This is a genomic window from Dyella sp. C9 (genome assembly GCF_003332825.1).
Taxonomy (GTDB): domain Bacteria; phylum Pseudomonadota; class Gammaproteobacteria; order Xanthomonadales; family Rhodanobacteraceae; genus Dyella.
In genome coordinates this window covers 148266-263608 of the sequence record NZ_QIRF01000005.1, presented here as the reverse complement: position 1 = coordinate 263608, position 115343 = coordinate 148266, and the positions used below count along the sequence as shown (strand labels likewise).

The window sequence follows — 115343 nt, the reverse complement described above, 5'->3', positions numbered from 1 at the left end:
AATGTCGCCCCGGGCACGTACAACAGCGTCAGCAGCCTGGCAGCCGCTATCAACACCGCCGCGGGCACCAATGTGGCCTCGGTCGACGCCACCACCGGTGAACTGACCCTGGCCAGCGGCGATTCGCTGGGCGGCACGCTCACCACCGGCGGTACCCCGGTGCTGGCCACCGACGGCTCCAATGCCGCGGCCGCCACCGGCGACACCTCGAACGAAACGCTGACCATCAACGGCACGCAGGTCAGCCTGGCCGGCGTGAGCAGCCTGCAAGACCTGTCCGATGCGATCAATGCCGCCGGCATCACCGGCGTCAGCGCTGCCGTGAACTCGGCGGGCACCGGCGTCAATTTCTACTCGCAGAGCGCGCTGACGATCACCGATACGGTGGGTTCGGCCGGCACCACCGCGGGCAACATCATCACCGGCAAGGCCTCGGACGCCAACACCGGCAATGCCTATGCCTCGGGTGACACGGCCGACACGGGTGGCTCGCTGGCCAACGGCAGCGTGCTCACCGTGGACAGTGCCAACGACCTGATCTCGCGCATCGACGTTGCCCTGACCACGGTCAGCAACTTCTCGGCGCAGCTGGGCGCGGTGCAGAACCGCTTCCAGTCGACGATCTCGACGGTGCAGGCACAGACCACCAACCTGCAGTCGTCGCAGTCGACCATCCAGGACGCCGACTTCGCTGCCGAAACCGCCGCGCTCAGCCAGGCGCAGGTGCTGCAGCAGGCCGGTATCTCGGTGCTGGCCCAGGCCAACTCCAACCCGCAGCAGGTGTTGAAGCTGCTGCAGCAGTAACCGCGTGAAGGGATCACGCGCGACGTGATCCCGCCAGCGGAATGAGCCACCGGGCTGCAATGCGGTCCGGTGGCTGGTTCGCAAGTCGCTGGCAAAGACCTTGCATATAGAGGTCTTTGCCAGCGGCTCGACGGATCTTTGACGCAGGCAGATTCCCAAGATACCTGAGAGAACCCTACCGATGACTACCTCCAGCACCAGCTCCACCAGCAGCAGTCTGAGCTCCCTGCTCAGCTCTCTGACCGGCAGCAGCTCCGGCACATCGAGTTCGTCGTCGAGCTCGTCCAGCAGCTCCAGCACGTCGAGCAGCGGTACGGGCCAGTCGATCCTCAGCGCAGCCGGCATCGGTTCGGGCCTGGACGTCAGTTCCATCGTCAGTGCGCTGGTGGCGGCACGCCAGGCGGCGCCGCAGCAGTCGATCACCAACCAGACCACGGCGCTCAACAACCAGTTGAACGGCCTCACCCAGCTCAACACGGCGCTGTCCTCGCTGCAGAGCGCGCTGAGCGCGCTCACCACGACCAGCACCTACCAGAGCTACAACGCGACGCTTGCGTCCACCAGCGGTGGCAGCAGCATCGGTACGGCCACCACCATGAGCAGTGCCCAGCCGGGCACCTACACGGTGGCGGTAAGCCAGCTGGCCACGGCACAGTCGCGCACCAGCAGCGCGGTGACCACGGGCACGGCGGTCGGCGCGGGCAACCTCACCATCGCGGTGGGTTCCAGCACCATGACCATCGCGGTGTCGGCTACCAACACGCTGTCGGACATCGCTGCGGCGATCAACAGTTCCTCGTCCAACCCGGGCGTGAACGCCACCATCGTCAACGGCGTCAACGGCCAGCAGCTGATCCTCACCTCGCAGAAGACCGGTACGGCCAACGCCTTCACGGTCAGCGCGGACTCCACCAGCAGCAGCGGCCTGCAGTCGCTGGCTACCCAGCTCAACACCGCCGGCAGCAACGAGGCGCAGAACGCCGAGCTCACGCTCAACGGCATCGCTATCACCAGTGCATCCAACTCAGTGAGCGGCGCGCTGGACGGCGTCACGCTGAACCTCACCTCCACGGGCACCAACCAGCTGACGGTGTCGCAGGACACGTCGGCCGCGTCGAGCGCCATCCAGGCCTTCGTTACGGCCTACAACAGCTATGTGTCCACGGCCAGTTCGCTGACCAGCTACGACTCCACCACCAACACGGCGGGTCTGCTGCTCGGCAACTCGACCATGACCCAGGTGCAGAACCAGATCAACCAGGTGCTGAGCGGCTCGGTCAAGGGCAACAGCATCGGCACGCTGGCCAACCTCGGCATCACCCGACAGGCCGACGGCACGCTGAGCATCGACACCGATACGCTCAACAGCGCGCTGAGCACCAACCCCAGCGCCGTGCAGAACCTGTTCAGCAGCACCACCGGCTATGCCACCACGCTCAACAACGCGCTGAACGTCTTCACCACCTCGGGCTCGGGCATCATCCCGTCGCAGATCACCAGCATCAACAGCCAGCTGACCCAGCTGCAGACCGAGCAGACCGCGCTGACCGCGCGCATGGCGGTCTACCAGCAGCAGCTGCAGACGCAGTACACCAACCTGGACACGCTGATGTCGTCGCTCAACAGCACGAGCAGCTACCTGACCACGGCGCTGGCCCAGCTGAACGACTCCAGCAGCTCGAAGAGCTGAACAAGGACGCCAGACGATGACCTACGGTTCCATGCGCAACGCCAGCGCGATGTACCAGGAGACCAACGTTCGCGGAAAGGTCGAGGGGGCCGACCGGCACCAGCTCACCAGCCTGCTCTACGACGGCCTGATCGATCGCATCACGCAGGCGCGTGGCGCAGCCCATCGTGGCGACGTGCCCGCCAAGGGCACGCACTTCGCGCGGGCCCAGGCGATCCTGATCGAGCTGCGCGGCACCTTGAACCACGACGCGGGTGGCCAGCTGGCCACCCGGCTCGACTCGCTCTATGACTATGTCGGCCGCCGCCTGCTGGCGGCCCAGCTCAACAATGACGATCGCGCGTTCGACGAGGTTTTGGAACTGCTGTCCCCGGTGCGCGAGGCGTGGCAGAAAATTCGCCCGACGTTCCTGGCATCCCAGCAGGGCGCGGCAGCGTGAGCCATTCGGATACCGCCGCCGACCTGGTCGAAATCAGCGCCCGCATGGTGGGGCGCGCCCGTGACGGCGCGTGGGAACACGTGGCCCAGGACCTGAAGTTGCGCGACGAACTGCTGTACAGCCTGCCGGCCATGGATCCCAAACTGGGCGAGACGTTCCAGCTGCTGCTGGAGCACAACGACGAAGTCCGCGTGCTGGCCGGCACGGCGCATGACGACCTGGGTTCCCAGCTGGGCGAGCACCAGCGCACCCGGCGCGCCCTGCATTCGTACCTCGCTGCATCCGGCGACTGAAAACCGTCACGGCAGGCCGTGCGCGGCTCGGGCGCGCGGTTGCGCATAATGGGGCCGCGGCGCTCAGGCCGCGGCCGACGAACGAAGGGCGTATGCAAGAACCAACCTGGCTGGCATTTTCCGAGCGCGTGAATTTTGACGACAGCCTGCACGCAGGCTGCGAGGCGGCGACGCTGCCCTTGGGCGACCTGCAACAAGGTGCCTTGCGCGAACGCAATATCAGCGTGTTGTCCACGCTGGCCGCATTCACCGAGCGTCGCGCCGAACCTTCCGACAACGACAATCCTTTGACGCAGGAAGTGGCGAGACTCGACAGCAAGCTCAACGTGCTGATGGCCATGTTCGACCAGTGGCTGAGCCGCGATGCCAACCTGCCGCCGCGCGCCGCGCTGCGCTTCAATGCCATTGGCGCGGTGCTGCCGAACGAGCTGTGGCCTGCTTCCATGGCCACTGGCCTGTTGCGACTGCATTTCGACGGATGTCTGGCGCTGCCGCTGGAGCTTCCGGCACGGCTCGTGCAAGAGTGTGATGGCAATCACGTTTTCGTGGCGTTCGAAAATCTCGACGAAACCACGGGTGACGCGATTGAGCGTCTCGTGTTTCGCCATCATCGACGCAAAGTGGCAGAACGTCGCCAGAGCCTGATTTGACGCCGTCCGCGTGGGCTCAGCCAATATGTGATACGTATCACGCTACGAAAACTCGACGCGAAAAATCTTTGACGCAGATCTCGCGGCGCTGCCGCTGCAGGTCACTCTTTCGCTGAAATCTTGCGCAGAAATTACCTAATGGATTCAGTGGCCTGCGGCGTACCTTCGCGGATGCCGCAAAGGTCCGCTTTCCGGGGTGACGCAAGTTGGCACCTGTGTGCGGCCTGGAGCGCCGGAATTTCGTGCTGAGCTGGCCTTCTTCTTGCTGAACTTCTCCCGCAAGCGGCGACGGATTGACGTAATGCCGACGCTGCAGTCCAGGGGTTAGGGGTTCCATAGATGAAGCAGCAAGCACGAGAGTCGGGCATGGGAAAGTTCGATGTACTGGTGATCGAGTCCGATCACCGCAGGGCGGAGACAGTAGTTTCGGCACTCCAGTTCCTTGGCTATCGGCCGCTGCGTGGCGAGGAGGGCTTCGACGCCGAAGACCCGGCCCACGCATGGCGCGCCGTCTATGTAGGTAATGTCGAGGACGACGCCGAGGCCGAGCGCCAGTTTTCCTTGCTGGGTTCGGCCGCTGCCCATGTGATGGTGCTGCTCGCGTCGGATTCGGCCTGGATGGCGAGGCTGGGTGCCAGCTCGTCGCCGTTTGCCGCGCGTGTGGGCGTTATCGAGTTCCCCCTGCGCTACGAGCAGCTCACCGAGGCGCTGCGCGGACCGCAGGCCCAGGCGGTGCAGCGTCGCCCCGAATTGCGCCTGGTCGGCAGTTCCGGCCCGATGGCCCGCGTGAACGCGCTGGTGCGCCAGGTGGCGCCGTTCGACTCCAGCGTGCTGGTACTGGGCGAATCGGGCACCGGCAAGGAGATGGTGGCGCGCAGCATCCATGAGTGCTCCTCCCGTCGCGACAAGCCGTTCGTGGCGATCAACTGCGGCGCGATTCCCGCCGAACTGCTGGAAAGCGAGCTGTTCGGCCACGAAAAGGGTGCGTTCACCGGCGCCATCAGCACGCGCAAGGGCCGCTTCGAGCTGGCCGAGGGCGGCACGCTGTTCCTCGACGAGATCGGCGACATGAGCCTGCCCATGCAGGTGAAGCTGCTGCGTGTGCTGCAGGAGCGCGTGTTCGAGCGCGTGGGCAGCAACCGTACCCAGCGCTGCGACGTGCGCATCATCGCGGCGACCCATCGCAACCTGGAAGACGCCATCGCGAACGGCCAGTTCCGCGAAGACCTTTATTACCGCCTGAGCGTGTTCCCGCTGGAAATGCCCTCGTTGCGCGATCACCTGGACGACCTGCCGGATCTGGTGGCCGAGTTCAACCAGCGCCTGTCGCGCCGCGGGCTGGCCGGCGTGCGCTTCAGCGCCGGCGCCATGCATGCACTGCACGGCTATGCATGGCCGGGCAACGTGCGCGAGCTGTACAACCTGGTGGAGCGCCTTTCCATCCTTTATCCGCACAGCGAAGTGCGGGTGAGCGACCTGCCCGAGAAGTACCGGGGCCAGCAGGTGGTCGAGGAAGTGCGCGGCGCGGCGCTGCTATCGCTGATGACCGGCCAGTCGAGCACGCTGCCGGAGCCGATGGCGGTGGTGTCGTCCGACTCGCTGGTGATGCTGCCCGAGGGTGGAATCGACCTGAAGGATCACCTTGCCGACATCGAGGTCGGTCTCATCCGTCAAGCGCTTGACGTTACCGGTGGCGTGGTGGCGCACGCGGCGAAATTGTTGCGCATGCAGCGCACGACGCTGGTGGAAAAGCTGCGCAAGTACGGCCTGCAGCCGAGCCTGCAGGCCTGAGGCAGGGCGCGCAGAAACGCAGGCCAAACCTGCGTTGCGCGCATACTTTCGCAAGCTTGCGTCTTGCTGGCACAGCTTGTGCATTTACACACCCGTAACCCGTCACGCGCTGGATTTCCGTCATGAGTCAGATCGACGTCAACAACCTGCTGTCGCAGATGCGCCAGCTTTCCCTGCAGGTGAAGCCCGCCGAGCAGTCATTCACCGCGGCCGCGGCGAATGCCTCGCAGACGGACTTCTCCAGCCTGCTGAAGAAGTCGATTTCTTCCGTGGCCGACGCACAGACCGAAGCAGGGCAGCTCGCCGCAGGCTTCGAGCGGGGCGACGCCGGTGCCGATCTCGGTCGCACCATGGTCGCCATCAACAAGGCCGACCTTTCGTTGAACACGCTGGCCCAGGTGCGCAACAAGCTGGTCGACGCCTACAACAACATCATGAACATGCCGGTCTGACCGGTGCAGTGATCATGTCTTCGCGTTCCTACTACACGGGCAGTCTTCATGGCAGATAACGCCCTAGCGACCACCGACGAAAGCGCCGGTTCTCGCCTGGACCTCAAGCAGCTGGCGCGTACGCCGGCCTCCCGGCAGCTGCTGCTGCTGATAGGCGTGGCGGCTGCCGTAGCGCTCGGCGTGGCCGTGGTGCTGTGGTCGCGCGGCCCCAGCTACGGGCTGCTGTATGCCGGCCTCGAACAGAAGGATGCCGCTGCCGTCACCCAGGCGTTGCAGGCTTCCAACACGCCTTACACGCTGGGCGCCGACGGCAGCTCGATCATGGTGCCGGCCGCCGATCTCGCCGCGATCCGCCTCAAGCTGGCCGCGCAGGGGCTGCCGCAGGGCAGCGCCACCACCACCACGGTGCCCGGTGCCGATTCGCCGTTCGGCATGAGCGACCTGGCCGAGCGCACGCGTTACCAGCAGCTGCTGGAGACGGACCTGGGCAACACCATCGCCGGCCTGCAGTCGGTGCGCTCGGCGCGCGTGCATCTCGCGCTGCCCAAGCCATCGGCGTTCATTCGCGACAACCACGAGGCCAGCGCCTCGGTGCTGGTCACGCTGTACCCCGGCCGCCAGCTCGATGCGAGCCAGGTGGCGGCGATCGTGCACCTGGTGGCTTCCAGCGTGCCCAGCCTCGATCCCAAGCAGGTGTCGGTGGTGGACCAGCAGGGCCAGCTGCTCACCAACCGCGACCCGGCCAGCGCCAGTGCGATCGGTGATGCGCGCCTGCGCCTGGCCACCCGCATCGAGAACACCTATGCGCAGCGCATCGAGGAATTGCTGACCCCGCTGGTCGGCAGCGGCAAGGTGCGTGCGCAGGTCTATGCGGATCTGGACTTCAGCGAAACCGAGAAGGCCACCGAAACCTACGACCACGAGCATCCTGCGCTGCGCAGCGAGCAGACCAACAGCCAGCAGCGCGTGGGCGAGGCCAACGATGCCGGCGTGCCGGGCGCGTTGAGCAACCAGCCGCCCAACACGGTGGCGCAGCCGACGGCGGCGCGTCCCAACGCCGGCAAGGCCCCGGGCAAGGGCGCCAACGCCACCACGGCGCAGGCGCAGCAACCTGGCGAGACCTCCAGCAGCGCCACGCGCAACTACGAGCTTGACCGCACTATCAGCCATGTCAGCGACCCGGCTGGCCGCCTCGCGCGCCTGACGGTGGCGGTGGTGGTGGACAACAAGAGCGTTACCGGGGACAAGGGTCCCAAGAGCGTGCCGTTCACCCCGCAGGAGCTGGATCACCTCACCACGCTGACCCGCAATGCGGTGGGCTACAACGAGTCGCGCGGCGACAGCGTGAGCGTGATCAACCAGCCGTTCCACCAGGACGCCAATACCGATTCCACGCCGCCACCGGTGGCGTTCTGGGAACGTCCGGGCATGCTGGATCTCATCAAGCAGGGCGCTGGCATCCTGGTTGCGCTGCTGGTGGCATTCGGCCTGCTGCGCCCGTTGCTGCGTGGCCTCACCCGCAGCCCGTCCGCGAGCAAGGAACTGGCGCTGGCGCAGGAGATGTCCATGCCCACCATCTCCGTGCGCGTCGACGACGCGGACGAGGAAGACGACGGCATGGCGCGCCTGGCGGTGAACCCCACGCTCGCCTACGAGCAGCGCATCGGGCTGGCTCGCCGCATGGTTGGCGAGAACCCCAAGCAGGTGGCGCAGGTGGTCAAGAACTGGGTGGGCGAGGATGGCGGTTAAGTCGGCCCGCGCCCCCATGACGGCCGCACCGGTGGTGCGGCTTGGGAAAGCACGCGCGTGGCCGATATGCGTGAAGCGGGGCGCACCGCTTCGCGCAAGGTCCCTAGGGTTGGCATCGGCAATGCAGGCAGTCGGGCGGAACGAACTATGAAGGCAGAATTGCAACTGGGCGGCGCGCAGCGCGCGGCCATTCTCCTGCTTACCCTGGGTGAGCAGGACGCCGCCGAGGTGCTCAGGCACCTCAGCGCGCGCGACGTACAAGCCGTGGGCAGCGCCATGGCCAGCCTCACCAACGTGTCGCGCGAGCAGGTGGAGCACGTGCTCGAACGCCTCAACGAGGACATGGGCCGGCATACCTCGCTGGGCGTCGGCACCGAGGAATACATCCGCAAGATCCTGGTCAACGCGCTGGGCGAGAACAAGGCGGGCGGCCTGATCGACCGCATCCTGCTCGGCCGCACCAGCAAGGGCCTGGAGTCGCTCAAGTGGATGGAGAGCCGCGCCATCGCCGAGATGATCGGGCAGGAGCACCCGCAGATCATCGCGCTGGTGCTGGCACACCTGGAGCCCGACCAGGCGGCCGAGGTGATCGGCTACCTGCCGCCGCGCACGCGCAGCGACGCGGTGATGCGCATTGCCACGCTCGATGGCGTGCAACCGCACGCGCTCAACGAGCTGGATGAGATCATGGAGCGCCAGTTCGCCGGCGGCAACACCAAGAAGCTCAAGTCCGCCAGCGTGGGTGGCCTCAAGGCCGCGGCCAATATCCTCAACGCGATGGAATCCAGTCGCGAAAACGAGCTGATGAGCGCCATCCGCAGCCACGACGCCGGCCTGGGTGGCCGCATCGAAGAGCTGATGTTCGTGTTCGAGGACCTCGCCGAGCTGGACGACCGCAGCATGCAGACCCTGCTGCGCGAAGTGCCGACGGCCCGCCTGGTCACGGCGCTCAAGGGTGCCGAGCCCGGCGTGCGCGAGCGCATCTTCGCCAACATGTCCAAGCGCGCCGCCGACATGTTGCGCGACGACCTGGAGGTGTCCGGTCCGGTGCGCCTCAGCGAAGTCGCCGCTGCACAGAAGGAAGTGCTCGCCATCGCGCGCAAGCTGGCCGACGCGGGCACCATCAATCTGTCCGGTACCGGTGACGAGCTGGTCGCATGAACGCGGTGCTCACCCACGACCATTTCTTCGCCTTCGAGCGCTGGCAGCCGCCCGAGGTGGGCGATCCGGAGCCCGCGCCGGAGCCCGTTGCCGAGCCGGTGGCCCAGCCCACCGTGCGCGACCTGGAGGAAATCCAGCGCCAGGCGCACGACGAGGGCTACGCGGCCGGTCATGCCGAGGGCATGGCGGCGGCATGCGATGTGATCAACGAGCGCATCCGTCGCCTCGATGCCTTGCTGGAGTCGGCGGCGCGCCCGCTGCACTCGATGGACGAATTGGTGGAACTGGAACTGGCGCGGCTGGCCATGACTGCCGCGCGCCAGGTGCTGTCGCACGAACTGCGCAGCTCGCCCGACCTGGTGGTCGAGGCGGTACGGCAGGCCGCGCTTGCACTGCCGGCATCCACCGGCAGCCTACGCGTGCGCCTGCACGCGGACGATCTCGCCCTGATGCGCACGCTGGGTGCCGCGGAAAACCACTGGCACCTGGTGGCCGACCCGACCCTGCAGCGCGGTGACTGCATCCTCGAGAGCGAACGCTCGCGCCTGGATGCTCGCGTGGAGACGCGCCTGGCTGCCGTGGTCGATGCCGTGCTCGGCTCCGACGGCGAAGACCTCGACGCCGATGCGGACGAGGTGCGCGGATGACGGCCGCCGGCCATTCGCGCACGGAGCTTTGGCAGGAGCGGCTGGCACGCCGCCGCCTGCGCGCGCAGGGCGCGCACACGCTCACCGTGGAAGGCCGGCTGCGCCGCGTGGTGGGCCTCACCCTGGAAGCGGAAGGCTGCGAGGCCCCGCTGGGTGCACGCTGCATGGTCACCACTGCCGATGGCAGTGAACTGGATACCGAAGTGGTCGGCTTCGCCGACGAGCGCCTGCTGCTGATGCCGGTGACCGAGATGCACGGCGTGCTGCCCAATGCGCGCGTGCGTCCCTGTGCCCATGCCAGCGGCCTGCCGGTGGGCATGGCCCTGCTGGGGCGCGTGGTGGGCGCCGATGGTGCGCCGCTCGATGGCATGGGCCCGCTCGACGTGGACGAACATGCCACCCTCAAGCGCGAGCCGATCAACCCGATGGCGCGCAAGCCGATCGATACGCCGCTGGACACCGGCGTGCGCGCGATCAACGCGCTGCTCAGCGTGGGCCGTGGCCAGCGCCTGGGCCTGTTCGCCGGCTCGGGCGTGGGCAAGTCCACACTGCTGGGCATGATGACGCGCTACACCGACGCCGACGTGGTGGTGGTGGGCCTGATCGGCGAGCGCGGCCGCGAAGTGAAGGAATTCGTTGAACACACGCTGGGCCCGGAAGGGCGCGCTCGTGCGGTCATCGTGGCGGCGCCGGCCGATGCGCCTCCGCTCAAGCGCCTGCGTGGCGCGCAGTACGCCACCGCCATCGCCGAGTGGTTCCGCGACCGTGGGCAGCGCGTGCTGCTGCTGATGGACTCGATCACGCGCTATGCGCAGGCGCAGCGCGAGATCGCCCTGGCCATCGGCGAGCCGCCGGCCACCAAGGGCTATCCGCCGTCAGTGTTCGCCATGCTGCCGGCGCTGGTGGAGCGGGCCGGCAACGATGCCGAGGGCCGGGGGTCGATCACCGCGTTCTACACCGTGCTCACCGAGGGCGACGACTATCGCCACGACCCGATCGCCGATGCCTCGCGCGCCATCCTCGACGGCCACATCGTGCTGTCGCGAGACCTGGCCGAGTCGGGCCACTATCCGGCCATCGACATCGAGGCCTCGATCAGCCGCGTGATGCCCGCCGTGGTGGAGCGCGAGCACCTGCGCGCGGCGCAGCGCTTCCGCCAGGTCTATTCGGCCTACCGGCAGCAGCGTGACCTGATCGCCGTGGGTGCCTACCAGAAAGGCTCGGACCCCCAGGTGGACCACGCCATCGCGATGTGGCCGCGCCTGCGCGACTTCCTGCAGCAGGAGGTAGACGCACCCACCACGCTGGGTGACGCCATCGCCGCCCTGGAAGCGCTCACCGCCGGAGGCTCGCCGTGAGCTCCCGCGCCACGCGCCTGCAGCCGGCCGCCGACCTGGCGCGCGAACGCCAGGAGGCGGCGATGCAGAAGCTCGCCGAGCATCAGCAGCGCGTGGCCAAGGCCGAGCAACAGCTGCTGGAACTGCAGCGCTACCGCGAGGAGTACGGTGAGAACGCCGATGGCGTCAGCATCGCCGTACTGCTCAATCGCCGACGCTTCGTCGAACGCATCGACCAGGTGATCGCGCAACAGACCATCGAAGTGGCCCGTCTCAACCGGCAACTCGACCACGCCCGCGGCCAGTGGCGTGATGCGCATGCACGCGAGCAGGCGCTGGGCAGCGTGAGCGAGCGCTTCCGTGAGCAGGAACGAAAGAGCGAAGAGCGCCGCGAACAGGCCGAGATCGACGAGCGCATGCAGCACCGTCGACCCCACCGGGCGCAGCCGCGATGAACCGCACGTGCCCCCAAGCACCGTTGGAGATGTCCCCATGACGCCGTCCCTGGCCCTGTTGGTGAACACGCCGCCGTCCACGTCGAGCAGCCCCGCGCCTTCCAGCGGTTCCGCGTCGGACAGCTCGTCCAGTGATTTCAGCACGCCGCTGCGGCAGGCCTACCAGCAGCAGGCGGCACAGCAGGCATCGTCGCAGCAGCCGTCGACCACGCAGTCGGGCGCATCGCGCCCATCGGCGCAACGCACGGCGCATGGCTCGAGCTCATCCACGAACAACACTTCGTCGGCCCAAGCGTCGGGCACGGCGCAGTCCGCCGCCACGGCTTTGGATGCGGCCAGCGATGCCCAGGGCAAGGGCTCGGTATGGAATCCCGTGCAGGCGCAGGGCACGCAGAAGGACGGCGACAAGGCCGCCGCCACCGATCCCAATGCACCGCAGGACCCCGCCACGGCGATGCTTGCCCTGCTGGGCCAGAGCATTCCCGCGCAGGCCGCTCCGGCGCCCGCGCCGGCCGGCGCCGCCCCGAATGCGACGGTGGCTGCCACCGGTACCACGGGTATCACCACGACAGTCAAGGCCACGGCCGGCATGCCGGCCGATGCCGACGACCTGCTCGACGCGGCCAAGGCCGGCGACGACGATGGCAATGCCGCGCTCGATGCGCTGGCTGACGATGCCGGTGACGATGCCGCCAACGCCGGTTCGGCGCTCGGCGCCGAGGTCAAGCTCCTTGCCACCGCCACGCAGGGCAGCCAGCCCGCACAGTCCAGCGGCACGCACGGCAATCCGCTCGACGCCCTGGGCGTGGTGACCGCACCGATGATGCAAGCCCAGGCCAACGCTGCACAGGCGGCTCCGGCCCATGCGCTCGCCATGCAGTCCAGCGTCGGCACGCCGGCGTTTGCGCAGGAGTTGGGGCAACAGGTAGCCTGGCTGGGTGGGCAGGAGATCAAGCAGGCCCGCATCACGCTGCATCCGGAAGACCTGGGGCCGCTGGACGTGAAAGTCAGCGTGCAGCAGACGCATGTCGACGTCAGTTTCATCGCCCAGCATCCCAACGCCGTGCACGCCGTGCAGCAGACGCTGAGCCAGCTCGATTCCATGCTGGCCCACCATGGCCTTACGCTTGGACAGGCCCAGGTGGGGCAGGGCAGCAGCGGCCAGAACACCTCGGACGGGCAGGCCAGCGCGGGTAGCGCAAACTCCGCGGACGGCCAGGCGAGCGACAGCGGCGACCTCGCGTCCGTCGCCGCGCCGGTGGTGCAGGCCGTGGGCCTGCTCGACATGTTCGCCTGAGCGGCGGGCGAGTCCGGCAACAGATCGCAACCAACCCTGCGCAGCGGAACGCCAGGGGCGAGAGGGCGTAGCAACGCCCCTGTAGGAGCGCACCCTGTGCGCGAAAGCCCTACGCAGCGGAACGCCAGAGGCGAGGGGCGCGTAACGAGGGCGCAAGCCCGCACCTCCGTCACAGCCTGCAGATGGCTCCAGGTAGCCGGACTGCGCGCCCTCACCACTCACCTCTCGGCCCTTGCTCCGATCTGGTCGCGCACAGGGCGCGCTCCTGCAGATGCGGCACGGTAGCGGCAGATCGACCAGGCACCGGCATGGGGGCGTGCAATACGCGACAAGCTTTCGACAGCCTGCCATCGGCGCGTCGCGACCGCTCCCCGTCACGCGTCAAGAAAGCGCCGCCCGCCGCTCGGGCTTGGCCTAAATGCCCTTGAAACAAGGCTTTTCCTCGGTGGCATGGCGTTTGCTACCAGCAGGCATGTCCACTCGCGTCGAGTGGGACGGCTTTCGCGACTGACAGGGATTTGGCATGGCTCAGAACGAGCAGGTATCTGAAAACACCGGGGCGCCCCGCAAGCAGGGCACGTCCAAGATGGTGATGGTGATGGGCGTGGGCATGCTGGCCATGGCCGGCGTGTGCGCCTATGTGCTGCTCGGGGCGCGCGCCCACGAGCCCGCCGAAGAGGCGAAGGTGGTGATGTCCAAGCAGGAGCAGTTCCTCACCATGGACCCGCCGTTCGTGGTGAATTTCAAGGACGACCAGTCCATGCGCTTCCTGCAGGTGGGCGTGAGCCTGATGTCGCACGACGCGGCTGCGCTGGCCGCGGCCAAGGACGCAGACCCGGTGATCCGCAACGCGCTGGTGATGCTGTTCAGCAGCCAGGATTACACCATCCTCAGCGACGCCTCGGGCAAGCAGAAGCTGCAGGCACAGGCGCTGGACGCCGTGCGCAAGATCCTGGAACAGCGCCTGGGCCGTCCCGGCATCGAGGCGCTGTACTTCACCAGCTTCGTGATGCAGTGACGGGAAGGCGCCATGAGCGACTTGCTTTCACAGGAAGAAATCGACGCCCTGCTGGATGGCGTTGAGGGCGGCACGGTTGAGACCGGCAACGACGAACCGTTGCCGCCCGATTCGGTGATCTCCTACGACTTCACCCAGCAGGACCGCATCGTGCGCGGCCGCCTGCCCACGCTGGAGATGGTCAACGACCGTTTCGCGCGCTTCTTCCGCACCGCCGTGTTCGGCGTGCTGCGCAAGACCTGCGAGGTCTCGGTGCTGGGCGTGAAGATGATCAAGTTCGCCGAGTACGTGCACGGCCTCACCGTGCCGAGCAACCTCAACCTGGTACGCATCAAGCCGCTGCGCGGTACAGCGCTGGTGGTGATGGAGCCGCGCCTGGTATTTACCGTGATCGACAACTTCTTCGGTGGCGACGGTCGTTTCCATGCACGCATCGAGGGTCGCGACTTCACCCCGACCGAGACGCGCGTCATCCAGATCATGCTCACCGAGCTGTTCGCCGCGATGGCAGAAGCGTGGGCGCCGGTGATGCCGCTGAACTTCGAGTACATGAACTCGGAGATCAACCCTCAGTTCGCCAATATCGTGAGCCCCACCGAAACGGTGGTGGTGTCCAAGTTCCACGTCGAACTCGACGGCGGCGGCGGTGAAGTGCATCTCACCCTGCCGTACGCGATGGTCGAGCCGATCCGCACCCTGCTCGATGCCGGCGTGCAGAGCGACCGCGTCGACCGCGACCAGCGCTGGGCCGAGATGCTGCACGACGAAGTGCTCGATGCCGAGGTGGAGCTTAGCTCGCTGCTGCTCGAGACGCGCCTGAGCATCGGCGAGTTCCTGCGTCTTCGTCCTGGCGACGTGATCCCGGTGCAGATGCCCGAATTGTCCACCGTCTTCGCCGAGGACGTTCCCGTCTTCCGCGCCCGCTATGGCCAGAACAACGGCCGCAACGCCATCCGCTTCCATGCCCAGACAGGCCGCCGGGAAGTGCGCCTGTCCAACGAAATCGCCACGGAGATCAACCCCGCATGACCACGACCAACGACGCCGTCCTCGGCGCGACCCAGCGCGTAGAGTTCGATCCGCTCACCACGCACGGCACCGAGGGTACCGAGGTGAACCTGGACATGATCCTCGATGTGCCGGTGACCCTGGCCATGGAAGTGGGGCGCACCCGCATCAGCATCCGCAACCTGCTGCAGCTCAACCAGGGCTCGGTGGTGGAACTGGATCGTTCCGCCGGCGAGCCGCTGGATGTGTTCGTCAACGGCACCCTGGTCGCCCACGGCGAGGTGGTGGTGATCAACGAGCGCTTCGGTATCCGTCTCACCGACGTGATCAGCCCGGCCGAACGCGTGCGCAAGCTGCGGTGATCCCGATGATGCTTGCCCTGGCCTTGCCGGTTGCCACCGTGCCGGAACTGAACGTCGGCGGCGAACTGGTGCGCGTGCTGCTGAGCCTGCTCGGCATCGTGGCGCTGATCTTCGCCGCCGGCTGGCTCAGCCGGCGCCTGCAGTCGCGCACCGCGCCGGGCGGGCGCCGACTGCGTTGCGTGGAGAGCATGGCGGTGGGCGCGCGCGAGCGCGTGCTGCTGGTCGACGCCGATGGCAAGCGCCTGCTGCTGGGCGTGGGCCAGGGCGGCGTCCGCACGCTGCATGTCTATGACGGCGCGGCTCCGGAAGCCGTGCCGGCGCCGCCGATGCCCGGCTTTGGCGACGTGCTGGCCCGCTGGAAGCGCACCCCATGAAGAAATACCGACGCTGGATTCTCCTGCTGGCCCTGCTGCTGGTGCCGATGCTGGCCTGGGCTGCCCCGGTCATGCCGAGCATGCCGCAGATGCCCGCCTCGCCGGCCGGCATCCCCGTGCTGACCGTGCAGAACGCGCCGGGTGGCGCGCAGAACTGGACGCTGTCGCTGCAGTTGCTGGCACTGATGACGGTGCTTTCGCTGCTGCCCGCCGTGCTGCTGATGATGACCTCGTTCACGCGCATCATCATCGTGCTCGGCTTCCTGCGCCAGGCGCTGGGTACGCAGTCCACGCCGTCCAACCAGATCATGCTGGGACTGTCGCTGTTCCTCACCCTGTTCGTGATGTCGCCGGTGCTCAATCACGCCTATACCGATGGCGTGAAGCCGTACATGGACGGCACCATGGCCGCCGAGCAGGCCTTGCCGGCCGCTGCCGCACCGTTCCGGCGCTTCATGCTCGACCAGACCCGCGAGGCGGACCTGCAGCTGTTCACCCGCCTGGCCAATGAAAAGCCCTATGCGAGCAAGGACGATGTGCCGTTTCGCGTAGCGATGCCGGCCTTCGTCACCAGCGAGCTGAAGACCGCGTTCCAGATGGGCTTCCTGCTGTTCATCCCGTTCCTGATCATCGACCTGGTGGTGGCCAGCGTGCTGATGTCGATGGGCATGATGATGGTGTCGCCCACCATCATCTCGCTGCCCTTCAAGATCATGCTGTTCGTGCTGGTGGATGGCTGGACGTTGTTGCTGGGCACGCTGGCGGGGAGTTTCTATACATGAGCGTGCCGCGGTTTGCGCCCTCTCTCCCAGGTGGAGAAGGTTGGGGCGAGGGGAGCGCGCCTGCTGCCCCTTTCCATGCCCGTCATCCCAGCGAAAGCTGGGATCCAGCGACTTTCGCGGGTTGTCGCACATGCGTGGAAGAGGCACTGGATCCCAGCTTTCGCTGGGATGACGGTGAGGAGGATGCGCGCTTGCGCAAGCACCCATCCGTCACCCCAACTTTCCCCCGCGGAGAACGAACGCCGGAGCCGCGCCATGACGCCTGAGTCCGTCATCGAGTTCGGCCAGCACGCGCTTTACGTGGCGATGATGATCGCCGCGCCGTTGCTGCTCACCGCGCTGCTGGTGGGCCTGATCATCGGCGTGGTGCAGGCCGCCACGCAGATCAACGAAATGACCCTGAGCTTCATCCCCAAGGTCATCTGCATGGCTGTGGTCGGCCTGATCGCCGGGCCGTGGATGCTGCGCACGCTGGTGCAGTTCACCCGCCAGTTGATCGAGAGCCTGCCGGGGGCAGTGAAGTGACCAACGTCGACCTCGCCCAGATCCAGCATCTGCTCGGCTCGCTGCTGTGGGCGATCGGGCGGGTGAGCGGCGCCTGCCTGCTGGCGCCGGTGTTTGGCGATGCGGTGATGCCCAAGCGCCTGCGCCTGGGCGTGATGCTGGTGCTGGCCGTGGTGCTGGCGCCGCTGGCGCCGACCCAGATCGACCTCGCCTCGGCCGAGGGCGTCGCCACCATGGTCAGCCAGGTGCTGATCGGCGCGGCGATCGGCTTCGTCCTGAAGCTCGCCTTCGAGGCGGTGTCGCTGGGCGGTCAGCTGGTGGGGCAGAGCATGAGCCTGGGCTTTGCCGAAACGGTCGATCCCCGCGGTGGCGGCAGCTCGCCGGTGATCAGCCAGTTCTACCTGCTGATGGTGACCCTGCTGTTCCTGGTGATGGATGGCCACCTGCGCCTGATCGCGCTGCTGGCCGACAGCTTCGGCACGCTGCCGCCCGGCGCATCGGCCATTGATGCCAACAGCCTGCACGCGGTGGTCGCCTTCGGTACGCAGCTGTTTGGCGGGGCCGTGCGCGTCGCGCTGCCGGCGATGACCTCGCTGCTGATGGTGAACATCGGCTTCGCCGCGATCAGCCGCGCAGCACCCTCGATGAATCTCTTCGCGGTGGGCTTTCCGATCACGGTAACGCTGGGCTTCGTGGCCCTGTGGCTTTCGCTGCGCAGCGTGCCGGGTGCCTTCGAATCCCTGCAGAACAGCGCATGGACGCTGATGCACGAGCTGGCGGGCGGATAAGGAGGCAGCGCCATGGCTGAGCAGGACGATCAGGAACGCACCGAACAACCATCAGAAAAACGCCTGCGCGAAGCGCGTGAAAAGGGCGATGTACCGCGCTCGCGCGACCTGTCGGGTTCGGTGGTGGTGCTGGCCGGCGTGTCCGCGCTGATCAGTGGCGGCGAAGGCGCCATGGAACACGTGCGCCGCATCTATGGGCTGGGCCTGAACTATGGCCGCGACGCGCTGTTCACCGATGCGCTGCCCACGCGCGTGCTGGTGCAGGCCCTGCACGAGGCGCTGCTGCTGATGGCGCCGGTGGCGCTGGCCACGGTGCTGGCCGCGCTGGCCGCGCCGGTGTTGCTGGGCGGCCTCAATTTCAGTGCCGAGGCGCTGCAGCCGAAATTCGAGCGGCTCAACCCCATCGAGGGCCTGGGACGCATCTTCGCCATGCGTGGCCTGGTGGAACTGGGCAAGTCGTTGCTCAAGCTGCTGCTGATCGGCGCCGTGCTGGTGATGGTGCTGAAAAACTGGCAGGACGACCTGATGTCCACCGGCCGCGGCGAGGTGGGCGCCGGCATGCTCAAGGCGATGGGCCTGCTCGGCCATGGCGCCTTGCTGTTCGGCTCGATCCTGGCGCTGATCGGCGGTGCCGATGCGCTGTACCAGAAGTTCGACCACAACAAGCGCCTGCGCATGACCCGCCAGGAGCTCAAGGACGAGTCGAAGGAAAACGACGGCAACCCGGAACTCAAGGGCCGCATCCGCCAGCTGCAGTTCCAGATGGCGCGCAAGCGCATGATGCAGGAGCTGCCCAAGGCCGACGTGGTGGTGACCAACCCCAGCCACTTCGCGGTGGCGCTGCGCTACGACGACGGTCGCATGGGCGCGCCGCGCGTGATCGCCAAGGGCATGGACGAACTGGCCCTGCAGATTCGCCTGGTGGCCGGCAGCCATCGCATCCCGATGGTGGAGGCGCCGCCACTGGCGCGCGCGCTGTACGCCACCACCCAGCTCGACCGCGAAATCCCCGCCTCGCTGTATGTCGCGGTGGCACAGGTGCTGGCCTATGTATTCCAGCTCAAGCAGGCGATGGCGCGCGGTGACGAACCGCCACGCGCCCCGCAACCCGATGTCGACCCGGACCTGATGGGTCCCTACAAATTCTGACGGAACCACGCATGGCCACTGCTACCGCCATCGACAGCCTCAAGACCCTCGGACGCCGCGGCATCGGCGCGCCGGTGATCATGCTCGCCATGCTGGCGATGATGATGCTGCCGCTGCCGCCGTTCATCCTCGACATGCTGTTCAGCTTCAACATCGCGTTGTCGCTGGTGATCCTGCTGGCGGTGATCTACGTGATGCGCCCGCTGGAATTCGCGGCCTTCCCCACCGTGGTGCTGATGGCCACGCTGCTGCGACTGGCGCTGAACATCGCCTCCACCCGCGTGGTGCTGCTGCACGGCCACGACGGCCCCGGCGCCGCGGGCAAGGTGATCGAGGCGTTCGGCGAGTTCGTCATCGGCGGCAACTTCGCGGTGGGCCTGGTGGTGTTCGCCATCCTCACCATCATCAACTTCGTGGTGGTCACCAAGGGGGCCACCCGTGTGTCCGAAGTGACCGCGCGCTTCACCCTGGACGCCATGCCCGGCAAGCAGATGGCGATCGACGCCGATCTCAACGCCGGCCTGCTCAACCAGGAACAGGCACGCGAGCGCCGCCAGGAAGTGCGCGAGGAGGCGGACTTCTACGGTTCGATGGATGGTGCCTCCAAGTTCGTGCGCGGTGACGCCACCGCGGGCATCCTGATCCTGCTGATCAACATCGTCGGCGGCTTCTTCGTCGGCGTGATGCAGCACGGCCTGTCCGCCTCGGAGGCCGCCAAGACCTACACCCTGCTCACCATCGGTGACGGCCTGGTGGCGCAGGTGCCCTCGCTGATGCTCTCGATCGCCACTGCGGTGATCGTCACCCGCGTGTCCAAGTCGCAGGACATGGGCAAGCAGCTGATCGGCCAGGTGTTCGGCCAGCCGCGCGCGCTGGCGGTGGCCGGCGCAGTGCTCGGCGTGATGGGCCTGATCCCCGGCATGCCCAACATCGCCTTCCTGCTGCTGGGCGCCAGCTGCGGCGGTGCGGCCTACCTGATGACCAAGCGCGACCGCGAGGCCAAGGAACGCGTGGCCAAGCTGGCCGCCGAAACCCCGCCGCCGGCGCAGCCGACCGAGCGCCTGGAACTGGGCTGGGAAGACGTCGCCAGCGTCGATCCGCTGGGCCTGGAAGTGGGCTATCGCCTGATTCCGCTGGTGGATACCCACCAGGGCGGCGAGCTGATGGGCCGCATCAAATCGGTGCGCCGCAAGCTTTCCCAGGAGCTGGGTTTCCTGGTGCCGGCGGTGCATATCCGCGACAACCTCGACCTGGGCCCCAGCACCTACCGCATCACCCTGATGGGCGTGCCGATGGGCGAGGCCGAGGTGCACAACGACCGCCTGCTGGCGATCAACCCCGGCCGCGTGCAGGACGGCCTGCAAGGCATCGCCACGCGCGATCCGGCCTTTGGCCTGGAAGCGCTGTGGATCGAACCGGGCCATCGCGAACAGGCGCAGAGCCTGGGCTACACGGTGGTCGATCCGGCGACGGTGATCGCCACCCATCTGTCGCACATCCTGCAGGGTCACGCGCACGAGCTGCTTGGCCACCAGGACGTGCAGCAGCTGCTGGACCGCCTGGCGCAGAGCGCGCCGAAGCTGGTCGAGGACCTGGTACCCAAGCGCCTGTCGCTGGGCGTGGTGGTGAAGGTGATGCAGAACCTGCTCGCCGAACGCGTGCCGATCCGCAACATGCGCTCCATCGTCGAATCCTTGGCGGAGCACGCAGGACAGAGTCAGGATCCCGGCACTCTCACCGCCGCCGTGCGCGTGGCGTTGGGTCGCCAGATCGTGCAGGAGATCACTGGCCTGGGCACCGAGATCCCGGTCATCACGCTGGCGCCGGAACTGGAGCAGATCCTGCTCGGATCCCTCGCAAATGGCGGTGTGGCGGGCGCCGCGGTGGAGCCGGGTCTTGCCGACCGCCTGCAACAGGGCGTCGCGGAGGCTTCGCGCAAGCAGGAAATGAGCGGCGAACCGGCCGTGTTGCTGGTCGCGCCGCAGTTGCGTCCATGGCTCGCGCGCTTCACGCGCCACGTGGCACAGAACCTGCACGTACTGGCTTACAACGAGGTGCCGGACAACCGCAGGGTGCGTTTGGTGCAGGCACTGGGTCGATAAGAACGGGAAGTGGAAATGGAGGGTAGGACGTTGGAACAGCAATGGCAGCACAGCATGGAGAGCCGGCGGGTACTGCACGCGCAACCCGACGTTTCCGCCGTTCAATTGCGGAGCAAGGCATGAAGATCAAGCGTTTCGTGGCCGCCGACATGCGACAGGCCATGCGAGAAGTGCGCGAGGAGCAGGGCCCGGATGCGGTGATCCTGTCCACGCGCAGGATGGATGACGGCATCGAGATCATCGCGGCCGTCGACTTCGATGAAGCCCTGGTGCGCGAAGCCGCACGGCACGGTGCACCGTTGCCGGTGGAACAGCCCACGCCGGCAGTCAACACGGCACCTTCCAACGAGGAACTGCCCACGCTGGCGGCGCGCCGCCAGGAAGTGCTGCCGCCGCCGCTGCCGCCGGCCAGCCGTCGCGAAGAAGACGTGGTCAGCATGATGGTGCCGCGTCGTGCGCCCTTGCCGCCGGTGCAGCCGCAGCCCGTGGCCGCGGTGCCGGAGGTGTCGGCGAAGGCCGTCGACGCCGAGGTGCCCGCCGAGACGACCGCCACCCTGCATCCGCTGCTCGAGCGCGCCATGCAGGACACCGCGCGCGTGCGCGCCGAGCTGGGCAGCCTGCGCGACCTGCTGGAGACGCAGCTTTCCAGCCTGGTGTGGAACGACATGGAGCGCCGCCAGCCGATGCGTGCTCGCGTGCTGCGCGAGATGACCCGGCTTGGCATCGAGCCCGACGTGGCACGCCAGCTGGTCAACGAACTGCCGGTGGACATCAACGCCGAGCAGGCGCGCTACCTGCCGCTGGGCGTGCTCAGCCGCAGCCTGTCGATCAGCCGCCGCGACGAGTCCGAGCGCCAGGGCGTGATCGCCCTGGTCGGCCCCACCGGCGTGGGCAAAACCACCACCATCGCCAAGCTGGCGGCGCGCGCGGTGATGCGCCACGGCGCCTCGCAGGTGGCGCTGGTCAGCACCGACCACTACCGCATCGGCGCGGCGGCGCAGCTGGAGCACTACGGTCGCCTGCTCGGCGTGCGCGTGTATCCGGCCTACGACGCCGAGAGCCTGGGACAGGTGCTGAGCCTGCTGCGCGGTTGCCATACCGTGCTGGTGGATACCGCAGGCCTGGCCGGCAACGATCCGCGCCTGGCCGAGCAATTGGAAGTGCTGGGGCAGGGCGGCGAGCTGCGTGCCTGCCTGGTGCTGGCGGCCAACGCCCATGCCTCCTCGCTCGACGAGGCAGTGCGCGCCTACCTGCCGGTGAAACCGCACGCCTGCATCCTCACCAAATTGGACGAGGCGCCCAGCCTCGGGGGCGCGCTGTCGGTGGTGATCCGCCACAAGCTCGCGCTCGACTACATCACTGATGGCCAGCGCGTGCCGGAGGACATCGCCACCGCGGATGCGCGTGTGCTGGTGTGCCGCGCGGCGCAGGTACTCAAGAGCAACAGTGCGGCCGATGACGATGTCATGGCCGAACGCTTCGGACTGGCGGTGGCCAACGCATGAACGGTGTCTTCGCAATGAATCAGGCCGTGGGCCTGGAGAGCATGCTGCGCGCGCTGGCTGACCGCCACGGCAGCAAACCGTCGTCCACCAGCGACCATGCCAGGGGCCTGGGCGGCAACGGCGGGGCGCAGCGTCGCTGCCGCGCCATCGCCGTCGCCGGCGGCAAGGGTGGCGTGGGCAAGACCACGGTGTCGGTGAACCTGGGCATGGCCCTGGCGATCGCCGGTCACCAGGTGATCCTGCTCGATGCCGACATGGGCCTGGCCAATGTCGACGTGTTGCTGGGCCTCACGCCCACCCATCACATCGGACACCTGCTCGACGGCAGCTGCGGCATCGAGGATCTGCTGTTGCCGGCGCCGCACGGCCTGAAGGTTGTGCCGGCCGGTTCGGGTGCACGCCGCCTGGCCCAGCTGGGCAACGGCGAGCACGCCGCGGTGATCCGCGCCTTCGACGACCTGGCGGTGCCGCCGGACTACCTGCTGGTGGATACCGCCGCCGGGGTGTCCGACAACGTGGCCATGTTTGCCGCCGCCGCCGACGACGTGGTGCTGGTGGTCTGCGACGAGCCGGCCTCGCTCACCGATGCCTACGCGCTGCTCAAGGTCCTGAGCCGCGAGTTCGGGGTGCGCCGCTTCCGCATGGTGGCCAACATGGTGCGCAACGCCAGCGAGGCCCGCGTGCTGCACCAGAAGCTGGCCCGCGTATGCGACCGCTTCCTCGACGTGGCGCTGGAATTCATGGGCATGGTCCCGCACGACGAACGCCTCAAGCAGGCGATCCGGCGGCAGGGCGCGGTGGTCGATTTGTGGCCATCGAGCCGGTCGGGACAGGCATTCAAGCAATTGGCAGGTGCGGTCGATACATGGGGTGAACCCGAGCGACTGGGGCTGGACCGCATTGCGTTCTTCAGCAGACAGACCGCAGTAGCGACGGGGTGGTGAGATGAGCGTGGCTTCCGAATACCTGCAACTGCAAAAGCAGAGTGCCGACGAACTGGTTCGCCAGCACGCGCCGCTCGTGCGTCGAATTGCCTATCACCTGATGGGCAGGTTGCCGCCGAGCGTGGACGTGAGCGACCTGATCCAGGCGGGCATGATCGGGCTGCTGGAAGCTGCGCGAAATTTCACCACAGGACGCAACGCGAGCTTCGAGACGTTTGCGGGTATCCGCATCCGTGGCGCCATGCTCGACGAGCTGCGGCGCACCGACTGGACCCCCCGTTCGGTGCACCGCAAGGTTCGCGAGATGGCCGAGGTGGTGCGCCAGATCGAGATTGAAACCGGCGCCGATGCCGATGACGTCGAAGTGATGCGGCGGCTGGGCATGGCGGCGGAGGAGTACCACCAGGTGCTGGCCGACGCGGCGAGTGCGCGCCTACTCAGCTTGTCGGCGCCGGACGATGCCGACGGCGGTGCGGCGTTCGATGTGGCCGATGGCGAAAGCCTGGGGCCGCAGGACAGCGTCGAGCACAACGGCATGCGCGAGGCGCTGATCGAGGCCATCGGCGGCTTGCCCGAGCGCGAGCAGCTGGTGATGTCGCTGTATTACGAGGAGGAGCTGAACCTCAAAGAGATCGGCGCCGTACTCGGCGTCACCGAATCGCGGGTCTGCCAGATCCACGGCCAAGCCATCGTGCGCCTGCGGGCACGCATGAGCGGCTGGCACGAGGACCAGGCCGAAGCCGCGCCGGTACGCAAGCAACGCAAGGGAACGAAGGGCGGGTAGCGCAGGCGCAGACCCGACAGCGTGGCGATCGGTCGTCGCGCCGGCGCAACCCATCCCCGTTCCTGACCATGACATCCAGGACACACACGCTCAGCGGAGAAAGCGTTTGGACAAGAACATGAAAATCCTCGTGGTGGACGATTTCTCCACCATGCGGCGCATCGTACGTAACCTGTTGGTCGAGCTCGGTTTCAGCAACAGCCTGATCCAGGAAGCCGACGATGGCGAGAGCGCGCTGGCGCAGCTGCGCAGCACCTCGTTCGACATGGTCGTCACCGACTGGAACATGCCGAACATGACCGGCATCGACCTGCTGCGCGCGATCCGCGCCGAGCCGGCGCTCAAGGGCCTGCCGGTGCTGATGGTCACGGCCGAGAACAACCGAGACCAGATCATCGCCGCCGCCCAGGCCGGCGTGAATGGCTACATCGTCAAGCCGTTCACCGCCGCGATCCTGCAGGAAAAGCTGTCCAAGATCTTCGAGCGCCTAGCCGCCAGCGGAGCCACCGCATGAATGCCCAAGTCTCTCTGATGTCCAGCGGCGCCCTGCCGCCGGAGCTGCACGACCTGCTCAACAGCACCGACGGCGCCGCCTTCGAGCAGGCGCTGGACGTGCTGGTGCGCGAGCGCGAGCACCGCCTGTTCCGCGCGCTGGGCCTGCTGGCCCGCGACCTGCACGACGCCGTGCGCCGCCTTGGCGGTGACCTGGCGCAGGAAGGCGTGCCGGGCAGCGTCGCCGACGCACGCCAGCACCTGCAGGACGTGCTGGAGATGAGTTCGCAGGCCGCCCATCGCACGCTCGATTTCGCCGAGCGCATGCGTCCGCAGGCCGAGGCGGTGGCTGCCAATGCCGCCGCCGTGATCGACGGTACCGCCGCGGGCGACGTCGCCCACCTGTTGGCCGAGCAGGCGCAGAGCTTCGCCATCGATTGCCGCGACGGCCTGGCCGATTTCGTGGTGGCGCAGTCCTGGCAGGACCTGTCCGGCCAGCGCATCAAGAAGGTGGTCAATTTCATCGGCAGCGTGGAGAGCTCGCTGCTGGAGTTGGTGAGCCTCACCGGCGCACTGGCCGGCGAAGCCACCGCCGGCCCGGTCAAGGTGACCAGCCAGGACGAAGCCGATCGTCTCCTGAGCGAATTCGGATTCTGAGTTTTAGGAGCAGGCCCTGAGTATGGATCCCACGCTGGACAGCGAGCTGCGCAATGATTTCCTGGTGGAAGCCGGGGAGCTGGTGCAGCGCCTGGGCGATCAGCTGATCGGCCTGGAGGCCTCGCCGCGCGACGCCGACCTGTTGAACGCGGTATTCCGCGCGTTCCATACGGTGAAGGGCGGAGCCGGGTTTCTCGCCATCGAGCCGATGGTGCAGCTGTGCCATCACGCCGAGGATCTGCTCAACGTGGCCCGCAACGGCCAGCTGGTGATCGATGCGGCGCGCATGGACGCGTTGCTCGAGGCCCTGGACCTGCTCAACGACATGCTGGCCGCACTGGCCGGCGGCAGCGCGATGAGCATGCCGCCATCGGGCCTGTTGCAGCGGCTCAGTCCGGGCGGCGCTGCCACGCCGCCGCCAGCCCCCAAGCCGGTCGCCGCGCCGGTGGCAGCGCCACCGGCCGACGGCAGCATCGACGATTCGGAATTCGAGGCGCTGCTGGACAGCCTTTACGGCAACGGCGGCGCGCCGGGTGCACCGGCGGCTTCGGCATCCTCCTCCGGCGGCATCAGCGAGGATGAATTCGAAGCCTTGCTGGACAACCTGCACGGCAAGGGCTCCGCGCCCGGTGGTGCGTCGGCGGCGCCGGCCCCAGCGGCACCCGCGGGCAGCATCAGCGACGACGAGTTCGAGGCCTTGCTGGACAACCTGCACGGCAAGGGCTCCGCTCCCGGCGCCGGCACTGCCGCCGCGGCACCCGCGCCGGTTCCGGCACCTGCACCGGCACCGGCCTCCGCGCCGGCGGCCAAACACGCCGCACCGGCACCGGAAGCCACCGTGCGCGTGGACACCGCGCGCCTGGATGCCCTGGTGCATCGCGCCGGCGAACTGGTGCTGGTGCGCAACCGCCTGCTCAGCCTCGCCGCCCGCCACGGTGACGAAACCCTGGCGCTTGCCGCCAGCGAACTGGACCGCGTGGCCGATGCACTGCAGAACGCCGTGCTCGGCATGCGCATGCAGCCGGTCGGCCGCCTGTTCCAGCGCTTCCCCCGCATCGTGCGTGACCTGTCGCGCCAGCTCGGCAAGGAAGTGGAGCTGGTGCAGGAAGGCGAGGGCACCGACCTGGACCGCAGCCTGGTCGAGGCGCTGGCCGACCCGATGGTGCACCTGATCCGCAACGCGCTCGACCACGGCCTGGAAATGCCAGAGGACCGCGAGCGCGCCGGCAAGCCGCGCAAGGGTACGGTCACCCTGGGCGCCAGCCAGCGCGGCGAGCGCATCGTCATCACCGTGTCCGACGACGGCCGCGGCATGAACCCCGATGTCCTGCGCCGCAAGGCGGTGGAAAAGGGCGTGATCGACGAGGCCCAGGCCGCGCGCCTGAGCGAAAACGAATGCTATGAACTGATCTTCCGCCCCGGCTTCAGCACGGCCGCCACTGTCTCGGACATCTCCGGCCGCGGCGTGGGCATGGACGTGGTCAAGACCCGCGTGGCCGAACTGGGCGGCACCCTGCAGGTGCGCTCGCAGCTGGGTCGCGGCAGCACGCTGGAACTGGCGGTGCCGCTGACGCTGGCGATCCAGCGTGTGCTGATGGTGCGCGTGGGCGGACGCCTGCTGGCGTTGCCGCTGAGCAACGTCGAGGAAGTGTTCGAGCTGTCGCCCGGCCAGAAGCAGCAGCTGGATGGACGCGTGGTGGCCGCGCACCGCGGTCGCGCGCTGGCGCTGGCCGACCTCGGCGGCTGGGTGGGCGTGGGCGGACCTTCCGGCGGCCACGTAGTGGTGCTGCACATCGGCCATCTGCGCCTGGGCTGCCTGGTGCACGAAGTGCTGGGCCGCGAGGACGTGATGGTGAAACCGCTGGGTCCGCTGTGCGAGGGCGGGCCCGCGGTGGCGGGCGCCACCGTCACCGGCGACGGTCGCCTGGCGCTGGTGATGGACCTGGCCGGCCTCGCGGGTGGCGATGGCCAACTTCTTCCTTCTCTTCGGGTAAGCACCTGACATGGACCTGGTAAGTCTCATCGGCACGATCCTGGCCTTCGTGGTCGTGATCGTCGGCACCATCCTCAAGGGCTCCAGCGTGGAAGCGCTGTGGAATCCGGCCGCCTTCGTCATCGTGTTCCTCGGCACCGTGGCCGCGCTGCTGGTGCAGAACCCGGGCAAGGTGCTCAAGCATGCGCTGGCGATGTTCCCGATGGTGTACAAGCCGCCGCAACACCAGCCGTCCGACCTGATCAGCCGCATCGTGGGCTGGAGCGAGATCTCGCGCCGCCAGGGCCTGCTCGGCCTGGAGCCGCAGATCGACTCGGAAAGCGACACCTTCGTGCGCAAGGGCCTGCAGCTGCTGGTGGACGGCAGCGAGCCGGACGCCATCCGCGGCGTGCTCGAGGTGGAAGTGGATGCACGCGAGCACACCGACATGGCCGCGGCCAAGGTGTTCGAGAACGCCGGCATCTTCTCGCCCACCATGGGCATCATCGGCGCGGTGATGGGCCTGATGGCGGTGATGCAGAACCTGGCCGACCCCAGCAAGCTCGGCCACGGCATCGCTGCCGCCTTCGTGGCCACCATCTATGGCGTGGCGCTGGCCAACCTGCTGATGCTGCCGATGTCGGCGCGCCTGAAGGGCCTGATCCACAAGCAGACGCAGATGCGCGAGATCCTCATCGAGGGCCTGGTGGCCATCGCCGAGGGCTCCAACCCGCGCCAGATCGAAGCCAAGCTGCAGGGCTACCTGCCGTAAGGACGCCGACGTGAGAAAGAAGAAACACCACGAGGATCACGTCAATCACGAGGCATGGGCCATCCCCTACGCCGACCTGATGACGTTGCTGCTCGCCTTCTTCGTGGTGATGTATGCGGTCTCGGTGGTGAACGAGGGTAAGTACCGCGTGATGTCCGAGTCGATCATCGAGGCGTTCAACGGCTCCAGCCACGTGATCGCCCCGATGCCGCAGGCCAAGGTGCAGCCGCACAACGTCGATCCGGCCATGGCCTCGCCGCCGGGCCAGCCGGGTGCCGCCACGGTGGCGGTGAGCGTTCCGATTCCGCAGCGCCCCTCGCCGGTGCGCGCGGTGGATGCGCGCGTGGCGCTGGAACGCATCCAGCAGCGCAACCTGGAGATGATCCGCGACCAGGTGAAGCGCGCGCTGCAGCCGCTGATCGACAAGGACATGGTGGTGGTGCGCAAGACCACCAGCTGGCTGGAGATCGAGCTGCGTACCGACATCCTGTTTTCCAGCGGCGTGGCCAGGCTGTCCGATCCGGCCGAGGGCGTGCTCAACGAGATCGCCGGCATCCTCAAGCCGTTCACCAACCCGGTGCGCATCGAGGGTTACACCGATGACCGGCCGATCAACACCGCCTTGTATCCGTCCAACTGGGAACTGTCGGCGGCCCGCGCGGCCAGCGTGGCGCGCCTGTTCTCGGAGCAGGGCATCGATCCCTCGCGGCTGGGCATCGTCGGCTGGAGCGAATACCGTCCCAGCGCCGACAACACCACCGAAGACGGTCGCAACCACAACCGCCGCGTGCTGGTGGTGGTGCTCAGCGACGAGAATGCACCCAAGCGCTTCTACCAGGATGCCGCGCACGCCACCCAGATGGCCGACAACGACGACGCCAGCGCGACGCCCGCGGTTGCCGCCACGGCCGGCGTGCCCGCGGGCACCTTGCCAGCGATGCCGGTGATCACCCGGGCGGACGGCGCCACCCCGCCGGTGAACCAGGTGATGCTGGCCCGTCCGGCCAATACCCCCAGCGCAGCTGCCGCGCCCACCGGAGCGGCGGCCACCCTCACCGTAACCGCATCGCGCGCCACACCGCCCGAACACGGGCCGTAAGGCGCGCGGCGATCTGCCGGCGCATCGCCGGGGAGTGCCGTCCTTGACCACGATCCAGAACCTCATCGCCGACGAACGCTGGCTGTCCTTCCGCCTTGGCGCGCAGATGTACGCTGCGCCGCTCACCCAGGTCAGCGAAGTGATCCGCGACGGCGAGCTGACGCCGGTGCCCGGTGCGGCCGACGACCTGCTCGGCATCCGCCACCTGCGTGGCCGCATCGTGCCGGTGCTCGATGGCCGGCAGCGGCTCGGCCTGCCGGGCGAGAACGAGGGCGACCCGGCCGACGTGCGCCTGGTCATGCTGTCTTACGGGCCGCACCTGGTGGGCCTGCGTGTGGATGCGGTGGGCGACATCGTTACGCCCGGCAAGGCGGGCATCACGCCGCCGCCGCCGGGTGGCGCCGATCGCAAGGACGACCCCGTGCACGGCGTGATGCCATGGCAGGGCGGTTTCGTCGCCTTGCTCGACGTGCGGCAGCTGTGCCGCCTGCCGCTGGAAAGCGAAGCGGCCTGATCGCCGCTGGTTGGGCGGGATGCGAACCGCGTGCACGCCATGATGATGGCGTGAGGCTATGCTTTGCGGGCCGTGAGCCGGGTCGTGCGCCGTGCTGATGTGCCCTGGCATAGAAGGACGAGGAGGTCGCCCATGTCGTCGGTTCCCCCCGCTTCGCCCGTAACGTCGGCGGCGCAGCGTGCACTCACCATCGTGGCTGCCGGCACTGTGCTGGCCTTGCTGTACTTCGGGCGCGAAGTGCTGGTGCCGATCGTGCTGGCGTTTTTCCTCAGCCTGCTGATGGCGCCGTGGGTGCGCCTGTATCGGCGCATCGGGCTGGGACACGGGCCCTCGGTGTTGATCGCGGTGCTGGCGCTGGTGGTGACCGTCTCGCTGCTGATGACGGTGATCGGATCGCAGATGCTGCACACGGTGCGCAGCCTGCCGCAGTACGAGGCGACCATCCACGCCAAGGTGCAGACCCTGCGCTCGCTCACGGTGGGGCGGCTGGATTTCGTGCGCGGTGAAGTGGGGCGGGTAATGGACCAGTCCGACGGGCACACCGCGCCGGTGTTTCCCACCGTGTATTCCGGCGTGACCGCCGCGCCGCCGGCAGCGGCGGCACAGACCCATGAGCACACGCCTTCCACCCCGATGGACGTGATGACGCGCGTGGTATCCACGGCATGGATACCGCTGCAGACCGCGGGCATCGTGCTGGTGGTGCTGGTGTTCGTGCTGCTGGAGCATGAGTCGCTGCGCGACCGCTTCATCCGCCTTGCGGGTGGTTCGGACCTGCGCGCCACCACCGCGGCGATCAACGATGCGGGCGAGCGCCTGTCGCGCTTCTTCCTGTCCACCTTCTCGGTGAACTTTGGCGTGGGCGTGGCGGTATGGCTGGGGCTTACCGTGATCGGCGTGCCCAACGCGCCGATGTGGGGCACGCTTACTGCTGCGATGCGCTTCGTGCCCTATGTCGGCGTGTGGCTGGTGGCGGCACTGGTGGCGGTGTTCGCCGCCGCGGTGGTGCCCGGGTGGGAACTGCTGGTGCTGACGCTGGTGCTGTACGGGGTGATCGAGCTGGTGGTGGCGCAGCTGATCGAGCCGTTCCTGTACGGCCACACCACCGGGCTCTCGCCGCTGGCCGTGGTGGTATCGGCCATTTTCTGGAGCTGGCTGTGGGGCCCGGTGGGCCTGCTGATGTCCACGCCGCTCACGCTGTGCCTGGTGGTGGCCGGTCGCCACGTGAAGGCGCTGGACCTGCTCAATGTGATGTTGGGCGACGCGCCCGCGCTGACCATGCCGCAGCGCCTTTACCAGCGCGCGCTGTCCGGCGACTCGGAGGAGATCATTGGCGAGGCGCGGGTGTTCCTCAAGCGCAAGAGCTTCGCCAACTACTGCGATGCGGTACTGCTGCCGGCCATGCAGCTGGCGCGGGCCGACCTGCGCCAGGGCAACATCAATCGCGAACAGCAGGCCACCGTGCGCAAGGTGATCGTGGCAGTGGTCGAGTCGATCAGCGGCGAGAGCCGCAAATGGGCGCGCCGCCGGCACCGCAGCTCGGTGCTGGAGGAAAGCTCGATCGGCCGCCAGCTGCGCCGCCAGCGCGAGGACGTGAGCGGGCGCTGGCAGGGGCCGCTCAAAGTGGAGCCCGGCTCCATCGTGCTGTGCGTGGGCCTGGGCTCGATGGGCGATGACCTTGCCACCGAAATGCTCACGCGCATCCTGCGCGACCTGCATATCGACGCGCGGCACGTGTCCGCCGAGGACTTCGCGGCGTTCGCCGCCGAACCGCATCCGGAGCTCACCCCCAACGCGGTATCCATCGCCTACATCGTCAGTACCGATCCCGAGAAGGAACGCGCTGATTGCGAGACCCTGGCCAGCGACCTGCGCCATCGCATGCCCGATGGATCGGTGATTGCGGTGATGCTGCCCGAACTGCTGACGCCGCGCGATCCCACCCTGAGCAGCGGCAGCAACCTCAGCGAGGTGGCCTACTCGTTGGAAGAAGCCGCGCAGCAGGCCATCGCGCGGTTTCCGGAAGGCAATCCGGTGGCTGCTTCCTGAACGACCGCCGCCGGCACGTACGGAAGGATCAGGAAAGGCCGCCGGGATGAAATCCCGTCACGGACTCGGCCGTGGCGAGGGGGGCCTTTCATGTCGGAAACAACAGCGGAGCAGGCCGACTGCTTCCCCAGGAGCGAGCGCAGCCGCATCCGGCGCGAACCCCAACTGGGCAGCTACCGGCGCGAGGACGTGCACGCCGTGGTGGACGCGGCGCCGCTGTGCCACATCGGCTACGTGATCGACGGGGCACCGTTCGTGACGCCCACCATGCACTGGCGCAAGGGCGACCGGCTGTACTGGCACGGTTCGATCGGCAGCCGTTTCCTGCGCCAGGTGGACGGCAAGCCGGCCTGCGTCACCTGCAGCCTGGTCGATGGCTATGTGCTGGCCCGTTCGGCGCTGAATCATGCGGTGAACTACCGCTCGGCCATGCTGTTCGGCACGGCACACGTGATCGAGGATCTCCAAGCCAGGGCGGAAGCCTTGCGCGCATTCACCGACGGCTTGTTTCCCGGACGCTGGGACACGCTGCGTCCCATGACCGAGAAGGAAGTGCGCGCCACCGCCGTGCTCTGGATGGACATCGAGGAGGCCACGGTGAAGGTGCGCACCGGTCCGCCCTCGGATGTCGACGAAGCCCACGTGCCGGTGTGGGCCGGCGTGATACCCCTGCGAACCACGCTGGGCGCCGCCATCCCGGCGCCCGAACTGCCCGGCGACATGGCGTTGCCGGGCGCGCTGCAACAGTTGATCGATTCCGGGCGGCTGCGCTGATGGTGCAGCGCTGCCGCCACCTGGCCCTACAGGAGGGCCAGGTGGCGCATCTCACAGCTGGCTCATGCCGCCGTCGACCACCACTTCGGTGCCCACGATGAAGGACGATTCGCGCGCGGTGAGATGCAGCACGGTAGCGGCGATTTCCTCCGGCGTGCCGAAGCGCCCCAGCGGGATCTGTGCCTGGATCTGTCCGGCGACCGCCTCCAGCGCGGCGGCGTCCACTCCAAGCTTGTTGTAGATCGGCGTACTCACCGGCCCGGGGCTCACCACGTTCACGCGTACGCCGCGTGGCAGCAGTTCGGCCGACAGCGTGCGCGCGAGGCTGACCAGGGCCGCCTTGCTCGCCGCGTACACCGAGGTATCGGGCATGCCGATATGCGCATTGATCGAACCGTTGATGACGATGGCCGCGCCAGGGTTGAGCAGGGGCAGCAGGGCCTGCAGCTGGAAGTAGGGGCCTTTCACGTTGGTGTCGAAGATCTGGTTCCACAGGGCTTCGTCTGCGTTTTCCAGCGAGGCGAACTTGGCGACGCCCGCGTTGATGAATACTGCATCCAGCCGAACGGCGCGTTCCGCCAGTTCGCCGGCCAGCGCCCTGGCGTCGGCCAGCGAACCCGCATCGCTACGCAGCGCGATGGCCTTCGGGCCGATCGCATCGGCCGCTTGAGCAAGTGCCTGGGTGTCGCGGCCGGTGATCACCACGCGGGCGCCCTCGGCGGCATAGGCCTTGGCGGCGGCCAGGCCGATGCCGCTGTTGCCGCCGGTCACGAGTACGGTCTTGTCTGCAAAACGGTTCATGGTGTGTGCTCCGAAAGAGGTTTGGGGTGGGAACGGGGAGCATGCTGCGCCCGGCCGCGGGCTTTGCCGTACCATGGCGTCGGTGCACACGTTCGAAGGTGTCGAACATGTTGTCAGACGACGAATTGGCCTTGCTTCAGGCCATCCAGAGCCGAGGAAGCCTCTCCCGCGCGGCCCAGTTGCTGGGCAAGGCGCCCTCGACCGTTTCGCATGCGGCGCGCCAGCTCGAGGCCCGGTTCGACGCGCTGCTGTTCGATCGCCGGCGCTATCGCATGCAGCTCACGCCCGCTGGGCAGTTGCTGGCGCAGGAGTCGGCACGCCTGGCGCAGGATGTCTCGCGGCTGACCCGCCGGGTCAGGCAGGTGGCCGGAGGCTGGGAAGACCGCCTGTGGATCGTCACCGACGAGATCCTGGAATTCGAGACCCTGCTGCCGGTGATCCGTGCGTTCGATGCGCTGAATTCCGGCGTGTTGCTGCGGGTTACCCACGAGGTGCTCAATGGCACCTGGGAGGCGCTGCGCGACGGACGGGCCGACCTGGTCATCGGTGCCACCAACGCGCCGCCCGGCATTCCCGACTTGCGCTGGACCGAACTGGGCGTGATGGACTGGGTCTTCGCGGTGTCGCCGCGTCATCCCCTGGCCAAGGCCAGCGAGCCGCTGGAGCAGGATCAATTGCTGCCTTATCGTGCCGTGGTGGTGGCCGATACCGCGCGTGGCCTGGACAGCCGGAGCTTTGGCGTCGCCGGAGGCCAGGCCACGCTCGCGGTGCCGGGCATGCGCGCCAAGATCCTGGCCCAGCGCGAGGGCCTGGGCGTGGGCTGGCTGCCGCGCCAGCGCGTGCAATCGCTGCTCAAGCGGGGCGAACTGGTGGAAAGGTGCATGGCGGCGCCGCGCGACCCCAACCGTCTCTACGTGGGCTGGCGGGGAAGCCACCCTGGCAGGGCACTGGACTGGTGGCTGGAACAACTGCGCCAGCCACGACTGGCGAAAAAGCTGTTGCAGGGCGTCGACGTGTGGAACCGCTGAGGCATCGGCGATGCGTGATCCGTGAGCCCGCGGTCCGCCGCGTTGTGGACAACGGAATCGCCGCCAGCAAGAGCGAACGGCGGAATTACAGCCGCGCCACCGTCACCGTGGCGTGCTCCAGCGACAGTACATGGGGCTCGGCGTCGGTTAAGGCCTCCGAGGCGCTGCCCCCGTGGCCGTCGTCGTAGCGGAACTGCAGCGTGAGGTCACCCGTCGGGGCGGTTTGCACGGTCAGTGCGAAACGAAGGTTGCCCACCGTGTCGCTGATCTCGCGGCCGTTCGCCGCGAGCACGGTGGCATCGTCGACGGCGCCGGTGAGCTGGTTGCGCACGGTGACCCTCACCGCGGCCACGGCCTGCGGCCTGACCGGATCGCGGCGCACGGCATAAGGGCCAGCGCTGGCGAGGCATCGGCTGAAGGCCGGGCTGTGCAAGTCGCAACGCACAGCCGATGCCGCATCAGCCGGAATGGCCCCGCCATCGGCAGGGGGGAGAACCGTCAGCTCAGCCGCATACCCGAACACCGGGATGCCGAGCCAGATCAACAAAGCTGCGGTGCGTAAGGCTACTGTCATACCGTCCTCGACCAAGGGTGCGGGTGGCGCGGCCTGTGCGGCCCACGCCACCCCTACCGAACTGCATCGGCAGGAACGGTCCGCTCTTGAATGGACGACAGCTGCGCCGCGAGTCGCGCGGCGCCCCGGAGGGGCTAGTAGAAGCCCTTGCGCACCTCGAACCAGAAGCGTGCAAACGCGGGCGAGGCGGTGCTGCCCAGCAGCTGAGGTGTGTTGCCGATGGGCACGCCCACGTTGGACGCCACGATCCATCCGCCGGCGCCGCTCCAGTGGAAGCCCACGCCCACGCTGTTCAGGCGTGCGCTGTTGGGGCCGGCGAGGAAGTCGTTCTTGTAGGGCTGGATGCGGCCACTGTCAGCAAACACCGAGAACTGCCATCTGCCGGGGAACAGCGCGATGCTGGTGTCATGGCGGTATTCGATGGTTGCGAGGTTGCCTTCAGCCCCTGCGAGCACGCTGACCTCATAGCCGCGCACGCTGTCGGGGCCCCCCAGGTAGAACTGCTCGGACGAGTCGAGGTTCTTGTTGGCGTGCTGCCCCAGGAAACCCAGGTAGAACGCGTTGGTGGGGTTGAGTTGCTGCAGCCGCGAGATCGAATAGGTGATTTTGGTATAGCTGCCCGCGGTTTGCGCGCCCAGGTAGTCGATGAGTTCGGTCTGGAAATTGTCCAGGTACAGGTGGCCATAGGTGGCCGACACGCGTGCGTTGGTGATGCCGGTCGAGTCCAGCTGGTCGCCGGCAAGGGTGGCGGTCCAGCTGTTGCTGTGGCGATGGTTTTCCAGGTCGATGATGTCGATGTCGTCGTAGAGCCGGCGATGGTCGTACTCCACCTGCAGGTACAGGTTGCCCCGCGTATTGCGGATGATCGGCTGCGCCAGCGTCGCCCCTCGGACAGTCGCCGTGCCGTGGGCATCGAGGTCGGACAGGTCGTCCTTCAATTTGTAGTCGAGGCCTGAGACGGTAGCGCCCACCGTGGTTCCCCATCCGTTGAGCAGGAAGCGGTAATCCACCCGCCCGTATTTCATGCCGCTGCCCGAGGTCACGCCACTGACGGTAAACACGTCGCCGTGATGGAACAGCCCGTTGACGCTGAAATCGCCATCGGCGCGCACGGGGTCGGTATACGTGTTGCCATAGTTGTCGAGACCGATTTCACCGGTGTAGCGAGGCTGCGGCGTCACGTCGACCGCAAGGTCGGACGTACCCACGGCCTCGCCCGGACGCAGCGTGGAATTGACCGTTGCGCCGGGAATATCCGACATCAACAACAGCGATCGCTCCAGCGAATACTCGGTGACGGGCTGGCCCGACTGCAGCGGGGAAATCGTGCTGCCAAGCAGGCTGTTGCTGACCGTGCTGCGGTTGTTCACCGTCACGTTGCCGTAGCGCGCCTCGGCCACGTCGATGCGTACCACGCCATCCTTGATGGTCTGCGCCGGCACGTAGGCGGTGGCCAGAGGGTAGCCGCGCTTGTGATAGGCGTCGCTGATCCGGTCGGCCAGCGCGTTGAGATCGCGTAGCGTGAGGTTTTTGCCCTCGCCGTCGGCCACCAGCGCGTGAAGCATGTCGGTGGGCAGTTCGGTATTGCCGGTGATCTGGATCGTGCGCACCAGGAACGTCGTGGTGTTGTCCGCCTGGTTCTGCTTCTGCTGTGGCTCCACGGTGAGCCCGAGGTTGGAGGGCGGCGGCTGCGTGCTCGGCTTGGGTACTTCCTGCAGGATCTGGCCGCTGTTGGGTGGCGTCCGCACCTGCGCGTGGGCCGCGCCAGCGCCCATCGCCAGCGACAGGGCCACGCACAGGGGAGCTATCCGGACAGCGTTGCGACGCATCGGGGTCATAAGCACAAGCCTTGGCTATCGGTTGTTGTTATGTGGCACGGCATGTTCCAGCGGGTCCGTCACGGCATGGCATTCGCAGGCAGCCTCACACCGCCATCGACCACGCTGACCGGGAGCCTGGATGGGAAGTCCGATCGACTGCGGTTGCGTTCAAGCGGATGGTCCGCCTCCTGCTTCTGGTTGCCGGTGTAGCCACCCTGGGCATTTGGGTCTGCGGTGCCGTAAGGCGTGGCCACGTCGGACGGGCTCAACAGGTTCTGCGTGCTGGCAAGCAGGCCTGTGGGAACAAACGGTGTTGGCGTGATCGGGGCCGTGATGTCGGCCGTGAGGTCGGTGGGCTGCACCAGTACATAGTTGCCGGCGTCGGCTCCGCTGATGGTCATGCTGGTGTTGACCGGCTTGTCGTTGCCCACATTGGGATCGTTGAAGTTGCCCGTAGTGTCGTTCCCCAGCGTCACGCTGTCGGTGCCCAGCACGCCGGCAAGTGTGGAGCCGCTCAGGTTGTCGACGGTGGTGCCGTCATAGGGCCGGTTGCTGGTCGTGGTGCCCGTCACGGTGAGCGTGGCGGGCGTGATGGTCACCCAGTCATAGCCGCCGGCGAGCGTATAGTTGCTGGCCAGCGCCGTGCCGTTGCCGGTAAGGATGTAGCCATTGAGGCCGCCGGCCGCAAAGGGCTGGTCGGTGCCGACGTCCTTGGTGGACAGCATGCCAAGCCCGCTGAGCGTGAGCGTTTCGCCATTCACGCCCTGCAACACGCCGCTGTTGCCAAACAGGCTGGCCGCCGCATTGGTGGTGGCGTCATAGACGCGTATGCCGGTGAGATTGAGCACGACCGGCGTGATGTTGGCCTGCGTGCTTGCCGCGTTGTTGAAGGTGTAGTTGCCGGCATCCGCACCGCTGGCAGTGATGCCGCTGACCGCGATGGGAATGTTGTTGCCGGCGTTGGGGCTGCTGAACTGAGCCGACTGGTCGCTGAGCGTGATCTGGTCACCCGGGACGATGCCCGACGATGCCAAGTTTACCGTGGCGGAGGTGTTGCCGTCGTAGGTCTTGTTCTGGCCGGTAGCGCTGATGGTGATGGCCAATGGCGTGATGGTGACCCAGTCGATGCCGCCACCCAGCGTGTAATTGCTGGCCAGCGTGCTGCCGTTGCCAGCGAGCGTGAAGCCGGAGAGCCCGCCCGATGCAAAGGGTTGTTGCTGCCCCACGTTCTTCGTCGCCAGGGTGCCGCTTCCGCCGAGGGTCAGCGTCTGGCCGTCGATGCCGGTCAGCAGGCCCTGGGTGCCGAACAGGTTGGCCGCCGCGTCGGTAGCACCGTCGTAGGTGCGCGTGCCGGTGAGGCTCAGTATCACCGGAAGGATGTTGCCCCTGAGTATCGCGGTGGGGCTGTAGGTGTAGTTGCCGATATCCGAACCGTTGCCGACGATGGACGTCACCAGTACGGGTATGTTGTCGCCGGCGTTGGGTGTCACAAAGTTGGCAGCGCCATAAGTGAAGCTGGCACTGTCGCCGGGGAGCAGGCCGGTGACTGTCAGCCCGCCCACGGTGGCTGCGGTGCTGGTGTCGTAGGTCTTGTCCTGTACGGTCGCGCTCAAGGTCAACGCCAGTGGGGTGATGGTTACCCAGTCGATGCCGCCGGCCAGCGTATAGTTGCTGGCGCTTGCGCCGCCATTGCCGGTAAGCGTGAAGCCGCTGAGGCCGTTGGTGGCGAATGGCACTTCGCTGCCGGCGTTCTTGGAAGACAGGGTGCCCGTGCCGCTCAAGGTCAGGGTCTGTCCGTCGACACCCTGGATGACGCCGTTGTTGCCGAACAGGATGGCACTGGCGTTGGTGGTGCCGTCGTAGGGCCGGATGCCGGTCAGGTTGAGGATGGCCGGCGTGATGTTGGCGCTGGTGCTCATCGCGTTGACGAAGCTGTAGTTGCCCGCATCCGCGCCGCTTCCGGTGATGCCGGTGACCAGGATCGGTATGCCGTTGCCGACGTTGGGGTTGGTGAAGTTGGCGGCGGCAAAATTGAAGCTCACGTCGTCGCCGGCAAGCACGCCGGTCTCGCCCAGCGTCACCCGCGCCTCGGTAGTGCCGTCGTAGACCTTGTTCTGCCCGGTGGCGGTCAGCGTGATGGCCAGCGGTGTGATGGTCACCCAGTCGATGCCGCCCGCCAGCGTGTAGTTGCTGGCCAGGGCCGAGCCGTCGCCGGTGAGGGTGTATCCGTCGAGGCCGCCGGAGGCGAACGGCTGTTCGTTGCCAACGTTCTTGGTGGACAGCGTGCCAGTGCCACTGAGCGTAAGCGTCTCGCCGTTCACGCCGGTCAGCACGCCAGCGTTGCCGAACAGGCCGGCAGCGGCCTGGGTGGTGCCGTCGTACACGCGCGTGCCGGTCAGGTTGAGGATGTAGGCGGTGATGTTGGCGCTGGTGCTCGCCGTGCCGGCGAACGTGTAGTTGCCGATATCGGTACCGTTGCCGCTGATGCCGGTGACGCTGATGGGGATGTTGGCACCCACGTTCGGGTTGGCGAAGGTAGCGCTGCCGTAATAAAACGTGGCGTTGTCGCCAGGAACGACGCCGCTCACATCGAGGTCCACCGTGGCGGCCGTGGTGCCGTCGTAGACCTTGTCCTGGCCAATGGCGTCGACGGTGAGCGTCTTGCGGGTGATGGTCACCCAGGCGGTGCCGCCGATGAAGGTGTAGTTGCTGGCCAACGCCGAGCCGTCGCCGGTAAGGGTGAAGCCATTGAGGCCATCGTAGGCAAACGGACGCGCCAGTCCTGCATTCTTGCTCGCCAGCGTACCAACGCCGGTAAGCGTGAGTGTCTCGCCGTTGACGCCGGTGAGCACGCCATCGTTGCCGAACAGGCTGGCATCGGCATCGGTGGTGCCGTCGTACACGCGATAGCCGTGCAGGTTGAGGATGTACGGGGTGATGTTCGCGCTGGTGGTGGTCGTGGTGTTGACGGTGTAGTCGCCAGCATCGGTGCCGCTTACGCTGATGCCGGAGACATTGATCGGAACGCTCGTGCCGACGTTGGGATCGGTGAAGTTCGCCGAGCCGTAGCTGAAAGTCAGGCTGTCGCCGCCCAGCACGCCGCTGCTGGCCAGGTTGACCGTTGCGGCCGTGGTCCCGTCGTACATCTTGTTCTGGCCGGTGGCGGTCACGGTGATTGCCAGCGGCGTGATCGTCACCCAGTCGATGCCGCCGGCCAACGTGTAGTTGCTGGCCAGCGCGGTGCCGTTGCCTTGCAGCGAGAAGCCGGTGAGGCCACCGGTGGCGAAGGGGATCTGGTTGCCTACGTCCTTGGACGAAAGCGTGCCGGTGCCGCTGAGCGTCAGGGTCTCGCCATCGACGCCGTTGATGACGCCGTTGTTGCCAAAGAGGCTGGCGATGGCACTGGTACTGCCGTCATACACGCGCACGCCGGTCAGGTTGAGCACGGCGGGTGTGATGTTGGCATTGGCGGTGGCCGTGTTGTTGAAGCTGTAGTTGCCGGCGTCGGTGCCACTGCCGGTGATGCCGCTGACGTTGATCGGGACGGCCGTGCCCACATTGGGGCTGGTGAAGCTGGCCGAGCCGTAGTTGAAGCTCACGCTGTCGCCGCTGAGGATGCCGGTGCTGGCCAGGGTTACCGTGGCGGCGGTGGTGCCGTCGTAGACCTTGTTCTGTCCGGTGGCGTCCACTGTGATGGGCCGCTGCGTGATCGTGCCGGTCAGGCCGGTGGGTTGCACCAGCACGTAGTTGCCGGCATCGGTGCCGCTGATGGTCATCGTGGCGGCCGTCACTGCCTTGCCGGTGCCCGCATTCTTGTCGCTGAAGGTGCCGCTGGTGTCGTTGCCCAGCGTCACCGCATCCGACTGCAGGATGCCCGAAAGCGTGGCACCGCTGAGGGTCGCTGCCGTGGTGGCGTCATAGACCTTGGTGTCCACCGTGGTATCGATGACGGTGAGCGTTGCCGGCGTCACGGTTACCCAATCGGTGCCACCGACCAGGGTGTAGTTGCTGGCCAGGGCGCCATCGATGCCTGTCAGCGTAAAGCCGCTCAGGCCATTGCTGGCGAAGGGCTTCTGAGTGCCCACGTTTTTGTCGGCCAGCTCTCCCGTGCCCGACAGCGTCAGCGTCTGGCCGGCGACCCCGGTCAGCGTGCCGTTGCTGCCGAACAGGCTGGCATCGGCGTCGGCGAGTGCGTCGTATACACGGCTGCCCTGCAGGTTGAGCACATACGGCGTGATGTCGGCCGTGGTCGAGGCCGTGGTGTTGAGCAGCGTGTAGTTGGACGCATCGGTGCCCGTGGCGCTGATGCCGGCAACGTTCACCGTGATGCCATTGCCGACGTTCGACTGCGTGAAATTGGCCGAGGTGCTGGTGAAGCTGATGTCGTCGCCCGCCACCACGCCGGGGCTGTTCAGATTGACCGTGGCATTGGTGGTGGCGTCGTAGACCTTGTTGATGCCGCTGGCATCGACGGTGATGCCCAGCGCGTAGATGTCCGCCACGATGCCCGTGGGCTGCACCAGCACGTAGTTGCCGGAATCCGTGCCGCTCAGGGTCATGCTGGTGGTGACCGGCTTGTCGGTACCGACATTCTTGTCGTTGAACTGACCGTACTGGTCGTTGGCCAGGGTGACCTGGTCACTGCCGAGCACGCCTTCCAGCACCGAGTTGTGCAGGGTGGCCGTGGTAGTGCCGTCGTAGACCTTGCTGTCGGCAATGGTGTCGGCGACGGTCAGGGTGGCCGGCGTGATGGTGACCCAGTCGGTGCCACCGGCCAGACTGTAGTTGGTGACCTTGGCGGTGCCGTTGGCGGTGAGCGTGAAGCCGTCCAGGCCGTCGGTGGCAAAGGGCTTCTGGTTGCCTACGTTCTTGTCCACCAGTAGGCCGGTGCCGGAAAGCGTCAGGGTTTCGCCATTGGCCCCGCTGAGTACGCCGTCGTTGCCGAACAGCGTGGCGTCGGCGTCGGCCGTGGTGTCGTAAACGCGGCTACCGGTGAGGTTGAGGATGAACGGCGTAATGTTGGCCGCCGTCTGCGCAGTCGAGTTGAGCAGCGTGTAGTTGCCCGCGTCCGCGCCGGTGGCGCCGATGCCGAGCACGTTGATGGTGATGTTGTTGCCGACATCGGCCTGCGTGAAATTGGCCGAGGTGTCGGTAAAGGTGATGTTGTCGCCCGCCACCACGCCCGGGCTGCTCATGGTCACGTTGGCCGTAGTGGTGCCGTCGTAGACCTTGTTGATGCCCTGGGCATAAACCGTGATGCCAAGCGCGGTGATGTCGGCCGTGATGCCCGTGGGCTGCACCAGCGTGTAATTGCCCGCATCGGTGCCCGAGATGGTCATGCTGGTGGACACCGGCTTGTCGGTGCCGACGTTCTTGTTGTTGAAGTTGCCGGTGGTGTCGTTGCCAAGCACGACGTCGTCGCTGCCTATCACGCCAAACAGCAGAGCGTTGGACAAGGCTGCAGTGGTGGTGCCGTCGTAGACCTTGTTGGCTGCCGTGGTATTGAGCACGGTGAGTACGGCCGGGGTGATGGTGACCCAGTCGGTGCCACCGGTCAGCGTGTAGTTGCTGGCCAGTCCGGTGCCATTGGAAAGAGCCAGCGTGCCAAGGTTGGCGAAGGGCACCTGGAAGCCGACGTTCTTGCTGGTCAATACGCCCGAGCCGCTCAGGGTGAGGGTCTCGCCGTTGACGCCGTCGACGAGTTCGCCATTGGCGAAGATGCTGGCATCGGCACCCGTCGTCGCGTCATACACACGGGTACCGGTGAGGTTGATGACCGCAGGCGTGATCTCGCCGTGGACGCCTGTGACCAGCTGCGGCAGCTGGTAATTGGAAAGGATCGTCCCCGAGCCAGCCACATAGTCGGAGATCTCCAGCGTCGCCTGCAGGCCGATGTTGGTGCCGACATTGGGGGACAGGTAATTGCTGGATGCAGCCTGCGTGACGGTGGCGCTCTGGCTGCCGACGAAGCCGGTAATGGTGTAATCGGACGGACTGAGCGTGACCGAGGTGGTGCCGTCGTACTGTTTGATCGGGTTGCCGGTGATCTCCACCGTCAGCGGTGCCGGGGTGATGTTGGCGGTCAGGCCCGAGGGCTGGACCAGGGTGTAGTTGCCCAGCTGCGCGCCGGCAAGCGTGAATCCGCTGGTGCGTACCAGCAGGTTGTTGCCGACATTGGCAGTGATGAACGACCCGGTGGACTGAGCCGCCAGCAGCGAGACCTGGTCGGTTCCAAGCACGCCCGAGAGCGTGGCACCCGTGGCATTGATCGTGGCGAGCGTGGTGCCGTCGTAGACCTTGTTGTTCGCCACCGCCCCGACCACGTAGAGCGGTGCGGGCGTGATATTGGCTGACAGTCCCGCGATCGGCTGCAGTGCATAGTTGCCGGCCGCGCTGCCTGAGATGCTGAACCCGCTCGCGGTGACCGCGATGCCGGTGCCCACGTTCGCGCTGGCAAAGGTGCCGGTGGTGGAGGTGTTGAGCGTGACGTCGCCGACATCGGTACCCACCAGGCCGGCCAATGTGGCCGTGCTCACATCCAGCGTGTCGGCCGTGGTGGTGTCGTAGACCTTGTTGGTGGCGTAGGCATTGATGATGTACAGCGGCGCCTGGGTGATCGTGCCCATTCCGGAGGCCATGGTGGCCAGGGTGTAGTTGGTGAGCAGGGTGCCGGCGTTGGCGGTGTAGTTGCTTGGTACCAATGGACCGGAGACGAGCCAGTTGCCGGCGTTCGCACTGGAGTAGTTGAATTGCGTGCTCGGCGTGATCGTCGCGCCCTCGCCACTCACGAAACCCTCGATCTGGAAGTTGGAGCTTCCCAGCCGTGCCGTGTTGTCGCCGTTATAGACCTTGGTCGGGTTGTTGATGATGTCGACGATGAGCGTGGCCGGGATGATCGTGCCCGTGCCATAGGCGTTGACGGGGAATGTGTAGTTGTTGAGGTCGGTGCCGGGCCCGGCGGTGAGGTCCGCCATGGTCAACGTGGCCGACACCGGCTGGGTGCCGGCGTTCTTGCTGGCGTACTGACCGGTGATGGTTTGCGACACCACGGCGCTGTCGGTACCCACGAAGCCGCTCAGGGTGAAATCGTTTGGCGCGATGGTGGCGACGGTGGTGCCGTCATAGGTCTTGGACGGGTTGTTGATGATGTCGGCATTGAGGCCGGCGCTGATCGGCTTGGGCACGATGGTGCCGAGGCCGATGGCGGTGCTCGGCAGCACATAGTTGGACAGCAGGGTGCCCGCGCCGGCCGAGAAGTCCGTCGAGTCCAGCGACGCCGTGACGCCCTGGAAGCCCACGTTGGGCGTCGCGTACTCGCCCGTGGCGGGTACGGGGCTCAGGTTCACTGTTTCGCCCGGCACCACGCCCACGACCGCGTAGTTGCTCGACGTGAGGAAAGCGGTGTTGTCGCCGTCGTACTGTTTAGTGGGATTGTTGACGATGTTCACCAGCAGCGGGGCCGGATCGATGATGCCGCTCGGGCTGGAGATGGTGGTCTGGAATGTGTAGTTGGAGATCGACGTGCCCGCAGCCGGCGTGAAGTCGGACGGAGCGAGCGTGGCCGTCACCGGAATACCGGTGCCGGCATTGGGTGTGGCGTAGACCACGTTGCCCTGGGTGAGGGTGGCGCTCTGGCCATCGACAAATCCGGTGACCGTGAAGTAGGTATCGTCCAGCACCGCCGTGACGCTGCCGTCGTAGACCTTCTCAGGGTCCTTCAGCAGTGTGATGGTCAAGGGCGCAGGCGTGATGTCGGCCGTCACGCCGGCCAGTGCCGCAAGGGTGTAGTTGCCCGCGGCCGAACCGCCCAGGGTCATCCCGGAGGCGGATACGCGCAGGTTGTTGCCCACGTCGGACTGGCTGAAATTGCCGGTGGCGCCGGTGGTCGACAGGGTCACATTGCCAGCATCCGAGGGTATGACACCGGAAATGCTCGCGTCGCCGAGGTTGAGCGAAGCGACGGTGGTGGCGTCGTAAACCTTGTTGTTGGCGGTAACGCCGGTGATGGTCAGCTGCTTGGGCGTGATGTCGGCGGTGAGGTAGAGCGGCACGATGATCTGGTAGTCGACGGCCTTGGCGCCGGTCAGCACGAACCCGCTGGGTATCACCGAGATGTCGGTGCCGACGTTGGGCGTCGTGAAGTTGCCCACGGCCGAGGTCGAGCTCAGGCCCACCTGTCCCACATCGCCGCTGATGACGCCGTACAAGGCGGCGTCGCTGGTATTGAGCGTGGCGGCGGTGGTGCCGTCATACACCTTGTCGTTGGCCAGCAATCCGCTGATCTGCACGGGCGCCGGGTTGATCGTGCCGGGGCCGGTGGCGGAGGCCGGCAAGGTGTAGTTGGAAAGCAGGGTGCCGCTGTTGGCGACGAAATTGGTCGAGGTGAAGGTCGCGGTGATCGGGATATCGGTACCCGCGGTGGCGGTGCTGTAGTTGACCGAGCTTGCCTGGTTGACGGTGGCGCCCTGGCCGAGCACGAAGCCGGTGAAGCTGTAGTTGATGGACGTCAGCGAGGCCGCGGCGGAGCCATCGTAGGTCTTGGTCGGGTTGTTGATGATGGTGGCGGTCAGGGGCGCGGGCGTGATGGTGCCGATGGCCGAACTCGATGGCGTGCCCGTGGCGCGGTAGCCATACACGGGAATGGTTCCCGTGGAATCCATGAAGGTGACCTGGGCGACCGAGGTCGGGGAGTTGACCACGATCTGCGTGCCTGCGTTGGCCGTGGCATAGGAGCCGGTGGCGGCCGTGATCTTGTCGCCGTTGACCAGTCCGGTCACCAGCAGGTTGGCGCCGGTGAGATTGGCGACGGTGGTGCCGTCATAGACCTTGCTGACGGTACCGGTCAGTCCGGTGTAGTTGACCACCGGCGCGAGCGTATAGAGAAAGCCATTGCCGGAGGCCACCGGCTGGTCGGGATAGGTGGTGTTGTACTGGATGAAGTCGGGTGTCAGTCCGCCCGTGGTGTTGAGCGTGGGGTTGGTGGAGTAGATCAGCCACGGTGACGATGTGCCGGTACTCACCGCAGCGCTACCCGCGTTGTTCACGAAATTGGCCGACGTGGTGAGGATCACGCCTGCGCCGCCTACGATCGACGCTCCCGAGGCAATCGTCAGGTTGGCGCCATTGGCCTGCATCGTGACCGCACCCGCGCCGTTGATCGCCGCATTGACGTTGATGGCGTTGAGGGCTTCCAGCGTGAGGTTGGCCGCAGCGTTGGTCCAGCTGATCGGCGCATTGACATTGATGTCGCCCGCACCGGGCGACTGCACGCCATCACCGGTGGTACCGTCGGCGGTGGTCTGTTCGATGACGCTGGTGCCACCCTGCAGCGTGGAGGAGATCGCGGTAGCCGCGGCCGGGTCGATGGTCAGGTCGGTGGGGTCCACCAGCCAACTGCCGGCGCGCCCGTGCGGTGCGGCCGCCGTTACCTGGGCATCCGCGGCGAGATGGAATTGCGCCGCCGAGGTCTCGATGGAGCCACCGTCGCCACCGTTCGGGGCGCTGGCGTCGAGCGTGCCGGCGACATTGACCACGCCGGCCTGCATGCCACCGAGCAAGGTGATGGTGCCATCGTGATTCTCCACCGTCTGCGCGCGAATCTTGCCGGTATTGTTCACCGCGCTGGCCAGCAGGGTATTTTGCGCTCCCGCCGTCATGATGACGTGGCCACCGTCGGCCACCAGCAGCTGGCGATTCTCCGCCAGGTTGTTAAGCGTGCTGGCGGCCACCTGCACATGCACCAGTTGTGCGTTGTCGAAGGTGAGCGTGACCGCGCTGCCGCCCGCGAGTGCCACGGTGCCCAGGTGCGCGCTGATGGCACCCTGGTTGGATACCTGGTTGGCGAGCAGCGCCGCATAGCCGCCGTTGGCGGCGGTAATGGCGCCCTGGTTGACGATGCTGCCCTTGCCAGGGCCGCTGAACGAGACACTGTTGCCGCCAAGGCCATTGGCGGCAACGTCGAGCGTGGAAGCGACGATGCCGCCCACGTTCACCTGGGCACTAGGCCCGAACAGAATGCCGCTGGGATTGATCAGCCACACCTGCCCGTTGGCATTGAGGCGGCCATAGATGTCGCTCGGCGTGGTGCTGAGTATGCGGTTGACCGCAATCGCACTGGCGCTGGGCTGGAGAAAATCGACGGTCGCGTCCTGGCTGAGATTGAAGCTCTGCCAGTTCAGTTGCAGCGTGGGGCTGCTCTGCTGGATGGTGGTCGTATCGCCCGATTGCTGGATGCGGCCCACGCCGTCGGTGATTTGTCCGCCGCTGGGGTTGGTGCCCGCGTAGGCTCCCGTGACCACCAACAGGGACGCCGCGAGCAATGACAGCGCCAGCAAGCGCTTGTGTGTTTTGGTGCGGGTGCGGGTGACGCCTGCAGACCAGGCGCTCGCCAGTTCCGATGCAACGACCCATTGCCCGATGGAGCGATTCCAGCACAGCCTGTAGATATGGTTCATGGCGCCACGTCCCTTGTTCAGGATGACTCCAACGCGCTCGATTCCCCACCAACTTAGTACCCGATGCCGCGTCTAGCCGACGCAAAAAAATTGCGTGAACATCGGGTCGCGAGAGCACAGTCGCTGCGTGAAGATGAAGTCGATGCCGTGCGAGGTCGCGTGGCGGGCAGCAGCCCACATGGCCCATCGCGCTCTCAGTGCTGCTGCGATGCTTCGCTACGCGGCGACTTCGATTGCAAACTCTCGGCTATGGCCTTGGTGATGTAGCGCGGTGATGGATAAGAGACCAGGCGCAGGGTGGCCACCGCGCATGGCAGCACCGCCACCCACCAGGCGCCGGGCCCGGTGGGTGGTCGAGCGCGCCACCTCAATAAGGCGGATTGACGACGACGTATTGGACCTGGCTGCCGGAGTAGCTGGGCTGGTACCAGGTATTCCCGCATTGGGAATAGGTGACGCCGTTGGACACGACCGTCTGGCAGCTTGGCGGAACCGAGTTCACGATCGAGCCGACCACCGCGGAGGTCACCGCGACCGTGGCGGTCACTGCGGCGGCGGTAGCCACCGGGTGGTAATCCCAGCCGTGGTGATCCCAGTCGTTGTCGGCATCGACGTGCACGTCGCGATTGACGTTCACATTGGTGTTCCGGTTCACGTTGCGATTGTTGTTGATGTTGCGGTTGCCACTGCCATTGCCATTGAAGTTGCGGTTGCCGCCACCGCCGCCGTAGTTGCCACGGGGCTGCGCGTTGATCGACGAGCGCGAACTGGCGCGCGGCTGGCTGGCCATGGCCCGACCTCCACCGCCACCGCGGGGGCCGCCGCGCGCCGCTTCCAGTGCAGGGGGAAGCACCAGGAAGGCCGTGGCAAGCAGTACGACGCCGTACAGGCCGATTCGGGGGGAGACAATGCAGCTTTTCATGGCGACGCCTCCTTAGCCTGCGTGTCCTCGGCGATCTTGATCGGGTGATCCTCCGGGGTCGGATTGAAGGTGAACGCGCTGTCGGCGAGCTGGCTGTCGGCATCCCACTGGAACGTCGCCGAGTACTCGGGCTGCGTCGGGTCGTCGAGGTTGGCGATGACGAGCTTGGCGGGAAGCAGGGTCTGCCTTGAGATCCACAGCTGCCAGTCCACGCCGGACTGGCGCATCAGCAGGTGGTCACACTCGGTCTTTCCGATGCGGGCCGGGCCGATCACCGTGGCCGACTGGATCGCCGAGGTCGGCGCCTTGTCCGTGCCCCAATAGAAGAGATCGGCCAGGGGCATGTCGATGCCGTACTTCTGCTGGGCCGTATCCACGAGCTGGGCCACGCTGCCGGTCATGGGCTCTTGGGCGTAGTAGTGCATGCGCGGCGCATAGATCGTGAACTTCGATCCGTCGTAGTAGAAGCTGCGTTGCTTGCGATCACTGTCCACCGACGCGAAGAAGCGGTCGGGCGTACGCACCTTGTAGGTCACCGTGCCACCATAGGTGACCTTCTGCCCGGACTGCAGCACGTCCTCGTTGGTGATGTTGGCAACCACGGTAAAGGACTTGAGCGAACGAAGCTTCTGCGCCATCAGGTCTATCGCATGGATAGCCGACGGCTCCACCGCAGGCGCTTCATCGGCGGGCGCCTGTGCCGCTGCCGGCTTGGTATCGTCAAGTGCCCAGGCGGGTGCGGCAGCGCACGCCACCCATACCGCCAGGCAGGGTAAATGCCACTTGCGTTTCATGATGCTGCCTCCTCGGCATTCATGCAGTCAGGTGTATGCAGATCAGATGTTCGGTGGGGCATCGACAGCGACAGCAACGACGGTTCACCTGCCCGGCGTGAATGGGCCATGCTCGCACCCCGTGGATGCACGGGCTAGGCGGGACCCAAACTCTACGCCTGCAACCACCTACAAATGAATTCGTAGAATTTCGTAGAGGCGCGTGGATAGGTCGGTGCAGCATGGCGTGAGAGTGAGGTGAATGTGCCGTGATTGCGTCTGCCACAAGGTTCGTCGGGTGCCTGGGGCAACTCACATCCAGGAGAGCAGGTGCAGATGCGCGGGTTTTTCGTGGCGTCTCGCCTCCGGCCTAGGTTTCGATGGAAAACCGGGCGCTTTCCAGCCGGTCGCGGCCCGACGACTTGGCTTGGTAGAGCAGGGCATCGGCCTGTCGGTTCAGTGCGGCGAGCGTAGGTACGCCGGCACGCCGCGCAAATACCACGCCGAAGCTCACCGTCATGCGGAAGGTTGCTCCGTTGGGAAGCTTGATGGATGTCTGATGGAGCCGCTCCATCAACCTTTGCGCCGCGGCCGTGGCTTGCGCCGGGTCGTCAACCACGGAAAGCGCCACAAACTCCTCGCCGCCCACGCGACCCACCACGTCGCCCGATCGCCAGGTTTCCCGGCAAAGCTCCGCCAGCTTCTGCAATGCGAGATCGCCGGCCTCGTGGCCGTAGGTGTCGTTGATGTGCTTGAAATGGTCGACGTCGAAGGAAGTGAGCACGATCCAGGCATCGCTGCTTCGTCGATCGCCCAGCAGCGCGAGCACCTCGTGCTCGAACGCCCGCCGGTTGAGCAGGCCGGTCAGGTGGTCGGTTTCGGCCATGCGTTTGAGTTCGGCCATCAGCCGCTCGCGTTCCTGCTCCAGTTCCAGCCGGCGCTTGTTGCCGCTCCAGAGCATGCCCAGCGCGGAGAACAGGTCACCGATCTCGCCATGGAAGCTCGCGTGCTTCAGGTCGCCCGGGTCGCGGTCGGCGGCAATGTCGAGCACGGCATCGTTGGCCATGATGAAAGGCCGGACGATCTTCTCGTGGAACCGGCGCGTGACCAACAGCAGCAGCGCGGCCAGCAACAGCAGGCCGCCCACCAGTACGATGACCAGCGCGCCCTGTTGTCGCTGGTCGTGCCGCAGGCTCGTGGCGGCCAGGTCCAGGGCCACGTTGCGCAGCTCGACGATCGGCGCCATGAAGCCGGTGTAGCTGCGGCGAAATTCCAGCGGCGATACGTCCGTGCGGCCGGCCAGGTGGTCACTGGCGACTCGTCGGGTGTAGTCCAGGCCCTTCTTCATGTACTCCTGGTCGATGCGCGCGATGAGCTCGCCGTCCAGCAGCGGCCTTGCCCGCACCACCGTGCCGCTCAACCAGTAGAGCAAGCGGATCTTTCCGGCGAGCTGTTCGATGCGCAGCGACTCCGCCCTGGTCAGTGGGCAGGCTTGCGACAGGCCCATGGACACCTCCGAGCCCATCTGTCCGGCATAGTCGCGAAGCAGGGAGGCGAACGAGGCCACGTAGGCGTAGCGCACCGTATCGGGATTGTGCTGTACCGAAGGGGCCACCGTGGCCGCGGCCAGCGACGATAGCTGTGAGGTGATGGCGAACAATTGGTCCATGACATTGCTGGCGGCTTCGCAAGTCGTTGCATCGGCGCCTCGCGCTAGCAGGGCATCGACGTTTGTGCGCGCTTGCGCAAGCGCGGCTTCGGTCGAGTGGAGTCGTCGTTGCAGCGAAGCGCAATCCGAGCAGTTTGTTGCAGTGACCGATTGGCCCAGCAGGCCCAGTTGAGCGTCCAGCTCACCGCGCAGCCTTTGCAGCGGCAACGGCTCGGCCGGTTCGCCAGAGGCCTGGCTGGTAAATCGGCGCGCGGTCTCGATGCGCTCGTTGGAAAGGTCTTCCATGACGATCAGAGCGATATGGAAGCGGCGCAGGTCGGCAGTGGCGGACCGCGCCTCCTGGTACGCCATCCACTGGTGGAATAACGCCCACGCGGCGAATGGCAACAGCGCCAGGCAGCACGTGATGACCAGTCTCTTGAACTGCCAGTCAATCGAACGGGATCGGGGTGGCGGGGTGGCCATGCCATCCTCCTGTGCCATGCAGCGGCCGTTCGCCGGCAGGTTTCTGTCGATGGGCTGGCGTGAGCCCACCGGAGAAGAACCCCACGGACGGCATGCTGGCGTTCATAGGCTCAAGGTGGCGGAGATCAGTGCGAGATTGCCCTGGAAATGACGCTCGGCATCGAACTCCTTGAAGTAACGCCCCAGGAATACCAATCCATGTCCGCCGACCTGCAAGCTGTAGTTGACGGCGGGACCCGCGCCGTAGACCCGCCCCTTGAGTGCACCGAGCGTGGCGCCGGCACCGCTGTCGGCCGTGACCTGGCGATAGGCATAGGCGCCCAGCCCCAGCTCGAGGTGGGGTGTCAGCCGCCGGCCCAGGCCCAGTTCGAGATGCGCCTCGTTGCCGCTGCGGTAATGCGTGAGCGTGTTGGGCCCGTTGAAGTCGTAGCCGATGGCCCCGGAGAACTCCGTGCGATGGTTGCCTGGTGCATAGGTGAATGCCCACATGACATCGCCGGCCCAGCGGTTGTGACCGATCGAGGGCGTGAAGCCTTTCTGGTAGTCGCCGGTTGGAGCCCATGCCGTGAGCGATACGGCGTGCGAAAACGTGGCGCTCTGCCAACCCAGGCGGGCGACCATCACGGTATCCCCCTTGCCCGAGCCACTGACCGCCGCCTTGCGGACGCCATTGGGCCCGTCGATCTCGCCGGTGAGTCGAAGATACGCATAGGGCATGCCCACGGACAGCACCAGCTGGCCGCCGAGTATCCGTGGCTTGGGCGCAAAGATAAGGAACGTGGTCAACCCGTCCGACTTCTTGCGCAACTCCGCGACGCGCAGGCCACCCTGGATGGTGCCTCCGACCGAGCCGTTGTATTGGGAGGCGGCCATGGCAAGGTACCAGCCTGGTGGTGGGCTGAGGCCGGCATCCAGCGTCTGTCCGCCGAGCAGATACATGCCGCTGGCGCCTTCGGTGGCGCTGGCGGGGGCCGCGACGGCGGCGAGCGCGAGCAGGGCGGTGAGCGATGTCAGCTTGCAAGCGTGATGTCGCATGGATCACTCAGCCATTCCAGTGCCCGGGTGCCACGACCTTGGGTTCGGCGGGGTCGGTCACGTAGTGCGGGGACATGATCTGTACGCCCGACGTGTTGAAGTTGTCCTGGATACGCGAATGCAGTTCGCTCAAAACGTCCAGCCTCCGTGATACATCGGTGATGCGTACCCGCAGGCGGTATTCCACGTAGAAGTCGGAAAGTGCGGTCTGCAGCACGAAGGGTGCGGGGTCGCGCTCGATCAGCGCGGTTTCGCCGGCGGCGCTCAGCAGCATCTGCTGCACCTGTCGCCACGGTGTGTCGTAGCCGATGGTCACGCAGGTTTCCAGCCACATGCCCGGCCCCTGCGGATGGCGCGAGAAATTGTGCAGCTGGCTGCCGAGCACCACGTTGTTGGGAATGCTCACCTCCACGCCGGTCAGCGTGCGGATGCGCGTGGTGAACAGGCCGATCTGCAGCACCACGCCTTCGGTATCACCGCTGCGGATGAGGTCGCCGACCTTCATCGTGCGCGAGTAGATGATGGTGAAACTGCTCGCGGCCTGGCCCACGATGCCCGAGGCGCCGAGCGACACCATCAGGCCGACCAGCACGCTCAGCCCCTTGAAGGCCTCGGTTTGCGCGCCAGGCAGATAGGGGTAGGCCATGGCGATGGCGAATAGCCACACCACCACCACGATGAGTTTGCGTGTTGGCTCGGCCAGTTCGGAGTCGATCTCGAAGAGCTTGAAGCGGCCGCTCTGCACGCCGCGAAAGGTCATGCTGATGGCCTGTGTCACCGCCCGGGCGACCAGCAGGATCACCACCGCGGCCACCAGTCCGGGAATGGCGCTGGCGATGGCGGAACCCCAGTGTCCCAGCTCCCTGATCACCCAGCCACGCATGGCGGCCGACCATGGCTGGGTATACGGGAACTGGCCGAGCACGAAACGCAGCCATTCCTCCAGGATCGCGAGGGCGATGATCCAGGTGATCACGCGGACAATCCAAGTGGCGATGGTTCGCGTGCTCAGCGCCAGCTGTCGCGCGGACTCATGGCGCAGCGCGACGAGCCGTCGTTCCAGCCAGCGATGCAGCCCGCCGTCGATGCGCCGGCTGCTCCAGCGAAGTGCCAACGCCAGGCCCAGCGCCACCAGGGTCGCGAGTAGCGTAAGCAAAATGCCCTGGAGCAAGCGTCTGGGAGAGTTCGCCGCGTTGGAAGCGGCGACCGCCTCGCTCAGGTTATGCGCGATGCGCTCACGCACATCGGCCATGGATTCGCTGTTGAGCTTGTCGAGGTCGTCCGGGGTGAGGATCGCTACCAGTTCGCCGCCAAGCAGGATCAGCGTTCCCTGCGGGGCATCCTTGAAGGTGACGGGGGCGTCGCCTTGCTGGGCGGCGATGCGACCGATGTTGTCCTCGGCGCTCTTGGCTCTCAGCTCGGGCGAGCGCCCGAGAAAGTCGGAGCGGAAGGTGACGATGTCACGGTTGTAGAAGCGCACCGTGGCTTGTTGCGGGGTTTCCGCAGCCGTCGCCGGGGCGGGGGTGGCCTCATCCTGCGCGGGCATCACCGCATGAGCCATCCCGGGCATCGCCGTGCCGCATTGAATGACCAGAGCGAGCACGCATGCCTGAAGCCATCGCCGCGCGATACGCCCGGCTCTCGTGAGCAGCGACACCCCAGAGTACGCAGGTATATCCCGCCCGGGCTGGGGCGCCTCTGCCGCGTTCTGCTTGTGAACTGCCTGACTCCGCCTGATCGAATGCCATGCAGCCATGGTGCCGTCCTCAAGAGCCTTCTGTAGTGACTGCCGTTATTTACTTCTGCCATCACCTGGCGCCGTACACATTCCTTACAGTCGCCAACACCACATCATTTCGGGAACAGCAGGGTGGCACCCAGGCGCACGCCCCAGCCGTGCGCGCCCGCGTCGGTGGCATGGTCCCAGTAGCGCGCCCCGAGGAAGAACTGCACAGGCTGTTTGCCAAACTTCACCAGCTTGGCCGCCACCATGTTGATCGGCACCGACCACTGGGTTTGCTTCCAGTTGTAGGTCGATTCGGTTTGGAGGGTGAACGTCCAGGCATCGGCCGTGTTGTAAGAGAAGAACGGCTGCACGAAAGTCGAACTCACCGCCTGGCGGTTGCTTTGCCCGCCAACCGACCAGATGTGGTTCGCCAGCACGCCATAGGTCCATGGGCCATCCTGGCGCAGCACGACGAAGGTGGGACCGGCACCCCATTTGCCTGAACCCAGCAAGCGGTCGGTGGCGCTGGGCAGCAGGAACGCCGGGCCTACGCCCCAGATCCATCCACCGGCCGTGGGTGCCTTGGGCGAAAAGAACAGGCTCTGCGTGATGTCGCCCAAGCCGGTCTGGCTGCCTGCGCCCGGATAGATCTCGTGCTGGCTTTCCACCGGCACGATGGTGCGGGAGATCATGTTCCAGTCGGCGCTGATCGATACTGGAATCACCGGCTGGAAGTTGAGGAGGTATTTGTCGCCGTCGCGTTGCGGGCCGATGTTCTGGTCGTAGTTGAACTGGAACGGCACGCTGATCAGCGAGGCCACCGGGTTGGACAGCTGCTTGGCGAGATCCTGCGCGCCACCGTTGTCCTGGCCATGCGCAAGCTGGGCGGCCAGGAGCACGACGACTGCGGAGGCAGTTCGGAGTGTCGAACGACTGGTCATTTTCCACCTCATCCGGGGGCTTGGGCGGCTTTTCGCGCATGACGGTGCCGCCGGCCAATGGATTAGACCAGCGCGCCTTCGCCAGCGAAAACGATGAATTACCCGTTCTATCTAGGTATAACTACTTAGCCGGCTACGCCGGCAGGGGAACCGCTTCCGATCCGGAGCGGGCATCAATGAATCATCGAAAGCTCTGGTGGACTACCCGGTGGCATGTGAGGCTCGCTTGGCCAGGTTGTCTGGGTGCGTGCGGGGTGCGGTCGCGCATACCCTTACGCCAACGTGGATCGCCACGCGAAGCTGACGTGTCGCTCCATACTTGACCATGCGCGACCATCACGCCCTTTCAGAATTACGCAGTTCCCTGCTCAGGCACGGGCAGGGGCGTCGAACCGAGACGCCCATTCCGCGCGTTTCCCTCTCCCGAGGCGAGGCAACGACCGGACCGCTTGCCGGACTATACGAGCCGATGCTTTGCCTCGTCGTCCAAGGCGAAAAAAGTGTCATCATCGGTGACCGCGTCTTGAATTACGATCCAGGCCGCTATTTCATCAGCGCGATCGAAGTCCCTGCGACGGGTCGCATCGTCAAAGCCAGCACGGACCAGCCCTATCTCGCGGTCAGCCTGGTCTTTGATCCGTCGCTCGTCGCCGAATTGCTCCCGTACTTGCCTGTTGCGGGCGATGCGGATTCGCCGGCCAGTTTTGCCGTGGAACCTGTCTCGACCGATCTACTCGAGGCATGGGTGCGCATGATCCGGCTGCTCGATCGACCCAACGACATTCCAGTGCTCGCGCCGATGATCGAAAGGGAGATTCTCTACAGGCTGATGCAGGGGGTGCAGGCTCAAGTGCTGTGGCAGATCGCGCGCCTGGACAGCCGCCTGTCCCGGATCAGGCGCGCCGTGGCCCGGATTCGAACGAGCTTCGCCCAGCCATTGGGTATCGACAGCCTCGCCGAAAGCACGGGGATGAGCCTGGCTACGTTCCATCGTCACTTCAAGGCCGTGACTGCCATGACGCCGCTGCAATACCAGAAAACCGTCAGGCTGCAGCAAGCGCGCCGTTTGATCACGATCGAAAGCCGCGAGGTGACGCAGGCGGCCTATGCCGTGGGGTACGAAAGCCGGTCCCAGTTCTCGCGTGAATACCTTCGGCAATTTGGTTGCTCGCCCACGCAGGATGCGGCCCGCGTCCGTGCTTCATTCAGCGAATTCGATGAAGCGTAGGCACGCGTCAATGCTTCGCGTGAAGCCATGGGGCTGAGGGATGGCACGCCGAGAGCCCGGCTCCCTCCTTGATACAAATAGGCAAGCAATTGACACGATCGCGCCGGCTTGAAACGGCCGGCCCTTCTAGCATGGAGGCCATTCGACTTAAGGAGCGCCAACATGCAAGAAGGGAAGACTGCGCTGGTCACCGGGGCAAACAAGGGCATCGGCCGGGAGATTGCTCGGCAGTTGGCCGAAAAGGGATATACCGTCTGGATGGGGTGCCGCGACGCGGCGCGCGGTCGAACGGCCGTTGACGCACTGGTCGCCGCGGGACTCGACGTTCGCTTGCTTGAAATCGACGTCGCGAGCGACCCGAGTGTCACGGCGGCCGCCGATGCACTGGGCCGCGAGGCGGGTCACCTCAACGTATTGGTCAACAACGCGGGTGTTCCCGGATTTGGCACGTCCCCGCTCGAGGAAAGTATTGCGAACATCAAGGACATTTATGAGGTCAACGTATTCGGGCCGATTCGCGTCACGCAGGCGTTCCAGCATCTTTTGAAGGCCGCCGCCTCCGCTCGCATTGTCAACGTAAGCAGCGGATTGGGATCGCTTGGACTGATGTCCGATCCAGCAAGTGCGTACAGCAAGTTCAATAATCTCGGATACAACAGTTCCAAGACCGCGCTCAACGGCGTAACGGTAGCATTTGCCAATGCCTTCCGTTCTTCCGGCATCAAGGTGAATGCGGCTGATCCCGGTTACGTTGCCACGGACCTGAATGGCCACTCTGGCCCTCGTACCGTGGCCCAGGGCGCAACCCCCGTGGTACGCCTGGCGACCCTGGACGAGAGCGGTCCGACCGGCCAGTTCTTTGAAGAGTTTGGCGCGCAGGCCTGGTAATGGTGCCCGTGTCCGAAGTGCGCTTCCAGCCGGCAGAGGAACGACAAGCCGTCCTAGGCATCATCGCGAGTGATCTTGCCCAGGATGCGACGAAGGTGCACCAGGTCGGTCGGGGTCAGGTGCTGGAATGCGGGAGGCGCGTCGTCGCGCACCGTGCGATGTACCAACGCGATCAACTCCCGGCCGGCGGGCGTGAGCGAGACGAGTTTCGCGCGTCGGTTGTCCGGGTGGGGATGGCGCGCGACCAGGCCGCGATCTTCCAGGTCATTGACCGCGACTGTCGTGGCCGGCGCGTCATAGCCGGCCATCTCGGCCAGCTGCTTCAAGGTGACCGGCGCTTCAACCAGGCGTCGCAGCAGGCGCACCCGGCTGAAGGGCAGCCCGGTGACTTCGGTCACCCTGCGGCGCCATTGGCCACGCGTCTCCCACACCAGGCTCACCAGCGCCTGCCAGATGTTGTCGATCTCACTGTCGCCAGTGGCACGCCTGCTCATGCCTGCACTCCCGCGGGGGCTACATCCAAAAGGTGTGCCGCGTGGCGGGTAGTGTCCTGGGCCCAGCGGGTGCTGGACAACCACCCCAGTAGCACGATGGCGGCGCCACCACCCGTCATCAGCCACCAGAACGGGTGCGAGGCTTGTGCAAACCCGTCATGCACATGCGTACCCAGGATGGTGCCGGCGAGGGCGACGCCCAGCGAGGCGCCGGTCTGTCGGCTGGTGGATGCCACTGCCGCCGCCAGTCCCGCCTGTGCCTTGGGCATGCCGGATACGGCCGTGTGGGTGATGGGGGTGTTCACCATGCCAAAACCGATGCCGAAGATCACATAGGTCAGCAGCAACAGCGCCAGCGGCGTGGTGGCGGTGAGCTGCGTCATCATCACCGCACTGACGATGGTTGCCGTGCCCGAGGCCAGCAACGAGGGCCGCGTGCCATGCGCCCCGACCAGCCGCCCCGACAATGGCGAGCAGAGGATGGTCGTCAGCGCGAGGGGCAAGGTGCACAGCCCTGTCTGGACGGCCGAAAAACCACGCACTTCCTGAAGGTACAGGGTGTTGAGGAACAGGAAGCCGGAGAACGCCGAAAAACTGCATACCGCGATCACGGTCGCGCAGCTGAATGGCGCGCTGCGGAAGAACCGCACGTCGATCAGCGGCTCGTGCCGACGAGGTTCATAGGCAAGCAGCGCCACCAGGGCCAGCGCAGCGGCAGCGAACAAGCCCATGATGGTCGTCGAGCCCCATCCGGCATGAGGCCCTTCAATGACCGCATAGGTCACCGTGGCCAGGATGGTGAATACCAGCAGTTGCCCCATGGGGTCCACTCGACGTGGCTTCGGCGCCCTGGATTCGGGGATATAGCGGGCAGCCAGCAGCATGGCCGCCGCGCCCACCGGCAGGTTGACCCAGAAGATGGAGCGCCAGCCTATGCTTTCCGTCAGCACGCCGCCGATCACCGGGCCCAGCGCCATCGATACGCCCGCCACGGCGCCCCAGATGCCGATGGCGCGGGCGCGGGCCTTCGGCTCATGGAACGTGTTGGCGATGATCGACATGGCGACCGGATTGAGCATGGTCGCACCGAGCGCCTGCACCACGCGAAATGCCACCAGGCCCTGATTGTTCGGCGCGAGGCTGCACAGCAACGAGCCCAGCATGAACAGCGCCATGCCCGTCTGGAATACACGGCGACGCCCGAAACGGTCGGCCATCGAGCCGGCCAGCATGAGCAGGCTGGCCACCACCATGGTGTAGGCATCGATCACCCATTGCAGGCCCGAGATGGACGCGCCCAGATCCTGGCGGATGGATGGGAGCGCGACGTTCACGATGGTCGCATCCATGGCGACCATCAGCAGGCTCAGGCAGCAGATGCCCAGGATGAGGTTCGGGTGGGTGGTCGCCCGGCCAGTGGCTTCAATGGTTGTATTCATGCAACTATTGTTTATATACAACTGTTTGGTGTCAATCGCCGTCGGGCCCGTTCTGCCGTTGGCCGTGCACGCAACGGCAGCCTGGGCCGCCGCGCCCGTGCATGGCCGTGGCAAGGTGCCTAGTCATCTGACGGATGGCTGGCGAACGTAGGGGGCGCTTACGACCCGAAGCGGACAGCTTCTCCAGAGGCCCCATGTCGCTCCTGCGGGGGTTCGTTCGTCGCATACATGTAGGTGACCAGGTCGGCCGCCTTTCACGCCAAGGAGACAATCATGTCCTACATCGATGGCTTCGTGATCGCCGTACCCAATGCCAATCGTGAAAAGTTCATCACGCACGCCCGTACCTTCGACGCGATTTTCGTGGAGTTTGGTGCCGTCCGCGTGGTGGAGTGCTGGGGCGACGACGTGCCCGATGGCAAGCTGACCGATTTCCGCCGTGCCGTGCAGGCGACGAAGGAGGAATCCGTGGTGTTCTCCTGGGTGGAATGGCCCGACAAGGCCACTCGCGATACCGGTATGGCGAAATTCATGCAAGACCCGCGCATGGAAGCCGCTGCCGATTGTCCTTTCGATGGCAAGCGCATGATCTTTGGCGGCTTCAAGTCGGTGGTCAGTCTGCCGGAGTAGGGCGGCTTTGAGCTGCGCGCTATTCAAGGCAACGTGCGCGTTGACCCGAAGCGGACAGTTCCACTATCGATACGGTAGGATGGCGATCGCGTATCGCCAACCATGGAGCGCCGAGCATTCAAGCGGCCAATCTCGGTAGGTTGCTCGGCGAAGTAGGGAGCGAGGAGCGCCGCGAACGTAATTGCATTGGACGGGTCGGAGATGATTCGAACAAGGCGAATCATTCACTCCGATGCTTCCTGGGTCATCCTTGCCAACAAGCGCTGCCGATGACAGGGATCGCGATTCAGAACCAATAGTCGGTGACGCATCGGCCATCTTGCGGCAGGTCGTCGGTGGTGTTGAGCCCGTCGTGACGGACTATGGGAATCTGCGCAACACGCTCCAAGTCGGCCAGCCGCAGGTTGACCCCCATGGGGCGCTGTCCATTTTCGGTGTTCTTCAAGCCCCGCCAGTACGCCACGCAACCGCAGACGGGGCAAAAATGAAACACGACCCACTTTGCCTGCGTGTAGGTTTGAGTCGGGCCCGAGACGTGGATGCCATCCCCTTCAAAGTCATAGGCCCATAGCGCGCCGTAGCGGTGACATGCGGTGCAATTACACACCGTGGCGGACTCGGGCATGCCTTTGAAGCGCCATTGAACCGCACCGCAGCGGCAAGAACCATGGATCATGTTCGCCTTGGTCACTTGATCTCCTCCAGCCTTGCCTGGGCTGGGTGTGCAAGCTACGGCACTGCTCGGGCACGGGTGATAGTAGTGCGGTATGCGAATGTCTTCCTTCGAGCCGGAGCGGACCCCGGTTCCACTCGCGGTTGAGAAGTCGGAACGGACTTTAACGCGTTCAAGGTCCGCATGGTCGGGGTGGGCACGGAACATGATGGCGATGGGGCTTGCCAACGGCTAGGCCAGCACCTGGCTTTGACGTGGCCGAGATGATGGGGGGCCGATGCCGACTCTTCGAGCGTGGGGCAAGTACCCGCGGCCCCCATGGCTGACAGTCCGGCCGTGGCAGCGGCGAACGGACGAGCCTGCCCCATGCGGTACCGATGGGGCAGGCCGTGGTGCTTCCCGTGCAGCAGTGGCTCGTCAGCGCGCCATGCCTCCTCAGAACCTCCAGTCGAGACTGATCCTCGCGGCCTGGTCGGAAGCGCGTTGGGCAAACTGTCCCTGGTAGCTGGCATCCACCGATACGCTTGGAGTGATCGTGAAGTTGATTCCGCCGCTGACGGTTCCCGCGTTACGAGCCACGGGCAGGCCCGTGATGTCGAAGTCGCTTGCTCCGCTGGCGAAGCGCATGGTGGCCGTCGGCAGCGCGTCGCCCCAGGCATGCTGCCAGCCCAGGCCTACGTGTGCGTGCAGGCCATGGTCGGCGCCCCCCAGGTCGAAGCTGGCGCGCAGGCCCAGCGTGCCGTAGCCGACGCTGCTGTCTTCCGATGCCACGTCAAGGGCGGCCGGCGTTCCGCTCTCACCGAACGCGGGAGTGTGCAGGTTGTCGTAGGCCAGGTTCGCGAACGGCGCCAGCGTGGCATTGCCCAGCACGACGGGCCAGCTGGCATCGACATAACCCTGCACCGTGTGCGCGTGGTAATCGCTGTTGGCGGTTCCCGCCAACGAGCCGACGTCGATGGTCCGGCTGCTGTCTACACGTTGCAGGCCATAGATGGCACCGCCTTGCCATTGCAGCGGCCCGGTCTGGGCACTGCCATACACGCCGATATGCTGGTTCACCACATGGGAGGAGGAGTCCTGAGTCGCAATGCGTGTCGTGCCCTGGCCGGAGCCCACCACGGCACCCAGTCGAGCGCCGTCGCCCACTGGCAGGTCCCCGCCGACAAGTACGCCACTGCCGTTCGCAGTGAAGCTGGAGGCGTTGCCGTCGCTGTCGTGGCTGCCCCAGTGGCCCCATACGGCGGTCCAGGCCGTAACGCCGCTGTCGTTGGTGACGTTCAGTCCATTGGCATCGTTGGTCATGCCGGCGAGATGCTGGTTGATCGCGTCGCGCACATAGCGGTCGTCATCCTGGATCGCGGTGCGGGTGGATGCATGGATTTCGCCGCTCAACTGGTTGAACGCGCTGCGGGCATCCGTTGCGTTCAGCGCTACCAGCGCATCGTATACCGCGTTGCCAAAGCCCAGCTGATTGGCAGCGGTCGCCACGGCACGCTGATTGGGCGTTTGCGCCACGGTACTGAAGCTGATGTCGTTGCGCTGCAGCGACAGCGTGATGGCGCTCGTGCCGTACACCAGTGTCGGGCTCAGGAATGCCAGGCTGCTGCTGGTGGAGGCGAACTGCCCGGTGATGCCACCGGCTGCGGTAAGCACGGTGTAATTGGTAAGTGGTGCCCAGTTCCCCGTGTCGGAGAGCACCAGTGCAGTGCCTGCGAGGTTGGCCGTACCGCCGACGCGAAGCAGGCTGGCCTGGCCGTCGGGGGTGGCTTCCACCTGGAGCACGCCGCCGGCCGCCTGGGTGTAGTTGCCCTGGACCGTGAGCGTGCCGATCGAGCCACCCGCCCATACGATGCCATCATTGGTGACGTTGCCGTCGATGGTGCCGTGGCCACGCAGCGTGCCGCCGCTTGCGACCGTCACGTTGCCGCCCAGCACCGCCGACGGCGTGCCTGCGTCACCCACCTCCAGCGTGCCGGCCTGCACCGTCGTGGTGCCGGCAAAATCGCCACTGTCGCCATCCAGGATCAATGTGCCGGCCCCCGTCTTGGCCAAACTGCCATTGCCACTGATGGCGCCGCCGAATGCCCCGTCGCTGACCTGGTTGAAGACCAGCGCGGCATGGTCGGTGACAGTGCCTGGCAAGCTGGCGCTATCGACAACCAGCGTGCCGGCAGTGATTGTCGTGCCGCCACTGTAAGTGTTGCTTCCACTCAAGGTGAGGCTGCCGTTGCCGCTCTTGGTGAGTGCGCCACCGCCCGTGATGTTGCCCGACACGACGAGGTCGGCGTCGGTCTGCAGGATGCCGTTGCCGGTCAGGCTGATCGCTCGGCCCGTGCTGAAGGTCGCCGTGTTTTCCAAAGTGCCGCCGTGCAGCACAACACCGCCGGAGGCCGCACCAAGGTTTGCGTCGCTGGCTATGGACAGCGTACCGCCGTTGATGGTCGTGCCTCCGGCGTAGGTGTTGCTGCCTGAAAGGGTTTCGAGACCGGCGGCCAGTGTCAAACCACCCGAGCCGGCAATCGTTCCGCTGAAACTGCCGGAAGCCTTCGTCAAGGTGAGCGACTGGCTGCCGAGGTTCACCGTACCGCTGCCTGCGAGCGAGGTGATCGACGAGCCGCTGGTGGCGTTGGATATATCGAGGGTGGCGCCGTTGGCGACCGTGACGCTGGACGAAAGGCCCAGCGTGCCAGTACCCGACAGCGCGAGGATACCGGCATCGATTACGGTAGCTCCGCTGTAAAGGTTGGCGCCGGTCAGCGTTTCGCTGCCTCCGGCAAGCGTGAGTCCGCCAGTGCCCGTGATGCTGCCGGCGAAGGCTCCGTTTGCGCCTGTCAGGGTGAGTGTCTGGCCACCAAGGTTGACCGTGCCGTTTCCAGCGAGCGAGGTGATTAACGAACCGCTCGATGTGTTGCTGATATCGAACGTGGCGCCGGCGGCCACATTGACCTCCGCGGAATTGGCCACGCTTCCGTTGCCGGAAAGGGCCAGGACACCGCCGTTGATGGTGGTGCTTCCACTGAAGGTGTCGGCGCTGGTGAGCACCAGCGTGCCTGCGCCACCCTTCACCAGGCCACCGCTCCCGGTCAGCGCCTGCGCCACCGTGAATACGTTGGCAACGTCGTCAATGTCGAAACCACCCCCGGCGCTACCCCAGGTGATGTTGCGCGCGGTGTGCGTGAACGTGGTGCCGGTGACTTCCAACATGCCCCCTTCGAAATCAAGGGAGTTGGCACCATTGCCCAGGCTGGCATCCGACGACACCGACAATGTGCCACCGCTCAGCGTAGTCGTTCCTGTGTAGGTATTGCTTCCGGTGAGCACCAGCGTGCCGCCATCGGTCTTGTTGAAGCCGTCGGTACCGCTCAACACGTTGTCAATGACGGCAGTGTCACCACTGCTGACACGCAGGACCGGCGCGACGCCGCCTTGGCCCACCAGGTCAATGGCGTCGCCAGTCAGGTGATAGCCATCGCTTACGAACTGCATGCCGGTGGCGCTTACCATGCCGGCGGTATCGCTCACCGTCACCGTACCCGCAGCACCGCCGAAGATCGCGAAGGTCGGCTGCGGTGACATGGGTCCCACATATTGACCGGAGGTGTTGGCCCAAGTCGAGGATGCCACTGACCACGTGCCGCTGCCGCCACCCATCTGGCTCGAGCTGGCCAAGCCGTTGGCGTTCCACTGGTTGAGCGTGAGGCCCTGCGCATCGATCAAGTTGATCTGCTTGTTGATGGTGAGTATCTGCAGGGACATCCCGGCCGGTGGCGTGAAGCCACCGTCTGTGATGGACAGCGAGCCACTCCAGGTGAACAGGTTGTACAGGCCTGGCCCCATGCCACCAAGATTATTGACGTTGAGCGTGGTGCTGCCGATTGACAGGTTTCCGTCCACCACCACATGGTCGCTCTGGCCCGCAGTGCTGAAGTTGGCTCCCGGTGTGCCGAAGTCGAAATCCAGTTGCGAACCGTCGCCAAGAGTCAGGTTGCTTCCGATGGTCAATGTCCCCATGGCGCCCGTGCTGCCTGGTGCGAGCGTCGCACCATTGGACAGCGTGATGCTGCCCTGCACCGTGCCGTAGCCGCCCAGCGTGCCGCCATTGATGCTGACGTCACCGGCAATCGAAGCCGAGGTGTGCGAGCTGTCGCCGACGAGTAGGGTGGCGCCGCTGGCCACGGTGGTGATACCGGTAAACGTGTTGCTGCCATTGAGGGTCAGTACGCCGGTGCCGTCTTCGTTCAGGCCTCCAGTTCCGCTGATGGCGCCCGCGAAGGTCTGGTTGGTGTTCTTGGCAAGGGTCAGCGTATTGCTGCCGAGTGTGACGGTCGTGCCGCTGACGCCATTCAATGCACCTATGGTCTGGTTGCCTGCGGTGCTGATATCGAAGACTGCGCCGGCACCAGCGATATCCAGTGTGGAACTGACTGAAAGGCTGCCCCCCGATGCAAGCGAGAGCGTGCCGGCGTTGATGGTCGTGTTCCCGGCATAGGTATTCGAACCGGCTAGCGTCTCGGTGCCGGTGCCCTGTTTGATCAGGCTGCCCGTTCCGTCGATAACCCCTGCAAAGGTTGCATTGGTGCTGTCACCAAAAGTGAGCGTGTTGGTGCCCAGTGCGATATTCGAGCCCAAGACGCCTTGCAGTGCTCCAATGGTCTGGTTGCCACCGGCGCTCATGTCCAGGGTCGCGCCGGCCGTTGAAAGATTCATTGCACCAGTGGCGGCCAGGCTGCCGCCGGGGCCGATCGCCAGCGTGCCTGCGTTGATGGTGGTGCCGCCCGTATAGGTGCTCTGGCCGGCGAGCGTCGTCGTGCCGGCACCATTTTTGGTGAGGGTGCCGGTGCCAGCGATCGTTCCGCTCAGGGAAAGGTTGTTGCTGCCGACAAGCGTGAGCATTGCGCCGGAGCTGATCTGGATGTCGTTGGCGAGCGTGATGGAGGCTTGATCATCAAGTGCAGCATTACCACCAACCGTTAGCGCGCCGCTGCCCAGCGCCGAAGCGTTGCCGATGAGAAGGCCGCCACCGTTCAGAATGGTGCCGCCAGAGTAGGTGTTTGCACCCGCCAACGTAAGGACGCCGGTGCCATTCTGGATCAGTGCCCCCGGGCCGCCGAGGGTGCCCGACAGCGTCAAGCTATTGGCGCCCAGCAGCGTCAGTCCGCCTGAGCCGAGCGATACGCTGTTGCTGAGGGAAAGCCCCGGAGATGCCGCCTGGATCGCACCACCGTTCGACGTGATCATGCCGGTGCCTAGCGACATGGCGTTATTGATCATCGCCGTACCACCGCTGAGCGTCGCATCTGTGACGGTTGATGCGCCGCTCAGGCTCCACGTACCACTGTTGACCTGCAGGTGCTGGAAGTCGATGTAGCTGCTTATATTGATGGATGCCTGGCTGGCAATGCCCTGGTCCAGCTCAAGCGTATTGTTGCCGCCAGTGCCGCCGTCCACCGTGCCGGTAGCAGCGAAGCTCAAAATGGTTGCGCCGACGCCGCCGTTCAATGAGCTGCCCGTTCCGCCGTCTGCATTCACCGACGAATCGGTGGTTGCAATAAAGGTGTTTGTGCTGTTGGCGCCAAGGTACACGCTGCCGTAGATCGTTCCCGAATTGGTGAACATATTGCCCGCACCCGACGTGCCAACGGCATCGAAAGAGATGCGCCCGGTGATCGTGCCGCTATTGGTGAAGTTGACCTGGGCCCCTCCGTAGGCCATGACGACCGGCGCATCGGCGCCGGTCAGTGTGGCTCCGATGATTGGGCTCGAACCGATGGTGCCTGTATTGGTGATGCTGGTGGTGCCGCCCCCGCCGTTCTGTACAGCGAGCGCCATGCCGGTCGAGCCGCTGAGGCTGATACCTCTGGTGCCGTTCAGTGTGCCGTTGTTCACTACCGTGGTAGTGCTCGCCGACGCGTTGCCGATGAGCGCGCCGCTGGAGAGGATGCTCAAGCCGGAGCCCAGCGCGGTCGGGTCGATGGTGCCGTTGTTGGTCAGTGTAATGTTGCTACCCGAGAGCGACATGGCCGTTCCGCCGACGGCGAGAAGCACACCCACGCTTGCACCGTTATCGACTGTCACCTTGAGGTTGTTGGCGCTGTTTGTATAGCTGGGAGATAGCGGGTTGGCTGCACCGTCACAGGTGACAATGGTGCCCGCTGCGCTGCATGTTGCATGCGCGCAGTTCACCCCGGCGCTGAGAAGTACGATCAGTGCACCCGTCGCAGGCACGAATTTCGAACGGCCCTTTTTGCTTCCCTGTTGAAAACGCGCCATGTGCTTGTTGCTCCGGGCAAGGTGGATGAGGAGTGCGTCGTACAAATACTCGGGCCGCCAGAAAGCGCCCATTGAATGCGCTTTCAATCGGTTGCATTGCATTTATGAAGTACGAACCCAACGCGATGCCAATCGTCGTCCGGTGGACATTCATCGTTCGACGGCGAACGAAAGCAGGCCCCCTTGTCAGGCGAGCCGTGAGTCTGCTGGTGGAGCCCCTGTCATTCGTTGCGCCATGAGCTGATGCGCAAACGACGCGCGATTATGTCAAAACGGTCCGATCCAAGCGAGCGCAAGACCTTGGATGCCATCAAGTGACTGATATCTCGTCGTATTGGGCAAGCCGACAGGGATAGCCGCGGCGCGCAGTCACCGGGGCCGTAGCGCGATCTTTCAGCGGCAGGGCCTTTGCGAGGCGGTCGCGTTTGGAGGCGCGATGGCCCAAGCCCAGTTCTGCGGTTTGCCGCTCACCAGCTCAAGCGCAAACCTCCGCTCCCCCACACGCCATCCTGGCGTCTGTGCTCAGAGTCGGTGAGGGTGAAGCGGTCGCCGATTTGAACGTAGAAACCCAGGTGCCGGCGAGGATCGATCGTGGCGGTGAGGCCTGCCGCCACATCGATGCGGGTGATTTGCTGCTGCACGGGGATGGCGACGGTACCCGCATACGTGGTGCTGACTTCACCACTCCAATCCCGCCAGACATTGGTGCGCAGGTAGGGCTGAAAAACGTCTCCGTCATCGCCGCTGAGCGTCCACTGCCCAAGCAAGCCCAGTCGACCACTGACGCCCGAGCTGCTGTCCAGGTCCACTTCACCAAGCCCATCGTTCCCGGAACTGAAACTCGTGTGCTGCCAGACCAGCTGCGCCTGCGGCACAAGGACAAATGGCGCGCCGAGGTGGAAGGCGATCGGGTAGCCGCTTTCCAAAGAGGCCAGGAAACCCTCGCCCGAGACGGGGAGATAGCTGTAGGCGGTGCTGGCATGGCCGTCGTAGTGGGTGCCCTGGAGTACGGCGTCGGTGTACCAGCCACCCGACCCGAGGTGCGTCCAATACAGGCCACCGCCATACCCGTCGAGCCTCGTTGTTCCCGTCGATACGGTCTCGTGATCGGCTGTACTCGGTTCGGTGAGCTGACTGCTGACGTCGCCGCGACTATGGGTATAGGCGAAATAGACACCTACCGCATCTGTCTGCCCGGAAGGCTGGTGATCGCGCCATAGATCGACGCCCGCCTGGACACCGAGCAGGTCGCCTGTCACCTGGGGATCAGTAGGCGCGCGGTAATGGTTGTCCAATTGCTGTCCCAGGACGCGGACCCAACTGCTGGGTGGGGTCCACCAACCGTCAGTCCCGTCCATGCCAAGGGTGGGCGACAAGGTGTTGCCGATGCGCTCCTGGAGTGTGCCCACGGAGGCCATGCCCATCTGACGAGCCAAGGGCTGGATGACGCCGTAAGTGGTTGCCTGCGACCCGGCGATGCTCTCGGTCTGGGCATGCGCTGTTGCATCGAGCCCGCACGCGAGAAGGGCGGCCGCGCTGATGCGACTTAGAAGCCCGGACGTCGCGCGAGCGCGTGCGACCTCGCAGGAACGCTCTGGCTGGAGGTTCGTTGCGCATGTCGCCCCATTGGCAGTGGCAAGGCGCATGGCCGGCCCGTTCTCCGCGAGGACACGTAATCCCTGTTACCCATACGCCCGGCTCAGTCGACAGGGCGTGAGTCGTGCGGCGATGGGATACGCGTGGAATCTTGACCCTCACTACAGGTGGTAATCCTGTCGCGCGCTACAACCTGCGGCCCCATCCGATGAACAGAGCCAACCAGACCTATGGGCTTGCAGTGCGAGCGGCGACCAGTCAATGCAGGATCTGGTCAGCTCACCAACACTGCGAAGCCCGGCTTGGCTATCAAAGCGACAGGAGTTCGGTCGAAACGACGGTGCCGGAGTTGGAGACCACGCCCGTCGAAGAGCTGCAGAGCAAGGGATCGAGTACAGGCAGCGCAATCACCTGTACGAAGGCGGCTCCCTGGGCAAGGCCACTGGCGACGGTCCCCGTGCGCTCCACCGTTGCGGTGCCGTCTGCAACCTTGGTGACGACGGCTTGAGTCACCTGCACAACGCTGATGCTCTGCGCAGCGTTATTCCAGTGAAAAACAGCTTGATAAGGCCCGGGCATGGTGATTGCCGTGCAGGAGCCCACGTAAGAGCCGCTGCTTTGCTCACTGCCGCCGTTTAGCGTCAGGTCCCCGGTATCCACGCAATTGGCGAGCAGCTGATTGTCGTTGAACGTGATGGTCTGCGAGGTGTTGGTCAGGCCCGGTGAGTAGGTCGCGTCATCAACGCCCAAGGCGCATGTGACGCTAACCAGTGCCTGGGCGTGCAGGGGAGGGGTATGCAAGGAAATGGTTGCGGCGAAGATCAAAAGAGCAATCGCGGAAAACATGGCTTGGATACGTTTCATGGTGTCTCCTCACAATGAGATCGCCTCGGTAGGTTTGACCCTCTTGGCCATGGCGCATCGAACCTCGAACGCCAACCACTTGCGATGGCCGGGAGGTCTCGTTGAGCCCTTGATGGCAGGCCCAACCCCTCGACGCTACGCCTCAATGACTCAAGGTGGAGTGATTCGGCCTCTGGATCTTTCGACCTTGAACGCCTTCTGTTCGCTTCATCCACTTGCCCTCCAACGCGGGCCTTTTAAAAGCAAGGTATCGAGTACGTAATTCTACGTAGCCCCGCTGCGTAGATTTGCAGTCGCTTCCGCTCCCTGCAGGCGCGCACGCTGTGCGGGACTTGTCCGGGGCAGTGGAGTCAAGGACATGAAAGCGATTCTGCGGATGGCGGCCGTCGCGCTCGCATGGGTCCTGTCGCTTATGCGGGCCATTTCGAGGCCGGAAGACGGGCAGCCTGCCCAGTCGCAGCGCCCCAACATCGTCTTCATCCTCGTCGACAACCTGGGATACGGCGAGCTTGGGGTCTATGGCGGAGGCGTCCTTCGGGGAGCACCAACCCCAAGAATCGACCGGTTGGCGACCGAGGGCTTTCGGCTGACCAACTTCAATGTCGAGGCCCAATGCACGCCCACACGCTCCGCCTTGATGACGGGACGCTTCTCCTTCCGCTCGGGTACCTATGCCGTGCCGATGGGAGGTCAGCACGAAGGATTGACGCAGTGGGAGGTCACCGTTGCGCAGCTGCTGTCCCGGCAGGGTTACGCAACCGGCATGTGGGGAAAATGGCACCTCGGCAGAGAGGAAGGCCGTTTGCCGCATCGGCGTGGATTTGACGAATGGTTCGGCATTCCTCGCACCTATGACGAAGCCATGTGGCCCGCCCAGACACAGAGCAACGGGCTTTGGCCAGCCGTGGGCGCGAAACAGGGTTGGAGCCCGGAGATTGCGCCGCTGGAGCCCATTTACGAAGCGCACAAGGGAGCGAACGCCAGGCAGGTCGGGGAGCTGACCCTGGAAACACGGCGGACCATGGAGACAGAGATAACCAGCCGGGCCATCGCCTTCATCGAGCGCAATGCGGCCGCCGGAAAGCTGTTCTTTGCCTATGTATCGTCGTCGATGGTGCACATGCCGACCATTCCGGGTCCGGGGTTCGCCGGCAAGACCGGCAATGGGGACTGGGCCGACTCGCTGGCCGAAATGGACTACCGGACCGGTGAGATTCTCGATGCGATCAAGCAGGCAGGCATCGAGGACAACACCATCGTGGTGTTTGCCAGTGACAATGGGCCGGAAGGGACCGACCCATGGGAGGGCGATAGCGGGCTTTGGCGCGGAACCTACTTCACTGCCATGGGGGGCTCCCTGCGGGCGCCCTTCATTATTCGTTGGCCCGGCAAGATCCCGGCGGGCCGGGTAAGCAACGAGATCGTGCATGTCGTTGACATGTTTCCGACGCTCGCGCACGTCGCCGGCGCAGAAGTACCCAAGGATCGTGCGATCGACGGCGTCGACCAGATGGACTTTTTTCTCGGCAAGCAAGAGAAGTCCAACCGGGAAGGTTTTCCCGTCTATGTCGCGGACAAGCTCTATGCCGTGAAGTGGCGCAATTGGAAGATGCACCTCATCTGGCAGGTGAACATGTATGACCCGCCACAGGTGCTGGCCGGTCCGTGGATCTTCAACTTGCTGACCGACATCAAGGAAGAGCGCAATGTCTCCGTCAAGGAGACCTGGGTCATCGTACCCATGGGCAAGATCCTCACCGACTGGGAGGCGAGTTTGAAGAAATACCCTCCGATACCGATGGGCACGCCCGATCCGTATAAGCCGAAGTAGCAGGGAGCGCCCGCTTCATGGCCCTTTGCGGTTATGGGCTGTAGCAAGGAGAAGGGCGCAGGTATTCCTGCGCCCTTCTCGCCATGAGGACGGCGCACCAGCCCGTGGCAGGTGGTGCGTCGTCCAAATGGGTCGTTTCAGCGGTTCCCTGATGCTATTGGGCCGATGTCCGCGGCAAGTCTGGAGCCCGTCCATGGGCATATGGCGTCAGTCGCCGCCACCGGGGGCGATGTTGTAGCCTTCCTTCTGCAAAGCGTCGCGGACATGCTGGAAGCGCTCGTATTGCTGCAGCGTGATGGGGCCCGAGTAAGCCTCACTCTGCTGCTTGCGTGGCGGGTACTTCACATAGGTCTGCATCAACTCCTTGATGGCCTGGCTGAAGGCCGGTAGGGTCCAGGTGCGTTCCGTGAAATTGTTCATGAAAAGGTCGTAACGCTCCTGCGGGTCCTGCCAAAGGTCGAAGATCTGCGGCACCGTCGCTACGTACTTCTCTTCACCCTTCCAGCCCAGGTTGCTGTCCACGGCCAGACCGCCCGTGCTGGAACCGTCGTCCCCGCGCAGGTTGAACACGGCCTTGTAGTTGCCGATGCGAACGGCACCAGGCGAGAGTTCATTCTCGGTGAAATAGAACCAGGACTTGCGGGCCGATTTGCCAGTTCCGAACAGTACGGGCGACATGTCGATACTGTCGAAAATGATCGGCTTGCCGTCGCGGTCATTGGTCGGAAGATTCAGGCCGGCGAGATTGGCAAACGTCGCCATGAAATCCAGGCTGCCAAGAATGTCGTAGTTGCGCGTGTTGGCCTTGATGTGTCCCGGCCAGGCGATGATCGCCGGCACGCGGGCGCCACCTTCGCGCACGGTGCCTTTGGTGCCACGGAACGGCGTGTAACCAGCATCCGGATACACGTCCTGCCAGGCGCCGTTGTCGGTCGTGAAAACGACCAGCGTATTGTTCTCGATGCCAAGCTGCTTGATCTTGTCCAGGATGCGTCCAACCCGGGTATCGAGTTCAACCATCGAGTCGGCATACTTGCTCTTGGAGAGCGACTTGCCGATAAAATCAGGATGCGGCAGGTTGGGCTGATGAACCTTCATGAAGTTGATGCTCATGAAGAATGGCTTGCCCGATTTACCAGCGTTGTCGAGGTAATCCAGCGAAGCCTTCTCGACATATCCGTCGATGAAGGGAATGCCCACGACGCCTTTTTCAGGGGTGTCCACATACTCACCATTGACCTTCCAAAGCTCCTTGGGCTTCTCGCCCGCGTTGCCTTCCAGCGCACCCAGGGTGGACTTGGTGAAAAGCTGCCGGAGTTCCGGGCTCATGTCCGGAAACCACTTGGGATCGGTGTAGGTGTAGGCGTTGAGGTGATACAGAAGGGTGTACTTCATCACGTCGTAACCGTGGGCGTTAGGCAACGCGTAGTCCGATTCGCCGAGATGCCACTTGCCCACGAAGAATGTCTGGTAATTGGCGCCCTTCAATACAGAGGCCAAGGTCCACTCGGCATGCGGAAGGCCGCCACCCTGGCCCTGGAACGACACGGTGGTCATGCCGCTGCGATTGGGAATACGCCCGGTCTGGATGGCCGCGCGCCCGGGTGTGCAGCTGGGTTGGCCGTAGAAGTCGAAAAACGTCATGCCTTCAGCAGCGAGACGATCAAGGTTGGGCGTGGGAATGCCGCGGCCTTCACCTCCACCGTAAACACCCGGATCTCCCCAGCCGACGTCATCGGCCACGATCAAGACGATGTTGGGCTTGCTGCCCCGGTAATTGTTGTTGGTCGGAGGCGTGGAGGACTGAGCTGCCGGATCAGTGGCTTGAGCCTGCTGGTCAGGAGCCTGCGCAGCTGGTTCGGGAGTTTGCGCAGCAGGTGCCGACGCTTGGGCGACCGGTGCCGCCTGCTGGGCCGCAGGCGCAGCGGCGTCAGTAGAACCTTCGCTGGCCGACCCATTATTGTTGTTGGAGCAACCGACCGCGAGCACTACCAACAGTGCTATGGCCGTCCGTGACAACCCTGATATCCAGCGCATGACCGAGACCTCCTCACGTGATGGGCCGCAAGTGGCGACAACGTGGAGCAGTTTCAGCGCACGGCCATGGTCCGCGGAAGCGAGGATGTACCTAGACGCAAAGGGTAAAATTACCTAGATGTTTCGCCATTTCCTGCGGCACTAAAGCCGAAGACCGAATATTGATGGCTAGGCTATGCAGGGGCGGAACGATTGGTCGGTTGGGCGCGCAGGCCCCCGTCAGACTAAGGCCCAAGGCGAAAGATAGATGCCTCGTTGAGGCCATGGGATTGGAAGCCCGGTCTCCTATCCCATAGGCGAGCGGTGTGAACCTACATCCTCAGGGAGGGAAGAACCCTGCGTGCTGCCGCTCAGTCCGACAGGAACTTCGCCACTTCCAGCCTCAGCCCCTTGCCAGGCAGCGCCATCAGCGTGGAGGTGCCGTGCGTGACCAGTTCGCCTGCCTCGTCGAAAACATGGGCTTCGGCATAGCTGATTTGCCGGCCTGCGCGCAGACAACGGCCTTCGGCGCGCAGGTGGCCGCGTGTCGTGGCCTTGAGGTAGTTGAGCTTGAGGTCGACGTTCACCAGGCCCGCATCCTCGGGCAGGCGCAGGAAAGCGGCCCAAAACGTAGCAGTGTCGATCAGCGTGGCAAGTACGCCGCCATGCACCACGCCAAAGGGCTGCAAGTGGCGTTCAGCCAGCTCCAGGCCGATGACGCAGCTGTCGATCTGTAGCTCGTCGATGGTCATGCCGATGAGTTGCGGGTAGGGCGAGCGGCGCACGCTCTCCTTTACGGCCTGAATGTAGGCGGGGTTGGGCGTCATGGGCTCGTCTGCGCGGTATAGGCGGCGAAGGTCTCCATCAGACGCTCCGCGACGCGTTTCTGGTCCGCGCTCAGCGAATCCCAGGCCGGAATCTCCTTGGGCCGAGGCGTGAGCTTTGCATCGGGCGGGATTACACCCAGCTTGAGCTGGCGCTGATAGGTTTCCTCGCGGTACTTGTCCCACCCCTGGTCAAACTGACCCTTGAACTTTGCGATCCATTCCTTTGGGACATGGTGTGGCGCATGCGTGGCACCAGGCGCGTAGTAGACAAAGAAGGGGCGGTCTGGTGTAACGGACTTTTCCTGATGAATGAAGTTGATGACCTCATCGGCCAGGGAGTCGTTAAGTGTGTAATGACCTTCCTTTCCCTTGGGAATGGTCATCGCGATCGGCGTGTTATCGCGATATAGCGCTGGTGTCCATTGGCTGGTATCGCCTCCCACGAATCCATAAAAGTGATCGAAGCCTTGGCGGGTGGGCCAGCGGTCGTAGGGGCCAGAAATGCTGGTTTCCCAATCAGCGATGTTGTGGTTCTTGCCGATCCAGGCCGTGCTGTAGCCGTTCTGGCGCAGGATTTCGGACACCATCGCCGTGCTTTCGGGAATCTGGCCGGTATAGCCGGGATAGCCTTCACCGATTTCTGTGATGACACCCGTGGCGGCGGAGTGGTGGTTCCGTCCAGTAAGCAACGCTGCGCGCGTGGGCGAGCACAGCGCGGTGGTATGGAATTCCGTGTAGCGCAACCCCTCCCTGGCGAGCCGATCGAGGTTCGGTGTGGGTACCTGTCCGCCAAAGGTGCCCCATTGGCCATAGCCGGCATCGTCAATCAGGATGAGCAGCACATTGGGCGCCCCAGACGGGGCCTTGATGACGGGTATCTTGTCGGGCTTGGAATCTTTGTAGGTTCGCCCGATCACGCCCTTGAAGGGTGGCGGTGGCTGTGGCAGCACATAGGTCTTTTGCGTCGAGTCCTGCGGCGTTGAGTCGGCAGCCAGGGCCTCCATGCCGAACAACGAGGCGATCCCAAGTGCGATCGCAATGAAGCGAGGTGTCGCGCGCCAATGCCAATGACCATGAGTCACACCGTGGCGCTCCGCTACTATCCCGGCACCGCTTTTGTGCTTCATAGCCGAACTCCCCTTGAAGCGCCGCGTTTGCGAACAGGGAAGTCATCCACTGGTTGAGAGAGGATGGCTTAGACGATCACCTTAAGCCGGCGCCCCAATGCCCCGAGGCACGCTCGAGCCGCGGGGCAAGAAAGGCGCGTTTCATCGTTGCATCCGCCAAGGGAAGGTCCTGCACAGATGATCGATCCAGGCGTCGACAAGCGGAAGGATGAGCTGGGTGCAGATGCACGACAACCGTACAACTACTCGATCGCGCTGCGTAAGTTTGCTTAGTCTCGATTGGGCTGAAATGGTGGTTGATGTCGTTCGAAGCCGGTATAAGGGAGGGCACCTACGTAAATTTACTTAGATAGAGCATTGCCCTAGGCTTCATAAACATGCCTGCTTTCGACCGCGGATTCTGCCCGCCGTTGCAACACTCCTGTTGCTCGCGCGGTCTTCAGTGTGTTGCAACGACCGGCTGAATCCGCAATCCGAAGCGGACCTTATCCAAGGGGCAAGATTGATGAAGAAGAGCGCGGGCTGTCGCGCAAACACTTCGCCGTAATCGCGCTTTGCCTCGTGGCCGTCAACGCAGCACAGTCAGTGGTGCGATCAAGCAGTTCGGCCGCAACGGAGATGACACTTGATTGAACTTCCCGTAAGAGACCCTTGCGATCTTTGTGAAACGGCGTCCCGCAAAGACAGATGGGCGGTCATCGATGAAAGTGAGCATACGCTCACCGTGATCAATCCTTCGCAGTTCGAAGTCGGCCAGTGTTGCGTTATCACGCGCCGACACGTCGCTACGCTGCTCGATCTTTCTCGTCAGGAATGCGAGGCGATCATGGTCGCGGCCAAGAGGGTCGCGCAGGCGCTGGTCACGACGTACGAGCCGCTCGGCATACTGACGTTCCAGAACAACGGGGTGTTTAGTGGACAGGAAACGCCCCACTTTCACTTTCATGTCGTGCCCCGGCAGAAGGGCAGCGATTGGGGCGTAGGGCCGGCACAGCTTGCGACCTTCGATGGCGCCGGACGTCAACGGGGAGCATCACACGACGCAGGCGAAGACCCCCAGCGTCGGGCGCGAGTCCAAGTTTCCTCAGGGCGGCTTGCTGAGATCGCGGGCCTAATTCGGTCGAATCTGCCTGAGTAGGAAGGTCAGCTTGAATGACGCGCTGGCCATGTTCGCCGCCGACTGGGTCGCAACCCGAGGCGGACCTGGCAATCCAGGGGCGGTATGGCCAAAGCGACAAGGTGCCAAACGCGGCCACTCATATGATCGCTACGTCATGGCGACAGGCAGATCCGGAATGCCGTTCTCAATTGAAAGCGGACAGCTCCAAATCGATTCACCCGGCTGGGCGCGCCTCGGGGAATTTCCAGGAGCCACTGAGTACCTCTGGTCGTGGCCGGTACAGCCGCACCATGTAATTCCAGCCCGGCATGATGGGTAAGCAGTTGGGTATCTTTCCATCGCAGCCACCGAACTGCACGGTGACCGTGCCATCCGGGTCTTTCTTGGCGGTGATGTTGTTCAGCGCGTAGGCGCTGTACGGATTTTTCTCGAAGTAGCCCTTGGCGTTGTAAAGGCTGATCGACCAGAAGCCGTCCACGGGCACATCTTTGGCCGTCAACTTGTAGATGGTTTTGCCATCGTTTTTCGATGGAACCACGTTGAGATACATGGCGTCCTTGTCCGGATTGCCGCCCCATGCCGATGCGGCGCCTGTTCACGTATGGCGAGCCGAGCGCGTTCTGACGGTTGGGTGCATCCCCCTGAGGTAGGGGGCTTCCAGCCGTGAATGCCCGCTTCCGACCCGGGCCAGGCGTGTCGGCTGGCCCCCGGGATGGCCCAATTTTCCTTTTAATCCAAGGGTCTTGGCTGCAGCCAGGGGCGCCACTACACGGTTTGGCCAATAGGAGTATGGTGGCTGGACACCCATCAAACGCCGAGGCGACCGAATGAACAACACTCCCAAACCGATGTCGGTTGAGGCCATTCATTCGATTTATGCTGGCAAGAAGGTGTCTCCCTCGGTCGCGCAGGCCAAGGAATTCCAATCCACCAATAGCTTCGCGCGCGACCCCTTGCACCCCGGGCATGCGCCTCAGCAACCCAAGATCGAGAAGGGGCCGTTCCGCCGATAGCGGATGGCGAATACACCTCGCAGGAGAGCCTTGCGGGGTGTCACCCCAGGTCAACCATTCGCTGCGGATATCTATGGGTGAATCGCGTAGACGAAGAAATCGTCGTCGCGTTGCCAACCCAGGCCCTCGTAGAGCGATTGCGCGGCAAGGTTGTCGCGCCCCGTCTGCAGCTCCAGGCGACCTGCGCCCCGGCGCCGCGTTTCGTTCATGGTCTCCACCATCAAGGTCCGGGCAATGCCTTGGCGACGTGCTTGGTGCGCCACAAAAAGGTCGTAGAGGATGAAGCTGGGCACAGCGCCTACTGAATCAAAGAGTGGATACAGCTGCGTGAAGGCGACGATCCCACTTCCAGCGGTTTCGGCGACGATGACCAATGAGGATCCCTCGGACAACCGGGACTTCATGAAACGGTGGGCGAGAGCAGCGTCGGCGGGCTGACCGTAGAATTGCCGATACTGGTCGAACAGTACGGCGATCTGGTCAAGGTCTTTTAGATCAGCGACGCGTACTTGGGCCGACATGGGCTGCTCCCTGGAACGGAAGGGTCATCCTGGACACTGCATTGCACCGTATGCAAGCGGAGATGAAGGGCGTGTGTGTTGGCTGGAAGCGGCAGGCCCGGCCCGCACGGAGTTTGGCACCCCCAACGCTCGCTTGGATCGTGATGTCGAGTGGGTCTGCTTCCGACTGCGACCTCTTGCGGTCAACGCGAGACTCCATCTGTTTGCGCGTACATGGTGTTTTGCGTTGAGTGGAACAAGTCGCAATCGATGGCGAACAGTTCACCCGTTCTCCAGCATGCCAATGGCTTAGGTAAAACTACGGAGCCCCATCTCGTAAATTTGCAGTCGCGCGCAGGCCTCGCTGGCGATCACTCTACTGGTTGCTTCATTCCGCAGGGTGTGGCCATGAAGATCATTGGGGCGACGTTTTTTACTTTTGCTTGCGTTTTCATTGGCGTAGCGACGGCGCAAGAGCTGCCTAAGACCGTAACGCCCGATAATTTCGTTCGCGCCGAGACCGACATGTATTTCGGCAAATCGGTGGCGGAGGGTGCGTTCGGCAAGCTCCATCATCAGCGCGAAGCAATTCCCATCGACCACCAGGCGGTGGTTCGAATGAACCGGGATACGCTTTACTCCTCGGGCGTATTCGATCTCGACGCTGGCCCGGTCACCATTACGCTGCCGGACACGGGCAAGCGGTTCATGTCATTGCAGGTGATATCCGAGGACCAGTACACGCCGCAGGTGTCCTACGCACCGGGTACGTTCACCCTGGACAAGAACAGGGTAGGGACGCGATACGTGATGCTGCTTGTGCGAACCCTGGCCAACCCCAACGATCCCAAGGATATGCAAGCCGCTCACCAGGCACAGGATGCCATCCGAGTTGCGCAGGCGGCCAAGGGCAGTTTCGAGATCCCCAAGTGGGATTCGGTTTCCCAGGCAAAGGTCCGCGAGGCGTTTCAGGAGCTTGGAAAGCTGGGGCCTTCTACCGAAACCATGTTTGGCGCGAAAGATGAGGTGTCGCCGGTGGATTTCGCCATTGGCGCGGCAACCGGCTGGGGCGGTAACCCGATCTATGCGGCGAAGTACGTCTTCTTCAATCCCAAGCTCAATGACGGCAAGACGGTTCACAAGGTCACGGTCAAGGACGTGCCCGTCGATGGCTTCTGGTCGATCAGCGTCTACAACGCCAAGGGATTTTTTGAAAAGAACGATTTTGATGCGTACTCGCTGAATAACCTTACCGCCAAGCCCAATGCGGATGGTTCGTACACGGTGCAATTCGGTGGATGCAGCAAGACCACGCCCAACTGCCTTCCCATCCCCCCTGGCTGGAACTACATCGTCCGGCTCTATCGAGCACGCAAGACCGCACTGGACGGAAGCTGGACGTTCCCAGAAGCCGCTCCCGTAGAGTAGTTGAATGCACAGGCGTGCCAGTTCACTACTGACCTATGGCGGATGGTGACCTTGGGGTTTTGAGCGCGTCACGCCCCGACCTGATCCTGCCATGTCGGGCCGCCTCCATGACCACCATGGTCATTCGAGGCCGACACCGGTGTCGGCACGCGATCGGTTGCTTGCATGGTGATCGCTGACATGCGCACGGAAAGTGGTTTGCTACTTTCGGAAGGCCACTGCGGCGTTCGATAAGCGCGTACCGCAGATGGCCTTGGCAACCATGCCATGAAGCGCGGGCCGCCGGTGTTAGTGGCACCAGCGACCCGCTGACCATCACCAACTATCCGCGAGTTGACCATGGCTATCGGCGATCATACGGGACGCATGCGCGCGTCCGTTCCCCTCGAACGCACCCTCGGTTTCGGTTACGCCGGCCTACATGCGCCGGGCGGGGAAGCTCACAAGTGGTCGTGTCAGCTTTCGCCGACAGGCGCCATCGGCTACGGATAAATTCCGCCTTTTGCGCCCCAAGGCTTGATAGCAGGCCCGGAGTGAGCATTTCCGGCGCCCGGTAGCCGCCCCCGCGCTGAATTGTTCGCTGGCCTGGCGCGTTACTCCTCGGCTATCACGCACACCGGTTACCGGCATGCGCCGACACGGAAGCCTGTAGGGCTTGATCCGTTGTTGGGCCGTGCCTGACAGGAGATAAGGCCCGATGAGCCTGATACAGCTCGATCCGCTGATGGACTTTGACTCGTCGATGAGCGTGCGCAGTCCTGGCGAGGTGCTGTTGCACGATTTCCTTGAGCCAAGCGCCATGCCGGTGGCACAGCTTGCCCGCCGCACCGGGATTCCGTTGCCCTTGCTGAGGAAGATCATCCTCGGGCAGGGACGCATCAGCGCCGAGTTCGCCCTGCGCTTGTCGCACGTGCTGGAGTCCACCCCGGTCTATTGGCTGCAATTGCAGGCGCGTTATGACCTGGCCACCGTGGCCGCCGGGCGTGGGGCACGGCGGTGTGGGAGCTGATTGCTCTGTATATCCGCGAATATCGGCGGCGCCTCAGTGGGTGCTTTTCACCACCGGCGGCGGTGTCCACTGTCCGCTGGTGACTGCTGGTTCCGGCCAGTAGGCGCGCACGTACAGCGAGAAATCGCCCTTGGGGGAGGGCAGCCAGTTGGCGCGCTTGTCGCCTTCCGGTGGCGTGTTCTGCACGTAGATGGTGAGCGAGCCATCGGGGTTGAGCTTGAGGTCCTTGTTCTTGGTGCCCACGGAGTAGCGTTTGATGGCATTGGGCTCGAAGAAGTGGTCCTGGTTGTAGAGCGTCAGTGACCAGAAGCCTTTCACGGGCGGCATCTGCTCTTTGCTGAAGGTCACCGTATAGCTGCTCTTGCCGTTGAGGCGGGCGCCGCCCTGGTCGAGGTCCTGGTAGAAGTACTTTGTCTCGTTCGGCTTGTTGACGAAGATGTTGGAGCGGGCCACGGCAGTGCGGGTGAAGTAGTCGGTGCCGAAGGCCGCGCCGTTGTTCTGCGTGGTCCAGTTGTAGGGCAGCGGAATGCCGTAGTTGCGGAACTGCAGCAGCGGGGTGACGACTTCGGCCTCCGCCTTGCGAGCCTCGTCTGTCATGGCGGCCTTGAGCTTGGGGTCCTTGGCTGCGGCATCGAGCAAGGACTGTATGCGCGCGTAGCGTGCCGCTTCACCGGGCAGTGGCGGCGTGTCCTTCAGCACCGCCGGCAGTTCATCGACGAACTTGTCGGGGTCTACCCATTTGGTTTCGCCACTGCCACCGGCGGGTGCAGGTACGCTCGGTGACTTGCTCCAGTCATGTTGCTTCGCCTTGCCGTCGAACTTGGACAGCGGATAGACGTCGATCTGGTTGACCACCGCCTGGATGGCCTTGTGATCTTCCGGGGTGTCGTCCATGAAGACGCGGGGTATCACCACGCCCGTGTTGGTCGAGGAGCGGAATACTCCGGAGATGCCCTTGGGCACCGTGCCATGCCAGTTGGGTCCAACGAGCAGGTAGAAGCCCGGCTTGGTGCCATACATCTTGCCGAGGTCGGCAAAACTGTCGGTGCGGGTGTCCACCACCTGGTACACCCAGAAGCGATCGTCGAAGTCGGGCACCTGCACCACCACCGGTTCTACATCCAGTGCCAGCAGCGAGATGCCGTAGACCACGTCCTGGTTGGGGCAGGCCACGGCGCGTTCGGAAGGGTCGACGTAGCTGTGCAGCATGCTCAGTTCGTTGAGCGGAGCAATGGGCACGGTGCCACCGAGCAGGGCTGGTTCCGGCACGTGCGCGAAGGTCATCCGCCGGTTGTACACGTTCACCATCGGCCAGGCCCAGAAGTAGGCATCGCGGGTGACCATGCGAACGTAGGATTCGGTCAGGCGGGTTCCCGGCACGGGGCCGGGCAGGGCCGTGGCGGGAGTCGGCGCGGAAGACGTTGGCGCAAGGTCGGCGGCGGCCACTGCCGTCGAGCCCAGGCTTACGGCCAGTGTCGCGGGGATCAAGGCGAGAAGCGTATCGAGACGTCGCATGGCTGGTCTCCCGGGCACGTGTGGTCGGCAAGATCAGAGCACGTCCCGAGGAACACCGAGTCAGTGAAAACTCTGCGCGGGCATCCGTAAAACTACCTAGCCTGGGACCTTGGTGCATGCATTGATTCCACCGAGCGCATGGGGGCGAGCTAGGGGTTGAGGTCGTAACGCAAGGTGGTCTGCAGGCGCTGGCCCTCGCCGCGCATATCGGTGAGGGCGATGTTCTGTCCCCACAGGTATTCCACGCCCAGCATCGCGCGCTCGCTGAATTGCCACGCCAGGTTCACTGCCGCGAACTTGGTGCTCTTGGGCAACTGCTCGCTGATCAACATGTCCGACGATGGGCTGACGCGGAGATAGCCGTACGAGGCGCTGGAGGTGAGCGAGGCGGTCCAGCCATGCGTATAGCCCAGGCCCCAGCCGCGTGCGCGGATGGCTTGCAGCACGCCCTGGCGGGTGAAGGCCGCATCCAGGCCCAGGCCGGAGATGTCCTGCAGGAAGTTGGCGTAGCCGCGACCGCTGCTCACCCAGGCTTGTGCGCTGTCGTACTTGAACAGCTGGGTGTTGCCGGTGAGCTGGGTGGCGAAGGCGGTGGTGCGCTGGTCCTTGCCGTTGGCGGCGTTTTCCATGCCCAGGTCGCGAAAGAGGTTGGCCCACTGTACGTGCCAGTTCGGCGTTTCCCAGCGCAGGCCCAGGGTGAAGTCGGCCAGGGGCGAGTAGGGCACGTAGCGGCCGATCGCGGTGATGTCGGCATTGGGTTTCTCCACCGACATCGGCAGGGTGAGCGTGTTGTCGCCCCATTTGCGCAGTACCGGCGGGAATCGCAGCTGCGGGCCGTATTTGTAGGTGAACGAGTTGGGGCCTTCGTAGTCGAGCGTGTTGGGAAAAGCGTCGATATCGCTGAAGGCCGAGCTGTAGTAGCCGGCGAGCAGGCTGTAGCGTTCGTTGTCCAGCTCGCCATAGAAGTACTGCATGTCATATGCCATGTCGGCGCTGTCGCTGCCGAAGAAGTCGTTCTTGTAGACCACCTTGAGCACGCCGTAGTCGGTGTCGCGGCGGAAATCCATGCGGAACACGCTCTGCTTGGCGCTCATGTCGCTGTTCCAGCCCGAGCCGTAGAAGGGCTGGCCGCGCACGGGAATCGACGAGGGCATGAACAGGTCCTTCGCGCCCATGGTGGTGTTGTCGATCAAGGTGTCCAGTTGCGCCACCAGATCGAGCTTGAGCAGGTTGCCGGTGTCGCCAAGGCGCAGGTAGCCCTCTGGTAGCGGCTCGGTTACGCCGGCCGGTGCGGAAGGCGGGCGATACGGGCGGGGCGTGCCGGCAGTGGCCGGCGGTGTCGAAGCGCTCACCAGCGATGCTTGCGCAGGGACCGACGCGGCGGCGGGGACTGACGGAGGCGGTACCTTGGCTTCCAGCTCATCGAGCCGCTGCTGCATTTTCTGCATCTGCGCCTGTTGCGCCTGCATTTGTGCACGCAGCTGGGTGAGCTGGGCCTTGAGCTCGTCCGAGCTGTCCGTGGTTTGGGCAAGCACCGGCGAAAGTGCCAGCCATGCGGCACCGAACCACCAGCGGCGGCGCGCAGGCCGCCCACCGTGATTCGCCGCTGTTGCCGGGCCCTGCCGCTGCCGCATGCTCCTCTCACCCCCGCTTTCGTGGTGTACGAACGCGACACTAGGCGAGCTTCAGGGAGAGGGAGCAGAGGGGCAATAGAGAAACTACTGTGCCGGGATGGGTAAATTTACCGGCTTGGGTTGGACCCGGTCCTGCTGTGGCGCCTTGGGCGGGGTGGCGGTTAGGCCGGTGCCTGCCCGCGCCGGCGCGATTCCAGCCACAGTGCCAGGCCCAGGGCAGATCCGCCGCCGATGAGCAGGCTGAACAGCCAGCCGAGATAGCCGCCGACGTAGGTGAAGAACAGCGTATAGGCCTGGATGATGAAGAATGTGGCGCCGTAGGCCCTGAGCATGCGGTAGCTGTATCGGATGCCGGCCTGCAGCAGGCCGATATTGAGCGCCGCACAGCACAGGTTGAAGAACACCAGCTCACCCGCAGGCGCTTCGCGCCAGGAGCCTTCGATGGTATCGAAGTTGCCGAAGATCGACAGCAGCCACAGCGCCATCTCGGCGAGGAACAGGCCGAAGGAGATCCACACCTTGCTGAAGCCGCGATAGACCGCCCATGGGCCGTGCTCCGCCTTCAGGTGTGCGAAGCCCACAGTGGCGATGAGCAGCGCCATACCGAGGAAGCGCAAGGGATAGTTCATGCCGAACCAGTACGCACCCCAGCCGCTGCTGTATCCGGTTTCGCCGCCGAACCAGGTGAAAAACACCACGCCGGACAGTATCAGCAGGAGCACGTTGTTGAGCGCATAGCTCAATGCCAGCAGCACGATCAGGTCGAAGAACAGCAGGGCGGGCCAGTCGCCGCTGCCGGTGTCGAAGATCGCGCCGAGCACGAAGCTGAGCCCTACCAGGGTGCCGCCGCCCAGCAGCTCCGCCGTCAGCGCACTCCAGCGCCAACGGCGTTGACCTAGCGCCCTGCCGGCAACAAACAGTCCGCCGGCAGCGAGCGCCAGCCCGAACGCCAGGTGAAGGAGGGTAAACACGAACAGGCTGCGCAACAGCGTGACCAGGCCAGCAGCGGCACTGATCGCGCCGAACAGCAGGAACCAGCGGCCCAGCGAGAGCCAATCCCAGCGCCCCAGCGGATACAGTGCGGCGACCTTGCGGTAGGTGTCGGCATCGAGCAGGTTCTCTCGCAGGAGTTGATCAAGTTCAGTGCGTGCGATGCGGTTGCGATTCATGGCGTGGCCCTCTGCGCGCGTCGTTCGAACATCCAGCCAAGCAGCGCGGCACTGAGGCCCGCCAACAGCAGCAACCATCCCAGCGATAGCCGATCCCAGAACTGTTCGAACAGCCGTGTGTACAAGTCGATAGCCAGGAAAACCACGCCAAACCCGGTCAGCTTGCCGTCTTTCAATCGCGCACCAAGCCCGATCTGCGCGATGCATACGAGCGTGAACTCCCATACCCAGGCAAGCGCGTGGTTGTTGCCATAGGCATCCAGGGAGAGAAACCACAGGGAGACGTTTAGATAGAGCAGGCCAAAAATCACATAAAGACGGCCGAATCCTGCAAGGCTGGCCCATGATCGTTCCTCCGCCTGCTGGTGCCACAGGCCGAAGGCGGTACACAGCGCGGCAAAAAGGGCCATGACCGCGGGGTCCTGGATATCCGCGACATAGGCACCGCCACCAGCATAGCTGTGCCATGCCCCCACGCCGTGGAACAGGCAGATCAGTGAAAGCAGCAGCGGCCAGCGCAGGTGATAGGCATAGGCGGTGGCTGCCGCCACCAGGCCGGTCAGCACCAGCAGGGAGGACATGCGGCTGCCGCTGAAATCGTCACTGCTGGCAGTGGCCATCAGCCACATGGCGCCGTAGAGCGCTGAGAGCCCGATCGTCACCAGTGCGCTTCCGCTGAACGGATGTCGCTGGAGCGGATGGGTCGCCATGCGGATGCCTGCATACCAGAGCCCACCGGCGACGATCAGGAGCAGTACGCCACCGGCGACTGGCGAGTTCATCATCAGGCCAACGGCGGTGAGTATCGCCATGCCCAGCAGGAAGGCCGCGGCCAGCCCCAGCCACGCGATCAGGCCGCGGGAAGCGGCGCCCTTGCGGTCGTAACGTTGGCCAAGCCGATTGAACAGCTCCGCGTCGATGAGTCCACGGTGGTGCCAGTCGGCAGACTCCTGGGCAAGCAGCTCTGATGTCGCTTTCTTCATCGCATTCCTTGGGATGGTGGCCTCGCCGGGTGTGGCGGCCTCACCGCGACGACACCTCTCGGCGGTAAAAAGTGCACGGCGAAGCATCCGCGCATCGGCACCGCTGTCGTTACGCGGAGACAGCACGAAGGTGTGATCTGTCGAGAGTATAGGGCGCCGCCCGGGCTGCGCCTTTAGGACAAATCTTGGTTTTGCCGGGCTATTCCCCGGCATCGCCCTCGGATAGTCAGCCTTGCGGTTCGAAATCCCCGGGCACCCAACTCTTGTCGAAGAAGGCCTTGGTGGGGCCGTACAGGCGAAGCAGAACGAAGTAGCCCTTGCCCGGCACGGTGCGTATCCAGTTCGCCGCATCCTTGGGGCGCTTGGGCGCAAACCAGACGTCGGTGGAGCCATCGGCGTTGGTGGCCGGCTTGTCCATCTGGTTGAGCGAAGGGAACGGCTGGCCGTTGTCCAGGCCCGAGGCGGTGACCGAATCGTAGGCCGTCACCGACCAGAACAGCGCGGCGGGAATGCCCTTGGGCAGGTGCAGGCGATAGGTCTTGTCGCCGCTGAGGGTCTGGCCGTTCACGTCCCACGCGGTGAAGGGATATTTGGCGCCCACGTTTTCCATGTTGATCGCCATGCCCGGGCTGGTGGAGTAGGCCAGGGCGAAGAACTTGGTGCGCGCGTCGATCTCGTTGTAGCTGGCAGCGCTGAACTGCGCGTTGTCGGGAAACGGATTCATCCATTTGCGATCGGGGTAATAGCGCTGCGCGGGAGCCTGCTCGGGCGTCTCGAAGGCCAGCGCACGGCTCATTTCCACTGCGCGCCGCGCACCGCGGTCGAGGATCTGGCGCAGATGGTCGTCGGGCTTGAACGGCTGCCCCTTGACGATGCCCAGCGTGGCCAGCACGCCGCGCATCTCCATGTCCTGCGGGTCCACGTATTCGTGGTCGATGTAACGCGCCAGCATGTCAAAGGCCGAGCCGTCGCGCGGATAGAGCATGTTGGCCGGACGCGAGGAGGCATCCGGAAACACCATGGGCTTGGCGGTGGATTCCTTGCCGAGCGGGTAGATGCGGGTCTGCTCCATCACCTGCACCGGCGGGTCCAGGTCCTTGGGGTCCTTGAAGAAGCCGCGCCAGAAGATGAACAGGCCGTAGGTGCGCGAACGATAGGTGTAGTAGCCCTGCTCGGGTACGCTGCCGCTGTAGTCCGGCGGCAGCACCAGGTATTTGCCGCCCTTGCCCTTGTCCGGGCCGGGCAGGCCCACGTCGCCGCAGGCGCGCTTGCCGTCGACGGCTTTCTCCATGCAGACCGGCCGCTGGTAGAAATCGTCGAGGATGCCCTGCAAGCCCGGCGGCACCTCGATCACCAGCGGCCCCGTTTCGGCGAGGTCGGCGTAGCCCATCGCGTAGATCACGTCGGAGTTGGGCGTGGTGACCAGGGTCTTGGCGTTCAGCCGTTCCTTGAAGATCGGCAGCACGTTATAGCCCTTGCCGAACACGCGCTCGGAGCCTTCCTTCATCGCCTCCATGTTGAGCGCGGGCAGGGCCCACAGGTAGGCCTGCACGGCGCGCTGGTACAGCAGGTCATCCATCAGCTCGGTGGTTTTCGGCGGCGTGGGATAGCCCTGGACGAATCCGGTGTCCTTGCCCTGGGCATGGGCCATGCTGCTCATCGCGAGGGTCATGGCGATGCCAAGGGCGATGCTTGAAAAGCGACGCATACATCCTCCAGAGCGTGTGCGAGCCGTCGGCGCCGCCGCGGGGCGGCCCGTCCCGGAGCTGGGCATGGACGCTCCATGGTCGGCGATGACGACGGCCGGGGCATCCGTATTTGTACGTAGGCGTCGCCGGCCGGCCTGTGCCGGCCATGCCGGGCCTCGCCGCGCATCGGGTCGGCGTGGGCGAGGGATGCGATGTCCGGGCCGGATCAGAAGCGGGCTTTCAGCAGCAGCTGGAAACCCCTGAACTTGAAGTCCGCATCGCCGTTGAATTTGGACTGGGTGACATCGGCATTGATCTTGTTGAAGGCGTACTGGGTGACGATGCCGAAGTGCTCGACCGGATAGAATTCGAAACCCACGCGCGCGTTGTACAAGGTGGCGTCAACCTGGTCGACGTCGGCCTTGAACGCCCCGGCGTCACCCACGAAGCGCACCCAGTTGGCGAACTGGTAGCGGTAGCTGATGCCGATGGACGGGTCGGGAAGGTCGCTGGATACGTGGGCCGAGCGACTGCCTGAGGCCGATTCGGTACCGCTGCCGTTGCTGGCGAAGGCGGTGCCGCTCAGCTTCAGGCTGAAGCGATACGCCTGCAGGCCCGCGGCAATGCCGAAGGCGCCCTGATCGCCGATCCACGCCCAGTAGCGATAGATGACTGACGCAGCATCCAGGGTGAAGCGCGAATCCAGTTGCGCACCCAGCGCCAGGGTCTGTTCGTTGAACTGTATGCTGCGGTCCAGGTAGCGCGAGGCGTCGTGGGAGTCGTGGTAGTAGGTGAACTCGAATTCGTGCCGGTCCCACGGGCGCCACGTCACGTCGAGGTAGGGCAGTGCGCGCGTGCCGCCCTGGCCAAGGTCACGCGAGAAATCCAGCGGAGTTCCGGAGCCCCGGACACTGCCGTCGGCACGCAGGTTGGCCGAGGTGTTGTTCGCAAAGCCACCCACGCTCACCGACAGGTAGTCGAGCATGGGGTGGTCATCGGCGTGGGCATTGCAGAAGAACAGTAACGAGACACACAGAGCAGGCAAACAGTGGCGGCCGCGGTGCTGCATATGCCCCTCCTGGGAAGGACGAGACCGACATTCAGGGCCTCAACTCCCTGCAGTCGTCATCCAGGCTGGGTGGTTGCCGTCGGCTGATTCCTTGCGAACCGCTTGGCGCGACGCACCTCGGACACGACGACCCACGACTCCCTTTCAAGTCGGTGGGTGCATCAATGACTGTAGTCCCGCGCATGGTGAACGTGTGGTGAAACATCGGGGTCATCGGCGTGCTTGGGCTGGACGTCCAAATGAACGTGGTAAAGCGGTGGCGGCGAACCATGTAGCGGCTGCTTTCAGGGCGCGATACCTGCGTATTTCTACCTAACCGGCCTAGGTGGATTTTCGCTTGCCCCTTGGCAGCAGGACGACCACGCTGGCGGCGAGTGCAACGGGGTCCGTCGGGCATGCTGCCGAAATTGTGGTTGCGCTGCACGGCCTCTCCACCGTCCAGAGATGCCATGAAAAAACTTGCGCTGGTTACCTTGTTGGCCGCCGCTGCGGCAGCCGCCCCCGCCTATGCCACCGAAGGTGGCGTGGGGCATGCCATCACCGGCCTGCAGGCCACCTCGTACTCGGGCCTGATCCCCCCGACGCCGGGCTGGACGTTCAACGTCTCCTACGCCTACTACAACGGCAGCATCAGTGCCTCCCGGCAGATACCGCTCACGGGCGGCGGTACTTCGCTGGGCCTGAGGGGTTCGTTCGACCTGCTGAACTTCACCGGGCTGTACATCTGGAATACCAAGTCCACGTCGTGGAACTTCGCGTCGGTGTTTACCTTGCCGATTGCCTACGTGGATGCCTCCGCAGGCCTGCAGGTGGGCCCGTTCTCGGCCCGCAAGACCGACAACGACACCGGCCTCTACGACGCGACCTTTGCGCCGGTGGTGGCCAGCCATCATTTCAGCCAGACCTCGCACATTTCGTTGTCGCTCTACATCACCGCGCCCACCGGCAACTACGAAAAGGGCCAGCTGGCCAATCCCAGCCTCAACGTGTGGGTGTTCTCGCCGACCGTGGGATACACGCAGCTGTTCCAGCAGGGTTCGCTGGAGTGGAGCACCACCACCGCGGTGGACTTCTACACCAGGAACAGCGCCACCGATTACCAGAACGGCTCGGTGTTCCGCATCGATTCGCTGCTGGTGAAACGGCTGCCCTCCGGCTGGGGCCTGGGCGCGGTGGGCGGCTGGATCTACCAGCTTGAGAATGACTCTGGCCCCACCGCCGACCGCCTCAATGGCTTCAAGGGTCATGCGATCAGCATAGGGCCGATGGTGAACTACCTGAAGAAATGGCAGGGCGGCCAGGTGGAGTTCTCGCTGCGCTGGACACACGAGTTCGACGTGAAGAATCGCCTGGCGGGCAATCCGGCGATGCTGTCGGCCACCATCTCGCTGTAATGCGGCTCAGTCGAGCCCGCCGGCAATGATCAGCTTCTCCACCGGATAACCGCGCAGCCCGGAGCGCAGGCGCAGCCGCTCGAACAGCTCCGGGCTCATCGATGGTGTGCGTGAAAGCACCCACAGGTACTTGCGGCTGGGGCTGCCGACCACGGCCCACTGGTAGTCGACGTCCAGCTCGATGATCCAGTAGTCGGCCCATACCAGCGGTAGCCACGACAGCCAGGCAGGGGCAAAGCGTACCTGCAACGCACCGGGCTGGCCCTTCACGCGACGCGCGATGCCGAGCGCGCTGTCGGTATCGCCACTGCAGTTGCGGCAGGCGTTGTGCACGGTGAGCGTGCCGTCCGCGCGTGGCGTGTAGGTGGCGGTGACGCGGTCCACGCAGTTGCGCTGGTAGTACATCGGCAGGTGCGCGATTTCGTGCCAGACGCCGACATAGCGTGCCAGGTCCACCTGCTCCAGCGGTTCGTTGGGCAGGGACAGCGCGCCCGGTGGCAGCGCGGGCATGGCGGTAAGCAACAGGGAGATGGGGTGGCGCCGGTGCATGTCTGCTCCTTCAGGCGCGGCCGCCGACGTAGATGCGGCAGTGGTCCAGGTAGTTCGGTTCGTGCACCGACAGCAGGCCGGTGACGGCCTTCCACAACCACGACGGCGCATCCAGCGTGCGCAGATGGTTGCGCTGCAGTTCCTTGCACCAGGAGGCACGGGTTGCCGTATCCATCTGTCGCGCATGGGCCTGGCCGACGACATGGGCGAGAAAGGCCGCCACGCGCTCCGCCTGCTTGCGACGCAGCCTGGCGATGTCGATCTTGATGTCCTGCGGCAGCAGCTCGCGCACGAACACCGGCTTGTCGAGCAGGTGCGCGGCACGCATGCGATCGCCCAGGGCCGGCGCCAGATGGCGTGCCGCGGCGACCACGCGTTCAGCCGGGTTGCGTGGCATGCGCACGCCCTTGGCGCGCGGCGCGACCGAGGCGGTGGCCTCCTTGATGTCGATGAGGCAAAGGTCGTCGCCTTCCACCACATTGCCATCCACATCCAGCAACACTGCATAGCGCAGCAGTCCCAGCGAGCTGCAGCCCTTGCGCCAGTACGCGGCATCGAGCACGCGCACGTCGTCGGTGGCTTCGCGATGGTGCAGCTGGGTGGCGAGCGCCATCAGCTCCGGTTCCCTGAACAGCTTGCCGATGGCCTTGCGCTCGCCCGCCGCCAGCGGCCAGAACTCCTTGGCCAGCGGAAACGCCAGCTCGGGTCCCTGCATGCGTTCGCGCGCCAGCGATTTCCAGTTTCGGCGCAGCGCGCGCTTCATCACCAGGCGGATGGCGCCCGGCATCTTCGGTTGGTCGGTTTTCCCTTCGGGAAAGGCGGCCTCGTAACCGTCGAGCATGGCTTCCATCATGTGTGCGGTGATCACGCCGGGCAGGTCCGAGCCGCGCGCGGCCATGGCCAGCGAAAGCGCGAGGCGGATCAGGTCGTGGGCGGGGTTGCCGATGACGCTCTGGTCGAAGTCGCGCAGCTGGATCGACACGTGGCCTTCATCGTCGGCCACCGGGCCGAGGTTGCCGACATGGCAGTCGCCGCAGATCCAGATCGCCGGGCCTTCGGGCAGGTGCGGCGCCGCACGCGAGTCGAGCCACGCATAGAACTGGCCCGTGTTGCCGCGCACGTAGGCGTGGGCGGAGCGGGCCATTTTGGTATTGCGGCGCTCGATCAGGGCCTGGTGCCGGCGCGATGGCGGCACGGCGCGGGGAACTGCGGGGTGGGGCATGGGCGGTCCTGGATTACAGGGGGCCACTTTTGCCGAGCGGACATGAAAATGACGTCAGCTTGCCTCGTCTGCCGCGTCGTAGATGCAGGCCAGCACCGCGGCCGCGGCTGCATACAAGGTGGGCGGCACGCCCTGGCGCAGGCGCAGTGCGGCCAGCAGGGCAGCCATTTGCGGATCGTGATGCAGCGGGATGCCCAGCGCACGGGCCCGCGCCAGCAGGGTTTCCAGCGACTCGGGAGGCAGGCTAGCCGGCTGCGGGAGATCCGCCGGACCACCGGACAGGCGAAGGGAGACCCGGCGCCGGGCGGGAGGAAGTGGAGTGCTCATGCCATCGTCTTCAGCAGGATCGCGCTGTGCGGACTAGTGCTTTGCGGCAGGCCGCGCTGGCAGCTGAGCTGGTCGAGGATCAGCCCGGTGGCGGCCAGTTGGTGTCGCAGGGCTCCAAACTGTTGTTCCAGCCGATGCACGGTGTCGGGCCGTTCGGCCCACAGGCGCACGGCCAGTCGCAGGTCGCGTAGTTGCAGTTCGCCCTGTATCGGGCCCAGTGCCGGTAGATCCAGGGCAAAACCCAGTGTCCAGGCATTGCTGCCGGCCTCGCCTTCGGTGCCTTGCTGCAGCTGGAGCTGCAGGATGTCGCGACCGTCTTCGCCCTGCACCGGGATCTCGATCATCCACGCCGAGGCCGTGGTCGCTTCCAGCTGTGCCACTTCCACGCGCGCCAGCGCCGCATGCACTTCGCCGTGCAGGCGACCGAGCAGGGCGTCGATGTCGTCGTTGAGCAATTCCTGCGGCAGCATCACCCGTGGCTGCGGCTGCAGGCCCCGTTGCTGCAGTGGCGGCGGTGTCTCGCTGCCGCTGCTGACGGCGCGCCGCGTGGGCAGGTAGTCGTCGAGCAGGCTCGCCAGTCGCAGCAGGGCGGCTTTCCAGTCTTCCTGGCTCAGTCCCGCCATGTCGACCTGCGGCTGCGCGAGCAGCGCCTCCAGGAACAGGCCGCTGCGGTTGATCGCTTCTTCCAGGCCGTCACCCCGGGTGATCTCGGCCGGCGTGCGAACGCCATGCTCGAGCAGGGCCAGGGCCGGGCGAAGGTAGGCCGGCAACTGCCGCAGCGCGGGGCGCTGGGCCAGCGCGTCGAGGGTGGCAAGCAGCGGTGCGTAGCCGTTCTGCTGGGGCAGGCGCTCGCGCAGGGCCTGCTGGGTGGCCGGCTCAGGTGCCTGCGCGGTGAGGACTTCCAGCAGTGGCTGCGCGCCCAGGCTGAGCACGCGCACCTGGAACTGCGATGGCAGCTGGCCGCGGGGGGCTTCTGCCTCCACGGCAAGCGCGCCGATCTGCAGCACCATCATGCCGTCAGGGTTGATCCCCAGTGGCCTGGCGGCCAGCACCGTCCCGATGCGCCAGCTCTCCGCCGCACTGCCTGAGGCAGCGCCGGCCCAGGTAAGGGCAGCGAAGCTGGTGGGTTGTATGACCAAGCAAGGCTCCTTGCGGCGGGGTTTTGTCCGCGCGCCCATCCGTGCCCCATGCATCGGCGCGACTCGTGCGAACTTGAGGCCGATTTTTCGACGCCCGGCAATTTTTTGTCGCGAAGTGTGAACGGCGTGGCGTCCGCGAGGGCGCGCCGCTGCGGGCTTCCCGCCCTGCGCGCACAGCACGTAAAAGTGCGGCTTTTGGCCTAAAGCGGATGCCGTCATGGCCGATAAGCACCCCGTAGACGCCCACGGGGCGCGGCGAGGATCGAAGGACATGGGCAAGGCAACCACACAACGCAAGGGCGACACGGTGCGTGCCATCAGCCTGCCGGCCGATTTCCGCATCGCCGCGCTGGACGAGGTCAAGGCCAGCCTGGTCGAAGCACTCGATGTGCCGGCCGTGCAGATCGACGGTGCCGCCGTGGAACGCGTGGATACCGCTGCGTTGCAACTGCTGGTGGCGTATCGCCGCGAGGCGGTTGCGCGTGGACAGGCGCCGGCCTGGCAAGGCGCCAGCGCAGCGATGCGCGAGGCGGCCGCCGTGCTCGGCCTGGTACAGGCTCTGGAATTGCCGGCAACGACGCCGGCCTGAAACTGAGGTGGAAGATGGCAAAGATTCTTGCGGTGGACGATTCGGCTTCGATGCGCGGCATGGTGGCATTCACCCTGCGTGGCGCCGGTCATGAGGTGAGCGAGGCGGAGAACGGCCAGCTCGCGCTGGATGCCGCGCGCAGCGGCAACTTCGACCTGGTGCTGGCGGACGTGAACATGCCGGTGATGGACGGCCTCAGCATGGTGCGCGAGCTGCGCACGATGCCTGCCTACAAGGGCGTGCCGATCCTGATGCTGACCACGGAGTCGCATACGGACAAGAAGATGGAAGGCAAGGCTGCCGGCGCCACCGGCTGGCTGGTGAAGCCGTTCGACCCTGACCAGCTGCTGGCCACCGTCAAGCGCGTGCTCGGCTGAGCACCAGGCCCCTCTCCCTCGGGGGAGGGGTTGGGGTGAGGGTGCGGGACTGGCGCGGACCTACGGTGTTTCGCTCCTCCCGCGCCCTCATCCGCTGCGACCCGAAGGTAGTCCCCGTGGGACCGGCACCTTCTCCCCCGGGGAGAAGGGTCTCGATCTGCAAGTAACCGTTCCTTTAGAGAAGCATCCCATGAGCAAGGCCGCCCTGGCACAGTTCCAACAGGTGTTCATCGAGGAGAGCCTGGAAGGGCTCGACACGATGGAGTCGTCGCTGCTTGAGCTGGACAACGGCGGCGACGCGGAGCTGGTGCACACCATTTTCCGCGCGGCGCATTCGATCAAGGGCGGTGCGGCCACCTTCGGTTTCCCGGAGATGTCCTCGTTCACCCATGAGGCCGAGTCGCTGCTGGACGAGGTGCGCAGCGGCAAGCGTGCGATCGACGGCGCCATCATCGAACTGTTGTTGCGGACCGTCGATTGCCTGCGCGCCATGTTCGCCCGCGCCCAGGCCGGCGAACCGCTGAACGATACCGTGGCCGAAGCGCTGCGCAACGAACTGGCCGCGGCGATGGGGCGTGGCGCCCCGGCCGGTGCCGTGCAGGCGCGACGCAACGTGGACCAGGCCGATGCCTGGACCATCCGCTTCCGTCCGTATGCCGGCATGCTGGCGAGCGGCAACGACCCGCTGCGGCTGATCCGCGAACTGGGCGGACTGGGCGAGCTCACGGTGACCCCGGAGTTCGACCGCCTGCCGGCCACGCTGGCCGCGCTGGAGCCAGGCGAATGCCATCTGGGCTGGACCATCGAACTGAAGGGCCCGGCACGTCGCGCCGACATCAGCGGCGTGTTCGACTGGGTGGAAGACGAGTGCGACCTGAGCATCGATGCGCGCCATGTGGTGACTGAAGCCGCACCGCCGCCGGCCGCTGCGCCAGCCGCACCGGCCCCGGCCGCCGCGGCGCCGGTCGCCGATGCAGGTGCCGCCCGCGCGCAGCGCGAGGCCAGCGCCGAGTCCAGCTCGGTGCGTGTGTCGATCGACAAGATCGACGGACTGATCAACCTGGTGGGCGAGCTGGTGATCACCCAGTCCATGCTCGACACCTTCCGCGAGGGCGAGATCGATGCCGCGCGGCTGGCCGTGCTCGAACAGGGCCTGGCCCAGCTGGCGCGCCACACGCGCGAGCTGCAGGAAAGCGTGATGGGCATACGCATGCTGCCGATCGCCTCGGTCTTCAACCGCTTCCCGCGCATGGTGCGCGACATCAGCCAGAAGCTGGGCAAGCAGGTGAAGCTGGAGCTGGTCGGCGAGCAGACCGAGCTGGACAAGACGGTGCTGGAGAAGATCGGCGACCCGATGGTCCACCTGGTGCGCAACGCGATCGACCACGGTCTGGAAACGCCGGACAAGCGCCGCGCCGCCGGCAAGGGTGACACCGGCACGCTGACCCTGGCCGCATCGCATCGCGGTGGCAGCATCGTGGTGGAAGTGTCCGATGACGGCGCCGGCCTCAACCGCGATGCCATCATCGGCAAGGCGGTGCAGCGCGGGCTGATCAGCAGCGGCGAGGGCATGAGCGACGAGGCCGTGGCCGACCTGATCTTCCAGCCGGGCTTCTCCACCGCCGCCGTCACCACCGACCTTTCCGGCCGTGGCGTGGGCATGGACGTGGTCCGCCGCAACGTGGCCGATCTGGGCGGCACCGTCACCATCCGCAGCACGCAGGGCAAGGGCAGCGTATTCACCATCACCTTGCCGCTGACGCTCGCCATCATCGATGGCCTCACCGCCGCGGTAGGCGAGGAGCGCTACATCGTGCCGCTGGTGTCGATCGTGGAGTCGGTGCAGCTGAAGGGCGACGCCGTGCGCAGCGTGGCTGGTGGCGGGGAACTGTTCCGCTTCCGCAACGAATACCTGCCGGTGATCCGCCTGCATGACGCGTTCGGTTGCCAGGACGCCGTCCGCGGCATCGACGAAGGGCTGATGGTGGTGGTCGAGGGCGACGGTACCCGCGTGGGGCTGTTCGTCGACGGCCTGATCGGCCAGCAGCAGGCGGTGGTGAAGTCGCTTGAAGCGAATTATCGCCGCGTGCAGGGCGTCTCGGGCGCGACCATCCTGGCCGATGGCTCGGTGGCGCTGATCGTGGATATCGCAGGCCTCGTACGCCTGCAGGCCCGACGCAAGGCGGCCTGAGCAAGTTTCACCGGGGGCGGCAGGGATCCAGGGGCGCCGCCCCGATTGAAGGCAACACCAGTCGCGACAGGAAGCCGCGGCCGTTGGCGTGCGCGCCAGCGCAGAGCAGTGCAGGGAATGAATCCGGGCAATCGCATCCCGCCCTTTTCATTCTGAAGGTCATCTCCCATGAACTCCCCATTGAAGTACATCGATCGTCTTGGCCTGGCCGCCAAGGTGTGGCTGGTCATTGCCTTCGTGGTGGCTGGCCTGGTCGCGCTTACCGTGATTTCCGCCATCGACAGCCGGCGCCTGCAGATGGATGCCCGCGTGCATTCGCTGACCGACCACGTGACGGCCGCCAATGCCGTCATGCAGAGCTATTACGACCGTTACAAGGCCGGCGAATTCAGCGAGGCCGAGGCGCAGAAGCGCGCGCTGGCCGAGCTGCAGGCCATGCGCTGGAACAACGGCGCCGGCTACGTGTTCGTGTTCGACGACAACTTCGTGCTGCGCATGCACCCCATGCTTACCGACCAGGTGGGCCGCAACGTGCATGACGACGCCGACCCCAATGGCCATCACCTCTACCAGATGATGCAGAAGGTGGACCACGACGGCGGCGCGGGCGTGACCGAGTACGTGTGGCCGATGCCGCCGGAAAAGAAACTCGAGCCCAAGATCACCTACACCACCTGGTTCAAGCCGTGGAACCTGCACATCGGTGCCGGCGCCTACTTCGTGGACATCGACCAGCAGTTCCGCTCCATGCTCGAGGGCAGCCTGCTGCGCGCGCTGCTGGTGGGCCTGCTGGTGATCGGCGTGGTATGGCGCTCGATGCACAGCATCCGCCGCAGCATCGGTGGCGAGCCCACCTATGCGCTGGCCATGGCCGGGCGCATCGCCGACGGCGACCTGGCTGCCACGGGCAGCGAACAGGGCTTCCCCGAGGGCAGCATGCTGGAGGCGCTGGAACGCATGCGCGCCAAGCTGGTGGAGATCGTGCGCGAGGTGCAGCAGGGCTCGCAGGTGGTGTCCACGGCGGCGCAGGAGATTTCGCGCGGCAACGACGACCTGTCGCACCGTACCCAGGAGCAGGCCTCCAGCCTTGAGGAAACCGCCGCCTCGATGGAAGAGATGACCTCGGTGGTGCGCCAGAGCGCCGACAACGCCGGCCACGCCGACCAGCTGGCGCGCAGCGCCCGCGCCCAGGCCGAACGCGGCGGCGAGGTGGCGGTGCGTACCAGTGGCGCCATGCGCGAGATCGAGTCGGCCAGCCGCCAGATCACCGACATCGTGCAGCTGATCGACGAAATCGCCTTCCAGACCAACCTGCTGGCGCTCAACGCCGCGGTCGAGGCTGCGCGTGCCGGCGAGCAGGGCAGGGGCTTTGCGGTGGTGGCAGGCGAAGTGCGTAACCTGGCCCAGCGCAGCGCGAGCGCCGCCAAGGAGATCAAGGCCCTGATCGGCGACACCGTGGACAAGGTGCAGGCCGGCTCGGCGCTGGTGGAGGAGTCGGGCCAGGTGCTGGCCGGCATCGTCGACAGCGTCAAGCGCGTCACCGACATCGTGGCGGAGATTGCCGCGGCGGCGCAGGAGCAGTCCTCCGGCATCGACCAGGTAAACCGCGCGGTGATCCAGATGGACGAAGTCACCCAGCAGAACGCCGCCCTGGTCGAGGAGGCCGCCGCCGCCGCGCGGGCCATGCAGGAGCAGTCCGACGAGCTCGAACGCCAGATCCGCTACTTCCGCCTGCAGGACGCGCCGGCCACGCCGGCCCGCCCGCGAGCGCCAGCGGCGCCGGTGGCTCCTCGCGCCGTGGCGGTCGCCGCCGGCGTCTGGAACGAATTCTGAGCCGCGCGCAGGAACGCACGCCCTGTGCGTGACCCGTGGCTTGCGACGGGGCCGCTCGCGGGGCCTGTCGCGCACAGGGTGCGCTCCTGCATACCGAGCCCAAGCCCCTCAAGTTTCCACCTCCACCGCCGATCCAGATTCCGAAGGGGGGCCTCGCACGTGGCCCCGACACGAGGCAACCATGTCCGATAACTCCCGGAGCGAGGCGCTCCAGTCGCAGTACCTCACCGTCAACCTCGCCCACGAGGAATACGGCATCGACATCCTGGCGGTCCGCGAGATTCGTGGCTGGACCCCGGTGACACGCATTCCGCAGGCGCCGCACTACGTGCTCGGCGTGCTCAACCTGCGCGGCGCCATCGTGCCGGTGATCGACATGCGCCTGCGCTTCGGCATTGAGCGCGAGGCCTACGGCGCCACCACCGTCACCGTGATCATCACCGTGGCCGGCCGCAACTTCGGCGTGGTGGTCGATGCCGTGTCCGACGTGCTCGACGTATCGCCCGACGCGATTCGTCCGGTGCCGGACATGGGCACCACCGTGGACACCGAATATCTCAAGGGGCTGACTTCCACTGGCGAGCGCATGGTGCTGCTGCTGGACGTGGACAAGCTGCTGCAGCCCCAGGATGCCCAGATGCTGGAGGCGGCGCTGCCCGCCGCCTCCGATGTGAAAGCCGTGGCCTGACCGATTTTGCAGGAAGTGGAATCATCATGAAGAAGTTCGCTTTGAAAGCTCCGGAACTCTCCGTCCGCAACCGCATGCGCGTGGTGCTGGGCCTGCTCGGCCTGATGCTGATCGGTGGCGCCATCATCGGCATCGGCTCGATGCAGGAACAGAACGATGGCATGGGCAGGATCTACGACGAGGAGATCGTGCCCACGCAGCTGGTTTCGCAGATCACCGCGCGCCAGCTGATGTCGTTCATCCTGCTGGGTGAATCGGGATCGTTGGTGGGCAAGCCTGACCAGGTGAAGGCCAAGCTCGCCGAATACGCCAAGCTGCAGGCCGAGATGGAAGGCCTCAAGAAGCAGCTCGCGGCCATTCCGATGAGCCCGAACGTCAAGAAGAACTACGACAATTGGCGCTCCACCGACGCCGACTACTCCGATGCCAAGGCATCGATGGTCGACGCGCTGAACCAGGGCGACAACGGCGCCAGCGATCTGCTCGAAATGCAGGTGCGCCCGCTGATGATGCAGCGCCAGGACGCCCTGGGCAAAATGGTCGATGCACAGCGCGCGGACGCCAAGCAGATCTATGACAGCCAGGTGTCGCGCTATCACTTCGTGCGCACCATCAGCATCATCGCGCTGCTGGCCGGCCTGGTGGTCGCCACCGTGATGGCCATGCTGCTGATGCGTTCGATCCTGAGCACACTGGGCGTCGCGGTGAAGGTGGCCAATGCCATCGCCACCGGCCACCTGGGCCATCACATCCAGAACCGTCGCAAGGACGAGCTGGGCGAGCTGCTGGATGCCCTGCGCACCATGGATGAGCGCCTGGTCAACATCGTGGGCGAAGTGCGCCACGGTGCCGGCTCGGTGAGCTCGGCCGCGCAGCAGATCGCCCGCGGCAACGATGACCTCAGCCAGCGTACGCAGGAGCAGGCCTCCAGCCTGGAAGAGACCGCCTCGTCGATGGAGGAAATGACCTCCACCGTGAAGCAGAACGCCGAGAACGCCTCGCACGCCAACCAGCTGGCCAGTGCCACGCGCCGCCAGGCCGAGCACGGTGGCGAAGTGGCCTCGCAGGCCAGCGCGGCGATGCGCGAGATCAACGAATCCAGCCGCAAGATCTCCGAGATCGTCAGCCTGATCGACGAGATCGCCTTCCAGACCAACCTGCTGGCGCTCAACGCCGCGGTGGAAGCGGCGCGTGCCGGCGAGCAGGGCCGCGGCTTCGCGGTGGTGGCCACCGAGGTGCGCAACCTGGCGCAGCGCAGCGCTGGTGCGGCCAAGGAGATCAAGGGGCTCATCAACGACAGCGCCGACAAGGTGCGCGTGGGCTCCTCGCTGGTGGACCAGTCGGGCAAGGCCCTGGCTGAGATCGTGGACAGCGTGAAGAAGGTGACCGACATCGTCGCCGAGATCGCCGCGGCCAGCCAGGAGCAGTCGGCCGGCATCGACCAGGTGAACCACGCCGTGCTGCAGATGGACGAGATGACCCAGCAGAACGCCGCGCTGGTGGAGGAGGCCGCGGCCGCCGCCCGTGCCATGCACGAGCAGGCCGGTGAACTGGCCCGCCAGGTGGGCTTCTTCCGCACGGGCGAAGGCAGTGGCGAAACGGCCAGCGAGAAGGCGCGCGGCCAGTCGGTGATGGCCGAGGCCGAGGCGGTGTTCGCCGCCGTGCGCAGCAGCAGTGCGGCACCGGCACGCGCGCCGAAGGCCGAAGCCAGCGACGCGGGCGCCTGGAAGGAGTTCTGAGCATGAACATGGCCGCCACGATGGACAACCAGGCTGCCGTGGCGGGCATGGGCGGCCCGTCGCTGGGCAACGCCGAGTTCGAGTTCCTGCGCACGTTCGTCTACGAGCACTGCGGCATTTCGCTGGGCGAGCACAAGCGGCAGCTGGTGCAGGGCCGCCTGTTGCGGCGCCTGCGCGCACTCAAGCTGCGCGATTTCCCGGCCTATTGCGAACTGCTGCGGCGTGATCCGCAGCAGGAGCTGGGCGAGCTGGCCAGCGCCATCAGCACCAATGTCACGGCATTCTTCCGCGAGTCGCATCACTTCGACCTGCTGGCCGATGAGCTGCTGCCGCGCTGGATCGCCGAGAAGAAGAAGGATGGCGGCCGCCTGCGCATCTGGTCGGCGGGCTGCGCCACCGGCGAGGAACCCTACACGCTGGCCATCGTGCTGGCCGATGCGCTGGAGAAGCACGGCGGCAACGTCGACGCCAAGATCCTCGCCACCGATCTGTCGCCGCAGGCGCTGGAGACGGCGCGCAAGGGCGTCTATCCGATCGAGCGGCTGGAGGGCGTGAGCACCGAACGTCGGCGACGCTGGTTCCTGCGTGGCGAGGGCGAGTACGAGCAGTACGCCTGTGTGCATCCGCGCCTGCGCGAGCTGGTCAGCATCCTGCCGCTGAACCTGCTGCACGACTGGCCGATGCAGGGGCCGTTCGACGCGATCTTCTGCCGCAACGTGGTCATCTATTTCGACAAGCCGACCAAGCAGCGCCTGTTCCAGCGTTACGCGGGCCTGCTGCCCGAGGGCGGCTACCTGTTCCTTGGCCATTCGGAGTCCATGTACGGACTCAACGACAGTTTTGACCTGATTGGACGCACGGTCTACCGGAAACGCAGTGCATGAGCGTCCCTGCAGTAAAAGTGCCCAGTGGCGCCGGTTATGACCCGGCCCGCATCCTGCCCGGCTTCGAACACCTGAGGCGATTCTGGGACCCGGCCCACGCCTGCGTCACCGTCAAGGTGTTGCCGGGTGAGTATTACGTCAGCACGCAAGAGGAAATGATCTCCACCGTGCTGGGCTCCTGCGTATCGGCCTGCGTCTACGACCGCAACCGGCGCATCGGCGGCATGAACCACTTCATGCTGCCCGAGCCCCTGGGCGGCGAGCGCGGCAGCTGGGCCGACACGGTAGGCCGCGCGGCGCGCTACGGCAACGACGCGATGGAGCAGCTGATCAACGCCATCCTCAAGGCCGGTGGCCAGCGCGCCAATCTGGAAGTGAAGGTGTTCGGCGGTGGCCGCGTGCTGGCCACCATGACCGACATCGGGCAACGCAACATCTCCTTCGTCCGGCGCTACCTGGAGGCCGAGCACCTCGCGGTGCGGGCGGAGGACCTGGGCGACGTGCATCCCCGGCACGTGCAGTTTTTCCCCAGCACCGGCAAGGCGCGCGTGCGCCAGCTGCGCAACCGTACCGATGCGGTGCTGGTGGACGGAGAGCGTTTGTATCTCAAGCGTTTGGCAAACGATCCGATAAAGGGAGAAGTGGAGCTGTTCTGACGCGCAGCGCGCGCGGTGGCTCCTCCTGGCAAGTTTCCGGCGCCGTCACGGGCCAGCATGCGTGGGCGCGGCGCGTCGCGCTGCACGACGAAGGCGAGACGAATAGGCGATGGAAAGAGTACGTGTCCTGGTGGTCGATGACTCCGCACTGGTGCGGAAGCTGCTGTCGACCATGCTCTCGTGTGACCCCGGCATCGAGGTGGTGGGGACGGCGGCCGATCCGCTGATTGCCCGCGAAAAGATCAAGCAGCTCAACCCCGACGTGCTCACGCTCGACGTGGAGATGCCGCGTATGGACGGCATTACCTTCCTCGAGAACCTGATGCGGCTGCGCCCAATGCCGGTGGTGATGGTGTCCTCGCTCACCCAGGAGGGCGCCGAGGTCACCCTGCGCGCGCTGGAACTGGGCGCCGTGGATTTCTTCACCAAGCCCAGCACCGACCTGGCGGCGACCTTCGCCGAAGGCGCGCAGGAGATCTGCTCCAAGGTGAAGCTCGCCGCGCTGGCCCGTCCGCGTCAGCGCACCGCCGTGCGCAAGCTTGACGTGCCGCCGCGCCTTTCCGCCGACGCGGTGCTGCCGCGCGCACAGACCGCCGGCACCCGTGGTGGCAGCCCGATCATCGCCATTGGCGCCTCCACCGGCGGCACCGAGGCCATCCGCGTGGTGCTGGAGGCGATGCCGCCCGACGCACCGCCGATCGTGATCACCCAGCATATTCCCGCCGCCTTCAGCGGCCCCTTCGCGGCACGCATGGACACCTGTTCGGCCATGCGCGTGTGCGAGGCGCGCGACGGCCAGCCGATCCAGCAGGGCCATGCGTACATCGCGCCAGGCAGCCAGCACCTGCTGGTGATGTGGGACGGCGCCAAGTACGTATGCCGCCTGCACAACGGTCCGCCGGTCAACCGCCACAAGCCCAGTGTGGACGTGCTGTTCCGCTCGATGGCAGCCAGCGTCGGCCGCGCCGGCATCGCCGCTCTGCTCACCGGCATGGGCGACGACGGCGCGCGTGGCCTGCTGGAGCTGCAGCAAACCGGTGCCCGCACCCTCGTGCAGGACGAGGAGTCCTCGGTGGTGTGGGGCATGCCGGGCGCCGCCTGGAAGCTGGGCGCCGCGGGCGAGAAGCTTCCCCTGGACCACATTGCCGCGCGCCTGCTCGCGCTGGCCAATCAACCCATCCCCCGTGCCGCCGTGCCGGCCAACTGATTTTCGGATATCCCCATGGACGCCATTCTCTCCTTCATGCGCGTGCGCCCCGTCGTCGGCCTGGCCGCCAGTGCCGTGGCGTTGCTGCTGGCGCTGCTGTGGCACTCGCCCTGGCTGGCCCCGGTGCTGATCGTGCTGCTCACTGTCGCCTGGATCGTCGAGCTGCGGCGCACGCCGCCGATGGTCGAAACGGTGATCGAAGAATCGCTGGGCCATCACGCGCCCGTGCGCGAAACGCTGGAGGAAGTGCGCAGCTCGCTGGTTGATGAGCTCGGCCACGCTACGCGCGAACTGCACCAGGCACTGGACCTGTTGCGCGACGCGGTGTCCGAACTGGGCGGCGGCTTCGACGGCCTCTCGCGCAAGACCGGCATGCAGCAGTCGCTGCTGCGCCAGATCATCGACGCGCAGAACGAAGGCGTGTCGGTGCAGGCCTTCGCTGCGCGCACCGGCGACCTGCTCGAGCACTTCGTCGACATGGTGGTGCAGATGTCGCGCGAGAGCCTGCGCATCGTCTACCGCATCGACGGCATGGCCAAGGAAATGGACGCGGTGTTCGGACTGCTGAAGAACGTCAACCCCATCGCCGAGGAAACCAACCTGCTGGCGCTGAACGCGGCGATCGAGGCGGCGCGCGCCGGCGAGTCGGGCCGTGGCTTCGCGGTGGTGGCCGGCGAGATCCGCAACCTGGCCAGCCATTCCAACCAGTTCAACGAACAGATCGGCAGCCACGTCGAGCGCGCCCGCACCGCGATGGAGCAGTTGCGCGGCCTGGTCGGCACCATGGCGTCGCAGGACCTCAACGTGGCGCTGTCCGCCAAGGGCGGCATCGACGCCATGATGGCCCATGTGACCGAAAGCGACGCGCGTACCAACAAGGTCGCCGACCAAGTGGTCGAGATCAATCGCGGCCTGGGCACCGACGTGGCCACCACCGTGCGTTCGCTGCAGTTCGAGGACATCCTGAGCCAGCTGATCAACCAGACCCGGCAGCGCCTGGTCGAGTTGCAGGAAGTCACCACCGAATGCACCCGCGACATCGAGGAACTGGCGTGCAGCCCGCTCGACGCAGAGCTGCTGGCTCAGCGTGCGCAGCGCGTGCGCAACCGCCTGGCCATCCAGCGCGAGAAGGCCCGCCTGCGTTCGCGTGGCCCGGCGCTGCAGAACTCGATGGACGCCGGCGAGATCGAACTCTTCTAAGGATGCCCGTCATGAGCCTGACCGTTCACCACGATACCGAGCAAGATTGCGTCACCCTGCAGATGGGCGAGCGCTTCGACTTCAGCGTGCATCGCGCGTTCCACGATGCCTGCCTCAATGGCCGCGCGGCGCGCAGCTACGTGATCGACCTGGGCGAAGTCACCAGCATGGACAGCTCAGCGTTGGGCATGCTGATGCTGCTGCGCGAACACGCCGGCGACGATCGCTCCGAGATCCGCATCGTCAACGCCGACACCGGCCTGCGCGGCACGCTGCGCGTGGCGGGGTTCGACAAGCTGTTCGTCCTGCATTGATGGCTTGTTCCCTCTCCCCAGGGGGGAGAGGGCAGGTTGAGCGGTCAGCCTGGCCCCACGCTCCCGCTGCGGGCCGGCTCTTCACCCTCATTTCTTTGCCTGCACCGCCGCCCCCGCGCCGTGCCGGGCCTTGAATGCCAGCGACGCCGCCTCGGCTCGCCCGATGCGATCCGCATTCAACGGGTGACTCATCACGTAGCGCTCCGCGGCCTGGTCCTTGGACTCCGGATGGCTGCGCTGCAGCGCCTGCATCATGTGCACGAACGCCACCGGATCGATGTCCTGCCGGGACAGCGCCGCGAACGCGAAGCCGTCAGCATCCTCTTCGAAGGTGCGCGAATAGTGGCTGTTGATCAGGAACAGCGGGATGCCTGCGGTGATGCCGCCCATCGAGGTGACGTCGCCCATCATCATGCCGGCGACGATGAACGCGCCGGAGTTGCGCAACACCTGCCGCAGCATGTGGTGATGGACCTGATGCCCCAGTTCGTGGGCAATCACGGCGATGAAAGCCTCATCGTCAGGCAGCGCGCTGGCGAGCTGATCGGTGAAGACGATGGTGCCGTCGGGCAGCGCAAAGGCATTCGCGCCGATCATCGGTGCGCTGTAGAACTTCAGGCGCACATCGCCGAGTCCGGGCATGCCCAGCGCAAAGTGCCAGAACACCGCTTGCAGGTGGGTCTGGCGCTCGGCGGACAGGTGGGTCGGCAGGAGCACGCGTCCTTCGAGTGCAGTCAGCGACTGCCGCCCCATGCTCGATTCCAGCGCGTGCGGCAGGTGATCGGCCACGCGGTCGGCGGCCCAGGGCACGCCGTACTCGAACAAGGCGAGCAACGAGACGACGACCACGACTACGCCCGCCAGCGCGGCCATCCAGCGACGCTCCAGCCAGTCCACCAGCTTTTCCAGCCGGTGGTGCCCTGGAAACCAGTCGGCCGGCATCTGGTCGTGCTCGATCTGCAGGTGTGCGCCATCGGCCAGATGCAGCACGAAGGGAAGGCCGGTGACGCGCGCACTGGGCTCCATCGACGCCAGTGACGCCTGCCATGCGCGCTGGCGATCAGCGGTGCGCCAATGGAGCACCGCGTCCTCGCGCCACACCTCCACCCAGATGGGACGGGTGGAGAGTCCGTCGAAATAGACGGCTGGCGTCATGCCTGTCACAGGCCGATGTCGATGCCCAGCAGGCTGTCCATCTCGGTCGCGGCGGCGCCGACTTCACCGTGCGAGAACGCATCACGCACGAAGTCGTTGAGATCGCCTCCACCGATGATTTCCAGGTTCGCCGCCCGGTAGCGCGCCAGTCGGATGCGCGCCCACGGCCACGCCAGCCCCAACGTGCACAGCACCACCACCGCGTTGCTGAGGTAGATGCCCAGCAACGGCCAGTAGGCCAGGGTGGAGTGGAAGCGATAGCTGCCGAGCTGGGCCTGGTTGTACATCTGGTTGGTCATGGCCTTGTGGGCATAGGTCCAGACGGCCAGGTAAGCGGGCGCCATCACCAGGTAGGCGCTGGCGATGAACCAGATCGGCGGCGCCTTGGGATTGAAGCCCTGCAGGTGGCCCTTCAAGGCCGATACCGCCAGTGCACCGAACAGTGCCGCGCACGCCAGGAAGGCCACGATGGCGATGCCTACCGCCTTGATGTAGATGGCGTAGTAGTTGGAGAGCTGGCCCTTGAAGCGGAACGACTTACCGCCGAAGTGGTGATGCTCGATCATCCACTGCTGCTGGTTGCCCTTGATCCATGGGTAGATGCCGGTGAAGGCCGCAAAGGCGAGCAGCAAGCCGACCAGCGCATGGCCGCCGGCACTCAGCACGATCACCAGCACCATCGGCACGGCCAGCAGCAGATAGGTCAGCAGATACCATTGGTAGGCACCGGCGTAGTCCTGGGTAAAGTGGAAACGCAGCCCACGCCAGGATGAATAGCGGGCCCGGAACATCAGGCTCTTGACGATCATCCATGGCATGAACAGGCCCACCACCAGCGCCGCACCCAGTTGCACCGGCCTGGAAACGTGGCCGGCCAGCGCGTAGAGCGCAAAGATGAGGGCGGTCAGCAGCCGCCCGCGCAGAATGGGCAAGGGCCTGGCCAGGTATTCAAATGGCGTGTCGGCCAGTGCCGTGCTGGCGTACATGTAGCGTCGCGTGCGCACCGTGGCCCAGGCGGAGTAGATGCCCAGCGTCACCAGGCTCAGGGCCACGTTGACGATCCAGATGCGGAAGTAATCCCGCGCGTTGCCCCGGAATTCGAGGCGGCGCGAGCGGTCGGTCAGGTCTGCGGCAGGAACATCGAGTTCGGGCAGGTAAATGCCCGAGGCCATCGTCTCGTGATGCATATCCTTCGATCCCCCATCCCTTGTATGCCTCCCCCCGGAAGCGGGGGCAGCATAGCCGAGATTTCTATGGCGAGTGGGGTCAGGAACTTACGATCACGTAGGCGGATTCTGATGACGCCGTCAGCAGCGGGAGTCGCCTGCTTCGGCCAGCCGGCGGGCGTCCAGCTCTGCCCAACTGACACCATTGCGGCCATCGAACTTGGTCCGGTACATGGCCTCGTCCGCCTCCCGCACCAGCTGTTCAAAGCGTGCCCCCGGCCGGGCCACGGTCACGCCGATGCTCGCCGTTACCGGGATGCTCTGGTGGCCGATGCGGGTTGGCGAATGGGCCAGCGCATGGCGCAGCCGCTCCGCCACGTCCAGCGCCTGCTGCATGCTGGCACCGGGCAAGGCCAGTACGAACTCCTCGCCACCGTAGCGACTGGCCAGCTGGCCGGGCCAGCGGGTCACCTGCGAGAGGACGCGGGTGACGTGCCGCAGCACTGCGTCGCCGGCGTCGTGTCCCCAGGTGTCGTTGATCTGCTTGAAGTGGTCGAGGTCGAAGATGAGCAACGCGAAGGGCAGCCCACGCTGCTGGCAGCGTGCCATGGCGGCGCGTCCCTCCCCGACGATGGCGCTGCGGTTGAGCAGGCCGGTCAGGCCGTCGGTTTGCGCGGCCCGGCGCAGGTCCACCATCAGCCGCTCGGTGATCAGTTGCAGCAAGGCGAAGTACGAGGCCAATCCCGTCAGGATGCCGATCACGTAGGTGGCCACCACCGGCGTGCCCGCCTCCATGATGTCCTGGCCCGGCGGCAACGGCATCAGCGAACGGGCGAAATAGAACAGTCCGTTGACCAGCATCACCGCGCCGGCAATGCGGCAGCTCGCCCGGATTTCGGGCTTGCTGTGGCGGAACAGCAGGTAGGCGAAGGCGAAATTGAATCCCATCGCTTGAAGGCTGCCGATCAGCAGCCGGGTCCCCAGGCTCGGCGTGACATAGGCATACCAGGCGATGAAGGCGGTGTAGGCGGCCACGAACACCAGTGGCCAGCGCCAGCGCAGCGACAAGTCCAGGTGGGTGGCGATGCCCTTGAGCGCCAATGCGTTCGATGCGGTCAGCAGGCCATTGCCGAGCACGATCGAGAACAGGTCGGGAACATGGTTGCGCAAGCCGATCAGCGTGATGGCAACCGTGCTCATCCAGATCGCCGCTACCCAGATGCGCAACACCCGCTGGGTGTGAAGTACGGTCATCAATGACGTGAAACCGATCGACGCGCCAACGCCCATCAACAGGCTGGCGAGGGTCAGGGTCGGTATGTCCAGATGCATGGCGCTCCCTTCTGCCAGCGCGTCCACCCCGGCCATGGGGGACGAGCCGGGCCTCGTGAGAGGCTGGTGGATCGACGTCATCGTCGCTGGTCAACAAGCATATCGGAAGATCTGGCGAAAACTTGAACTGTGTCACATTTACGCAGGCGCCTGACCTGTGACGCGGGCAAAAAAGAGGCCCCTTGCGGGGCCTCAAATGAAGCAAGATCAAAGTACTAGGGGGTATTACCAGGTGCGCACGTCGGCGACGCCGACCGTGTAGGACTGCATTTCCGGGTCGAAACGGAACAGGCGACCCAGGTCGAAGTCAACCGACTGGCCCGGGCTGATGTTGGTGGTACCGGCCGGCCAGCCCTTCTTGGTCTGCAGCACCTTGCCCGAACCGTCCTTGGCGTCGATGGTGATCTGCGCGGCGGCGGCTTCGGCGCAATGGTTAACCAGCTGGCCGCTGAGGCTCAGGCGGGCGCCCATGCCACTGCCCACGACCTTCATCTTGAAGTCCTGGACAACGAAATCGGTGGGGGCGCAGGCGGCGTGGGCAGCCAGCGGAGCGAACACGAACAGGGCGGAAGCGAGCAGGGTCTTCATGGCTTAAATCCGTCGATGAGGTCAGGTCAAAGGGTGGGATGACATGACCGGCATCGGCGGATTCGCCGGATTCTTTAGTTTTCGTTACGAGGAAGCGTTCAGCTTCGGGCCAACAGGTCGGTGTGCTCGATGAACCACAGGCCCGCGAACAGCTTGGGATCGATCGAGTAGCCCTCGGCCGCGCGGGCGAACAGCCACTGGCCGGCCTCGCTGCGCGGTACCTCGTGCACCACGATGTTCTCGCTCTCGTCGCCGCCGCCGGGGCCGACCTTCTCCAGCTCCCAGGCGCGCACGAAGGCGATCATCTCCGTGCTCATGCCCGACGAGGATGGCCCCTCGTGCACGAATTGCAGCCGCTTGCAGCGGTAGCCGGTTTCCTCTTCCAGTTCGCGCGCGGCGGCGAGCATGGCATCTTCGTCGCCGTGCTCGTGCAGGTCGCCGACCAGGCCCGCCGGCATCTCGATGGTGTTCCTGAGGATGGAGACGCGGTACTGCTCGACGAACAGCACCTTGTCCTCAGGGGTTACCGCCAGGATGATCACCGCGCCGCCCGGGTTGTTGCGCTCGGCGTACTCCCAGCGTCCGCGCTTGCGCAGGCTCAGCCACTTGCCCACGTACAGGGTTTCTTCCGGCGCGCTGGCGTCGGCGGGGGCGGCTTGGTGTGGATGCGTCATCGGCGTGGAAGGGCACAGGGGAAAGACCCCATGGTGCCCTGCGAATATGGCAGCGACAACCGCGCTTCACTCCGCCGGTGCCAGCTCCACTGGGCGCGGGCGGATGCGCACCGCCCAGGCCACGCCCGCCACCAGCAGTGCGACGCCGGCCAGCGTCAGCGCTCCGGGGCGTTGGCCTCGCAACGCAAAGGCATAGGCGAGTGCGGCGAGTGTCTCGAACACGATCAGCTGCCCGGCCATGGCGGTGGGCAGCCGCTGGCTGGCGGCGTTCCAGCACAGCGTGCCCAGCCAGGAGGCAAACAGTCCGATCGCCGCCATCAATCCCACGAAACGCCAGGGCTGTGGGCCGAGCGGCAGTTCGAACGAACTGCCGTGCAGGCGCATGAACGACCACAGCAGCAGGTATCCGGCCAGGGCCAGCGGCAGCGTGGCCAGGCCCTGCGCCGTGGCCCATGTGCGGGGACTGCGTCCGGGATGCTCGCGCAGCCACTCGGCATTGCGCAGCGGATACCAGGTCCAGCACGCCACTGCGCCGCAGGCGAGCAGGGCGCCACGCGCATAGCGTCCCAGCTCGCCGGACGGGTCAACGCCCAGCGCGCTCAGCTCGGCGCGGTTGACGCACGCGATGCCGGCGGCGATCAGCAGCAGCGACGGCGTCAGCCAGCGCCACGGTAGCCGCCCGTCGCGCCGTGCATGGCGCAGGTTCGCGCTGATGGCGATCACCACCGGCAGCGTGCCGATGATCATCGTCGGCAATGGCGCACCCGCCAGCTGGATGGCGCTGGCCAGGCACAGGTAATAAAGCAGGTTGCCGATCGCGGCGAGGCGCAGCGCGGTCAACCAGTCGCTGCGCGACAGCTGCCTGAGTGCGTGCCGATCGATCCAGCCGAGCGGCAGCGCAATCAAGCCGAACGCGAGATAGCGACCCACCGATTGCAGTGCCGCCGGGTAATCCGGCAACAGCAGCGGGCTGACGAAGACCAGTCCCCACATGAGGCCGGCGGCGAGGGCGTAAAGGATTCCTGTCCACATGCGGGAAGCGTGGCGTGCGCAAGGGCTGGTGTCTTGTACGAGGTTGCGGTGTGCTTCTCCCCGGCGATGGCTTGCGCCTGTAGGAGCGCACCCTGTGCGCGATGGACCGGGGCGAAGACCGGTCCATCGCGCACAGGGTGCGCTCCCACAAGGACGGCGGCGCAAAGTGGCCAAGCAAACCCGGCGACGCAAACTTCGACTCCACGCGTCGTCCGCTACCTGCGCAACTCCCTCTGGTACCGCGCTGGCGTCACCCCGTAGCGCCGCGCGAACGCACGCGTCAGGTGCGCCTGGTCGGTAAGGCCGACGGCGGCGGCCACCAGTGCGGGCGCTTCGCCGCGCGCGAGCTGGCGCTTGGCTTCGGCCAATCGGAACGCCATCAGCATCTGCTGCGGCGTGGCGTGGTGATGAGTGCGGAACTGGCGCAGGAAGTGGAACGGGCTGAGTCCGGCCACGCCAGCCAGCTCATCCAGCGTGAGGCGGCGCGACAGCTGGGCGTGCAGGTAATCCAGCACCGGCGCAAAACGCACGGGGGCTCCATCTTGCGCCTTGCACGGCACCCGTGCGTGCAGGCGAAACTGCGCGAGCAGCTCATGCAGCAGACTGTCGAAGGCAAGGGGTTCGTCGGCCTGCCACAGCGCGTCGAGCAGGGCGGTGACGCGCCGTGCGCTGGGCAGGTCCTCGCGCACGACATCACTGAACCACCAGCCTGGTTCACCGGTGACTTCGGCCACGGCTTCGGGCTCGATGTAGACCATGCGGTAGAACCAGCCACCGTCGGTCTCGGCCTGGCCGGTATGCAGCTCGTCGGGGTTCATCATCACCACCGAGTCGGCCGGCGCCAGGTGCTCGGCGCCGCGATAGCGGAAACGCTCCACGCCGGCCTCGATGGCGCCCAGGCCGAAGCCGTCATGCGTATGCGGCTCGAAGGCGTGCCTCACGATATGCGCGCGATAGAGCTCCACGCCGCAACGATGCGCCGCCAGACGGAATTCGGCGGCGTCGCGGCGCGACGCAAACTGGGAGGGGACGCCTTGCATGCCCTCATGCTACCGCAGCAGCGGCGCTCCCCGGGGAGAGATGCCGCTGCCCTGGGCGCGCCGCTCAGCCCTGCAGCAAGGCCTTCAGTCGCGTCCGTGTCAGCGGACCAAAGCGCAGCCGCTCGCACAATGCGTCGATGGCCTCGGCCTCTCCACGCAGGCGACGAAGGGCGTCGGCCTCCGCGGCCACCGGGGCATCCAGCGCGATGCGGGTGAGGCGCCGATAAAGCCGCGCGTTCTCCGCGTGCTCGCGCAGTTTCGCCGCGCAACTGGCCGCACCGCGCAGGCGCAGGAACGGCACCTCGTCGATGCGGTCCAGCAGCGCGTCGAGGCTGCCGAAATGGGCCAGCAGCGCGGCGGCGGTCTTGGCGCCCACGCCGGGCACGCCGGGAATGTTGTCCACGGCATCGCCGCACAGCGCCAGGTAATCGGCGACCTGGTACGGATGCACGCCCAGCCGCTCGAGCACGCCCTCGGGGCCCCAGCGCAGGTTGCGCGCGTAATCCCACTGTTCGTCGTCTTCGCCCAGCAACTGGCCGAAGTCCTTGTCGGCCGACACGATGACGCTGCGGAAGCCGTGGCCACGCAGGCTCCACATGGCGCTGCCGATGAGATCGTCGGCCTCGTAGGTGTGGTCGATCAGCATGGGCACGCCCAGTGCCTGCGTCACCTCGCGGCACAGCACGAACTGGCGCTCAAGGTCCGGCGGCGGCAATTCGCGGTTGGCCTTGTAGGCCGGATAGATGGCGTTGCGGAACGAGGTGGTCAGCGAGGCATCGAAGGCCACGGCCAGGTGTTCGGGCTTCACGCGCTCCAGCAGTTCGCACAGGAAGCGGGTGAAGCCATGCACGGCGTTGACCGGATGGCCGTCCACGTCGTGGAACTCGTCCGGCATCGAGTGCCAGGCGCGAAACACGTAGAGGCTGCCATCGACCAGATGGACGGCTGGACGGCTCATGGCGTCCACGTGCTCAGGTGGTCGGCGAGCTGCGGACGCTCGCGGTCGGGTACGTCGAGCTGCGGCGTGCCGATGTGCACGAAGCCGATCACCTGCTCATGCCCGGTCAGGCCGAGGATCGCCGCCGCTTCGCGGTCATAGGCGGCCCACCCGGTGAGCCATTGGGCTCCGTAGCCCAGCGCCTGGGCGCCCAGCAGCAGGTTGTAGGCCACGCAGCCCGCGCTCAGCTGCTGCTCGATCACCGGCACCTTGCTGGCCGGATCGAGGTGCGCGACCACCACCACCACCAGCGGCGCGAAGTCGTAGCGGGTGCGCTCCTTCTCGCGCTTGGATTCGGGCAGGTCCGGATGCAGCCGCTGCGACAATGCCGCCAGGCGCGCGCCGAACACCTGCTTGGCCGCGCCACGCAGCAGGATCAGGCGGAACGGCTCGAGCTTGCCGTGGTCGGGCACGCGCAGCGAGGTTTCCAGCAGGGCCGTCAGCTCGTCACCTTGCGGGGCCGGCTCGCCGAGCTGGCGGGAGGGCGCGGAGTGACGCTGGAGCAGCAGGGAAAGGGGATGGGACATGGGGAGGTCCGGCAAGGCAAAGCAGCCATGCTACCCCCCGGGGAGTGGGGAGTGAATACGAGGCGGGAAAGGGCGGACGGCCGCCGCTTCCCGCCACACGGCCGCTCAGCTCACCAGGCGGAACGACCCGGGCAACAGGGCCTGCACGGTGGTTTCCTGCACGGCGCCGTCGAGATTGCCCAGCCACACCGGCATGGTCTGTGCGCACAGCTCGGACATCACCTGGCGGCAGGCGCCGCACGGGCTGATCGGTCCAGGCGTGTCGCCGATCACCGCCAGCGCGGCGAACTCGCCCGGCTGGCAACCGGCCGCCACGGCGGAGAACAGCGCGGTGCGCTCAGCGCAGTTGCACAGTCCGTACGAGCCGTTTTCCACGTTGCAGCCGACGAAATAGCGGCCGTCGCGGGTCATCAGGGCGGCGCCGACGAGAAAACGGGAATAGGGCGCATAGGCCTTTTCGCGTGCCTCGCGCGCCAGCTTCAACAGGACATCGGGAACAACGACTTCAGTCATCGGGATCTCCATCGCGGGATCCCCCACCGTGAACTGCGCCGACGCCGGCTTGCATACCGGTGGCGCGCCAGTTAACTCCGTCCGGGCCAAGCCTGCAAGTGGCTGGTGGTTCACGCCGCCGGGCTTGGGCTAGGATGCGAGGACCTTTCCGCAGGGGATGCTCGATGCCGATCACCGTGGCTGCATTGCGCGAAACCGCCGCCGGCGAACGCCGCGTGGCCATCACTCCCGAAGTGGCGAAGAAACTGCACGGAAAGGGCGTGCGCGTGTTGCTCGAACACGGTGCCGGCGCCTCGGCGGGCTTTCCCGACGACACCTACGCCGATGCCGATTTCGCCAGCGCCGACGAGGTGCTTGCGCAAGCGGATCTGCTGGCCTGCGTGCTGCCGCCGGACGACAGCGTGTGGCCGCGCCTGCGCGAAGGCGCCACGGTGGTCGGGCAGCTGCGGCCCTACGGTGCGGCCGCGCGCATCGTGGCGATGGGCAAGCGTCGCCTTACCGCCTTTGCCCTGGAGCTGCTGCCGCGCACCACGCGTGCGCAGGCCATGGACGTGCTGTCCTCGCAGGCGGCCGTGGCCGGATACCGCGCGATGCTGATCGCCGCCGAGGCGGCGCCGAAATTCTTTCCCATGCTGACCACCGCTGCGGGCACCATCCGCCCTTCGCGCGTGCTGGTGATCGGCGCCGGCGTGGCCGGCCTGCAGGCGATCGCCACGGCGCGCCGGCTGGGTGCGCAGACCGAGGGTTACGACGTGCGCCCGGAAACCCGCGAACAGGTCGAATCGCTGGGTGCCAAGTTTCTCGATCTTGGCGTGAGCGCCGCCGGCAGCGGTGGTTATGCGCGCGAACTGTCGGCCGAGGAGCGCGTGGCGCAGCAGCAGGCGCTGGCCGATCACCTCAAGTCGGTCGACGTGATCGTGACCACGGCGGCCGTACCGGGACGCCCTTCGCCAAAGATCCTCACCACCGCGATGGTGGACGGCATGAGGCCGTCGGCGCTGATCGTCGACCTGGCAGCCGAGGGCGGCGGCAACTGCGAACTGACCCGGCCCGGCGAGCGCGTGGAGCATCGCGGGGTGGTGATCCTGGGGCCGCTCAATCTTCCGGCGGGCGCGCCATTGCATGCCTCGGAGATGTACGCGCGCAACGTGTACAACTTCGTCGAGCTGATGGTGCAGGGCGACGCGTTGGCCCCGGATTTCCAGGACGAACTGATCGCCAAGAGCTGCGTCACCCGGAACGGCGAACCGCACTTCCAGGCCTGACCGGCAGCTACAAAAAACCCCGCGTCAGCGGGGTTTTTCTTCAGTGCCGCGGCGGTCCGGGCGGAAACTCGGGCGGCAGGCCATGCGGGCCCGGGCCATGCGGGCCGCCGAATGGTGGCGGCGCGTCGTGCATTTCCTCGTGCCACTGGCGCATCAGTTCCTGGCGCTGGTCCGGCGGCAGCTGCTGGAAATGCTGGAACGCGGCATGCAGCCGTTCGCGCTCGGCCGGCGGCAGCTCCTGGAAGCGGCGGGTGTTCTCCCGGGCCTGCTCGCGCTGCTGCGGGGTCATCTTCTGCCACTGCTCGATGCGCTGGCGCATCTCGGCACGCTGTTCCGGCGGCAGCGAGTTCCACTCGCGTGCACGCTGGAGCATGCGCGCCTGGCGATCAGGCGGAAAACTGTTCCACTTGTCGGCCAGCGGGGCCAGCATCTCGCGCTCGGCGGGCGTCAGGCTCTGCCAGGGGCGCGGCGACGGCGGCGGGCCGGGCGGGAATCCGGGGGGGGGTCCCATGCCCGGGCCCCCGGGTGGGGGCGGTGGCGGCGGAAAATTCTGCGCGTACGAGGTGGAGGCGAAGCTTCCCAGCGCACTGACGAGGAGCAACGCGTACAAAAACCGACTTCGACGCATCATCAACGACTCGCCTGGCTATTACCGTTCTTGGCGAGCCAGCCATAGAAGTCCATGTTCTGGTACAGCGCAGGATCGGCTGCCATGGCGTCCGGTGGCAACTCGTTGTCGGCTTCCGACGGGGTGGAGGCTGCGCTTACCGGCGACGCTGCCGTCGGTCCCTGGGCCGGGGAGGACAGCATCAGGGCCGCAAAGGCGATGGCCGCAAAGGCGCCCGCCGGCAGCAGCAGCTGCAGCAGTCGCTGGGCATAAGTCGAACCCTCCGCGCCGGCCAGCGCCGCACGACGGGCTGCGCGCAGGCGTGCGGCCGTCGATGGGTCGAGCTGACGTGCGGCCTCGCGGTAAAGCTCGCGGGCACGGCGTTCCAGGTGGTTCTCAGGCGCGTTCATCGCCAGTCCTCCAGTTGGTCGCGCAGACGTTGCAGCGCGCGCGACAGGTGTGTTTTTACGCTCCCTTCCGAACAGCCCATGGCCTGGGCGGTTTC

Annotated in this window: 99 protein-coding genes (2 of these 99 cut by a window edge); 55 read left to right on the top strand and 44 right to left on the bottom strand. The window is 65.6% G+C overall.

Features of this window, described 5'->3' with window-relative positions:
* The 33 genes from DVU99_RS09605 to DVU99_RS09440 all read left to right on the top strand — a co-directional run.
* Positions 1–804: the 3' portion of a flagellin gene (locus DVU99_RS09605; RefSeq protein WP_114239982.1), read on the top strand. Its footprint begins 609 nt before the window's first position; only the last 804 of its 1413 coding nucleotides appear in the window; its start codon lies off the left edge, out of view; the stop codon is at positions 802–804.
* Between the two features lie 181 nt (positions 805–985).
* Positions 986–2494 (top strand): flagellar filament capping protein FliD, encoded by a 1509-nt coding sequence (gene fliD / locus DVU99_RS09600; RefSeq protein ID WP_114239981.1) that lies wholly within the window; start codon positions 986–988, stop codon positions 2492–2494.
* A gap of 16 nt (positions 2495–2510) precedes the next feature.
* On the top strand, positions 2511–2933 hold the full coding sequence (fliS, locus tag DVU99_RS09595; protein WP_114239980.1) for a flagellar export chaperone FliS: 423 nt from the start codon (positions 2511–2513) through the stop codon (positions 2931–2933).
* Entirely contained in the window at positions 2930–3226 is a 297-nt protein-coding gene (gene fliT, locus DVU99_RS09590) for a flagellar protein FliT (RefSeq protein WP_114239979.1), read from the top strand. The genes fliS and fliT overlap by 4 nt, the downstream gene beginning before the upstream one ends.
* 179 nt (positions 3227–3405) lie before the next feature.
* Positions 3406–3876, top strand: a complete 471-nt coding sequence (locus tag DVU99_RS09585) for a PilZ domain-containing protein (RefSeq protein WP_232823536.1) — start codon at positions 3406–3408, stop codon at positions 3874–3876.
* Between the two features lie 366 nt (positions 3877–4242).
* Positions 4243–5667, top strand: coding sequence for a sigma-54-dependent Fis family transcriptional regulator (locus tag DVU99_RS09580; RefSeq protein ID WP_114239977.1), 1425 nt, complete (start codon positions 4243–4245; stop codon positions 5665–5667).
* Between the two features lie 122 nt (positions 5668–5789).
* On the top strand, positions 5790–6119 hold the full coding sequence (gene fliE / locus DVU99_RS09575) for a flagellar hook-basal body complex protein FliE (RefSeq protein ID WP_114239976.1): 330 nt from the start codon (positions 5790–5792) through the stop codon (positions 6117–6119).
* Positions 6120–6167: 48 nt separating this feature from the next.
* Entirely contained in the window at positions 6168–7868 is a 1701-nt protein-coding gene (gene fliF / locus DVU99_RS09570; protein WP_114239975.1) for a flagellar basal-body MS-ring/collar protein FliF, read from the top strand.
* 165 nt (positions 7869–8033) lie between these two features.
* Positions 8034–9029 carry a flagellar motor switch protein FliG gene (gene fliG / locus DVU99_RS09565; RefSeq protein ID WP_198670250.1) on the top strand — a complete coding sequence of 332 codons (996 nt, stop codon included), beginning with the start codon at positions 8034–8036 and terminating at the stop codon, positions 9027–9029.
* Positions 9026–9676: a flagellar assembly protein FliH gene (locus DVU99_RS09560; protein ID WP_114239973.1), complete on the top strand. Its 651-nt coding sequence runs from the start codon at positions 9026–9028 to the stop codon at positions 9674–9676. Before fliG ends, DVU99_RS09560 begins: the two co-directional genes overlap by 4 nt.
* Positions 9673–11034, top strand: a complete 1362-nt coding sequence (gene fliI / locus DVU99_RS09555; protein ID WP_114239972.1) for a flagellar protein export ATPase FliI — start codon at positions 9673–9675, stop codon at positions 11032–11034. Before DVU99_RS09560 ends, fliI begins: the two co-directional genes overlap by 4 nt.
* On the top strand, positions 11031–11468 hold the full coding sequence (fliJ, locus tag DVU99_RS09550; RefSeq protein ID WP_114239971.1) for a flagellar export protein FliJ: 438 nt from the start codon (positions 11031–11033) through the stop codon (positions 11466–11468). Before fliI ends, fliJ begins: the two co-directional genes overlap by 4 nt.
* A 37-nt stretch (positions 11469–11505) precedes the next feature.
* Positions 11506–12765 carry a flagellar hook-length control protein FliK gene (locus tag DVU99_RS09545; RefSeq protein WP_114239970.1) on the top strand — a complete coding sequence of 420 codons (1260 nt, stop codon included), beginning with the start codon at positions 11506–11508 and terminating at the stop codon, positions 12763–12765.
* 523 nt (positions 12766–13288) lie between these two features.
* On the top strand, positions 13289–13783 hold the full coding sequence (gene fliL / locus DVU99_RS09540) for a flagellar basal body-associated protein FliL (RefSeq protein ID WP_114239969.1): 495 nt from the start codon (positions 13289–13291) through the stop codon (positions 13781–13783).
* A 12-nt stretch (positions 13784–13795) separates the two neighbouring features.
* Positions 13796–14812 (top strand): flagellar motor switch protein FliM, encoded by a 1017-nt coding sequence (gene fliM, locus DVU99_RS09535; RefSeq protein ID WP_114239968.1) that lies wholly within the window; start codon positions 13796–13798, stop codon positions 14810–14812.
* Entirely contained in the window at positions 14809–15153 is a 345-nt protein-coding gene (gene fliN / locus DVU99_RS09530) for a flagellar motor switch protein FliN (protein WP_114239967.1), read from the top strand. Before fliM ends, fliN begins: the two co-directional genes overlap by 4 nt.
* A 5-nt stretch (positions 15154–15158) precedes the next feature.
* Complete coding sequence (gene fliO / locus DVU99_RS09525; protein WP_232823535.1) at positions 15159–15527, top strand: flagellar biosynthetic protein FliO; 369 nt, start codon at positions 15159–15161, stop codon at positions 15525–15527.
* Positions 15524–16309, top strand: a complete 786-nt coding sequence (gene fliP, locus DVU99_RS09520; protein WP_304529405.1) for a flagellar type III secretion system pore protein FliP — start codon at positions 15524–15526, stop codon at positions 16307–16309. The genes fliO and fliP overlap by 4 nt, the downstream gene beginning before the upstream one ends.
* A gap of 255 nt (positions 16310–16564) precedes the next feature.
* A complete protein-coding gene (fliQ, locus tag DVU99_RS09510) occupies positions 16565–16834 on the top strand; it encodes a flagellar biosynthesis protein FliQ (protein ID WP_114239965.1) in 270 nt (89 codons plus the stop codon).
* The gene (gene fliR / locus DVU99_RS09505; RefSeq protein WP_114239964.1) at positions 16831–17601 is read left to right on the top strand and encodes a flagellar biosynthetic protein FliR; all 771 of its coding nucleotides are present in this window, start codon (positions 16831–16833) and stop codon (positions 17599–17601) included. Before fliQ ends, fliR begins: the two co-directional genes overlap by 4 nt.
* A 12-nt stretch (positions 17602–17613) precedes the next feature.
* The gene (flhB, locus tag DVU99_RS09500) at positions 17614–18750 is read left to right on the top strand and encodes a flagellar biosynthesis protein FlhB (RefSeq protein WP_114239963.1); all 1137 of its coding nucleotides are present in this window, start codon (positions 17614–17616) and stop codon (positions 18748–18750) included.
* An 11-nt stretch (positions 18751–18761) separates the two neighbouring features.
* On the top strand, positions 18762–20852 hold the full coding sequence (flhA, locus tag DVU99_RS09495) for a flagellar biosynthesis protein FlhA (protein ID WP_114239962.1): 2091 nt from the start codon (positions 18762–18764) through the stop codon (positions 20850–20852).
* Between the two features lie 119 nt (positions 20853–20971).
* Positions 20972–22357: a flagellar biosynthesis protein FlhF gene (flhF, locus tag DVU99_RS09490; RefSeq protein WP_114239961.1), complete on the top strand. Its 1386-nt coding sequence runs from the start codon at positions 20972–20974 to the stop codon at positions 22355–22357.
* Between the two features lie 14 nt (positions 22358–22371).
* Positions 22372–23301 (top strand): MinD/ParA family protein, encoded by a 930-nt coding sequence (locus DVU99_RS09485; RefSeq protein ID WP_114239960.1) that lies wholly within the window; start codon positions 22372–22374, stop codon positions 23299–23301.
* Position 23302: 1 nt separating this feature from the next.
* Positions 23303–24085 carry an RNA polymerase sigma factor FliA gene (locus DVU99_RS09480; RefSeq protein WP_114239959.1) on the top strand — a complete coding sequence of 261 codons (783 nt, stop codon included), beginning with the start codon at positions 23303–23305 and terminating at the stop codon, positions 24083–24085.
* A gap of 106 nt (positions 24086–24191) precedes the next feature.
* The gene (gene cheY / locus DVU99_RS09475) at positions 24192–24599 is read left to right on the top strand and encodes a chemotaxis response regulator CheY (RefSeq protein ID WP_114239958.1); all 408 of its coding nucleotides are present in this window, start codon (positions 24192–24194) and stop codon (positions 24597–24599) included.
* Complete coding sequence (locus tag DVU99_RS09470) at positions 24596–25234, top strand: protein phosphatase CheZ (RefSeq protein WP_114239957.1); 639 nt, start codon at positions 24596–24598, stop codon at positions 25232–25234. The genes cheY and DVU99_RS09470 overlap by 4 nt, the downstream gene beginning before the upstream one ends.
* 22 nt (positions 25235–25256) lie before the next feature.
* Positions 25257–27236 (top strand): chemotaxis protein CheA, encoded by a 1980-nt coding sequence (locus DVU99_RS09465; RefSeq protein WP_114239956.1) that lies wholly within the window; start codon positions 25257–25259, stop codon positions 27234–27236.
* 1 nt (position 27237) lies between these two features.
* On the top strand, positions 27238–27978 hold the full coding sequence (locus DVU99_RS09460) for a flagellar motor protein (RefSeq protein WP_114239955.1): 741 nt from the start codon (positions 27238–27240) through the stop codon (positions 27976–27978).
* A 10-nt stretch (positions 27979–27988) separates the two neighbouring features.
* Positions 27989–29077, top strand: a complete 1089-nt coding sequence (gene motD, locus DVU99_RS09455; protein ID WP_114239954.1) for a flagellar motor protein MotD — start codon at positions 27989–27991, stop codon at positions 29075–29077.
* Between the two features lie 43 nt (positions 29078–29120).
* Positions 29121–29591, top strand: coding sequence for a chemotaxis protein CheW (locus tag DVU99_RS09450; RefSeq protein WP_232823534.1), 471 nt, complete (start codon positions 29121–29123; stop codon positions 29589–29591).
* A 132-nt stretch (positions 29592–29723) separates the two neighbouring features.
* Complete coding sequence (locus DVU99_RS09445) at positions 29724–31640, top strand: AI-2E family transporter (RefSeq protein ID WP_114239953.1); 1917 nt, start codon at positions 29724–29726, stop codon at positions 31638–31640.
* A 90-nt stretch (positions 31641–31730) separates the two neighbouring features.
* The gene (locus DVU99_RS09440; RefSeq protein WP_114239952.1) at positions 31731–32414 is read left to right on the top strand and encodes a pyridoxamine 5'-phosphate oxidase family protein; all 684 of its coding nucleotides are present in this window, start codon (positions 31731–31733) and stop codon (positions 32412–32414) included.
* A 51-nt stretch (positions 32415–32465) separates the two neighbouring features.
* Here DVU99_RS09440 and DVU99_RS09435 read toward each other — a convergent pair whose 3' ends face one another.
* The gene (locus DVU99_RS09435; protein ID WP_114239951.1) at positions 32466–33215 is read right to left on the bottom strand and encodes an SDR family oxidoreductase; all 750 of its coding nucleotides are present in this window, start codon (positions 33213–33215) and stop codon (positions 32466–32468) included.
* A gap of 107 nt (positions 33216–33322) precedes the next feature.
* Between DVU99_RS09435 and DVU99_RS09430 the strand changes: the two genes are divergently transcribed.
* Entirely contained in the window at positions 33323–34243 is a 921-nt protein-coding gene (locus tag DVU99_RS09430) for a LysR family transcriptional regulator (protein WP_114239996.1), read from the top strand.
* Between the two features lie 85 nt (positions 34244–34328).
* Here DVU99_RS09430 and DVU99_RS19720 read toward each other — a convergent pair whose 3' ends face one another.
* The 9 genes from DVU99_RS19720 to DVU99_RS09385 form a co-directional block, all read right to left on the bottom strand.
* A complete protein-coding gene (locus tag DVU99_RS19720; RefSeq protein ID WP_157971393.1) occupies positions 34329–34625 on the bottom strand; it encodes a hypothetical protein in 297 nt (98 codons plus the stop codon).
* A gap of 326 nt (positions 34626–34951) precedes the next feature.
* Positions 34952–36655, bottom strand: coding sequence for a ShlB/FhaC/HecB family hemolysin secretion/activation protein (locus tag DVU99_RS09420; protein WP_232823533.1), 1704 nt, complete (start codon positions 36653–36655; stop codon positions 34952–34954).
* Positions 36656–36714: 59 nt separating this feature from the next.
* Positions 36715–47091, bottom strand: coding sequence for a YDG domain-containing protein (locus DVU99_RS09415; RefSeq protein ID WP_114239949.1), 10377 nt, complete (start codon positions 47089–47091; stop codon positions 36715–36717).
* Between the two features lie 367 nt (positions 47092–47458).
* Positions 47459–48013, bottom strand: coding sequence for a hypothetical protein (locus tag DVU99_RS09410; protein ID WP_232823532.1), 555 nt, complete (start codon positions 48011–48013; stop codon positions 47459–47461).
* Positions 48010–48807 (bottom strand): DUF2092 domain-containing protein, encoded by a 798-nt coding sequence (locus DVU99_RS09405; protein WP_114239948.1) that lies wholly within the window; start codon positions 48805–48807, stop codon positions 48010–48012. The genes DVU99_RS09410 and DVU99_RS09405 overlap by 4 nt, the downstream gene beginning before the upstream one ends.
* Positions 48808–49156: 349 nt before the next feature.
* The gene (locus DVU99_RS09400; RefSeq protein ID WP_114239947.1) at positions 49157–50920 is read right to left on the bottom strand and encodes a GGDEF domain-containing protein; all 1764 of its coding nucleotides are present in this window, start codon (positions 50918–50920) and stop codon (positions 49157–49159) included.
* A 102-nt stretch (positions 50921–51022) separates the two neighbouring features.
* Positions 51023–51955, bottom strand: coding sequence for a transporter (locus DVU99_RS09395; protein WP_114239946.1), 933 nt, complete (start codon positions 51953–51955; stop codon positions 51023–51025).
* Positions 51956–51962: 7 nt separating this feature from the next.
* Positions 51963–53501, bottom strand: a complete 1539-nt coding sequence (locus DVU99_RS09390; protein WP_157971391.1) for a mechanosensitive ion channel family protein — start codon at positions 53499–53501, stop codon at positions 51963–51965.
* 305 nt (positions 53502–53806) lie between these two features.
* Complete coding sequence (locus tag DVU99_RS09385) at positions 53807–54580, bottom strand: transporter (RefSeq protein WP_232823531.1); 774 nt, start codon at positions 54578–54580, stop codon at positions 53807–53809.
* A gap of 367 nt (positions 54581–54947) precedes the next feature.
* Here DVU99_RS09385 and DVU99_RS09380 point away from each other — a divergent pair, with 367 nt between their 5' ends.
* Together DVU99_RS09380 and DVU99_RS09375 are read left to right on the top strand one after the other, a co-directional pair.
* On the top strand, positions 54948–55850 hold the full coding sequence (locus tag DVU99_RS09380) for an AraC family transcriptional regulator (protein ID WP_114239943.1): 903 nt from the start codon (positions 54948–54950) through the stop codon (positions 55848–55850).
* Between the two features lie 162 nt (positions 55851–56012).
* Positions 56013–56738: an SDR family oxidoreductase gene (locus tag DVU99_RS09375; RefSeq protein WP_114239942.1), complete on the top strand. Its 726-nt coding sequence runs from the start codon at positions 56013–56015 to the stop codon at positions 56736–56738.
* Positions 56739–56791: 53 nt separating this feature from the next.
* Here DVU99_RS09375 and DVU99_RS09370 read toward each other — a convergent pair whose 3' ends face one another.
* Both DVU99_RS09370 and DVU99_RS09365 read right to left on the bottom strand, forming a co-directional pair.
* A complete protein-coding gene (locus DVU99_RS09370) occupies positions 56792–57232 on the bottom strand; it encodes a MarR family winged helix-turn-helix transcriptional regulator (RefSeq protein ID WP_114239941.1) in 441 nt (146 codons plus the stop codon).
* On the bottom strand, positions 57229–58671 hold the full coding sequence (locus DVU99_RS09365; protein ID WP_114239940.1) for an MFS transporter: 1443 nt from the start codon (positions 58669–58671) through the stop codon (positions 57229–57231). The genes DVU99_RS09370 and DVU99_RS09365 overlap by 4 nt, the downstream gene beginning before the upstream one ends.
* Positions 58672–58944: 273 nt before the next feature.
* On the opposite strand from DVU99_RS09365, the gene DVU99_RS09360 reads away from it, so the two are divergent.
* Positions 58945–59301, top strand: coding sequence for a DUF1428 domain-containing protein (locus tag DVU99_RS09360; protein ID WP_114239939.1), 357 nt, complete (start codon positions 58945–58947; stop codon positions 59299–59301).
* A gap of 286 nt (positions 59302–59587) precedes the next feature.
* On the opposite strand, the gene DVU99_RS09355 is transcribed toward DVU99_RS09360, so the two are convergent.
* From DVU99_RS09355 to DVU99_RS09340, 4 genes are all read right to left on the bottom strand, one after another.
* The gene (locus DVU99_RS09355) at positions 59588–59992 is read right to left on the bottom strand and encodes a GFA family protein (protein ID WP_198670251.1); all 405 of its coding nucleotides are present in this window, start codon (positions 59990–59992) and stop codon (positions 59588–59590) included.
* Between the two features lie 417 nt (positions 59993–60409).
* Positions 60410–66346, bottom strand: coding sequence for an autotransporter domain-containing protein (locus DVU99_RS09350; protein ID WP_114239938.1), 5937 nt, complete (start codon positions 66344–66346; stop codon positions 60410–60412).
* A 365-nt stretch (positions 66347–66711) separates the two neighbouring features.
* Entirely contained in the window at positions 66712–67890 is a 1179-nt protein-coding gene (locus tag DVU99_RS09345; protein ID WP_114239937.1) for an autotransporter outer membrane beta-barrel domain-containing protein, read from the bottom strand.
* 259 nt (positions 67891–68149) lie between these two features.
* Complete coding sequence (locus DVU99_RS09340) at positions 68150–68704, bottom strand: hypothetical protein (protein ID WP_157971390.1); 555 nt, start codon at positions 68702–68704, stop codon at positions 68150–68152.
* Positions 68705–69062: 358 nt separating this feature from the next.
* On the opposite strand from DVU99_RS09340, the gene DVU99_RS09335 reads away from it, so the two are divergent.
* A complete protein-coding gene (locus tag DVU99_RS09335) occupies positions 69063–70535 on the top strand; it encodes an arylsulfatase (protein ID WP_198670245.1) in 1473 nt (490 codons plus the stop codon).
* 207 nt (positions 70536–70742) lie between these two features.
* Here the strand turns inward: DVU99_RS09335 and DVU99_RS09330 are convergent, their stop codons facing one another.
* The 3 genes from DVU99_RS09330 to DVU99_RS09320 all read right to left on the bottom strand — a co-directional run bounded on the left by DVU99_RS09330 (position 70743) and on the right by DVU99_RS09320 (position 74505).
* Positions 70743–72572 (bottom strand): arylsulfatase, encoded by a 1830-nt coding sequence (locus DVU99_RS09330; RefSeq protein WP_232823530.1) that lies wholly within the window; start codon positions 72570–72572, stop codon positions 70743–70745.
* A 350-nt stretch (positions 72573–72922) separates the two neighbouring features.
* Positions 72923–73378: a PaaI family thioesterase gene (locus DVU99_RS09325; RefSeq protein WP_114239934.1), complete on the bottom strand. Its 456-nt coding sequence runs from the start codon at positions 73376–73378 to the stop codon at positions 72923–72925.
* Positions 73375–74505, bottom strand: a complete 1131-nt coding sequence (locus tag DVU99_RS09320) for a sulfatase-like hydrolase/transferase (RefSeq protein WP_198670244.1) — start codon at positions 74503–74505, stop codon at positions 73375–73377. Before DVU99_RS09320 ends, DVU99_RS09325 begins: the two co-directional genes overlap by 4 nt.
* 724 nt (positions 74506–75229) lie before the next feature.
* On the opposite strand from DVU99_RS09320, the gene DVU99_RS20340 reads away from it, so the two are divergent.
* Positions 75230–75643 carry an HIT family protein gene (locus DVU99_RS20340; RefSeq protein ID WP_369333216.1) on the top strand — a complete coding sequence of 138 codons (414 nt, stop codon included), beginning with the start codon at positions 75230–75232 and terminating at the stop codon, positions 75641–75643.
* Between the two features lie 196 nt (positions 75644–75839).
* On the opposite strand, the gene DVU99_RS09310 is transcribed toward DVU99_RS20340, so the two are convergent.
* Complete coding sequence (locus DVU99_RS09310; RefSeq protein WP_114239932.1) at positions 75840–76175, bottom strand: DUF1214 domain-containing protein; 336 nt, start codon at positions 76173–76175, stop codon at positions 75840–75842.
* Between the two features lie 277 nt (positions 76176–76452).
* Here DVU99_RS09310 and DVU99_RS19715 point away from each other — a divergent pair, with 277 nt between their 5' ends.
* A complete protein-coding gene (locus tag DVU99_RS19715) occupies positions 76453–76638 on the top strand; it encodes a hypothetical protein (RefSeq protein WP_157971389.1) in 186 nt (61 codons plus the stop codon).
* Between the two features lie 71 nt (positions 76639–76709).
* On the opposite strand, the gene DVU99_RS09305 is transcribed toward DVU99_RS19715, so the two are convergent.
* Complete coding sequence (locus tag DVU99_RS09305; RefSeq protein ID WP_114239931.1) at positions 76710–77159, bottom strand: GNAT family N-acetyltransferase; 450 nt, start codon at positions 77157–77159, stop codon at positions 76710–76712.
* A gap of 387 nt (positions 77160–77546) precedes the next feature.
* Here DVU99_RS09305 and DVU99_RS09300 point away from each other — a divergent pair, with 387 nt between their 5' ends.
* Both DVU99_RS09300 and DVU99_RS09295 read left to right on the top strand, forming a co-directional pair.
* On the top strand, positions 77547–78566 hold the full coding sequence (locus DVU99_RS09300) for a DUF1254 domain-containing protein (protein ID WP_114239930.1): 1020 nt from the start codon (positions 77547–77549) through the stop codon (positions 78564–78566).
* 697 nt (positions 78567–79263) lie between these two features.
* Positions 79264–79575, top strand: coding sequence for a HigA family addiction module antitoxin (locus tag DVU99_RS09295; protein ID WP_114239929.1), 312 nt, complete (start codon positions 79264–79266; stop codon positions 79573–79575).
* 33 nt (positions 79576–79608) lie between these two features.
* On the opposite strand, the gene DVU99_RS09290 is transcribed toward DVU99_RS09295, so the two are convergent.
* The 6 genes from DVU99_RS09290 to DVU99_RS09265 form a co-directional block, all read right to left on the bottom strand.
* Positions 79609–81090 carry a DUF1254 domain-containing protein gene (locus DVU99_RS09290; RefSeq protein WP_114239928.1) on the bottom strand — a complete coding sequence of 494 codons (1482 nt, stop codon included), beginning with the start codon at positions 81088–81090 and terminating at the stop codon, positions 79609–79611.
* Between the two features lie 149 nt (positions 81091–81239).
* Positions 81240–82724, bottom strand: a complete 1485-nt coding sequence (locus DVU99_RS09285; protein ID WP_157971388.1) for a DcaP family trimeric outer membrane transporter — start codon at positions 82722–82724, stop codon at positions 81240–81242.
* A 161-nt stretch (positions 82725–82885) separates the two neighbouring features.
* On the bottom strand, positions 82886–83893 hold the full coding sequence (locus tag DVU99_RS09280; protein WP_114239926.1) for a hypothetical protein: 1008 nt from the start codon (positions 83891–83893) through the stop codon (positions 82886–82888).
* On the bottom strand, positions 83890–84876 hold the full coding sequence (locus DVU99_RS09275; protein WP_114239925.1) for a DUF2157 domain-containing protein: 987 nt from the start codon (positions 84874–84876) through the stop codon (positions 83890–83892). The genes DVU99_RS09280 and DVU99_RS09275 overlap by 4 nt, the downstream gene beginning before the upstream one ends.
* 226 nt (positions 84877–85102) lie before the next feature.
* Complete coding sequence (locus DVU99_RS09270) at positions 85103–86584, bottom strand: DUF1254 domain-containing protein (RefSeq protein ID WP_114239924.1); 1482 nt, start codon at positions 86582–86584, stop codon at positions 85103–85105.
* 206 nt (positions 86585–86790) lie between these two features.
* On the bottom strand, positions 86791–87549 hold the full coding sequence (locus DVU99_RS09265; protein ID WP_114239923.1) for a hypothetical protein: 759 nt from the start codon (positions 87547–87549) through the stop codon (positions 86791–86793).
* A gap of 533 nt (positions 87550–88082) precedes the next feature.
* Here DVU99_RS09265 and DVU99_RS09260 point away from each other — a divergent pair.
* Positions 88083–89027 carry a transporter gene (locus DVU99_RS09260; RefSeq protein ID WP_157971387.1) on the top strand — a complete coding sequence of 315 codons (945 nt, stop codon included), beginning with the start codon at positions 88083–88085 and terminating at the stop codon, positions 89025–89027.
* Between the two features lie 6 nt (positions 89028–89033).
* Here the strand turns inward: DVU99_RS09260 and DVU99_RS09255 are convergent, their stop codons facing one another.
* Genes DVU99_RS09255 through DVU99_RS09240 form a run of 4 tightly spaced genes read right to left on the bottom strand, consistent with a single transcriptional unit; the run spans position 89034 to position 92264 of the window.
* On the bottom strand, positions 89034–89576 hold the full coding sequence (locus DVU99_RS09255) for a lipocalin family protein (RefSeq protein WP_114239921.1): 543 nt from the start codon (positions 89574–89576) through the stop codon (positions 89034–89036).
* A 10-nt stretch (positions 89577–89586) separates the two neighbouring features.
* Positions 89587–90798, bottom strand: a complete 1212-nt coding sequence (locus DVU99_RS09250; RefSeq protein WP_114239920.1) for a DUF2252 family protein — start codon at positions 90796–90798, stop codon at positions 89587–89589.
* 54 nt (positions 90799–90852) lie between these two features.
* Positions 90853–91125, bottom strand: a complete 273-nt coding sequence (locus DVU99_RS09245; protein WP_114239919.1) for a flagellar biosynthesis protein — start codon at positions 91123–91125, stop codon at positions 90853–90855.
* The gene (locus tag DVU99_RS09240; protein WP_114239918.1) at positions 91122–92264 is read right to left on the bottom strand and encodes a flagellar hook-length control protein FliK; all 1143 of its coding nucleotides are present in this window, start codon (positions 92262–92264) and stop codon (positions 91122–91124) included. The genes DVU99_RS09245 and DVU99_RS09240 overlap by 4 nt, the downstream gene beginning before the upstream one ends.
* A 271-nt stretch (positions 92265–92535) precedes the next feature.
* Between DVU99_RS09240 and DVU99_RS09235 the strand changes: the two genes are divergently transcribed.
* The 11 genes from DVU99_RS09235 (at position 92536) to DVU99_RS09185 (ending at position 103942) form a co-directional block, all read left to right on the top strand.
* Positions 92536–92853, top strand: coding sequence for a lipid asymmetry maintenance protein MlaB (locus DVU99_RS09235; protein ID WP_114239917.1), 318 nt, complete (start codon positions 92536–92538; stop codon positions 92851–92853).
* 14 nt (positions 92854–92867) lie between these two features.
* Positions 92868–93230 (top strand): response regulator, encoded by a 363-nt coding sequence (locus DVU99_RS09230; protein ID WP_114239916.1) that lies wholly within the window; start codon positions 92868–92870, stop codon positions 93228–93230.
* 190 nt (positions 93231–93420) lie between these two features.
* Positions 93421–95421, top strand: a complete 2001-nt coding sequence (locus DVU99_RS09225; protein WP_114239915.1) for a chemotaxis protein CheA — start codon at positions 93421–93423, stop codon at positions 95419–95421.
* Between the two features lie 168 nt (positions 95422–95589).
* Positions 95590–97254: a methyl-accepting chemotaxis protein gene (locus DVU99_RS09220; RefSeq protein WP_114239914.1), complete on the top strand. Its 1665-nt coding sequence runs from the start codon at positions 95590–95592 to the stop codon at positions 97252–97254.
* A 181-nt stretch (positions 97255–97435) separates the two neighbouring features.
* Complete coding sequence (locus DVU99_RS09215; RefSeq protein ID WP_114239913.1) at positions 97436–97942, top strand: chemotaxis protein CheW; 507 nt, start codon at positions 97436–97438, stop codon at positions 97940–97942.
* Between the two features lie 26 nt (positions 97943–97968).
* Positions 97969–99681 (top strand): methyl-accepting chemotaxis protein, encoded by a 1713-nt coding sequence (locus DVU99_RS09210; protein WP_114239912.1) that lies wholly within the window; start codon positions 97969–97971, stop codon positions 99679–99681.
* Positions 99682–99683: 2 nt separating this feature from the next.
* Positions 99684–100565, top strand: a complete 882-nt coding sequence (locus DVU99_RS09205; RefSeq protein WP_114239911.1) for a protein-glutamate O-methyltransferase CheR — start codon at positions 99684–99686, stop codon at positions 100563–100565.
* Complete coding sequence (cheD, locus tag DVU99_RS09200) at positions 100562–101221, top strand: chemoreceptor glutamine deamidase CheD (RefSeq protein ID WP_114239910.1); 660 nt, start codon at positions 100562–100564, stop codon at positions 101219–101221. The genes DVU99_RS09205 and cheD overlap by 4 nt, the downstream gene beginning before the upstream one ends.
* A 109-nt stretch (positions 101222–101330) precedes the next feature.
* Positions 101331–102428, top strand: a complete 1098-nt coding sequence (locus DVU99_RS09195; protein ID WP_114239909.1) for a chemotaxis response regulator protein-glutamate methylesterase — start codon at positions 101331–101333, stop codon at positions 102426–102428.
* A 15-nt stretch (positions 102429–102443) separates the two neighbouring features.
* Entirely contained in the window at positions 102444–103628 is a 1185-nt protein-coding gene (locus DVU99_RS09190; RefSeq protein ID WP_114239908.1) for a methyl-accepting chemotaxis protein, read from the top strand.
* Between the two features lie 11 nt (positions 103629–103639).
* Positions 103640–103942, top strand: coding sequence for an STAS domain-containing protein (locus DVU99_RS09185; RefSeq protein WP_198670243.1), 303 nt, complete (start codon positions 103640–103642; stop codon positions 103940–103942).
* Positions 103943–104029: 87 nt separating this feature from the next.
* On the opposite strand, the gene DVU99_RS09180 is transcribed toward DVU99_RS09185, so the two are convergent.
* The 10 genes from DVU99_RS09180 to cdd all read right to left on the bottom strand — a co-directional run bounded on the left by DVU99_RS09180 (position 104030) and on the right by cdd (position 112966).
* Positions 104030–105097 carry a M48 family metallopeptidase gene (locus tag DVU99_RS09180; protein WP_114239907.1) on the bottom strand — a complete coding sequence of 356 codons (1068 nt, stop codon included), beginning with the start codon at positions 105095–105097 and terminating at the stop codon, positions 104030–104032.
* A gap of 5 nt (positions 105098–105102) precedes the next feature.
* Positions 105103–106284: a YjgN family protein gene (locus tag DVU99_RS09175; protein ID WP_114239906.1), complete on the bottom strand. Its 1182-nt coding sequence runs from the start codon at positions 106282–106284 to the stop codon at positions 105103–105105.
* 120 nt (positions 106285–106404) lie between these two features.
* Positions 106405–107595, bottom strand: a complete 1191-nt coding sequence (locus tag DVU99_RS09170; RefSeq protein ID WP_157971386.1) for a GGDEF domain-containing protein — start codon at positions 107593–107595, stop codon at positions 106405–106407.
* A 225-nt stretch (positions 107596–107820) separates the two neighbouring features.
* A complete protein-coding gene (locus tag DVU99_RS09165; RefSeq protein WP_114239904.1) occupies positions 107821–108183 on the bottom strand; it encodes a hypothetical protein in 363 nt (120 codons plus the stop codon).
* A gap of 98 nt (positions 108184–108281) precedes the next feature.
* Complete coding sequence (locus DVU99_RS09160) at positions 108282–108857, bottom strand: NUDIX hydrolase (protein ID WP_114239903.1); 576 nt, start codon at positions 108855–108857, stop codon at positions 108282–108284.
* Positions 108858–108923: 66 nt separating this feature from the next.
* The gene (locus DVU99_RS09155; protein WP_114239902.1) at positions 108924–109889 is read right to left on the bottom strand and encodes a DMT family transporter; all 966 of its coding nucleotides are present in this window, start codon (positions 109887–109889) and stop codon (positions 108924–108926) included.
* Positions 109890–110104: 215 nt separating this feature from the next.
* A complete protein-coding gene (locus DVU99_RS09150) occupies positions 110105–110929 on the bottom strand; it encodes an AraC family transcriptional regulator (RefSeq protein ID WP_114239901.1) in 825 nt (274 codons plus the stop codon).
* A 64-nt stretch (positions 110930–110993) separates the two neighbouring features.
* Complete coding sequence (locus DVU99_RS09145; protein WP_114239900.1) at positions 110994–111887, bottom strand: 5'-3' exonuclease H3TH domain-containing protein; 894 nt, start codon at positions 111885–111887, stop codon at positions 110994–110996.
* Positions 111884–112453, bottom strand: a complete 570-nt coding sequence (locus tag DVU99_RS09140; protein ID WP_114239899.1) for a nitroreductase — start codon at positions 112451–112453, stop codon at positions 111884–111886. Before DVU99_RS09140 ends, DVU99_RS09145 begins: the two co-directional genes overlap by 4 nt.
* A 105-nt stretch (positions 112454–112558) precedes the next feature.
* Entirely contained in the window at positions 112559–112966 is a 408-nt protein-coding gene (gene cdd, locus DVU99_RS09135; RefSeq protein ID WP_114239898.1) for a cytidine deaminase, read from the bottom strand.
* Positions 112967–113130: 164 nt separating this feature from the next.
* On the opposite strand from cdd, the gene DVU99_RS09130 reads away from it, so the two are divergent.
* Positions 113131–114231, top strand: a complete 1101-nt coding sequence (locus DVU99_RS09130) for an NAD(P) transhydrogenase subunit alpha (protein WP_114239897.1) — start codon at positions 113131–113133, stop codon at positions 114229–114231.
* Between the two features lie 40 nt (positions 114232–114271).
* Here DVU99_RS09130 and DVU99_RS09125 read toward each other — a convergent pair whose 3' ends face one another.
* The 3 genes from DVU99_RS09125 to DVU99_RS09115 form a co-directional block, all read right to left on the bottom strand.
* Positions 114272–114742, bottom strand: coding sequence for a DUF3106 domain-containing protein (locus DVU99_RS09125; protein WP_232823528.1), 471 nt, complete (start codon positions 114740–114742; stop codon positions 114272–114274).
* Positions 114743–114861: 119 nt separating this feature from the next.
* Complete coding sequence (locus tag DVU99_RS09120; RefSeq protein ID WP_114239896.1) at positions 114862–115248, bottom strand: DUF3619 family protein; 387 nt, start codon at positions 115246–115248, stop codon at positions 114862–114864.
* A protein-coding gene (locus DVU99_RS09115) for an RNA polymerase sigma factor (protein WP_114239989.1) crosses the window boundary here: on the bottom strand, positions 115245–115343 show its final stretch. The gene runs 486 nt beyond the window's last position; the window shows 99 of its 585 coding nt (coding positions 487–585); its start codon lies beyond the right edge, outside the window; it ends in the stop codon at positions 115245–115247. The genes DVU99_RS09120 and DVU99_RS09115 overlap by 4 nt, the downstream gene beginning before the upstream one ends.

What these genes read in the sequence shown, in the direction of transcription:
- fliD (WP_114239981.1), top strand. Translation starts at nt 986, where the DNA reads ATGACTACCTCCAGCACCAGCTCCACCAGCAGCAGTCTGAGCTCCCTG.
- fliS (WP_114239980.1), top strand. Translation starts at nt 2,511, where the DNA reads ATGACCTACGGTTCCATGCGCAACGCCAGCGCGATGTACCAGGAGACC.
- DVU99_RS09580 (WP_114239977.1), top strand. Translation starts at nt 4,243, where the DNA reads ATGGGAAAGTTCGATGTACTGGTGATCGAGTCCGATCACCGCAGGGCG.
- fliE (WP_114239976.1), top strand. Translation starts at nt 5,790, where the DNA reads ATGAGTCAGATCGACGTCAACAACCTGCTGTCGCAGATGCGCCAGCTT.
- fliF (WP_114239975.1), top strand. Translation starts at nt 6,168, where the DNA reads ATGGCAGATAACGCCCTAGCGACCACCGACGAAAGCGCCGGTTCTCGC.
- DVU99_RS09560 (WP_114239973.1), top strand. Translation starts at nt 9,026, where the DNA reads ATGAACGCGGTGCTCACCCACGACCATTTCTTCGCCTTCGAGCGCTGG.
- fliI (WP_114239972.1), top strand. Translation starts at nt 9,673, where the DNA reads ATGACGGCCGCCGGCCATTCGCGCACGGAGCTTTGGCAGGAGCGGCTG.
- DVU99_RS09545 (WP_114239970.1), top strand. Translation starts at nt 11,506, where the DNA reads ATGACGCCGTCCCTGGCCCTGTTGGTGAACACGCCGCCGTCCACGTCG.
- fliL (WP_114239969.1), top strand. Translation starts at nt 13,289, where the DNA reads ATGGCTCAGAACGAGCAGGTATCTGAAAACACCGGGGCGCCCCGCAAG.
- fliM (WP_114239968.1), top strand. Translation starts at nt 13,796, where the DNA reads ATGAGCGACTTGCTTTCACAGGAAGAAATCGACGCCCTGCTGGATGGC.
- fliN (WP_114239967.1), top strand. Translation starts at nt 14,809, where the DNA reads ATGACCACGACCAACGACGCCGTCCTCGGCGCGACCCAGCGCGTAGAG.
- fliO (WP_232823535.1), top strand. Translation starts at nt 15,159, where the DNA reads ATGATGCTTGCCCTGGCCTTGCCGGTTGCCACCGTGCCGGAACTGAAC.
- fliP (WP_304529405.1), top strand. Translation starts at nt 15,524, where the DNA reads ATGAAGAAATACCGACGCTGGATTCTCCTGCTGGCCCTGCTGCTGGTG.
- fliQ (WP_114239965.1), top strand. Translation starts at nt 16,565, where the DNA reads ATGACGCCTGAGTCCGTCATCGAGTTCGGCCAGCACGCGCTTTACGTG.
- flhB (WP_114239963.1), top strand. Translation starts at nt 17,614, where the DNA reads ATGGCTGAGCAGGACGATCAGGAACGCACCGAACAACCATCAGAAAAA.
- flhA (WP_114239962.1), top strand. Translation starts at nt 18,762, where the DNA reads ATGGCCACTGCTACCGCCATCGACAGCCTCAAGACCCTCGGACGCCGC.
- flhF (WP_114239961.1), top strand. Translation starts at nt 20,972, where the DNA reads ATGAAGATCAAGCGTTTCGTGGCCGCCGACATGCGACAGGCCATGCGA.
- DVU99_RS09485 (WP_114239960.1), top strand. Translation starts at nt 22,372, where the DNA reads ATGAATCAGGCCGTGGGCCTGGAGAGCATGCTGCGCGCGCTGGCTGAC.
- DVU99_RS09480 (WP_114239959.1), top strand. Translation starts at nt 23,303, where the DNA reads ATGAGCGTGGCTTCCGAATACCTGCAACTGCAAAAGCAGAGTGCCGAC.
- DVU99_RS09470 (WP_114239957.1), top strand. Translation starts at nt 24,596, where the DNA reads ATGAATGCCCAAGTCTCTCTGATGTCCAGCGGCGCCCTGCCGCCGGAG.
- DVU99_RS09465 (WP_114239956.1), top strand. Translation starts at nt 25,257, where the DNA reads ATGGATCCCACGCTGGACAGCGAGCTGCGCAATGATTTCCTGGTGGAA.
- DVU99_RS09460 (WP_114239955.1), top strand. Translation starts at nt 27,238, where the DNA reads ATGGACCTGGTAAGTCTCATCGGCACGATCCTGGCCTTCGTGGTCGTG.
- DVU99_RS09445 (WP_114239953.1), top strand. Translation starts at nt 29,724, where the DNA reads ATGTCGTCGGTTCCCCCCGCTTCGCCCGTAACGTCGGCGGCGCAGCGT.
- DVU99_RS09440 (WP_114239952.1), top strand. Translation starts at nt 31,731, where the DNA reads ATGTCGGAAACAACAGCGGAGCAGGCCGACTGCTTCCCCAGGAGCGAG.
- DVU99_RS09435 (WP_114239951.1), bottom strand. Translation starts at nt 33,215, where the DNA reads ATGAACCGTTTTGCAGACAAGACCGTACTCGTGACCGGCGGCAACAGC.
- DVU99_RS09430 (WP_114239996.1), top strand. Translation starts at nt 33,323, where the DNA reads ATGTTGTCAGACGACGAATTGGCCTTGCTTCAGGCCATCCAGAGCCGA.
- DVU99_RS09420 (WP_232823533.1), bottom strand. Translation starts at nt 36,655, where the DNA reads ATGACCCCGATGCGTCGCAACGCTGTCCGGATAGCTCCCCTGTGCGTG.
- DVU99_RS09415 (WP_114239949.1), bottom strand. Translation starts at nt 47,091, where the DNA reads ATGAACCATATCTACAGGCTGTGCTGGAATCGCTCCATCGGGCAATGG.
- DVU99_RS09410 (WP_232823532.1), bottom strand. Translation starts at nt 48,013, where the DNA reads ATGAAAAGCTGCATTGTCTCCCCCCGAATCGGCCTGTACGGCGTCGTA.
- DVU99_RS09405 (WP_114239948.1), bottom strand. Translation starts at nt 48,807, where the DNA reads ATGAAACGCAAGTGGCATTTACCCTGCCTGGCGGTATGGGTGGCGTGC.
- DVU99_RS09400 (WP_114239947.1), bottom strand. Translation starts at nt 50,920, where the DNA reads ATGGCCACCCCGCCACCCCGATCCCGTTCGATTGACTGGCAGTTCAAG.
- DVU99_RS09395 (WP_114239946.1), bottom strand. Translation starts at nt 51,955, where the DNA reads ATGCGACATCACGCTTGCAAGCTGACATCGCTCACCGCCCTGCTCGCG.
- DVU99_RS09390 (WP_157971391.1), bottom strand. Translation starts at nt 53,501, where the DNA reads ATGCCCGCGCAGGATGAGGCCACCCCCGCCCCGGCGACGGCTGCGGAA.
- DVU99_RS09380 (WP_114239943.1), top strand. Translation starts at nt 54,948, where the DNA reads ATGCGCGACCATCACGCCCTTTCAGAATTACGCAGTTCCCTGCTCAGG.
- DVU99_RS09375 (WP_114239942.1), top strand. Translation starts at nt 56,013, where the DNA reads ATGCAAGAAGGGAAGACTGCGCTGGTCACCGGGGCAAACAAGGGCATC.
- DVU99_RS09370 (WP_114239941.1), bottom strand. Translation starts at nt 57,232, where the DNA reads ATGAGCAGGCGTGCCACTGGCGACAGTGAGATCGACAACATCTGGCAG.
- DVU99_RS09365 (WP_114239940.1), bottom strand. Translation starts at nt 58,671, where the DNA reads ATGAATACAACCATTGAAGCCACTGGCCGGGCGACCACCCACCCGAAC.
- DVU99_RS09360 (WP_114239939.1), top strand. Translation starts at nt 58,945, where the DNA reads ATGTCCTACATCGATGGCTTCGTGATCGCCGTACCCAATGCCAATCGT.
- DVU99_RS09350 (WP_114239938.1), bottom strand. Translation starts at nt 66,346, where the DNA reads ATGCAATGCAACCGATTGAAAGCGCATTCAATGGGCGCTTTCTGGCGG.
- DVU99_RS09345 (WP_114239937.1), bottom strand. Translation starts at nt 67,890, where the DNA reads ATGCGCCTTGCCACTGCCAATGGGGCGACATGCGCAACGAACCTCCAG.
- DVU99_RS09340 (WP_157971390.1), bottom strand. Translation starts at nt 68,704, where the DNA reads ATGAAACGTATCCAAGCCATGTTTTCCGCGATTGCTCTTTTGATCTTC.
- DVU99_RS09335 (WP_198670245.1), top strand. Translation starts at nt 69,063, where the DNA reads ATGAAAGCGATTCTGCGGATGGCGGCCGTCGCGCTCGCATGGGTCCTG.
- DVU99_RS09330 (WP_232823530.1), bottom strand. Translation starts at nt 72,572, where the DNA reads ATGCGCTGGATATCAGGGTTGTCACGGACGGCCATAGCACTGTTGGTA.
- DVU99_RS09325 (WP_114239934.1), bottom strand. Translation starts at nt 73,378, where the DNA reads ATGACGCCCAACCCCGCCTACATTCAGGCCGTAAAGGAGAGCGTGCGC.
- DVU99_RS09320 (WP_198670244.1), bottom strand. Translation starts at nt 74,505, where the DNA reads ATGAAGCACAAAAGCGGTGCCGGGATAGTAGCGGAGCGCCACGGTGTG.
- DVU99_RS09310 (WP_114239932.1), bottom strand. Translation starts at nt 76,175, where the DNA reads ATGTATCTCAACGTGGTTCCATCGAAAAACGATGGCAAAACCATCTAC.
- DVU99_RS19715 (WP_157971389.1), top strand. Translation starts at nt 76,453, where the DNA reads ATGAACAACACTCCCAAACCGATGTCGGTTGAGGCCATTCATTCGATT.
- DVU99_RS09305 (WP_114239931.1), bottom strand. Translation starts at nt 77,159, where the DNA reads ATGTCGGCCCAAGTACGCGTCGCTGATCTAAAAGACCTTGACCAGATC.
- DVU99_RS09300 (WP_114239930.1), top strand. Translation starts at nt 77,547, where the DNA reads ATGAAGATCATTGGGGCGACGTTTTTTACTTTTGCTTGCGTTTTCATT.
- DVU99_RS09295 (WP_114239929.1), top strand. Translation starts at nt 79,264, where the DNA reads ATGAGCCTGATACAGCTCGATCCGCTGATGGACTTTGACTCGTCGATG.
- DVU99_RS09290 (WP_114239928.1), bottom strand. Translation starts at nt 81,090, where the DNA reads ATGCGACGTCTCGATACGCTTCTCGCCTTGATCCCCGCGACACTGGCC.
- DVU99_RS09285 (WP_157971388.1), bottom strand. Translation starts at nt 82,724, where the DNA reads ATGCGGCAGCGGCAGGGCCCGGCAACAGCGGCGAATCACGGTGGGCGG.
- DVU99_RS09280 (WP_114239926.1), bottom strand. Translation starts at nt 83,893, where the DNA reads ATGAATCGCAACCGCATCGCACGCACTGAACTTGATCAACTCCTGCGA.
- DVU99_RS09275 (WP_114239925.1), bottom strand. Translation starts at nt 84,876, where the DNA reads ATGAAGAAAGCGACATCAGAGCTGCTTGCCCAGGAGTCTGCCGACTGG.
- DVU99_RS09270 (WP_114239924.1), bottom strand. Translation starts at nt 86,584, where the DNA reads ATGCGTCGCTTTTCAAGCATCGCCCTTGGCATCGCCATGACCCTCGCG.
- DVU99_RS09265 (WP_114239923.1), bottom strand. Translation starts at nt 87,549, where the DNA reads ATGCTCGACTACCTGTCGGTGAGCGTGGGTGGCTTTGCGAACAACACC.
- DVU99_RS09260 (WP_157971387.1), top strand. Translation starts at nt 88,083, where the DNA reads ATGAAAAAACTTGCGCTGGTTACCTTGTTGGCCGCCGCTGCGGCAGCC.
- DVU99_RS09255 (WP_114239921.1), bottom strand. Translation starts at nt 89,576, where the DNA reads ATGCACCGGCGCCACCCCATCTCCCTGTTGCTTACCGCCATGCCCGCG.
- DVU99_RS09250 (WP_114239920.1), bottom strand. Translation starts at nt 90,798, where the DNA reads ATGCCCCACCCCGCAGTTCCCCGCGCCGTGCCGCCATCGCGCCGGCAC.
- DVU99_RS09245 (WP_114239919.1), bottom strand. Translation starts at nt 91,125, where the DNA reads ATGAGCACTCCACTTCCTCCCGCCCGGCGCCGGGTCTCCCTTCGCCTG.
- DVU99_RS09235 (WP_114239917.1), top strand. Translation starts at nt 92,536, where the DNA reads ATGGGCAAGGCAACCACACAACGCAAGGGCGACACGGTGCGTGCCATC.
- DVU99_RS09230 (WP_114239916.1), top strand. Translation starts at nt 92,868, where the DNA reads ATGGCAAAGATTCTTGCGGTGGACGATTCGGCTTCGATGCGCGGCATG.
- DVU99_RS09225 (WP_114239915.1), top strand. Translation starts at nt 93,421, where the DNA reads ATGAGCAAGGCCGCCCTGGCACAGTTCCAACAGGTGTTCATCGAGGAG.
- DVU99_RS09220 (WP_114239914.1), top strand. Translation starts at nt 95,590, where the DNA reads ATGAACTCCCCATTGAAGTACATCGATCGTCTTGGCCTGGCCGCCAAG.
- DVU99_RS09215 (WP_114239913.1), top strand. Translation starts at nt 97,436, where the DNA reads ATGTCCGATAACTCCCGGAGCGAGGCGCTCCAGTCGCAGTACCTCACC.
- DVU99_RS09210 (WP_114239912.1), top strand. Translation starts at nt 97,969, where the DNA reads ATGAAGAAGTTCGCTTTGAAAGCTCCGGAACTCTCCGTCCGCAACCGC.
- DVU99_RS09205 (WP_114239911.1), top strand. Translation starts at nt 99,684, where the DNA reads ATGAACATGGCCGCCACGATGGACAACCAGGCTGCCGTGGCGGGCATG.
- cheD (WP_114239910.1), top strand. Translation starts at nt 100,562, where the DNA reads ATGAGCGTCCCTGCAGTAAAAGTGCCCAGTGGCGCCGGTTATGACCCG.
- DVU99_RS09195 (WP_114239909.1), top strand. Translation starts at nt 101,331, where the DNA reads ATGGAAAGAGTACGTGTCCTGGTGGTCGATGACTCCGCACTGGTGCGG.
- DVU99_RS09190 (WP_114239908.1), top strand. Translation starts at nt 102,444, where the DNA reads ATGGACGCCATTCTCTCCTTCATGCGCGTGCGCCCCGTCGTCGGCCTG.
- DVU99_RS09185 (WP_198670243.1), top strand. Translation starts at nt 103,640, where the DNA reads ATGAGCCTGACCGTTCACCACGATACCGAGCAAGATTGCGTCACCCTG.
- DVU99_RS09180 (WP_114239907.1), bottom strand. Translation starts at nt 105,097, where the DNA reads ATGACGCCAGCCGTCTATTTCGACGGACTCTCCACCCGTCCCATCTGG.
- DVU99_RS09175 (WP_114239906.1), bottom strand. Translation starts at nt 106,284, where the DNA reads ATGCATCACGAGACGATGGCCTCGGGCATTTACCTGCCCGAACTCGAT.
- DVU99_RS09170 (WP_157971386.1), bottom strand. Translation starts at nt 107,595, where the DNA reads ATGCATCTGGACATACCGACCCTGACCCTCGCCAGCCTGTTGATGGGC.
- DVU99_RS09165 (WP_114239904.1), bottom strand. Translation starts at nt 108,183, where the DNA reads ATGAAGACCCTGCTCGCTTCCGCCCTGTTCGTGTTCGCTCCGCTGGCT.
- DVU99_RS09160 (WP_114239903.1), bottom strand. Translation starts at nt 108,857, where the DNA reads ATGACGCATCCACACCAAGCCGCCCCCGCCGACGCCAGCGCGCCGGAA.
- DVU99_RS09155 (WP_114239902.1), bottom strand. Translation starts at nt 109,889, where the DNA reads ATGTGGACAGGAATCCTTTACGCCCTCGCCGCCGGCCTCATGTGGGGA.
- DVU99_RS09150 (WP_114239901.1), bottom strand. Translation starts at nt 110,929, where the DNA reads ATGCAAGGCGTCCCCTCCCAGTTTGCGTCGCGCCGCGACGCCGCCGAA.
- DVU99_RS09145 (WP_114239900.1), bottom strand. Translation starts at nt 111,887, where the DNA reads ATGAGCCGTCCAGCCGTCCATCTGGTCGATGGCAGCCTCTACGTGTTT.
- DVU99_RS09140 (WP_114239899.1), bottom strand. Translation starts at nt 112,453, where the DNA reads ATGTCCCATCCCCTTTCCCTGCTGCTCCAGCGTCACTCCGCGCCCTCC.
- cdd (WP_114239898.1), bottom strand. Translation starts at nt 112,966, where the DNA reads ATGACTGAAGTCGTTGTTCCCGATGTCCTGTTGAAGCTGGCGCGCGAG.
- DVU99_RS09130 (WP_114239897.1), top strand. Translation starts at nt 113,131, where the DNA reads ATGCCGATCACCGTGGCTGCATTGCGCGAAACCGCCGCCGGCGAACGC.
- DVU99_RS09125 (WP_232823528.1), bottom strand. Translation starts at nt 114,742, where the DNA reads ATGGGACCCCCCCCCGGATTCCCGCCCGGCCCGCCGCCGTCGCCGCGC.
- DVU99_RS09120 (WP_114239896.1), bottom strand. Translation starts at nt 115,248, where the DNA reads ATGAACGCGCCTGAGAACCACCTGGAACGCCGTGCCCGCGAGCTTTAC.